Annotated in this window: 119 protein-coding genes, 3 tRNA genes and 1 pseudogene (2 of these 123 running past the window's edge); 39 read left to right on the top strand and 84 right to left on the bottom strand. The window is 70.2% G+C overall.

Features of this window, described 5'->3' with window-relative positions; all coding sequences use genetic code 11:
• Both D0Z08_RS04530 and D0Z08_RS04525 read left to right on the top strand, forming a co-directional pair.
• Positions 1–28, top strand: partial view of an ABC transporter ATP-binding protein gene (locus tag D0Z08_RS04530; RefSeq protein WP_118923097.1) — the 3' end only. Its footprint begins 899 nt before the window's first position; 28 of the gene's 927 nt are visible here — the last part of the coding sequence; its start codon lies off the left edge, out of view; it ends in the stop codon at positions 26–28.
• On the top strand, positions 25–924 hold the full coding sequence (locus tag D0Z08_RS04525; protein ID WP_118923095.1) for an ABC transporter permease: 900 nt from the start codon (positions 25–27) through the stop codon (positions 922–924). Before D0Z08_RS04530 ends, D0Z08_RS04525 begins: the two co-directional genes overlap by 4 nt.
• A 13-nt stretch (positions 925–937) precedes the next feature.
• On the opposite strand, the gene D0Z08_RS04520 is transcribed toward D0Z08_RS04525, so the two are convergent.
• The gene (locus D0Z08_RS04520) at positions 938–1,420 is read right to left on the bottom strand and encodes a GNAT family N-acetyltransferase (RefSeq protein WP_245993639.1); all 483 of its coding nucleotides are present in this window, start codon (positions 1,418–1,420) and stop codon (positions 938–940) included.
• 95 nt (positions 1,421–1,515) lie between these two features.
• On the opposite strand from D0Z08_RS04520, the gene serC reads away from it, so the two are divergent.
• Positions 1,516–2,652: a phosphoserine transaminase gene (gene serC / locus D0Z08_RS04515; protein WP_245993637.1), complete on the top strand. Its 1,137-nt coding sequence runs from the start codon at positions 1,516–1,518 to the stop codon at positions 2,650–2,652.
• Here the strand turns inward: serC and D0Z08_RS04510 are convergent.
• A complete protein-coding gene (locus D0Z08_RS04510; RefSeq protein WP_118923093.1) occupies positions 2,615–3,301 on the bottom strand; it encodes a TetR/AcrR family transcriptional regulator in 687 nt (228 codons plus the stop codon). The two genes, serC and D0Z08_RS04510, sit on opposite strands and share 38 nt — an antisense overlap.
• 80 nt (positions 3,302–3,381) lie before the next feature.
• On the opposite strand from D0Z08_RS04510, the gene D0Z08_RS04505 reads away from it, so the two are divergent.
• Positions 3,382–4,599, top strand: a complete 1,218-nt coding sequence (locus D0Z08_RS04505; RefSeq protein ID WP_220454033.1) for an oxygenase MpaB family protein — start codon at positions 3,382–3,384, stop codon at positions 4,597–4,599.
• On the opposite strand, the gene D0Z08_RS04500 is transcribed toward D0Z08_RS04505, so the two are convergent.
• From D0Z08_RS04500 to rplJ, 29 genes are all read right to left on the bottom strand, one after another.
• Entirely contained in the window at positions 4,590–5,090 is a 501-nt protein-coding gene (locus D0Z08_RS04500; protein ID WP_118923091.1) for an O-acetyl-ADP-ribose deacetylase, read from the bottom strand. The genes D0Z08_RS04505 and D0Z08_RS04500 overlap by 10 nt on opposite strands.
• Before the next feature lie 31 nt (positions 5,091–5,121).
• Entirely contained in the window at positions 5,122–6,117 is a 996-nt protein-coding gene (locus D0Z08_RS04495) for a DNA topoisomerase IB (RefSeq protein ID WP_118923089.1), read from the bottom strand.
• 28 nt (positions 6,118–6,145) lie between these two features.
• Positions 6,146–6,460, bottom strand: a complete 315-nt coding sequence (locus tag D0Z08_RS04490; RefSeq protein WP_118923087.1) for a DUF1905 domain-containing protein — start codon at positions 6,458–6,460, stop codon at positions 6,146–6,148.
• Positions 6,461–6,503: 43 nt separating this feature from the next.
• Positions 6,504–7,478, bottom strand: a complete 975-nt coding sequence (locus tag D0Z08_RS04485) for a WD40 repeat domain-containing protein (protein ID WP_118923085.1) — start codon at positions 7,476–7,478, stop codon at positions 6,504–6,506.
• Positions 7,475–8,710, bottom strand: a complete 1,236-nt coding sequence (locus D0Z08_RS04480; protein ID WP_118923083.1) for a class I SAM-dependent methyltransferase — start codon at positions 8,708–8,710, stop codon at positions 7,475–7,477. The genes D0Z08_RS04485 and D0Z08_RS04480 overlap by 4 nt, the downstream gene beginning before the upstream one ends.
• 110 nt (positions 8,711–8,820) lie before the next feature.
• Positions 8,821–9,198, bottom strand: a complete 378-nt coding sequence (locus tag D0Z08_RS04475; RefSeq protein WP_118923081.1) for a type II toxin-antitoxin system death-on-curing family toxin — start codon at positions 9,196–9,198, stop codon at positions 8,821–8,823.
• A gap of 3 nt (positions 9,199–9,201) precedes the next feature.
• Complete coding sequence (locus D0Z08_RS04470; RefSeq protein ID WP_118923079.1) at positions 9,202–9,402, bottom strand: ribbon-helix-helix protein, CopG family; 201 nt, start codon at positions 9,400–9,402, stop codon at positions 9,202–9,204.
• 22 nt (positions 9,403–9,424) lie between these two features.
• Complete coding sequence (locus D0Z08_RS04465) at positions 9,425–12,181, bottom strand: FAD-binding and (Fe-S)-binding domain-containing protein (protein WP_118923077.1); 2,757 nt, start codon at positions 12,179–12,181, stop codon at positions 9,425–9,427.
• Between the two features lie 24 nt (positions 12,182–12,205).
• On the bottom strand, positions 12,206–13,684 hold the full coding sequence (locus D0Z08_RS04460) for a hypothetical protein (protein WP_118923075.1): 1,479 nt from the start codon (positions 13,682–13,684) through the stop codon (positions 12,206–12,208).
• Positions 13,681–14,205, bottom strand: a complete 525-nt coding sequence (locus tag D0Z08_RS04455; protein ID WP_118923073.1) for an RNA polymerase sigma factor — start codon at positions 14,203–14,205, stop codon at positions 13,681–13,683. Before D0Z08_RS04455 ends, D0Z08_RS04460 begins: the two co-directional genes overlap by 4 nt.
• A gap of 119 nt (positions 14,206–14,324) precedes the next feature.
• Positions 14,325–15,611: a hydroxyacid-oxoacid transhydrogenase gene (locus tag D0Z08_RS04450; protein ID WP_118923071.1), complete on the bottom strand. Its 1,287-nt coding sequence runs from the start codon at positions 15,609–15,611 to the stop codon at positions 14,325–14,327.
• Positions 15,612–15,615: 4 nt separating this feature from the next.
• Positions 15,616–16,500 (bottom strand): NUDIX domain-containing protein, encoded by an 885-nt coding sequence (locus D0Z08_RS04445; RefSeq protein WP_118923069.1) that lies wholly within the window; start codon positions 16,498–16,500, stop codon positions 15,616–15,618.
• A gap of 66 nt (positions 16,501–16,566) precedes the next feature.
• Positions 16,567–17,823, bottom strand: coding sequence for a geranylgeranyl reductase family protein (locus D0Z08_RS04440; protein WP_118923067.1), 1,257 nt, complete (start codon positions 17,821–17,823; stop codon positions 16,567–16,569).
• Positions 17,824–17,875: 52 nt separating this feature from the next.
• Positions 17,876–18,163, bottom strand: a complete 288-nt coding sequence (locus D0Z08_RS04435; RefSeq protein WP_118923065.1) for a hypothetical protein — start codon at positions 18,161–18,163, stop codon at positions 17,876–17,878.
• A 139-nt stretch (positions 18,164–18,302) separates the two neighbouring features.
• Entirely contained in the window at positions 18,303–22,160 is a 3,858-nt protein-coding gene (locus D0Z08_RS04430) for a DNA-directed RNA polymerase subunit beta' (RefSeq protein WP_118923063.1), read from the bottom strand.
• A gap of 79 nt (positions 22,161–22,239) precedes the next feature.
• The gene (gene rpoB / locus D0Z08_RS04425) at positions 22,240–25,728 is read right to left on the bottom strand and encodes a DNA-directed RNA polymerase subunit beta (protein ID WP_118923061.1); all 3,489 of its coding nucleotides are present in this window, start codon (positions 25,726–25,728) and stop codon (positions 22,240–22,242) included.
• Between the two features lie 243 nt (positions 25,729–25,971).
• A complete protein-coding gene (locus D0Z08_RS04420; RefSeq protein ID WP_118923059.1) occupies positions 25,972–26,928 on the bottom strand; it encodes a DnaJ domain-containing protein in 957 nt (318 codons plus the stop codon).
• On the bottom strand, positions 26,925–27,701 hold the full coding sequence (locus tag D0Z08_RS04415; protein WP_118923057.1) for a hypothetical protein: 777 nt from the start codon (positions 27,699–27,701) through the stop codon (positions 26,925–26,927). Before D0Z08_RS04415 ends, D0Z08_RS04420 begins: the two co-directional genes overlap by 4 nt.
• The gene (locus D0Z08_RS04410; RefSeq protein ID WP_118923055.1) at positions 27,698–29,017 is read right to left on the bottom strand and encodes an MCE family protein; all 1,320 of its coding nucleotides are present in this window, start codon (positions 29,015–29,017) and stop codon (positions 27,698–27,700) included. The genes D0Z08_RS04415 and D0Z08_RS04410 overlap by 4 nt, the downstream gene beginning before the upstream one ends.
• The gene (locus D0Z08_RS04405; protein WP_118923053.1) at positions 29,014–30,435 is read right to left on the bottom strand and encodes an MCE family protein; all 1,422 of its coding nucleotides are present in this window, start codon (positions 30,433–30,435) and stop codon (positions 29,014–29,016) included. The genes D0Z08_RS04410 and D0Z08_RS04405 overlap by 4 nt, the downstream gene beginning before the upstream one ends.
• A complete protein-coding gene (locus D0Z08_RS04400) occupies positions 30,432–31,580 on the bottom strand; it encodes an MCE family protein (RefSeq protein WP_118923051.1) in 1,149 nt (382 codons plus the stop codon). The genes D0Z08_RS04405 and D0Z08_RS04400 overlap by 4 nt, the downstream gene beginning before the upstream one ends.
• On the bottom strand, positions 31,577–32,548 hold the full coding sequence (locus tag D0Z08_RS04395) for an MCE family protein (protein WP_245993632.1): 972 nt from the start codon (positions 32,546–32,548) through the stop codon (positions 31,577–31,579). The genes D0Z08_RS04400 and D0Z08_RS04395 overlap by 4 nt, the downstream gene beginning before the upstream one ends.
• Positions 32,545–33,582, bottom strand: a complete 1,038-nt coding sequence (locus tag D0Z08_RS04390; RefSeq protein ID WP_118923047.1) for an MCE family protein — start codon at positions 33,580–33,582, stop codon at positions 32,545–32,547. The genes D0Z08_RS04395 and D0Z08_RS04390 overlap by 4 nt, the downstream gene beginning before the upstream one ends.
• Entirely contained in the window at positions 33,582–34,856 is a 1,275-nt protein-coding gene (locus tag D0Z08_RS04385) for an MCE family protein (RefSeq protein WP_118923045.1), read from the bottom strand. The genes D0Z08_RS04390 and D0Z08_RS04385 overlap by 1 nt, the downstream gene beginning before the upstream one ends.
• A gap of 7 nt (positions 34,857–34,863) precedes the next feature.
• Entirely contained in the window at positions 34,864–35,691 is an 828-nt protein-coding gene (locus D0Z08_RS04380) for an MlaE family ABC transporter permease (RefSeq protein WP_118923043.1), read from the bottom strand.
• 7 nt (positions 35,692–35,698) lie between these two features.
• Complete coding sequence (locus tag D0Z08_RS04375) at positions 35,699–36,481, bottom strand: MlaE family ABC transporter permease (RefSeq protein WP_118923041.1); 783 nt, start codon at positions 36,479–36,481, stop codon at positions 35,699–35,701.
• Positions 36,482–36,492: 11 nt separating this feature from the next.
• Positions 36,493–37,455 (bottom strand): ABC transporter ATP-binding protein, encoded by a 963-nt coding sequence (locus D0Z08_RS04370; protein ID WP_118923039.1) that lies wholly within the window; start codon positions 37,453–37,455, stop codon positions 36,493–36,495.
• Between the two features lie 253 nt (positions 37,456–37,708).
• Positions 37,709–38,101 carry a 50S ribosomal protein L7/L12 gene (rplL, locus tag D0Z08_RS04365; protein ID WP_118923037.1) on the bottom strand — a complete coding sequence of 131 codons (393 nt, stop codon included), beginning with the start codon at positions 38,099–38,101 and terminating at the stop codon, positions 37,709–37,711.
• A gap of 76 nt (positions 38,102–38,177) precedes the next feature.
• The gene (rplJ, locus tag D0Z08_RS04360; protein ID WP_118923035.1) at positions 38,178–38,873 is read right to left on the bottom strand and encodes a 50S ribosomal protein L10; all 696 of its coding nucleotides are present in this window, start codon (positions 38,871–38,873) and stop codon (positions 38,178–38,180) included.
• Positions 38,874–39,166: 293 nt separating this feature from the next.
• Here rplJ and D0Z08_RS04355 point away from each other — a divergent pair, with 293 nt between their 5' ends.
• On the top strand, positions 39,167–40,441 hold the full coding sequence (locus tag D0Z08_RS04355) for an aspartate aminotransferase type Ic (RefSeq protein ID WP_118923033.1): 1,275 nt from the start codon (positions 39,167–39,169) through the stop codon (positions 40,439–40,441).
• Between the two features lie 181 nt (positions 40,442–40,622).
• Here the strand turns inward: D0Z08_RS04355 and rplA are convergent, their stop codons facing one another.
• From rplA to D0Z08_RS04320, 7 genes are all read right to left on the bottom strand, one after another.
• On the bottom strand, positions 40,623–41,342 hold the full coding sequence (gene rplA / locus D0Z08_RS04350; protein WP_118923031.1) for a 50S ribosomal protein L1: 720 nt from the start codon (positions 41,340–41,342) through the stop codon (positions 40,623–40,625).
• A 90-nt stretch (positions 41,343–41,432) separates the two neighbouring features.
• A complete protein-coding gene (gene rplK / locus D0Z08_RS04345; protein ID WP_118923029.1) occupies positions 41,433–41,861 on the bottom strand; it encodes a 50S ribosomal protein L11 in 429 nt (142 codons plus the stop codon).
• Positions 41,862–41,962: 101 nt separating this feature from the next.
• Positions 41,963–42,790 carry a transcription termination/antitermination protein NusG gene (gene nusG, locus D0Z08_RS04340; protein ID WP_118923027.1) on the bottom strand — a complete coding sequence of 276 codons (828 nt, stop codon included), beginning with the start codon at positions 42,788–42,790 and terminating at the stop codon, positions 41,963–41,965.
• Positions 42,791–42,839: 49 nt separating this feature from the next.
• A complete protein-coding gene (gene secE / locus D0Z08_RS04335) occupies positions 42,840–43,100 on the bottom strand; it encodes a preprotein translocase subunit SecE (protein WP_182481149.1) in 261 nt (86 codons plus the stop codon).
• A 44-nt stretch (positions 43,101–43,144) separates the two neighbouring features.
• Positions 43,145–43,217: transfer RNA gene (locus tag D0Z08_RS04330), tRNA-Trp, on the bottom strand.
• A 142-nt stretch (positions 43,218–43,359) separates the two neighbouring features.
• Positions 43,360–44,004 carry a hypothetical protein gene (locus tag D0Z08_RS04325; RefSeq protein ID WP_118923023.1) on the bottom strand — a complete coding sequence of 215 codons (645 nt, stop codon included), beginning with the start codon at positions 44,002–44,004 and terminating at the stop codon, positions 43,360–43,362.
• Positions 44,001–46,556 (bottom strand): choice-of-anchor L domain-containing protein, encoded by a 2,556-nt coding sequence (locus tag D0Z08_RS04320; RefSeq protein ID WP_245993628.1) that lies wholly within the window; start codon positions 46,554–46,556, stop codon positions 44,001–44,003. The genes D0Z08_RS04325 and D0Z08_RS04320 overlap by 4 nt, the downstream gene beginning before the upstream one ends.
• 148 nt (positions 46,557–46,704) lie before the next feature.
• Here D0Z08_RS04320 and D0Z08_RS04315 point away from each other — a divergent pair, with 148 nt between their 5' ends.
• Positions 46,705–47,727 carry an adenosine deaminase gene (locus tag D0Z08_RS04315; protein ID WP_245993626.1) on the top strand — a complete coding sequence of 341 codons (1,023 nt, stop codon included), beginning with the start codon at positions 46,705–46,707 and terminating at the stop codon, positions 47,725–47,727.
• Here the strand turns inward: D0Z08_RS04315 and D0Z08_RS04310 are convergent.
• Together D0Z08_RS04310 and D0Z08_RS04305 are read right to left on the bottom strand one after the other, a co-directional pair.
• Positions 47,724–48,104, bottom strand: coding sequence for a DUF4873 domain-containing protein (locus D0Z08_RS04310; RefSeq protein ID WP_147381313.1), 381 nt, complete (start codon positions 48,102–48,104; stop codon positions 47,724–47,726). The genes D0Z08_RS04315 and D0Z08_RS04310 overlap by 4 nt on opposite strands.
• The gene (locus D0Z08_RS04305; protein WP_118923015.1) at positions 48,101–49,018 is read right to left on the bottom strand and encodes an AurF N-oxygenase family protein; all 918 of its coding nucleotides are present in this window, start codon (positions 49,016–49,018) and stop codon (positions 48,101–48,103) included. Before D0Z08_RS04305 ends, D0Z08_RS04310 begins: the two co-directional genes overlap by 4 nt.
• Before the next feature lie 89 nt (positions 49,019–49,107).
• Between D0Z08_RS04305 and D0Z08_RS04300 the strand changes: the two genes are divergently transcribed.
• Positions 49,108–49,749, top strand: coding sequence for a TetR/AcrR family transcriptional regulator (locus D0Z08_RS04300; RefSeq protein ID WP_118923013.1), 642 nt, complete (start codon positions 49,108–49,110; stop codon positions 49,747–49,749).
• Positions 49,750–49,759: 10 nt separating this feature from the next.
• Positions 49,760–50,203, top strand: coding sequence for a hypothetical protein (locus tag D0Z08_RS04295; protein WP_118923011.1), 444 nt, complete (start codon positions 49,760–49,762; stop codon positions 50,201–50,203).
• 9 nt (positions 50,204–50,212) lie between these two features.
• Here the strand turns inward: D0Z08_RS04295 and D0Z08_RS04290 are convergent, their stop codons facing one another.
• The 12 genes from D0Z08_RS04290 to D0Z08_RS04235 all read right to left on the bottom strand — a co-directional run bounded on the left by D0Z08_RS04290 (position 50,213) and on the right by D0Z08_RS04235 (position 57,242).
• Positions 50,213–51,295 carry a UDP-N-acetylmuramate dehydrogenase gene (locus D0Z08_RS04290; RefSeq protein ID WP_118923009.1) on the bottom strand — a complete coding sequence of 361 codons (1,083 nt, stop codon included), beginning with the start codon at positions 51,293–51,295 and terminating at the stop codon, positions 50,213–50,215.
• Positions 51,285–51,686: a MaoC/PaaZ C-terminal domain-containing protein gene (locus D0Z08_RS04285; RefSeq protein WP_118923007.1), complete on the bottom strand. Its 402-nt coding sequence runs from the start codon at positions 51,684–51,686 to the stop codon at positions 51,285–51,287. The genes D0Z08_RS04290 and D0Z08_RS04285 overlap by 11 nt, the downstream gene beginning before the upstream one ends.
• A complete protein-coding gene (locus tag D0Z08_RS04280) occupies positions 51,683–52,075 on the bottom strand; it encodes an FAS1-like dehydratase domain-containing protein (RefSeq protein WP_118923005.1) in 393 nt (130 codons plus the stop codon). Before D0Z08_RS04280 ends, D0Z08_RS04285 begins: the two co-directional genes overlap by 4 nt.
• Before the next feature lie 108 nt (positions 52,076–52,183).
• The gene (gene rpmG, locus D0Z08_RS04275) at positions 52,184–52,354 is read right to left on the bottom strand and encodes a 50S ribosomal protein L33 (protein WP_118923003.1); all 171 of its coding nucleotides are present in this window, start codon (positions 52,352–52,354) and stop codon (positions 52,184–52,186) included.
• Between the two features lie 56 nt (positions 52,355–52,410).
• Positions 52,411–52,484: transfer RNA gene (locus D0Z08_RS04270), tRNA-Met, on the bottom strand.
• 4 nt (positions 52,485–52,488) lie between these two features.
• Positions 52,489–52,561, bottom strand: a tRNA-Thr gene (locus D0Z08_RS04265).
• 73 nt (positions 52,562–52,634) lie between these two features.
• On the bottom strand, positions 52,635–54,035 hold the full coding sequence (locus tag D0Z08_RS04260; RefSeq protein ID WP_118923001.1) for an amidase: 1,401 nt from the start codon (positions 54,033–54,035) through the stop codon (positions 52,635–52,637).
• An 18-nt stretch (positions 54,036–54,053) separates the two neighbouring features.
• Positions 54,054–54,779 carry an LrgB family protein gene (locus D0Z08_RS04255; RefSeq protein WP_118922999.1) on the bottom strand — a complete coding sequence of 242 codons (726 nt, stop codon included), beginning with the start codon at positions 54,777–54,779 and terminating at the stop codon, positions 54,054–54,056.
• Positions 54,776–55,153: a CidA/LrgA family protein gene (locus D0Z08_RS04250; RefSeq protein ID WP_118922997.1), complete on the bottom strand. Its 378-nt coding sequence runs from the start codon at positions 55,151–55,153 to the stop codon at positions 54,776–54,778. The genes D0Z08_RS04255 and D0Z08_RS04250 overlap by 4 nt, the downstream gene beginning before the upstream one ends.
• A gap of 88 nt (positions 55,154–55,241) precedes the next feature.
• Complete coding sequence (locus D0Z08_RS04245; RefSeq protein WP_118922995.1) at positions 55,242–55,802, bottom strand: DNA-3-methyladenine glycosylase I; 561 nt, start codon at positions 55,800–55,802, stop codon at positions 55,242–55,244.
• 35 nt (positions 55,803–55,837) lie between these two features.
• Entirely contained in the window at positions 55,838–56,218 is a 381-nt protein-coding gene (locus D0Z08_RS04240; protein WP_118922993.1) for a VOC family protein, read from the bottom strand.
• A gap of 28 nt (positions 56,219–56,246) precedes the next feature.
• The gene (locus D0Z08_RS04235; RefSeq protein WP_220454032.1) at positions 56,247–57,242 is read right to left on the bottom strand and encodes a pirin family protein; all 996 of its coding nucleotides are present in this window, start codon (positions 57,240–57,242) and stop codon (positions 56,247–56,249) included.
• 173 nt (positions 57,243–57,415) lie between these two features.
• On the opposite strand from D0Z08_RS04235, the gene D0Z08_RS04230 reads away from it, so the two are divergent.
• On the top strand, positions 57,416–58,534 hold the full coding sequence (locus tag D0Z08_RS04230) for a glycosyltransferase (protein WP_118922991.1): 1,119 nt from the start codon (positions 57,416–57,418) through the stop codon (positions 58,532–58,534).
• 29 nt (positions 58,535–58,563) lie between these two features.
• On the opposite strand, the gene D0Z08_RS04225 is transcribed toward D0Z08_RS04230, so the two are convergent.
• Together D0Z08_RS04225 and mptB are read right to left on the bottom strand one after the other, a co-directional pair.
• The gene (locus D0Z08_RS04225; RefSeq protein ID WP_118922989.1) at positions 58,564–59,109 is read right to left on the bottom strand and encodes a hypothetical protein; all 546 of its coding nucleotides are present in this window, start codon (positions 59,107–59,109) and stop codon (positions 58,564–58,566) included.
• Positions 59,110–59,151: 42 nt separating this feature from the next.
• Positions 59,152–60,684: a polyprenol phosphomannose-dependent alpha 1,6 mannosyltransferase MptB gene (gene mptB, locus D0Z08_RS04220; RefSeq protein WP_147381312.1), complete on the bottom strand. Its 1,533-nt coding sequence runs from the start codon at positions 60,682–60,684 to the stop codon at positions 59,152–59,154.
• A 290-nt stretch (positions 60,685–60,974) separates the two neighbouring features.
• Between mptB and D0Z08_RS04215 the strand changes: the two genes are divergently transcribed.
• On the top strand, positions 60,975–61,499 hold the full coding sequence (locus D0Z08_RS04215) for an RDD family protein (RefSeq protein ID WP_118922985.1): 525 nt from the start codon (positions 60,975–60,977) through the stop codon (positions 61,497–61,499).
• On the opposite strand, the gene D0Z08_RS04210 is transcribed toward D0Z08_RS04215, so the two are convergent.
• Positions 61,483–62,184: a phosphatase PAP2 family protein gene (locus tag D0Z08_RS04210; protein ID WP_118922983.1), complete on the bottom strand. Its 702-nt coding sequence runs from the start codon at positions 62,182–62,184 to the stop codon at positions 61,483–61,485. The genes D0Z08_RS04215 and D0Z08_RS04210 overlap by 17 nt on opposite strands.
• Before the next feature lie 120 nt (positions 62,185–62,304).
• On the opposite strand from D0Z08_RS04210, the gene D0Z08_RS04205 reads away from it, so the two are divergent.
• The 5 genes from D0Z08_RS04205 (at position 62,305) to D0Z08_RS04185 (ending at position 69,065) form a co-directional block, all read left to right on the top strand.
• Positions 62,305–62,772, top strand: coding sequence for a nitroreductase family deazaflavin-dependent oxidoreductase (locus tag D0Z08_RS04205; RefSeq protein WP_118922981.1), 468 nt, complete (start codon positions 62,305–62,307; stop codon positions 62,770–62,772).
• 76 nt (positions 62,773–62,848) lie between these two features.
• The gene (locus D0Z08_RS04200; RefSeq protein ID WP_118922979.1) at positions 62,849–65,374 is read left to right on the top strand and encodes an AMP-binding protein; all 2,526 of its coding nucleotides are present in this window, start codon (positions 62,849–62,851) and stop codon (positions 65,372–65,374) included.
• Positions 65,375–65,405: 31 nt separating this feature from the next.
• Positions 65,406–66,416 (top strand): iron ABC transporter substrate-binding protein, encoded by a 1,011-nt coding sequence (locus D0Z08_RS04195; protein ID WP_118922977.1) that lies wholly within the window; start codon positions 65,406–65,408, stop codon positions 66,414–66,416.
• Between the two features lie 47 nt (positions 66,417–66,463).
• Positions 66,464–67,984 carry an ABC transporter permease gene (locus tag D0Z08_RS04190; protein WP_245993624.1) on the top strand — a complete coding sequence of 507 codons (1,521 nt, stop codon included), beginning with the start codon at positions 66,464–66,466 and terminating at the stop codon, positions 67,982–67,984.
• 7 nt (positions 67,985–67,991) lie between these two features.
• On the top strand, positions 67,992–69,065 hold the full coding sequence (locus D0Z08_RS04185) for an ABC transporter ATP-binding protein (protein WP_118922973.1): 1,074 nt from the start codon (positions 67,992–67,994) through the stop codon (positions 69,063–69,065).
• A 4-nt stretch (positions 69,066–69,069) separates the two neighbouring features.
• Here D0Z08_RS04185 and D0Z08_RS04180 read toward each other — a convergent pair whose 3' ends face one another.
• The 6 genes from D0Z08_RS04180 to D0Z08_RS04155 all read right to left on the bottom strand — a co-directional run bounded on the left by D0Z08_RS04180 (position 69,070) and on the right by D0Z08_RS04155 (position 74,189).
• Positions 69,070–70,536 (bottom strand): DUF6777 domain-containing protein, encoded by a 1,467-nt coding sequence (locus D0Z08_RS04180; RefSeq protein ID WP_147381311.1) that lies wholly within the window; start codon positions 70,534–70,536, stop codon positions 69,070–69,072.
• Between the two features lie 71 nt (positions 70,537–70,607).
• Positions 70,608–71,207 (bottom strand): dihydrofolate reductase family protein, encoded by a 600-nt coding sequence (locus D0Z08_RS04175; RefSeq protein WP_118922970.1) that lies wholly within the window; start codon positions 71,205–71,207, stop codon positions 70,608–70,610.
• Positions 71,208–71,260: 53 nt separating this feature from the next.
• The gene (locus D0Z08_RS04170) at positions 71,261–72,172 is read right to left on the bottom strand and encodes a ferredoxin family protein (protein ID WP_118922968.1); all 912 of its coding nucleotides are present in this window, start codon (positions 72,170–72,172) and stop codon (positions 71,261–71,263) included.
• A 4-nt stretch (positions 72,173–72,176) separates the two neighbouring features.
• Positions 72,177–73,304: a cupin domain-containing protein gene (locus D0Z08_RS04165; protein WP_118922967.1), complete on the bottom strand. Its 1,128-nt coding sequence runs from the start codon at positions 73,302–73,304 to the stop codon at positions 72,177–72,179.
• On the bottom strand, positions 73,305–73,505 hold the full coding sequence (locus tag D0Z08_RS04160) for a hypothetical protein (protein WP_118922965.1): 201 nt from the start codon (positions 73,503–73,505) through the stop codon (positions 73,305–73,307).
• 123 nt (positions 73,506–73,628) lie between these two features.
• Positions 73,629–74,189, bottom strand: coding sequence for a TetR/AcrR family transcriptional regulator (locus D0Z08_RS04155; protein ID WP_118922963.1), 561 nt, complete (start codon positions 74,187–74,189; stop codon positions 73,629–73,631).
• An 87-nt stretch (positions 74,190–74,276) separates the two neighbouring features.
• Between D0Z08_RS04155 and D0Z08_RS04150 the strand changes: the two genes are divergently transcribed.
• The gene (locus D0Z08_RS04150; RefSeq protein WP_245993622.1) at positions 74,277–74,603 is read left to right on the top strand and encodes a DMT family transporter; all 327 of its coding nucleotides are present in this window, start codon (positions 74,277–74,279) and stop codon (positions 74,601–74,603) included.
• A gap of 72 nt (positions 74,604–74,675) precedes the next feature.
• On the opposite strand, the gene D0Z08_RS04145 is transcribed toward D0Z08_RS04150, so the two are convergent.
• Complete coding sequence (locus D0Z08_RS04145) at positions 74,676–75,014, bottom strand: YtxH domain-containing protein (RefSeq protein WP_118922961.1); 339 nt, start codon at positions 75,012–75,014, stop codon at positions 74,676–74,678.
• 67 nt (positions 75,015–75,081) lie between these two features.
• The gene (locus tag D0Z08_RS04140) at positions 75,082–75,822 is read right to left on the bottom strand and encodes a helical backbone metal receptor (protein WP_118922959.1); all 741 of its coding nucleotides are present in this window, start codon (positions 75,820–75,822) and stop codon (positions 75,082–75,084) included.
• Between the two features lie 146 nt (positions 75,823–75,968).
• Here D0Z08_RS04140 and D0Z08_RS04135 point away from each other — a divergent pair, with 146 nt between their 5' ends.
• The 5 genes from D0Z08_RS04135 to D0Z08_RS04120 all read left to right on the top strand — a co-directional run bounded on the left by D0Z08_RS04135 (position 75,969) and on the right by D0Z08_RS04120 (position 80,253).
• Complete coding sequence (locus D0Z08_RS04135; protein ID WP_118922957.1) at positions 75,969–76,187, top strand: hypothetical protein; 219 nt, start codon at positions 75,969–75,971, stop codon at positions 76,185–76,187.
• A complete protein-coding gene (locus tag D0Z08_RS31910) occupies positions 76,184–76,321 on the top strand; it encodes a hypothetical protein (RefSeq protein ID WP_182481148.1) in 138 nt (45 codons plus the stop codon). Before D0Z08_RS04135 ends, D0Z08_RS31910 begins: the two co-directional genes overlap by 4 nt.
• Before the next feature lie 10 nt (positions 76,322–76,331).
• Positions 76,332–77,153 carry an SGNH/GDSL hydrolase family protein gene (locus D0Z08_RS04130; RefSeq protein ID WP_118922955.1) on the top strand — a complete coding sequence of 274 codons (822 nt, stop codon included), beginning with the start codon at positions 76,332–76,334 and terminating at the stop codon, positions 77,151–77,153.
• Positions 77,154–77,350: 197 nt separating this feature from the next.
• The gene (locus D0Z08_RS04125) at positions 77,351–78,757 is read left to right on the top strand and encodes a glycoside hydrolase domain-containing protein (protein ID WP_182481147.1); all 1,407 of its coding nucleotides are present in this window, start codon (positions 77,351–77,353) and stop codon (positions 78,755–78,757) included.
• Positions 78,758–78,798: 41 nt separating this feature from the next.
• Positions 78,799–80,253: a protein adenylyltransferase SelO gene (locus D0Z08_RS04120; protein WP_118922951.1), complete on the top strand. Its 1,455-nt coding sequence runs from the start codon at positions 78,799–78,801 to the stop codon at positions 80,251–80,253.
• 29 nt (positions 80,254–80,282) lie between these two features.
• Here D0Z08_RS04120 and D0Z08_RS04115 read toward each other — a convergent pair whose 3' ends face one another.
• The 6 genes from D0Z08_RS04115 to D0Z08_RS04090 all read right to left on the bottom strand — a co-directional run bounded on the left by D0Z08_RS04115 (position 80,283) and on the right by D0Z08_RS04090 (position 85,169).
• Entirely contained in the window at positions 80,283–81,137 is an 855-nt protein-coding gene (locus tag D0Z08_RS04115) for an alpha/beta fold hydrolase (protein WP_118922949.1), read from the bottom strand.
• Complete coding sequence (locus D0Z08_RS04110; protein WP_118922947.1) at positions 81,134–81,547, bottom strand: DUF4345 domain-containing protein; 414 nt, start codon at positions 81,545–81,547, stop codon at positions 81,134–81,136. Before D0Z08_RS04110 ends, D0Z08_RS04115 begins: the two co-directional genes overlap by 4 nt.
• The gene (locus tag D0Z08_RS04105; RefSeq protein WP_118922945.1) at positions 81,544–82,380 is read right to left on the bottom strand and encodes an alpha/beta fold hydrolase; all 837 of its coding nucleotides are present in this window, start codon (positions 82,378–82,380) and stop codon (positions 81,544–81,546) included. Before D0Z08_RS04105 ends, D0Z08_RS04110 begins: the two co-directional genes overlap by 4 nt.
• 1 nt (position 82,381) lies before the next feature.
• A complete protein-coding gene (locus tag D0Z08_RS04100) occupies positions 82,382–83,257 on the bottom strand; it encodes an SDR family NAD(P)-dependent oxidoreductase (protein ID WP_220454031.1) in 876 nt (291 codons plus the stop codon).
• Positions 83,254–84,501 carry an NADH:flavin oxidoreductase/NADH oxidase family protein gene (locus D0Z08_RS04095; RefSeq protein ID WP_118922943.1) on the bottom strand — a complete coding sequence of 416 codons (1,248 nt, stop codon included), beginning with the start codon at positions 84,499–84,501 and terminating at the stop codon, positions 83,254–83,256. The genes D0Z08_RS04100 and D0Z08_RS04095 overlap by 4 nt, the downstream gene beginning before the upstream one ends.
• Before the next feature lie 95 nt (positions 84,502–84,596).
• Entirely contained in the window at positions 84,597–85,169 is a 573-nt protein-coding gene (locus D0Z08_RS04090; RefSeq protein ID WP_118922941.1) for a TetR/AcrR family transcriptional regulator, read from the bottom strand.
• A gap of 104 nt (positions 85,170–85,273) precedes the next feature.
• Here D0Z08_RS04090 and D0Z08_RS04085 point away from each other — a divergent pair, with 104 nt between their 5' ends.
• From D0Z08_RS04085 to D0Z08_RS04070, 5 genes are all read left to right on the top strand, one after another.
• Complete coding sequence (locus D0Z08_RS04085) at positions 85,274–85,987, top strand: SDR family oxidoreductase (protein WP_118923482.1); 714 nt, start codon at positions 85,274–85,276, stop codon at positions 85,985–85,987.
• A 223-nt stretch (positions 85,988–86,210) separates the two neighbouring features.
• A complete protein-coding gene (locus tag D0Z08_RS04080) occupies positions 86,211–86,429 on the top strand; it encodes a hypothetical protein (RefSeq protein ID WP_147381310.1) in 219 nt (72 codons plus the stop codon).
• Positions 86,426–86,563 (top strand): hypothetical protein, encoded by a 138-nt coding sequence (locus D0Z08_RS31905; RefSeq protein WP_182481146.1) that lies wholly within the window; start codon positions 86,426–86,428, stop codon positions 86,561–86,563. The genes D0Z08_RS04080 and D0Z08_RS31905 overlap by 4 nt, the downstream gene beginning before the upstream one ends.
• 39 nt (positions 86,564–86,602) lie before the next feature.
• The gene (locus D0Z08_RS04075; RefSeq protein WP_118922937.1) at positions 86,603–86,863 is read left to right on the top strand and encodes a hypothetical protein; all 261 of its coding nucleotides are present in this window, start codon (positions 86,603–86,605) and stop codon (positions 86,861–86,863) included.
• A 276-nt stretch (positions 86,864–87,139) separates the two neighbouring features.
• On the top strand, positions 87,140–88,321 hold the full coding sequence (locus tag D0Z08_RS04070) for a tyrosine-type recombinase/integrase (RefSeq protein ID WP_182481145.1): 1,182 nt from the start codon (positions 87,140–87,142) through the stop codon (positions 88,319–88,321).
• 5 nt (positions 88,322–88,326) lie between these two features.
• Here D0Z08_RS04070 and D0Z08_RS04065 read toward each other — a convergent pair whose 3' ends face one another.
• Complete coding sequence (locus D0Z08_RS04065; protein WP_182481144.1) at positions 88,327–89,541, bottom strand: M15 family metallopeptidase; 1,215 nt, start codon at positions 89,539–89,541, stop codon at positions 88,327–88,329.
• A 271-nt stretch (positions 89,542–89,812) separates the two neighbouring features.
• Between D0Z08_RS04065 and D0Z08_RS31900 the strand changes: the two genes are divergently transcribed.
• From D0Z08_RS31900 to D0Z08_RS31895, 6 genes are all read left to right on the top strand, one after another.
• On the top strand, positions 89,813–89,950 hold the full coding sequence (locus D0Z08_RS31900; protein WP_182481143.1) for a hypothetical protein: 138 nt from the start codon (positions 89,813–89,815) through the stop codon (positions 89,948–89,950).
• Between the two features lie 561 nt (positions 89,951–90,511).
• Positions 90,512–91,288 (top strand): hypothetical protein, encoded by a 777-nt coding sequence (locus tag D0Z08_RS04055; RefSeq protein WP_220454030.1) that lies wholly within the window; start codon positions 90,512–90,514, stop codon positions 91,286–91,288.
• A gap of 71 nt (positions 91,289–91,359) precedes the next feature.
• Positions 91,360–91,908, top strand: coding sequence for a cytochrome c oxidase subunit 3 (locus tag D0Z08_RS04050; RefSeq protein ID WP_220454029.1), 549 nt, complete (start codon positions 91,360–91,362; stop codon positions 91,906–91,908).
• Between the two features lie 5 nt (positions 91,909–91,913).
• Positions 91,914–92,228, top strand: a complete 315-nt coding sequence (locus D0Z08_RS04045; RefSeq protein WP_118922929.1) for a cytochrome C oxidase subunit IV family protein — start codon at positions 91,914–91,916, stop codon at positions 92,226–92,228.
• A gap of 45 nt (positions 92,229–92,273) precedes the next feature.
• Positions 92,274–92,849 carry a TetR/AcrR family transcriptional regulator gene (locus D0Z08_RS04040; RefSeq protein WP_182481142.1) on the top strand — a complete coding sequence of 192 codons (576 nt, stop codon included), beginning with the start codon at positions 92,274–92,276 and terminating at the stop codon, positions 92,847–92,849.
• A gap of 128 nt (positions 92,850–92,977) precedes the next feature.
• Entirely contained in the window at positions 92,978–93,136 is a 159-nt protein-coding gene (locus tag D0Z08_RS31895) for a hypothetical protein (protein ID WP_182481141.1), read from the top strand.
• Between the two features lie 20 nt (positions 93,137–93,156).
• Here the strand turns inward: D0Z08_RS31895 and D0Z08_RS04035 are convergent, their stop codons facing one another.
• From D0Z08_RS04035 to D0Z08_RS04020, 4 genes are read right to left on the bottom strand one after another with little or no spacing between them, the layout of a single operon-like run.
• Positions 93,157–94,332, bottom strand: a complete 1,176-nt coding sequence (locus D0Z08_RS04035) for an acyl-CoA dehydrogenase family protein (RefSeq protein WP_245993620.1) — start codon at positions 94,330–94,332, stop codon at positions 93,157–93,159.
• A 5-nt stretch (positions 94,333–94,337) separates the two neighbouring features.
• Positions 94,338–95,015 carry a hypothetical protein gene (locus D0Z08_RS04030; RefSeq protein WP_220454028.1) on the bottom strand — a complete coding sequence of 226 codons (678 nt, stop codon included), beginning with the start codon at positions 95,013–95,015 and terminating at the stop codon, positions 94,338–94,340.
• 46 nt (positions 95,016–95,061) lie between these two features.
• Positions 95,062–95,793, bottom strand: a complete 732-nt coding sequence (locus D0Z08_RS04025) for a hypothetical protein (RefSeq protein WP_118922924.1) — start codon at positions 95,791–95,793, stop codon at positions 95,062–95,064.
• Positions 95,786–96,526: a hypothetical protein gene (locus tag D0Z08_RS04020; RefSeq protein ID WP_118922922.1), complete on the bottom strand. Its 741-nt coding sequence runs from the start codon at positions 96,524–96,526 to the stop codon at positions 95,786–95,788. Before D0Z08_RS04020 ends, D0Z08_RS04025 begins: the two co-directional genes overlap by 8 nt.
• Before the next feature lie 164 nt (positions 96,527–96,690).
• Here D0Z08_RS04020 and D0Z08_RS04015 point away from each other — a divergent pair, with 164 nt between their 5' ends.
• The gene (locus tag D0Z08_RS04015) at positions 96,691–97,377 is read left to right on the top strand and encodes a TetR/AcrR family transcriptional regulator (RefSeq protein ID WP_147381309.1); all 687 of its coding nucleotides are present in this window, start codon (positions 96,691–96,693) and stop codon (positions 97,375–97,377) included.
• Between the two features lie 56 nt (positions 97,378–97,433).
• Here D0Z08_RS04015 and D0Z08_RS04010 read toward each other — a convergent pair whose 3' ends face one another.
• The 3 genes from D0Z08_RS04010 to D0Z08_RS04000 are packed head-to-tail and all read right to left on the bottom strand — an operon-like array spanning position 97,434 to position 99,869.
• Positions 97,434–98,207, bottom strand: a complete 774-nt coding sequence (locus tag D0Z08_RS04010; RefSeq protein WP_118922919.1) for a hypothetical protein — start codon at positions 98,205–98,207, stop codon at positions 97,434–97,436.
• The gene (locus D0Z08_RS04005) at positions 98,204–99,697 is read right to left on the bottom strand and encodes a carotenoid oxygenase family protein (protein WP_182481140.1); all 1,494 of its coding nucleotides are present in this window, start codon (positions 99,695–99,697) and stop codon (positions 98,204–98,206) included. The genes D0Z08_RS04010 and D0Z08_RS04005 overlap by 4 nt, the downstream gene beginning before the upstream one ends.
• A 25-nt stretch (positions 99,698–99,722) precedes the next feature.
• A complete protein-coding gene (locus D0Z08_RS04000) occupies positions 99,723–99,869 on the bottom strand; it encodes a DUF1059 domain-containing protein (RefSeq protein WP_118923474.1) in 147 nt (48 codons plus the stop codon).
• A gap of 188 nt (positions 99,870–100,057) precedes the next feature.
• On the opposite strand from D0Z08_RS04000, the gene D0Z08_RS03995 reads away from it, so the two are divergent.
• From D0Z08_RS03995 to D0Z08_RS32565, 5 genes and pseudogenes are all read left to right on the top strand, one after another.
• Positions 100,058–101,014: an ABC transporter ATP-binding protein gene (locus D0Z08_RS03995; protein WP_118922918.1), complete on the top strand. Its 957-nt coding sequence runs from the start codon at positions 100,058–100,060 to the stop codon at positions 101,012–101,014.
• A gap of 2 nt (positions 101,015–101,016) precedes the next feature.
• Entirely contained in the window at positions 101,017–101,754 is a 738-nt protein-coding gene (locus tag D0Z08_RS03990) for a hypothetical protein (RefSeq protein ID WP_118922916.1), read from the top strand.
• Entirely contained in the window at positions 101,747–102,448 is a 702-nt protein-coding gene (locus tag D0Z08_RS03985; RefSeq protein WP_118922914.1) for a hypothetical protein, read from the top strand. Before D0Z08_RS03990 ends, D0Z08_RS03985 begins: the two co-directional genes overlap by 8 nt.
• Positions 102,406–102,615 (top strand): annotated as a pseudogene (locus D0Z08_RS32570) (NAD(P)-binding protein); the annotation flags it as partial. The gene D0Z08_RS03985 and the pseudogene D0Z08_RS32570, both read left to right, overlap by 43 nt.
• 454 nt (positions 102,616–103,069) lie before the next feature.
• On the top strand, positions 103,070–103,567 hold the full coding sequence (locus D0Z08_RS32565; RefSeq protein WP_220454027.1) for a phytoene desaturase family protein: 498 nt from the start codon (positions 103,070–103,072) through the stop codon (positions 103,565–103,567).
• Between the two features lie 79 nt (positions 103,568–103,646).
• Here the strand turns inward: D0Z08_RS32565 and D0Z08_RS32560 are convergent, their stop codons facing one another.
• Positions 103,647–103,835, bottom strand: a complete 189-nt coding sequence (locus D0Z08_RS32560; RefSeq protein ID WP_220454026.1) for a hypothetical protein — start codon at positions 103,833–103,835, stop codon at positions 103,647–103,649.
• Between the two features lie 6 nt (positions 103,836–103,841).
• On the opposite strand from D0Z08_RS32560, the gene D0Z08_RS32555 reads away from it, so the two are divergent.
• Positions 103,842–104,009, top strand: coding sequence for a hypothetical protein (locus tag D0Z08_RS32555; RefSeq protein ID WP_220454025.1), 168 nt, complete (start codon positions 103,842–103,844; stop codon positions 104,007–104,009).
• A 6-nt stretch (positions 104,010–104,015) separates the two neighbouring features.
• On the opposite strand, the gene D0Z08_RS03975 is transcribed toward D0Z08_RS32555, so the two are convergent.
• The 6 genes from D0Z08_RS03975 to D0Z08_RS03950 all read right to left on the bottom strand — a co-directional run.
• Positions 104,016–104,624: a TetR/AcrR family transcriptional regulator gene (locus D0Z08_RS03975; RefSeq protein ID WP_118922912.1), complete on the bottom strand. Its 609-nt coding sequence runs from the start codon at positions 104,622–104,624 to the stop codon at positions 104,016–104,018.
• 7 nt (positions 104,625–104,631) lie between these two features.
• Entirely contained in the window at positions 104,632–105,804 is a 1,173-nt protein-coding gene (locus D0Z08_RS03970; protein WP_118922910.1) for a protein kinase family protein, read from the bottom strand.
• 47 nt (positions 105,805–105,851) lie between these two features.
• Positions 105,852–106,322 (bottom strand): hypothetical protein, encoded by a 471-nt coding sequence (locus D0Z08_RS03965; protein ID WP_118922908.1) that lies wholly within the window; start codon positions 106,320–106,322, stop codon positions 105,852–105,854.
• Complete coding sequence (locus D0Z08_RS03960; RefSeq protein WP_118922906.1) at positions 106,319–108,238, bottom strand: flavin-containing monooxygenase; 1,920 nt, start codon at positions 108,236–108,238, stop codon at positions 106,319–106,321. The genes D0Z08_RS03965 and D0Z08_RS03960 overlap by 4 nt, the downstream gene beginning before the upstream one ends.
• Before the next feature lie 130 nt (positions 108,239–108,368).
• On the bottom strand, positions 108,369–109,136 hold the full coding sequence (locus D0Z08_RS03955; protein WP_118922904.1) for a crotonase/enoyl-CoA hydratase family protein: 768 nt from the start codon (positions 109,134–109,136) through the stop codon (positions 108,369–108,371).
• On the bottom strand, positions 109,133–109,434 hold the end of the coding sequence (locus D0Z08_RS03950; RefSeq protein ID WP_118922903.1) for an SDR family NAD(P)-dependent oxidoreductase. 466 nt of this gene lie beyond the right edge of the window; 302 of the gene's 768 nt are visible here — the last part of the coding sequence; its start codon lies beyond the right edge, outside the window — the gene reads right to left on this strand; it ends in the stop codon at positions 109,133–109,135. The genes D0Z08_RS03955 and D0Z08_RS03950 overlap by 4 nt, the downstream gene beginning before the upstream one ends.

Here is a 109,434-nt window from a genome sequence, read left to right as displayed (position 1 = left end):
CACCCCTGAGAAGGAGCCCGTCGCATGAGCACCATCACCGAGAGCCGCCCCGCCGCCCCCGGCGGCCTGCTGAGCGGCGTCGGCCGCAGCACCCGGGCCGAGCTGCTCCGGCTGCGCAAGTGGCCGGCCGTCTGGATCACGCTGGGCGCCTGGCTCGCGCTGAGCCTGATGTTCGGCTACCTGTTCAACTACCTGTCGTACGCCAGCGGCGACAACTCGTTCTCCAACGAGGGCGCGACGAAGGCCTCGCTGCTGGCCGAGATGATGCCGGCCAACGTGCCCGACGTGCTGCTCCAGGGCATGCCGATGTTCGGCGGCGCGCTGATGATGGTGCTGGGCGCGATCGTGGCCGGCAACGGCTACGGCTGGGGCACCTGGAAGACCGTCTTCTCGCTGGGCGCCTACCGCTCCGGCGTGATCGTCGGGTCACTGGCCGCGCTGACCGTCTTCGTCGTCGCGACGCTCGCGGTGTCGCTCGGGTTCGACCTCGGGCTCTCGCTGATCATCGCGACCACGGAGTCGCAGGACGTCGTGATGCCGTCCCTCGGCTCGGTGCTCGAGTCGCTCGGCGTCGGGTTCCTGGTCCTCGAGATGTGGGCGGTCGTCGGGTTCGCGCTGGGCACCATCGCCCGCGGGCCCGCGCTGTCGGTCGGTCTCGGCCTGGTCTGGGCCCTCGTCGTCGAGAACCTGCTGCGCGGCGTCGGCCAGCTCCTCGACTGGGTCGACACCCTCACCGCCGTACTGCCCGGCACCGCCGCCGGCTCGCTGGTCGGTTCCGTCGTCGGCGTCGAGCCGGGCGGCGACGGCACGCCCGGCGTGCTCGACACCGTCGCCGGACCGCAGGCCGCGATCACCACCGCCTGCTACATCCTGGTCGCCGCCGCGATCGCCCTGGTCGTCGTACGACGTCGCGACGTGGCCTGAGTGCTGCGCCGCTTCAGATGCGCTTGGCGAAGCAGCGGTTGAGGTCGCTGCTCCGGTAGTGGCCGAACCCGGGGATCGCGACGTACCCGGACGAGGAGTAGAGCCCGATGGCCTCGGGCTGCATCAGCCCCGTCTCCAGCACCAGCAGGTCGAAGCCGGCCGCAGCCGCCGTCTCCTCGAGCTCGGCGAGGATCCTGCGGGCGAGGCCGCTGCCGCGGTGCTCCGGTACGACGTACATCCGCTTGATCTCGGCGCCGAGCGAACCGCCGAGCGCCAGCACCGGCGAGCGGCGCCAGGCGCCGGTCCCGACGGGCACGCCGTCCAGGTAGGCCACGAGGAACAGCCCGTCGGGCGGGTCGAACATGGACGGGTCGACCGGCGTCTCGTCGGGCCCGCCGTAGCGCTCGACGTACTCCTGCTGGACCCGGGCGATGAGCGCGACCGCGTCCGGATCGCCGTAGCCGACCACGCGGAGGTCGAGCACCCTGTCCGTCACAGGGATCGATTTATCACCGCTGTCACACGGCTGTCACACTGGTTTCCTCCTGACAGCGTCGTCAGCATTCGTCCCCTCGATGAGAAGGTTGACTCGTGACCGACGCCCCCAAGATTCAGGCACTGAAGATCCCTGCTGACCTCAAGCCCGTTGACGGCCGCTTCGGCGCCGGCCCGTCGAAGATCCAGACCAGCCACCTCGACGCGCTCGCCGCGACCGGTGACAGCCTGATGGGCACGTCCCACCGCCAGGCGCCCGTGAGGAACACGGTCGGCCGGGTGCGCGAGGGCCTCGCCGCGCTGTTCGACCTGCCCGAGGGCTACGAGGTCGTGCTGGGCAACGGTGGCGCCACGGCGTTCTGGGACATCGCGACGTTCGGCCTGATCGAGAGGAAGAGCCAGCACCTCAGCTTCGGCGAGTTCTCGTCCAAGTTCGCCAAGGCCGCCGAGCAGGCGCCGTGGCTCGACGCCCCGTCGGTCATCAAGTCCGACCCGGGCACCCGCCCCGAGGCGGTCGCCGAGGCCGGCGTCGACGTCTACGGCTGGGCGCACAACGAGACCTCGACCGCGGTCATGGCCCCGGTCGTGCGGCCCGAGGGCGCCGACGAGGGCTCGCTCGTTCTCGTCGACGCCACCTCCGGCGCGGGCGGCCTGCCCGTCGACCTCAACCAGGTCGACACCTACTACTTCGCGCCGCAGAAGTGCTTCGCCTCCGACGGCGGCCTCTGGATCGCCCTCATGTCGCCCGCCGCCCTCGAGCGCGCGGCGCGGATCGGCGCGAGCGACCGGCACATCCCGGCGTTCTTCGACCTGCCGACCGCGATCGACAACTCGGCGAAGAACCAGACCTACAACACCCCGTCGGTCGCCACGCTCTTCCTGATGGCCGAGCAGCTGGACTGGATGAACAGCCTGGGCGGCCTCAAGGGCATGGTCGAGCGCACCACCGAGTCGTCGAACGCGCTCTACGGCTGGGCGGAGCGGACGTCGTACACGACGCCGTACGTCACCGACCCGAGCCACCGCTCGCTCGTCATCGGCACCATCGACTTCGACGACGCGATCGACGCCGCCGAGGTGGCCAAGGTGCTGCGTGCCAACGGGATCGTCGACACCGAGCCCTACCGCAAGCTCGGCCGCAACCAGCTGCGGATCGCGATGTACCCCGCGATCGACCCGGCCGACGTCGAGGCCCTCACGAAGTCGATCGACTGGGTCGTGGAGAACCTCTGAGCTCCGCCGGATCCAGCATCGGCACCAGCACCCTGCGGGCGACCTCGGCGACCTGCTCGTCGTCGTCGAGGTCGACCAGGGTGCTCGGCGTGACCAGGAACGACGTCGACAGCCGGACCATGATCTCGGCGACCAGGTCGACGTCGACCGTGTCCGCCACGTGGCCGGCGCGCTGCTCGCGCCGTAGCTGACCGGCGACGAAGGCGCGGACGGTCGCTAGGGTGCCGCCACCGTCGCCGACCATCGACGAGACCAGCGAGCCCGGCTCGCTCGCCATCAGCCCGCCCATCAGCGGGTTGTTGCGGGTCGTCCGCAGGGCGCTCACGAACCCGGCGACCACGCGGTCGGCCACCGTCGGCGCGCTGGCGACGTCGGTCAGGAACTGGTCGATGTAGCGCCGGAACTCGCGGCGGATGACCTGCTGGACGAGCGCCTCACGGCTCGCGAAGCGGCGGTAGACGGTGATCCGGGAGACCCCGGCCTGCGCAGCGACGTCGCTCATCGAGCAGCGCTGGATGCCGATCCGGCCGAACAGCTCGCAGGCGGCGTCGAGGATCCGACGGGAGCTCGGGTCCTCCTCGACGTCGGTGGCCGTGTCCGCCAGGGCGAGCTCGAAGACCGAGCCGGCCGACTCCGCCGTACTGGTCATCCGCCATCCCTTGTGATCGACGCTGCGAAAATGATACAACGTAACAAATCTTGTATCAAGCGTATCACTCTCAGGAGACCATGGTGGATGGACTCAGCAGGCGCGGAGTGCTGCTCGGCGGCAGCGCGCTCGGCGCCGTCGGCGCGCTCGGCATCGTGGCGCCCGAAGCCTGGAGCTGGTCGGCCACCGGTTCCGCCGTCGGCGCCAGCACCGGAGCCAACCCCGCAACCGTCCACGACGGAGCCGCCGACAAGGTCGTGCGGGCACTGTTCGAGAGAGGCGAGGTCGACCGGGTCAACGAGCTGCTGGCCGACTGGACCCACAACGACCAGGCGCTGCCGGCCCGGCTCCCGAGCGACCTGCACGCCTTCCTCGAGAGCGCGCGGCGCCTCCCGTCCTGGGCCGACCAGGCGAAGATGGCCCGCTATTTCGACTACAACGCGACGCGCGGGCTCTACATCGCCGTTGCCTACGGCATGGGCAGCGGGATGATGAGCTGCGTCATCCCTCGCGAGGCCAAGGCGGTCTACTACTCCGCCGGCGGAGCGGACATGAAGGACCGCATCGCCAAGACCGCGAAGCTGGGCTACGACGTCGGCGCGAAGAACGCCTACGGGCCGACCGGGCGGATGATCGTGACCTGCGTCAAGACCCGGCTGACGCACGCCGCCGTGCGCTACCTGCTGCCCAAGTCCCGCCACTGGAACGCCGCCGCGCCCGAGACCAAGCCCATCAGCCAGGCCGACATCATGGTGACCTGGCACAGCCTCGCCACCTTCACGCACAACAAGATCAAGGCGTGGCAGGTCCCGATCTCGGCCGCCGAGTCATCCTCGTTCCTTCACATCTGGCAGGTCACCGCCCACATGCTGGGGGTCCACGACGAGTTCATCCCGGCGACCTGGGCCTCGGCGAACGCCCAGTCCCGGCAGGTGCTCGACCCGATCCTGGCGCCGTCGAAGGAGGGCATCGAGCTCGCCCACATCCTGACCAGCCTGGCCGCCGACTTCGACCTGGGCCTGAGCCGCACGGCGTTCCGCTCCTTCACGCGCTACACCCTCGGCGACCAGATCGCCGACTGGTTGGAGATCCCCCGCCAGCCGTTCTGGGACCAGTTCGTGGAGTCCGGATGGCCGGCCTTCGTCAAGTTCCGGGAGGGGACCATGACGCTCCCGCTGCCGCCCCAGGGCTACTGGATGTTCGACGAGTTCCTGCGCCAGGGCGCGCTGTTCTACCTCGGCGAGGGCCGGCGCATCAACATCACGATGCCGACGGGCAACAACCCGAACTACTCCTGACCGAGCCGGCTGGCGATCAGGTCGTACGTAGGCCGGCCGAACGCCACCATCCGGGCCAGCTCGACCTGCGTCGGGGTGCCCCGGAGCGTCTCGACCGCCGCGTCGACGGCGTCGTCCAGCGGCCAGCCGTAGACACCGGCACTGACCAGCGGGAACGCGATCGTCCGGGCTCCGAGCTCGTCGGCGACCTCGAGGGCGCGGCGGTAGCACGACGTGAGCAGCCCGCGGTCGCGCTGACCGGCGTTGAAGTTGGGCCCGACCACGTGGATCACCCAGCGGGCGGCCATCTCCCCCGCGGTCGTCCACCCGGCGTCGCCGGTCGCCAGGCCGTCGGGGAAGCGCCGGACACAGTCCTCGAGGACCGCTGGGCCGCCGGCGCGGTGGATGGCGCCGTCGACTCCCCCGCCGCCGCGCATCGCCCGGTTGGCTGCGTTGACCACGGCATCGACGTCCTGCTCGGTGATGTCGCCCTCGACGACCTCGATCTCCATGGCTCCGAGCCTGCCACGGTGGTTCGGCAGGTCAACCGATGAGCCGGAGCACGGCCCGCTCGAGCGCGGCCTGCCGCTGGTCCGGGCCGTCGTACGTCCGCCGGACCGCGGCCCGGATGGTGCGGCCCTCCTCGTAGGCGTCGACGACGCGAGGATCGACGTACGCCGACCGGGCCAGCGTCGCCGAGTTGCCGAGATAGTCGGCGATCTCCCGCATCACCGCAGCCACCGCGCGCTTCCGTGCGGTCGCGCTGACGTCCGCGGGCGCCTCCGCGAGCGCGGCGGCCGCGAGCACCGTCGCGTGCCAGGTGCGGAAGTCCTTCGCGGTGGCGTCGAGCCCGCTGACCTCGCGGAGGTACTCGTTGACCAGGTCGGGAGTCAGCGAGCGCCAGCGACGGCCGACGCGGAAGCACAGCAGGCTCGGGTCCGAGGCAGATCGCCGGCGCCTCATCCGGTCCAGGATCTCCATCACGAGCGGGTCGTCGACCTCGATCCGGTGCTCGACGCCGGACTTGCCGACGAACTGGAACACCAGCACGTCCCGCTCCCGCCGTACGTGCCGACGCTCCAGCGTCGTCAGCCCGAAGGAGCCGTTCTCCGCGGCGTACACGTCGTTGCCGATCCGGAAGTACCCCAGGTCGAGCAGCCGTACGGCGAGCGCGCACCCCACCTCCTCGCAGACCTCGCCGAGGGCGAGGTCGGTCAGCACCCGCTCGCGGACCCGCGGCAGGCGCCGGCCGAACCGCAGCACCCGGTTGTACTTCTCCGCGGACCGCTGCTCGACCCACGCCGGGTGGTAGATGTACTGCCGCCGGCCCGCCTCGTCGACGCCGACCGCCTGGAGGTGGCCGCGCGGGTGCGGGCAGATCCACACCTGCTCCCAGGCCGGCGGGATCACCAGCTCCCGGCAGCGCGCAGCATTGTCGTCGGACAGCCGCTCGCCCCGCTCGTCGAGGTAGACGAAGCCCTTGCCGGCCCGGCGGCGGGTCCAGCCCGGCTGATCGGGGGAGGTTCGCCGCAGCAGCACGGCCTGTAGGTAACCGCTCGCGTCGTCTTCAGACGAGCGAGAGGCTGACCCGCGCCTCGGTGCCCTCGTCGAGCCCTTCGGCCACCCGCACCGCCTTCTTCACCGGCAGGACGTAGGTGCGCCGCTCGCCACTCGGGAAGACCGACGTCCGCCAGGTCGAGCCGCCGATCGTCACCTCGACCCGGACGCTGCCGAAGCCCTTGCCCGGACCCGCCGTCGCCTCGATGTCGTCGGCCGCGTCGAACGGCAGGCTGACGAAGAACCACGCTCCCGACGTGGCCTCGTCCTTGGCGTCCCACCGCCACAGCGGCGCGACGAAGTCGTAGGTCGGCACGCGCCTCATCGTGGCAGCAGGCGCCGACAGGGCCGACCGACAGCGGCGACCGTCAGCGCGGGCGCAGCGAGCGGAGCAGCACCAGCAGGATCACCACGCCGGCGGCCCCGCCCAGCGCCCACGACCAGAACGGACGCGTGGCGTCGGTCTCGTCGTCGGCGGCGGGGTCCTCGGTGGTCTCGACGTCCCGGTCCGGGGCGGCGGTCGTCCCGTCCAGCTCGGCGCGCAGCGCCTTCGGCAGCCCGATCCGCAGCACCTCGCTGTCCGCGCCCTCGGAGCTGACGTAGACGGCGCCGTCGGCGCCGACCGCGATCCCCTCCCCCTGCGGCTGGGAGGGGAGGTCGATCTCGCCGACCTCGTCCAAGGACGGCCAGCGGTAGAACGTCGCGCTGCCGTAGCCGCGGAGCACGAAGTGCTCGCCGTCCGGGAAGAAGGCGCCGTCCGTCGCGATCGGCATCACCTCGCCGAGCATCTCGAGCCGGTTGGGGTCGTCCTTGTCCAGCTTCTCGGGCGCGGCGTAGAGGCGCCCGATGAACTCCTTGGCCACGACCATCACCTGACCCGTGTCCGGGTGGACCAGCAGCGCCTCGGCGTCGTGCGCGCCGTCGGGATAGACCAGGTCGTAGGTGATCGGGTCGACCGGGCCGTCCTCGCCGAACGGCACCCGGAGCAGCTCGATCGAGTCCCGTACGGCGTTGTTGTCACCGATGTCGCCGACGAGGACGTCGCCGTCGGGCATCGGGGCCATCGCCTCGACGTCCTCGGGCTCGCCGTCCCACTCGGTCACCGCCACGGTGCTTCCGTCCGCAGGGTCGACCGTGAAGACCCGGCCGCTGTCACCGGAGTCGTTGACGGTCGCGAACAGCCCCTGCTCGACCACCAGCCCGCTCGACTCGATGATCGCGGGATCGGAGAACGAGAAGACCACCGTCCCGTCGTCCGCGTCCGACTGGTCCGCGGTGAGGGCGAACCCGAGGCCGAACGGCAGCACCGCCAGCCCCGCGAGCAGCTTCTCCAACCCGCTCACCCCGCGCCCGGGTCGTCGGACCCGAGCAGCACCGCGAGCCGCGGGGTGACCTGCCAGGCCGCGACCAGGTCGTCGTACTCCTGCCGCAGCGCGGCGTCCGGCACCGCGCCGGTGCGGACCGCGCGCAGAAGCGTGTTGCGGGGCGTGTGCTGGCTCTCGACGAACTGCATGACGTCGACACGGTAGCCGCGCAGCCGCAGCAGCATCTCGCGCAGCGCGTCGGTGAGGGTGTCGGCGAAGCGCTCGCGCAGGATGCCGTGCCGGGTGAGGGAGGAGTACGGCGCGGGGGTCGGCGCCGCACGCAGCTGGGCCGCGACGTCGTGGTGGCAGCACGGTGCGGCCAGCACCAGGGGCGCCTGCCAGGCGACCGCGCGGGCGAGCGCCTCGTCGGTGGCGGTGTCGCACGCGTGCAGCGCGAGTACGACGTCCGGGCGCTGGTCGCGCTCGGGCAGGCTCGCGCCGTCGATGGTGCCGACCACGAAGTCCGCGTCGATCCCCAGATCCCCGGCGACACGGGCGTTGTGGTCGGCCGACTGCTGCTTCACGTCGACGCCGATCAGCCGCACCGGAAGGTTCCGCTGCTCGGTGAGGAACCGGTGGGCGGCGAACGTCAGGTACCCGTTGCCGCAGCCCAGGTCGACGATGCGCAGCGGGTCGTCGGGAGTCGGCGTGCGGAGCCGGCTGCCGATCGCGTCGCCGATGGAGGAGTCGAGGATCCGGACGAACTCCTCGACCTGGCGGTACTTCGCCTGCCGGCTCGGCTTGATCCGTCCCTGCTGGTCGGCGATGCCGAGCGCGGCGAGCACCGGGTCGTCGGTGGGCAGCAGCCGCTCCTTCTCACGGTCGTGCGCGCGCTCCGCGGTGATGGGCTCGGCCCGGTCGGTGGTGTGGGTGATCGCATCGAGCTTCTTGGTCACCCGCAGCTGGTGCACCTGGCTGGTGGTCTCGGTGTGCCAGTTGCCGAACGGCTCGGCGAGCAGCGCGTCGACCGCGGCATCGGCCGCGTCGCCGATCGGGTGGTTGGCGGTGTGGGCCTGCGTGGCGTCGTACGACGTCACCTGCAGGTGCCGTCCGGCCTTCAGGTCCACCCAGCGCAGCTCGACGCGCCGCCACTGCGGCTGCTGGCCCTTCTGCCGGCCTGACCCCAACGCGCGCACGAGCGTGTCCGCGTCGAGCAGCAGCGCGCGGACGCGGGCCAGGCCCTCGGCCAGCGACTCGGTGGTGGACGCCATCACAGATCCGTCACTTGAGGATGGCCGCGATGACGACGATCACCAGAAGTGCCCCCAGCGCGACCGGGATGATGAGTCGACGGTGGCGTGGGTTCACCGGTTGATCCTATTCACTCGACCGGGACCAGGAACGAACGGACTCGATCAGCGATGTCCTCGACGTCGCGCAGGTCACCCCCCGCGATCGCCATGATGAGGTCGAACTTCTCGTCCTGGGTAGCGACGATGTCGTGGTCGTTCAAGCCGACGAACAGCCGGAGCGCGACGAGGCCGAGCCGCTTGTTGCCGTCGACCAGCGCGTGGTTGGTGACGATCGAGTGCACCAACGCCGCGGCCTTCAGCGCCAGAGTCGGATACGCGTCGTCGCCGAACACGGTCGCCTGCGGTCGGGCCAGCGCGGACTCGAGGAGGCCGACGTCGCGCACGCCCGGAGAGCCGAGAGCCGTCTCGATCGCGAGGAGGTCGTCAAGCCGGAGGTACTCGGTCACGCGCTAGACCGAGCCGAGGCGGTCGAGGGCCTCGCGGTCCTCCTCGAGGATCCGCTTGATGAGGGCATCGCGCTTCTCGCCGCGCTTGGCGACGTACTCGGCGATGGCCCGGACGACCGTCTCGTGCATCGACCTGCCCTCGCGGTCCGCGGTCGCGCGCAGCGCGGCGGTCTGCTCGTCCGTCAGTCGCAGCGTCATCGCCATGATGTGATGATACCTCGCGGTATCACCTGCTACCACCCAGCAGCTCGGCGAGGTGCAGCGCGGTGACCCCCTCGAGGTCCTCGAGCTGGAGCGCGCACGACAGGCCGTCGGCGAGTACGACGGTCTCGGGGTCGGCCGCGCGCGCCGCCCGCACCGCCGGCAGCAGGTGGGACTCGGCGATCGCGACGGAGGTCTCGTAGTGACCCTTCTCGACGCCCCAGTTGCCGGCCAGCCCGCAACAGCCGGGCACGACGGTGACAGTCGCGCCAGCGCGCTCGAGCAGCGTCCGGTCGGTGGCCCAGCCGAGCACCGAGGAGTGGTGGCAGTGCGGCTGCGCCACGATGCTGACCCCGCTGAGGTCGGGCAGGGGCAGGTCGAGCCGGGTCACCAGCTCGGCCAAGGTCAGCACCCCGGCGCCGACCCGACCTGCTGCCGGGTCGCTCACCAGCTCGGCGGCGTCCGAGCGCAGCGCTGCCAGGCAGGACGGCTCGAACGCGACGACGGGCACGCCCGAGTCGACGTACGGCGCGAGCGCGCCCACCGCCTTCCCGACGATCTTCCGCGCGGCGTCGAGCTGACCGGTCGTGATCCACGGCAGCGCGCAGCACGCCTGCTCCTCGATCACGCGGACCGTGAGGCCGGCGCTCTCGAGGTAGCCGATCGCCGCCAGCCCGGGCCCGGTGCGGAAGTAGTCGGTGAACGTGTCGGCCCACACCCAGACGTCGGGGTCGCCAGACCCCCTGCCCACGGCCTTCTTCAGCGTGGGCGAGGCGAAGGTCGGCAGGGACCGACGCTTGTCCACCCCTGCCATCGCCTTCGCCATCGACGCGAGCGGACCGACCCGGAGCCCGGCGTTGTTGAGGCGCGCGACCGGAGCGCCCAACCGCGCCCACCGGGGCAGGCGTCCGAGGAAGTAGTGGGAGCGCGGTCGGCGCTTGCCGGCGTACGTCTGCTGGAGCGCCTCGGACTTGTAGGACGCCATGTCGACGCCGGTCGGGCAGTCGGACGAACAGCCCTTGCAGGACAGGCAAAGGTCGAGCGCCTCGTGCACGGCCGGGTCGGCGAGCCCGCCCGGCAGACCGCCGGTCAGCGCCTCCTGGAGCACCCGCGCGCGGCCGCGGGTGGAGTCCTTCTCGTCGCCGGTCGCGACGAACGACGGGCACATGACGCCGACCGGCGTCGGCGCGACGCACTTGCCGACGCCCGTGCAGCGATGGGCGGCCGCACCGAGCGAGCCGCCGTCGTGCGCCAGCGTCAGGACCGACGCGACGGAGGTCACCGGGCGGACCGGGCGCAGGTCGGCGTCGAACGGCGCCGGGTCGACCAGCACGCCGGGGTTGAGCAGCCCGGCCGGGTCGCACGCGTGCTTCACGGCGGCGAAGAGCGCGAGGGAGGTGTCGTCGTACATGATCGGCAGCAGCTCGGACCGCGCCCGGCCGTCGCCGTGCTCGCCCGACAGCGATCCGCCGTGCTCGCGCAGCCGCTCGGCGCACGCGACCAGGAACTCGCGGAACGCGCTCGGGCCGCCGGAGAAGTCGAAGTCGATCCGCACGTGCACGCAGCCGTCACCGAAGTGGCCGTACGGCACACCGTCGAGCCGGTGCTCACGCAGCAGGGCGTCGAAGTCCCTCAGCCAGGCGCCGAGGTGCTCGGGCGGGACGGCAGCGTCCTCCCAGCCGGAGTACGCCGGCCGCGACAGGCTGCGCGCAGCCAGCCCCGCGCCGTCCTCACGGATCCGCCACAGCGACACCGCCTCAGCGGGCGAACCCACGACCCGCGAGTCCAGGGCACCCGCGGCCGCCAGCACCGACGTGAGCGCAGCGGCCCGCTCGGGCCCGGCGACCTCGACGAACAGCCAGCCACTCCCCCGCGGCAGGTCGGGCACCGCACCACCCCGGGCGCGCACCAGGTCGACGATCCGGGCGTCGAGCCCCTCGCACGCGATCAGTCGCGCCCCGGCACCCACCGCGCCGAGGACGGCAGGCACCGCGTCCGCCGCCTCGACCATCGACGGGTAGCCGAGCACCAGCAGGTCCCGCTCCTCCTCGGCCACCAGCGACATCGTGACCTCGCGCAGCAGCCCGAGCGTGCCCTCGGACCCGGCGAAGAACCGCGGCACCGACAGCTGCTCGGGCAGCAGGTGCTCCAGCGAGTAGCCCGACACCTGACGGGTGAAGCGACCGAAGGACGTCCGCACGTGCGCGAGCTCCGCGGCCACCACCGCCGCGAGCCGCGCCTCGATCTCACCGGGCGCCGCGGTCCGGTCGCCCCAGATCACGTCGGCGTCGACGATCGTGTCGGCGGTCCGCCCGTAGCCCAGCGCCCGCGAGCCGCAGGCGTTGTTGCCGACCATGCCGCCGATGGTGCAGCGGGTGTGCGTGGAGGGGTCCGGCCCGTAGCGGAGGGCGCCCGACGGTATTGCCGCCGCCGCTCGTTGAAGTTGGGCATGGACGATGCCCGGCTCGACCCGTGCCGTCCGGGCGTCGGGGTCGATCGCCAGCACCCGGTCCAGCCGGCGGGTGTCGACGACGATGCCCGGTCCGACCGCGTTGCCCGCGATCGACGTACCGGCACCGCGCATGGTGACCGTCGACCCGGCGACCGCCGCCACCTCGAGCACCGCCTCCAGCTCGTCGCGGTGCCGCGGCCGTGCGACCGCCGCCGGGACGACGCGGTAGAGCGAGGCGTCGGAGGAGTAGAGCGCGCGGGTGAGGGCCGAGTCGTCGGCGTCGACACCTCGGGCTGCCAGTGCGGCAACCAGGTCCCGGGCTTCGCTCACCCGCTCAATCTAGTGGTCGCTCACTCACAACCCGTCGGGGCACTGGTAGAATTCCCTGCCGATGTCGGGTGCGACACAGCCGTGCACCGGGACCGTCGCGCGCAGCGTCGTCCCGTCGACGTACCAGGTCCGGACCCGCACCTCGTAGGCCCAGACCTCCGCGTCGTCCGGGCCCTCGACGAGCAACCGGTCGAGGTAGTCCATGCCGTAGAGCGCGTTGTCGCCGGCGACCCAGGTCCGCACGGTCGGGTGCCCCCCCTCCTCCGTCGTCAGGTTGCTGTAGATGGAGTCGAACGGCGGGCCCAGCGGGGCCTTGTTCAGCCGGACCAGCTCGCCGTCGATGACGGCGAACGCGAACCAGGTGACGTACGTCGTACCGGCCGCGCCCTCGGTCGTGTGGCCGAGGACGACCGGGGTGGCCGAGCCGTCCAGGGCCACGACGCCCTCGAGGGCGGGGTTCGCACCGTCGATCGCGGCGGTGAGGACCTCGTCACCGAGGTCGACCCGGACTTCCGAGCCGGCCACCGACGCGGTGTCGGTCGAGCCGTTGCCGTCGAGGTCGCCGGTGGCGCCGCCGCCGTACTCGCCCTCGACCGCCCAGGTCGACGGCAGGCCCTCCGGGTGTTCCTCCCACCACGGGTCGGCCTCGGGCTCGCCCGTCGTGCCGCCGTCGGTGCCGGTGGAGTTCGGCGGCTCGCCTCCGCCGCACTGCTGCAGGTCGTCGGGGACGGTGGGGTCGACACACCAGGAGCCCTCGCCGACGGGCTGGAGGCGGTCGCCGTGACGGAAGCTGGTCGCCTCGACCGGACCGATCGTCGCGGTGCCGGCCGGCCACTCGTCCTCGCTCTGCCACCACCACAGCTGGGCGCCCTCGCCCACCCACCAGTAGCCGGTGCCGAAGTCCTCGTCGAGGATCTCCGTCAGCTCGCCGTCCCGGAGGCTGATCACGCTCGGAGCGCTGCGGTGCAGGTCCTTCGACGTCGGCTCGAGGACCGCGAAGACCTCCAGGCCGCGCCGGCCGTCGACGTCGGCGGCCTCGGCGAGCTCGAGGGTGCCCAACCTCGGGTACCGGTAGCTGACCGTCTCCCCGGTGGACGAGAGGTCGACCTCGATCGCGCTGCGCGGGCTCGGCTCCGCGCCGCTGTCCAGCTCGACGACCCGGATGGAGTCCTTGGTCCCATCCCCGTCGACGTCGGCGGCGCCCTTGTCGATCTCCATCGGCACCGGGTCGGTCATCGTGGTCGGGTCCGTCGGGCTGGGCGCGACCTGGTCCTCATCGCGCTTCCCGTCGTCGTCCATGGTGTTGGCGAGGGCGAGCAGCGGCAGCGCGATCACGATCAGCGCGACCGCGGCCACGAACAGGTAGGAGCCGGGGCGTTGCCACCACGGGCCGGTCTCGGGCTCGGTCGGCTCGAGGACCGGGTTGAGGGTGAGGTCCTCGGGCTGCACCAGTGCGGCGCGTGCTTCCAGGGCACTGCGAAGACGCTGTTCGATGTCGCTCATCGCTGACCCTCCAGCTTCTTCTCCAGGGCCGCGAGCGCGCGGCTCGCGGTCGACTTGACGGTGCCTCGGGAGATCCCGAGGGCGTCGGCGATCTGGATCTCCGACAGGTCGCTGTAGTAGCGCAGCACCAGCACCTCACGCTGCCGCGTGGGCAGGGTCTGCAGGGCCGCGCACACCTCGCGGTGCTCCTCGCTGAGCACCGCCAGGTCGTCGGGCCCGGCGCGGGACGCGTCCTCGGGCGGCGTGTAGGCCCGGGCCGTACGACGACGCCGGAGTGCCGAGCGGGCCCGGTTCACGACGCCGCGCCTGAGATAGCCGACGGCTGCGTCCGGGTCGCGGAGCTGCTTGCCACCGGTCAGCAGGCTGGCGAACACGTCGTGGACGACGTCCTCGGCTGCCGCGATGTCGTCGACGAGCAGCACCGCCAGCCGCACCAGGCTGAGCCGGTGGGCGGCGTACAGGTCGGCGGCGAGCTGCTCAGGGGTCGTCGCGACGTCCCCGACCACCGCCAGCCTCCGCATGGGGACCCCTCGTCTGCTCACTGCACAACCCCGACACCCCTATTGACGCCTGTCACGCGTCGAGGTTGCCCCGGATCCAGAAGAAAAACTCAGGGATCGGCGGATCGGCCGAGAGACTGTCACCAGTTGCGCAGCGAGGCGCCGATGATCCCCGCGAGGTCGTCGGCGGTGACAGCCTTGGGGGCGGTGGCGAGCAGTCGCTGCTGCTGGACCGCGCCCTCCACCAGGTCGTCGACGTCGGCCTCGCCGTAGCCGACCTCCTCGAGGCCGTTGGGCAGCCCGATGTCGAGCATCAGCGCCGCGAGCGTGCGGGGCAGCACGTCCGGCCCGGTCCCCTCGGCCGCCGGGTCGAGCAGCCGGGCGGCCCGCAGGTGCCGCTCGGGCGCGGCGTCGAACGTGAACCGGAACGCCTCCGGCGCCGTGAGCGCGACCGCCATCCCGTGCGGCACGATCGGCTCCGCGTCGGGATACCCGGCCGGGCGGAAGTCGCGCACCCGGCCCGCGATCGGGTAGGCGTTGGCGTGCGGGATGTGGACGCCGGCGTTGCCGAACCCGAGGCCCGCGAAGGTCGCTGCCAGCGCCATCTGCTCGGCCACGTCCGGCGCCATCCGGTGGTCGCTCGACGTGCCGACGGCCGAGCGGAACGCACCGGCCAGCATGCCCAGGGCCCGCTCCGACCAGAGGTCGGCGATCGGGTTGGCGCCGCAGTAGGGCACCCGCTGCTCGGGGGTCTTGGCGTCGAAGTCGGCGTACCAGCGGGCGGTGTAGCTCTCGAGCGCGTGGCAGAGGATGTCCATCCCTGCTGCGGCGGTCACGCCGGAGGGCTGGGTGGCGCTCAGGTCGGGGTCGACGACCGCGAGCCGTGGCCGGAGGGCCGGGTGGCTGATGCCGGTCTTGACCTTGAGCGCGAGCACGTCCATCACGCAGATGGTGGTGCTCTCGCTGCCGGTGCCGGTCGTCGTCGGCACCGCCACCAGCGGCAGCAACGGCTGCCGCGGGGCCCGCGCCTTCCCGACCGGTGCGTTGATGTAGTCCATCAGGTCGCCGGGGTTGGACACGAGCAGCGCCACCGCCTTGGCGGTGTCGATCGACGAGCCACCTCCGACCGCCACCACCGCGTCGAAGGGGCCCTCGGCCCGGGCGAACTCCACCGCGTGCGTCAGCGACGCATCGGTCGGCTCGACATGGGTCTCGTCGTACGTCGTGACGGCGAGGCCGTGCTTCACCAGGCCCTCCGCCACCGTGGCCGGGTGCCCCGCAGCGGCGACGCCGGGATCCGTCACCAGCAGCACGCGCCGCGCTCCCCAGGTCGCCAGGTCGTAGCCGAACTCGCGGGACGCCCCGCGCCCGAACTTCAGGGCCGGCGCCGCATAGGTGAAGATCGATTCGCGGTGGTCGAGACTCACTCGCTCAACCTAGCGGTCGGCCAGCCGCCACGATCGCCGCGCGCACCAGGCTGCTGTACGACGCCTCGTCGGCCGCGATCTCGGCGAGCGGCACCCAGGCGACCGCATCCGTCGTGCCGTCGACCTCGACGACTCGCGGCTGGGTGCCCGTCGGGACACTCACCCGATAGACGATCCGGATCGCGTGGAAGTCCTCGTGCCGGCCGTTCGGTGCGGTGCCGGTGAAGTGGTGGTCGTCGACGGTGAGCAGGTCGCCCAGCTCGCCGGCGAGGCCGCACTCCTCGTGCAGCTCGCGCAGCACGGTGGCCGCCGGCGACTCGCCGTGGTCGACGCCGCCGCCGGGGAGCGTCCAGACCCCGGGGTGCGGCCCGAGCGCCGAGTTGCGGGTCAGCAGCAGGGCGCCGTCGCGCTCGACATAGGCGTACGCCGCGATCCGCTGCCGCCGGTGCGGCTGGAGCACCGCGAGGGCCTCGGTCACCAGGCTGACGGTCGGCAGCGAACCGTCGAGCACTGCAGCGACCGGCTGCCACGCGGCGTCGGCCGTCGAGCCGTCGATCTCCATGACGCGCGGGTCGGGCGAGTCGGCAGCCACCCAGCCGTCGTACACGATGCGCACGGAGTGCGCGTCCACGCGACGGCCGCGGCGCCAGGTGTCGGACAGGTGCATCGAGAAGACGTGCGCGGTGTCGCCGACCTCCGCCCGCAGGCCGGTCTCCTCGTAGATCTCCCGGACGACGGCGGCCTGCGGGTCCTCGCCGTGGTCGACCCCGCCGCCCGGCAGCGTCCAGAGCTCGTGCTTCGTGACCCGCTCGGCCAGGCGGGTCAGCAGGATCCGGTCACCGCGGACGATGACGGCGTACGCCGCCAGCCGCTGCACCTGCTGCCCCATGCCCGTCCTCCTAGCGACGCCCACCCTAGAGGAGCCGCTCCCCGGCCGACCGGTCATCGGAGCAGCTCAGGCGAACGGCGGCCGGGCGTCGCGGGCCAGCGACCGGCGGCCGGCCCAGCGCCACACCCGGGCCGCGCGGTCGCGGTCCTCGTCGGTCACCAGGTTGCCCATCCAGCGCAGCGCCAGCGTCATCAGCAGGTCCGACCGCATGCCGACCGGTCCGAGCGCGGGCAGCAGCCGGGGGACGGTCACCAGCCCGGCGAGGCGGCGCGCGATCGAGAACGACTCGCCGTAGTGCTCCCGGAGCACCGCCGGCCAGACGATCCCGAGGTCGCTCCGAGGCTGCTCGGTCATCAGCTCGGCCACCCATCGACCGGTCTCGAGACCGTAGTCGATGCCTTCGCCGTTGAGCGGGTTCACGCATGCCGCCGCATCGCCGATCAGTGCCCAGTTGGGGCCGGCGACGTTCGACACCGCGCCGCCCATCGGCAGCAGCGCCGACGTCGGCATCCGCAGCTCGTCGCCGAGCTCGAACGCCTCGCGCCGCTCGTCGGCGTAGAACTTCATCAGGGGCTTGATGGCGATGTCGGCCGGCCGCTTGGCCGTGGCCAGGGTCCCGACGCCGAGGTTGACCCCACCGGCGTCGTTGCCGAGCGGGAAGATCCACCCGTAGCCGGACAGGATCTCGCCCACCTGGCCGCGCAGCTCCAGGTGGGAGCTGATCCAGGGGTCGTCCGGCTTGGTCGAGGAGACGTAGCAGCGGCCGGCGACGCCGTAGACGGTGTCGCGGTGCCACTCGCGGCCGAGGACCTTGCCGAGCGGCGAGCGGACGCCGTCGGCGACCACGAGTCGTTCGCACTCGATCTCGAACCGCTCACCACCACGCGCTCCGCGTGCGAAGACGACGGCCGCGACCCGGCCGCCCTCCATGCGGACGTCGACCGCGCGGGCGCCGTCGATCCCGGTGGCTCCCGCCTTGATCGCCGTCGTGCGGAGGTAGTCGTCGAGCTCGGTGCGCGCGATCGCGCTGCCCCAGTCCGGCAGGTGCCCACCGGGCCAGGGCAGGTGCAGGGTCTGGCCGAACCCGTGCGCGCGCAAACCCTGGTTGACGGTGTGCGCCCGCACCCAGTCGGTCAGACCCAGTCGGTCCAGCTCGCCGATCGCGCGGGGCGTCAGCCCGTCACCACACGTCTTGTCGCGGGGAAACACCGCCGCGTCCGTGAGTACGACGTCCGCACCCAGGCGCGCCGCCCAGGCCGCGGCCGCGGAGCCCGCCGGGCCCGCGCCCACGACCAGCACGTCGGTGCGCTGCGGGGTTGTCACCCCGCCATTGTCTCAGCCCGTTGTCAGGGACGACCCGGCGGTCCGGCCGCTGTCAGGTGTCGTCGAGGGTGAACTTCTTCTCGGCCTCGTCGAAGCCCGGCTCGTCGGTGAACATGCCCTTCTCGCCGTCGAACTCGCGCCCCGCGTTGCTGACCTCCGTCGTCTCCGGGCGGTTCTCCGGATCCAGGCGCTTCTTGCGGTCCTCCAGGATCTCGTCGACGGTCGACCCATCGAATCCCTTGGCGTCCGCGGGAAACTCACCCTCCGGCGCCTCGACGACGTCCGCGTTCCCGGCCTGCTGGTCCTGGCCCTGGTCCTGGTCCTGGGATTCCCTGGGCATGCCGTGCTCCTCTCGTTGGACGGTGCTCTCGAGAGGGCGGTACCCGATACGGCGGATGGCATCACAAAGCCCCCGCGAGCGAGCTCGCGGGGGCCTTGTGTTGCTCGATCTGGCTCTTACACCAGAACGTCGCTTCGCATCAGTTCTGGTAGGAACCGAAGTCGAAGTCGTCGAGCGCGACGGCCTGGCCGCCGGTGTTGCCGAACTCGTAGTCGTATGACTCGTAGCCGGTGACGGCGTACGCCGCCTGACGCGCCTCCTCGGTCGGCTCCACCCGGATCGCGCGGTAGCGCTCCAGGCCGGTGCCGGCGGGGATCAGCTTGCCGATGATCACGTTCTCCTTCAGACCGCGCAGCGAGTCCGAGCGAGCGTTGATCGCGGCGTCGGTGAGCACCCGGGTGGTCTCCTGGAAGGAGGCCGCCGAGAGCCACGACTCCGTCGCCAGCGAGGCCTTCGTGATGCCCATCAGCTCCGGACGACCCGAGGCGGGCTTGCTGCCCTCGGAGACCACGCGGCGGTTCTCCTCCTCGAACTTGACGCGGTCGACCAGGTCGGACGGCAGCAGGTTGGTCTCACCCGACTCGAGCACCGTGATCCGGCGCAGCATCTGCCGCACGATGATCTCGATGTGCTTGTCGTGGATCGACACGCCCTGGCTCCGGTAGACCTCCTGGACCTCGTCGACGAGGTGCTGCTGGGTCCGCCGGACACCGAGGATCCGCAGCACCTCCTTCGGGTCCGGGGTGCCCTGCGTGAGCATCTGGCCGACCTCGATGTGGTCGCCGTCGGCGACCAGGAGCCGCGAGCGCCGGGAGACGACGTACTCCTTCACGTCGCTGCCGTCGTCCGGGGTGACCAGGACCTTGCGGGCCTTGTCGGACTCCTCGATCTCGACCCGGCCTGCGGCCTCGGAGATCGGCGAGACACCCTTGGGGGTGCGGGCCTCGAAGAGCTCGACCACACGGGGCAGACCCTGCGTGATGTCGTCGGCCGAGGCCACACCACCGGTGTGGAAGGTCCGCATCGTCAGCTGCGTACCGGGCTCACCGATCGACTGGGCGGCGATGATGCCGACCGCCTCGCCGATGTCGACGAGCTTGCCGGTGGCCAGCGAGCGGCCGTAGCACTTCGCGCAGGTGCCGGTGCGGGCGTCGCAGGTCAGGACCGAGCGAACCATGACCTCCTCGATGCCGGCCTCGATCAGCTCCGCGATCTTCACGTCGCCGAGGTCGTCGCCGGCGGCGGCGAGCTGCTCGCCGGTCTCCGGGTGGAGGACCTCGACCGCCGAGGTGCGGGCGTACGCCGCGGTCTCGGCGTTCTCGTGCTTGACGACGGTGCCGTTGGCGTCGCGCTCGCCGATCACCTTCGGCAGACCGCGCTCGGTGCCACAGTCGTCCTCACGGATGATGACGTCCTGCGACACGTCGACCAGACGACGGGTCAGGTAGCCCGAGTCAGCCGTCCGCAGCGCGGTGTCGGCCAGTCCCTTGCGGGCACCGTGGGTGGAGATGAAGTACTCCAGCACGGAGAGACCCTCGCGGAAGTTCGCCTTGATCGGCCGCGGGATGATCTCGCCCTTCGGGTTCGCCACCAGACCACGCATGGCGCCGACCTGGCGGATCTGGTTGAAGTTACCGGAGGCGCCGGAGGTGACCTGCATGAAGATCGGGTTCGTCTTGTCGAACGCCTTCTCCATCGCGTCACCGACCTGCTTGCCGGCCTCGGTCCAGATCTCGATGAGCTCCTGGCGACGCTCGTCGTCGGTGATCAGACCGCGCTCGAACTGCTTCTGGATCTTCGCGGCCTTCTCCTCGAAGCCCGCGAGCAGCGCGGCCTTGTTGGGCGGGGTCGTGACGTCCGCGATGGACACGGTCACGCCGGACCGGGTGGCCCAGTGGAAACCGGTGTCCTTGAGGGCGTCGAGCGACGCGGCGACCTCGACCTTGCCGTAACGCTCGGCGAGGTCGTTGACGATCGCGCCGAGCTGCTTCTTGCCGACCTCGTAGTTCACGAAGGGGTAGTCGGCCGGCAGGGTGTCGTTGAAGAGCGACCGGCCCAGGGTGGTCTCGAGCAGGATCGGCTCACCCGGCTCGGCGCCCTCGACGACCGCGTCGTTGAACCGGATCCGGACCTTGCTCTGCAGCAGGATCTCGCCCCGGTCGAACGCCATGATCGCCTCGGCCGGCGACGAGAACACCCGGCCCTCGCCGATGGCACCCTCGCGGTCGGTCGTGAGGAAGAACAGACCGATGATCATGTCCTGGGTCGGCATGGTGACCGGCCGGCCGTCGGACGGCTTGAGGATGTTGTTGGTCGACAGCATCAGGATCCGCGCCTCGGCCTGGGCCTCGGCGGACAGCGGCAGGTGCACCGCCATCTGGTCGCCGTCGAAGTCCGCGTTGAACGCGGTACAGACGAGCGGGTGGATCTGGATCGCCTTGCCCTCGATCAGCTGCGGCTCGAAGGCCTGGATGCCGAGACGGTGCAGCGTGGGCGCACGGTTGAGCAGCACCGGGTGCTCGGTGATGACCTCTTCGAGGACGTCCCACACGACCGGGCGGGCGCGCTCGACCATCCGCTTGGCGGACTTGATGTTCTGCGCGTGCGACAGGTCGACGAGCCGCTTCATGACGAACGGCTTGAAGAGCTCGAGCGCCATCTGCTTCGGCAGACCGCACTGGTGCAGCTTCAGCTGCGGACCGGAGACGATGACCGAACGGCCCGAGTAGTCGACACGCTTGCCGAGCAGGTTCTGGCGGAACCGACCCTGCTTGCCCTTGAGCATGTCGGACAGCGACTTCAGCGGCCGGTTGCCCGGGCCGGTGACCGGACGACCGCGACGACCGTTGTCGAACAGCGAGTCGACGGCCTCCTGGAGCATCCGCTTCTCGTTGTTGACGATGATCTCCGGCGCGCCGAGGTCGAGCAGCCGCTTGAGGCGGTTGTTCCGGTTGATCACCCGGCGGTAGAGGTCGTTGAGGTCAGAGGTCGCGAACCGGCCACCGTCGAGCTGCACCATCGGGCGCAGGTCCGGCGGGATGACCGGTACGGCGTCGAGGACCATGCCCTGCGGCTTGTTGCCGGTCTTGCGGAACGCGTCGACGACCTTGAGCCGCTTGAGCGCGCGCACCTTGCGCTGGCCCTTGCCGGTGGCGATGGTCTCGCGCAGCGACGCGACCTCGGCCTCGATGTCGAAGCTCTGGAGCCGCTTCTGGATCGCCGTGGCGCCCATGTGGCCCTCGAAGTACTTGCCGAACCAGTTCTTCATCTCCCGGTACAGCACCTCGTCACCCATGAGGTCCTGGACCTTGAGGCTCTTGAAGGTGTCCCAGACCTCGTCGAGGCGGGCGATCTCCAGCTCGGAGCGCTTGCGGATCTGCGCCATCTCGCGCTCCGCGCCGTCCTTGACCTTGCGCTTCTGGTCGGCCTTGGCGCCCTCGGCCTCGAGAGCACCGAGGTCGTCCTCGAGCTTCTTGGCCCGGTCGTTGATCGCGCCGTCGAGGCGGTCGGTGAGCATCTTGCGCTGCTGGCCGACCTTGGCCTCGAGCGAGGACAGGTCGCGGTGACGGGCGTCCTCGTCGACGGCGGTGATCATGTACGCCGCGAAGTAGATGACCTTCTCGAGGTCCTTCGGGGCCAGGTCGAGCAGGTAGCCGAGGCGGCTCGGAACACCCTTGAAGTACCAGATGTGGGTGACCGGAGCGGCGAGCTCGATGTGGCCCATCCGCTCACGACGCACCTTGGAGCGGGTCACCTCGACGCCGCAGCGCTCGCAGATGATGCCCTTGAAGCGGACCCGCTTGTACTTGCCGCAGTAGCACTCCCAGTCCCGGGTGGGACCGAAGATCTTCTCGCAGAAGAGGCCGTCACGCTCGGGCTTGAGCGTGCGGTAGTTGATGGTCTCCGGCTTCTTGACCTCGCCGTGGCTCCACGTACGGATGTCGTCCGCGGTGGCCAGGCCGATCTGAAGCTGGTCGAAGAAGTTCACGTCGAGCACGATGGCTGCAACCCTTCGGTAGTTCTAAGAGATAAAGATTGTTTGGGGGCGAAGGCGGGGCCCGTGCGGGCCCCGCACCTCACACCTCTTCGACCGAGCTGGGCTCGCGGCGGGACAGGTCGATGCCGAGCTCCTCGGCGGCGCGGAAGACGTCTTCCTCCGCGTCGCGCATCTCGATGGCCGTGCCGTCCTGCGACAGCACCTCCACGTTGAGGCAGAGCGACTGCATCTCCTTGACGAGCACCTTGAACGACTCGGGGATGCCCGAGTCGGGGATGTTCTCGCCCTTGACGATCGCCTCATACACCTTGACCCGGCCCGGCACGTCGTCGGACTTGATGGTCAGGAGCTCCTGGAGGGCGTAGGCGGCGCCGTACGCCTCCATGGCCCACACCTCCATCTCACCGAAGCGCTGGCCACCGAACTGGGCCTTACCGCCGAGCGGCTGCTGGGTGATCATCGAGTACGGGCCCGTCGAGCGCGCGTGGATCTTGTCGTCGACGAGGTGGTGGAGCTTGAGGATGTACATGTAGCCCACCGACACCGGGTCCGTGAACGGCTCGCCGGAGCGGCCGTCGAAGAGCCGGGCCTTGCCGTCCTCGGCGATCATCCGCACGCCGTCCCGGTTGGGGAGCGTCGAGCCGAGCAGACCGGTGATCTCGTCCTCGCGGGCGCCGTCGAAGACCGGCGTCGCCAGCTTGGTGTTGGGCTCCGCCTTGTCGGCGTGGATCGAGATCAGGCTCTGCTTCCAGCTGGCGTCGTCGGGGTCGCCGGACAGGTTGAGGTCCCATCCCTGCTTGCCGAGCCAGCCGAGGTGGAGCTCGAGGATCTGACCGATGTTCATCCGTCGCGGCACACCCAGCGGGTTGAGCACGACGTCGACCGGGGTGCCGTCCTCCATGAACGGCATGTCCTCGACCGGCAGGATCTTCGCGATGACGCCCTTGTTGCCGTGGCGGCCGGCGAGCTTGTCGCCCACCGAGATCTTCCGCTTCTGGGCCACGTAGACGCGCACGAGCTGGTTGACACCCGGGGGCAGCTCGTCGCCGTCCTCGCGGTCGAAGACCCGGACGCCGATGACCGTGCCGGACTCACCGTGCGGCACCTTCATCGACGTGTCGCGGACCTCGCGCGCCTTCTCACCGAAGATCGCGCGGAGCAGCCGCTCCTCCGGCGTCAGCTCGGTCTCGCCCTTGGGCGTGACCTTGCCGACCAGGATGTCGCCGGTCGTGACCTCGGCACCGATCCGGATGATGCCGCGCTCGTCGAGGTCGGCGAGCATCTCCTCGCTGACGTTCGGGATGTCGCGGGTGATCTCCTCCGGCCCGAGCTTCGTGTCGCGGGCGTCGACCTCGTGCTCCTCGATGTGGATCGAGGTGAGGACGTCCTCCTGCACCAGCCGCTGGCTGAGGATGATCGCGTCCTCGTAGTTGTGGCCCTCCCACGGCATGAACGCCACGAGCAGGTTGGTGCCCAGCGCCATCTCCGCCTGGTCGGTGCACGGACCGTCGGCGATCGGCGAGCCGACCTCGAGCCGGTCACCCACCTCGACCAGCGGGCGCTGGTTGATGCAGGTGCCCTGGTTGGACCGCTTGAACTTCGCCAGCCGGTAGGTCTGGTAGGTGCCGTCGTCGTTCATGACCTCGACCAGGTCGGCCGAGACACCCTGGACCACACCGCCCTTCTCGGCCACCAGCACGTCACCGGCGTCGACCGCGGCACGGAACTCGATGCCGGTGCCGACGATCGGGCTGTCGCTGCGGATGAGCGGGACCGCCTGACGCTGCATGTTGGCGCCCATGAGCGCGCGGTTGGCGTCGTCGTGCTCGAGGAACGGGATCAGGGCCGTGGCCACCGACACCATCTGCCGCGGCGAGACGTCCATGTAGTCGACGTCGTCGCCCGGGATCTCGGAGACCTCGCCCTGGCGCAGGCGCACGAGCACCCGCTCCTCGGCGAACTTGTTGTTCTTGTCGAGAGCCGCGTTGGCCTGCGCGATGACGTAACGGTCCTCGTCGTCCGCGGTGAGGTAGTCGATCTGGTCGGTGACGACACCGTCGACGACCTTCCGGTACGGCGTCTCGACGAAGCCGAACGGGTTGATCCGTCCGTACGACGCGAGCGAGCCGATCAGACCGATGTTCGGGCCTTCCGGCGTCTCGATCGGGCACATCCGGCCGTAGTGCGACGGGTGGACGTCACGGACCTCCATGCCGGCGCGGTCACGGGACAGACCACCCGGGCCGAGGGCCGAGAGCCGGCGCTTGTGGGTCAGACCGGCGATCGGGTTGGTCTGGTCCATGAACTGCGACAGCTGCGAGGTGCCGAAGAACTCCTTCAGCGCCGCGACGACCGGGCGGATGTTGATCAGCGACTGCGGCGTGATCGCCTCGACGTCCTGGGTGGTCATCCGCTCGCGGACGACCCGCTCCATCCGGGCGAGGCCGGTGCGCAGCTGGTTCTGGATCAGCTCGCCGACGGTCCGCATCCGGCGGTTGCCGAAGTGGTCGATGTCGTCGGAGCTGATCTCGATGACACCCTGCGGCGTCTCGAGCTCGGTGCGGCCGTCGTGCAGCGCCACGATGTAGCGGATGGTGGCGACCATGTCCGAGATGGTCATGGTCTGCTGGTCGAACGGCTGGTCCTGGCCCAGCTTCTTGTTGATCTTGTAGCGGCCGACCTTGGCGAGGTCGTAGCGCTTCGGGTTGAAGTAGTAGTTGCGCAGCAGCGTCAGCGCGGCCTCACGCGTGGGCGGCTCGCCCGGGCGCAGCTTGCGGTAGATGTCCAGCAGCGCGTCGTCCGGGCCCTGGGTGTTGTCCTTCTCCTCGGTCAGCTGGATCGACTCGAACTGACGGAGGTCGGCCATGACGGCCTCGTAGTCGTAGGCCTCGCCGGTGTCCTCGGCGATCGCCTGCAGCGCCTTCAGCAGCACCGTGACGTTCTGCTTGCGCTTGCGGTCGAGACGGACGCCGACCATGTCGCGCTTGTCGATCTCGAACTCCAGCCACGCGCCCCGGCTCGGGATCAGCTTGGCGGTGTAGATGTCCTTGTCGGACGTCTTGTCGGCGGTGCGCTCGAAGTAGACGCCGGGCGACCGGACCAGCTGGGAGACGACGACACGCTCGGTGCCGTTGATCACGAACGTGCCCTTGGGGGTCATGAGCGGGAAGTCGCCCATGAAGACCGTCTGGCCCTTGATCTCGCCGGTCTCGTTGTTGGTGAACTCGGCCGACACGTAGAGCGGCGCGGAGTAGGTGAGGTCCTTCTCCTTGCACTCGTCGACGGTGTACTTCGGGTCGTAGAAGACCGGGTTCTCGAACGAGAGCGACATCGTCTCGGAGAAGTCCTCGATCGGCGAGATCTCCTCGAAGATCTCGGTGAGGCCGGACTTGTCGGACACGTCCTCACCAGCAGCGCGGCGCGACACGACGCGGGCCTGGTGGGCCTCGTTGCCGACCAGCCAGTCGAAGCTGTCGGTCTGGAGCGAGAGGAGCTGTGGAAGCTCGAGTGGTTCGGAGATCTTTGCGAAAGAGATGCGGGACTTACCGGGGGCGGTACGCGCGGCCAAGAGGTGTCCTTCGACGGGTTCGCTCTTTGAGATCGCCTCCCCACCACATCAACGGCCACCGGGCAGGCCGAAGCGCATCTGAGGGCAGGCGCAAGGCGCCACGATACACGAAATCCGGGCGCTAACCAATACCAGCAACCACCCACTGACCACGACCTTCTCGGCCAGGGACGAGCCCTCACGGGATCATGCTGTGCGGACCGTCGTCAGGTCAAGCACCGCGGCCGCAGAAGGGCCGACTGTTCAGCTGCAGTCGGTCTCGGTGCAGATGTCGTCGAGGAGCCAGTCGTCACCGTCGGAGACCATGCTCAGCGTCGCCCACATCTGCAGCAGGCGCGGCGCCGCGTTGCCCTTCTGGCTGTCCTGGTCGACGTAGACGACGATGGTCGCGCGGTCGCCGTCCTCCGAAACCCGGGTGAGACCGGTCATCGCGACCCGTGCCGTCACCACGACCTTCTCGGAGACGACCTGCTCGCGCAGGGTCAGGCCCGTGTCGGCCTTCTGGTCGAACAGCGCGGTGCGCTTGGCGGCGAAGTCGTCGGTGAGGTACTCCTCCGCCTCCGCGAAGTCGTCGTCCAGGGTCCGGTAGTCGTAGGACAGGACCTCGGGGATCGCGTCCTCTGCCGCGGCCCGGGCCTCGGCGCCCGCCTCCTCCGCCTGCTCCGACTGCTCCTCCTGCTTCGCCGGGGACTCGCCACCGACGCTGCCGGGCCAGGTGAACAACACGACGATGGCGAGCGCGACCGCGAGCACAGCCGCGCCCGCGGCGACGGCCAGCGCCCAGGCGGGAGGCCCGTCCGGGGCGGCGCCGTCGGCCCCCGCGGTGGCCGGCTCCTTGACGGGAGCCTCGTCCGGCTCGTCGGCCGGTTGGTCATCGTCAGAGGTCGCCTCGGGCTCCTCGTCGCCAGCGGTCGCCTCGGACGCCTCGCCGGCCGGTTCCTTCTCCAGCGACACCGGCGCGACCACGGCGTCCTCGTCGGCAGGAGCCGCGTCCTCGGCCTCGTCCGGCTCGGCCGCGAGCTCGGCGTCGTACGCCGCCCGCTTCTCCGGGTCGAGCAGCACTCCGGCCGCGTCGTTGAACGCCCGGAACCGGCGGTCGGTCGGGTCGAGGTCGGCGATCGAGGCCTTCCACGCCGTCCGGATCTCCGCGGCCGTCGCGCTCGGGTCGACGTCGAGCAGGTCGTAGAGGCTGACGCTCATCCTTCGCCCTCCCCGCTCTGCTCAGCCGTCGCCTCGTCGGACGGGGTGTCCGTCGGCGGGGTGGTCGCCGGAGGCGTCGTCGCCGACGGATCCCCGGAGGGCGGCTCCGGGATCGACGGCTCGGAGAACGACGGCAACCCGTCGTCGATGTCGTCGACGTCGTCGACGAGCCAGGTGCCGTCGACCTTCACCAGCGAGACCTCGTAGCGGAACCGCTGCGGCCCGGTCGAGAGCTGCTGCGGCTCCTCCTCGCCCTCCCCGGTCCCGTCGGGGTCCTCGGAGGTGCCGTCGCCATTCTCCTCCGTCGGGTAGGGAGAGGTGAGCTCGACGGTGCCGGCCACCAGCACCTCGGCGGAGTCCTCGTCCTGCGACGCCACACCGACGGCGTAGACGGTCGCCTTGCTGGTGACCCCGAGCTGGCTCACCGTCTGCTCGGCGTAGCCCACGTTGTCGGCGAACACCCCGCCGAACTTCGGGGTCATCAGGTCGGACACCGCTGCGTAGTCGGGCAGGTGACCGTCCGCGTCCAGCATCGACGGGTCGTAGGTGTTGAAGCGCGTCGCGAACTGGCGGGACAGGGTGAGCAGCTGCTCGCGGTCCTCGCTCACGCTGGAGCCGGGGACCTCGCCCTCCTGCAGCGAGCTCAGCCGCTCCCCCAGGTCGTCGCCGGTGCTCCGGGTGGCGATGACGACGGCGACCGTGCCGAGGCACGCCACGATCACCAGGACCAGCACCGCGAGGAGCGCGCGCCGGCGGGTTGCCGACTCGATCACCCCTGGGCGTCCAGCAGTGGTTCGAGATAAAGCCACTTCCATGAGTCCTCTCCGAGCGGCGGCGGCGCCACGTTACCGCTCGGGGCCAAGGCCTCGTCCTGGGAGGTGCTGCCGTCACCGATCTCGAAGGTGCCGGTCGCGGAGTTGAAGGTGCCGATGATCGGCTCGTTGGCGTCCGGGATGCCGTCGAGGTCCGGGCTGACCCGCGGGAGGTTCTGGGTGCCGCGCGGGTTGCTCTTGGTCGGGGGCTCGGTGCACTTGGCGTTGAGGTTCAGGTCCCGCGGCTCGAGGTTCTGGGGCGGCCGCGTGTCCGTGCTCTGGTAGCCGTCGTAGCACGGGACGGACGAGCTGAGGATCAGCCCGACGTGGGTCTCGTAGGTGCCGGGCTTCGTCGGGTTCTCGTCGACGACGGCGAACGATCCCTCGAGCAGGATCGGGTAGGCGATGAACAGGGTCCGCAGGCCGTCGATGTTGTCGACGACCACGCGCCCGGTGATGATCACGTTGCGGAGCAGGTCGGCGAGCTCGGCCTCGTTCTGCTCGAGGAAGGTCCGCAGCTGGTTGGCCGTGAACGACCCGCTGTCGATGACCCTGCGCAGGTCCTGGTCGGCGCCGACCATCGCGCGGGAGAACACGCTGAGCTGGCTGGCGAACTGGCGCAGCGAGCTCGCCGAGTCGACCTGGCCCTGCAGCACCGTGTTGGAGTCGCGGATCAGGGCCGTCGTGATGTCGAAGTTCGCGTTGGCCGTCTCGATGAACGAGTTGCCCGTGTCGATGATCCGCTGCAGGTCCTCGCCGGTGCCGCCGAAGGCGGCGCCGAGCTCACGGACGGTGGTCCTGAGCGCGTCGCGGTCGACACTGGACACCGTCGTCACCACGTCGCCGAGGAGCTTCTCGGTCGAGATCGGGATCGCGACCTCGGTGAGCTCTGAGCCGTCCTCGAGGAACGGTCCGTCGTCGGTCACGTCGACGTTCGGCTGGAGCTCGACGTACTGCTCACCGACGGCCGACCGGTTGCCGACGAGCGCCCGGGAGTCCGTGGGGATCTCGTCCCACTCGTTGTCGATCTCGAGGTGGACGTCGACGCCGTCATCGGTGAGCTCGAGCTCGCTGACCTTGCCGATGCGGACGCCGCGGTAGGTCACCTCGCCGCCCGCGAAGATGCCGCCCGACTCCGGGTAGTGCGCGACCACGGTGTAGCTCTGGTCGACGATCAGCCGGTCGAGCTGGGCGTAGCGGGCACCGACGAAGGAGACGCCGAGCAGCGTGATGATCGCGAAGGCGAGCAGCTGGATCTTGGTGCGGCGGGTGATCATCGCGCGCCCTCCTGCTCGAGTGCGGGCGCGGCCAGGAACAGGGCCAGGTCGCTGTCGTAGGCGCCGTACCGCTCGTCCCAGCGCTCGCGCTGGTCGGGCGTGAGGTCGGGCGCGGCGCGTGGCAGACCGAGGTTGCCGAGGATCCCGTCGAGGAGGTCCTCGATCGAGGTGGCCTGGTTGGCGACCTGGTCACTGATGTTGCCGTTGCGCGGCAGCAGGTTGCACACGGCCGGCACCGCGTCGCACGCCTCGTCGAGCAGGTCGCCGGGCAGCCCGAGGCACGCGTTCAGGTTCGGCGGCGGTCCCAAGCAGCGCGTGATCTTGTTGACCACGCCGGCACAGAGGCCGGGCAGGTCGGCCAGCTCGTCGAGCGGGGTGTCGTGCGGAAGCAGGCTGAAGGGGATGCAGGCGATGTTGGCGATGTCGTTGAGGTTGAGGTCGAGCTCGACGGAGAGGTTGACGTAGTCGCCGAAGTGCAGGCTCTTGGCCACGGCGGGGTCGCGTCCGATCACGTCGTCGGAGAACGGGAACGTCGAGAAGATGTGCAGGGCGTCGACGAAGTCCTGGCCAGTCTTGTTGAGCCCGGACAGGACCGGCTCGAGCTGCCGGAGGACGTCGATGGTCGACGCCTTCGTCTGCCGGATCACCCGTACGCCGACGGTGCTCAGCCGGTTGAGGCCCTCGAGCATCAGGACCAGGTCCTCGCGCTGGCGACCGATGGAGTCGAGGGCGCTCGGGAGCTCCTCGAGCGCGGCGTCGATGCTGCCTTGATGGTCCCTGGCGCTGATCGCCAGCCGGTTGAGGGACTCGATCGCGTTGACGATGTCGGCCTTGTGGTCGTCGAGCTCCGACATCAGCGTCTCGACCTGGCGGAAGACCGACTTCGCGGAGTCCTCGCGGCCCTCCAGAGCCAGGTTGAGCTCGTTGGCGATCGTCTTCAGCTGGGCGACTCCACCACCGTTGAGCAGCAGGCTCAGGGCGCCGAGGACTTCCTCGACCTCGGGGTTGCGACCGGTGCGCTCGAGCGGGATGTTGTCGCCGTTGCCGAGCGGGTCGTCCGACGGCGCCGTCTCCGGGGGTGCCAGCGACACGAACTTCTCACCCAGCAGGCTGGTCTGACGGATCGAGGCGGTCGCGTTGTCGGGGAGCTCGGTGTCGTTGCGGAGCTGGATCTCGACCACGGCGTGGTAGCCCTTGAGGTCGACGTCGGTGACCTGGCCGACGGTCACGTCGGCCACCTTCACCGACGACTTCGGGACCAGGTCGAGGACGTCCTCGAACTCGACGGTGACCATGATCGGGTCGTCGCCCACGTCAGCGCCACCGGGAAGCGGCAGCTGGTAGACGTCGAACTCGCAGCCGGTGAGGAGCATCGTCCCGGCCAGGATCGCGGCGCCGGCGCGCAGTCGGCGGGTCATCGTCCCACCTCCACGAGTCCGTTGAGCGTCGGGTCGTACGCGGCGTCGTCCGCACGGGACCCGCTGCCGGGACCGAACGGTGCGTTGCGCGGCAGCGGCAGGCCCTTGATCACGTCGCACAGGGTGCCGTTGGGGTCGTTCGACGCGATCAGGCTGCACAGCAGCTGAGCGGGATTGCCCTGGAGCTCGTGCAGGAGGTTGCCCATGTTGGCGTTGGAGTCGAGGGTGCCGGACTGGGGGTTGTAGCCGAGGCCGAGGTTGTTGAGCGCGAGCGGGCCGGCACGCAGGATCGTGTTGAGGTCCTCGCGGTGCTTGACCAGGACCTTCGCGACCCGGTTGATGCCACGGATGTTGCGGCCCAACGAGGCCCGATTCTCCTGGACGAACCTGCCGACCACGTCGAGGGCGACGCCGAGGTTCGACAGCGCGGACGTGAGCTCGTCGCTCTCGCCTGCGAGCAGCTCGGACACGTTGCCGAGCGACTGGTTGAAGCGGCGGACCGTCGTGTCGTTCTCGGCCAGTGTCTCGATGAAGGCCTGGAGCTTCTCAGCCGAGGAGAAGAGCTCCTCCTTGTTGTTCTCGAGCGTGGTGCTGAGGTCTGCGAAGTCCTCGATCGTCTGCTTGAACTTCGCGCCCTGACCGCGGAAGTTCCGCGCGGTCTGCTCGAGCAGGTCGGTCAGCGCTCCTTGGGCGTTCGCGCCGTTCGGACCGAGCGCGACGGTCAGCTCGTCGAGGCTGCCGTAGATCTCGTCGAGCTCCAGCGGGATCGCGGTGCGCTTGAGGTCGAGGACCGTGTTGTCGGCAAGCACGTCGCCCTTCTCGTACGCCGGCGTCAGCTGGATGTAGCGGTCACCCACGACGGACGGGGACACGATGACGGCCTGGGCGTCGGCGGGGAGCTTGACCTCCTCGTCGTAGGTCATGACGACCTTGACCTGGGTGCCCTCTGGCGTGACCTCGTCGACCGTGCCGACCGGGACGCCGAGGACTCGGACGTCGCTGCCCTCGTAGACCGACACAGTGCGGGGGAAGAAGGCGGTCACGGTCTTGGTGCTGCTGTCTCCGCCGAAGAACCAGACGGCCCCGGCGACGATCAGCAGCCCGATCACGACGAGCGGAAGAATCCGCTGGAGGTTGGCGCTCATCCGGTGCCTCCGGGGATCGGAGGCATGTTCGCGATGTAGGTGTCCCACCACGGGCCGTTGGCGAACACGTTGGCGAAGACGGTGTAGAAGGGCGCCATCAGCTGGAGCGACCGGTCCAAGTTGTCCTCGTTCTTGTTGATCACGGCCAGTACGGACTCGAGGTGGCGCAACGCCGGCTTGAGGTCGGCCCGCGAGTCGCGCACGAGCGCGGTCAGCTCCTGGCTCAGGGTGACCGTCGCGACCAGGATGTTGTGGATCGCCTCGCGCCGCTCCAGCAGCGCCCGGAACAGGATGTCGGCGTCACGCATCAGCGCGATGATGTCCTCGTCACGCGCATCGAGCACCGTGGACACCCGCTTGAGGCTCTGGAGCAGCCGGTTGATCTCCTCGTCCCGAGAGGCGACGACCTCCGACAGAGCGGACACGCCCTTGAGCGCAGCCTGGAACTCCTCCGGGGTGTTGCGGGTCAGGTCGGCCAGCGTCGTCAGCGAGGCGGCGAGCTGGTCGGTGTCGATGTCGGCGGAGGTCTCGGCGAGCCCCTCGAAGGCGTCGACGACGTCGAACGGCGAGGTCGTCCGGTCGGCGGGGATCGTGTCGCCCTCGTCGAGCTGGCCACTGCCAGCGGGCTCCAGCGACAGGAACATGGAGCCCAGGATCGTCTTCACCTTGATCGCCGCGCGGGTCTCGTCGCCGAACTCGGCGTCGGTCTTGATCTTGAAGCCGACCTTGACCTTGCCGTCCGCGATCTCGATCGAGTCGACCTTGCCGATCCGGACGCCTGCCAGCCTGACCTCGTCGTTGACCTTGAGCCCGCCGGCTTCGTCGAACTCCGCGTAGTAGGTGTCACCGCCGCCGATGAGCGGGAGGTCCTGGGCACGGAACGCGGCGGTGAGCATGAGCACCAGCACGGCGATGCTGATGGCCCCGATGATGACCGGGTTGCGCTCCCGGAACGGCTTCATGCTCATGGCAGCGTGCACCTCTCGGCGTCGACTGCGTAGGGCACCTGCGTGAGGACGTCGCCGCCGATCCGGATCTTCGCCGAGAAGTGGCACAGGTAGAAGTTGAACCACGACCCGTAGGTGCCGGTGCGGCCGTACTTGTTGATCTTGTGCGGCATCACCTGGAGCACGCGGTCGATCTCTCCCTTGTTGCGGTCGAGGAGCTCCACGAGCTCGCGGGCCTCGCGGATGTCGCGGACGAACGGCTCGCGGATGTCGTCGACCAGACCGGCGGTCTCGACCGCGAGGTCAGCGATGCCGTCGAGCGAGGAGAGGATCGCCTGGCGGTCCTCCTTCAGTCCGCTGACGAGGTCCTGGAAGCTCACGATCAGCCGGCCGAGCTGCTCGTCGCGGTCGGCGACGTGGTCGAGGACGTGGGTGAGGTTGTCGAGCAGGTCGCCGATGACCTGGTCGCGGTCGGCAAGCGTCTGGGTGAGCGAGGCGGTGCTCGACAGCAGGCTCTCGAGGGTGCCGCCCTCGCCCTGGAAGACCTGGACGATCTCGTAGGACAGCTTGTTGATGTCGTCGGGAGACAGAGCCTCGAACAACGGCTTGAAGCCGTTGAACAACACGGTCAGGTCGAGCGCGGGCTGGGTCCGCGAGACCGGGATCGTGTCGTCCTCCTCGAGCTCGTCACCGCCCTGGCCCTCCTGGGTGAGCGCGATGTAGCGCTGCCCGATCAGGTTGCGGAAGCGGATCGTCGCGTGGGTGGCGTCGTCGAGCTGGGTGTCCTCGTCGACGGTGAAGGTCACCATCGCGCGGTTGTCGTCGACGACCTCGATGCCCTGGACGGCGCCGACCTTCACGCCGGCGACGCGGATGTCGTCGCCGTTGTTGACGCCGGTGACGTCGACGAACTCGGCCTTGTAGGTCTTGGTGGCGCCGAAGGAGAGGTTGCCGATGGTGATCACCAGCAGGCCGGTCGCGAGGCCCGTCGTGAGCATGAAGATGAGCAGCCGGACGAGGTCGCCGGACGTCTTCTTGTCGAGGGTGAGACCCATCACCGATCACCCTCTTCGGCGACGATCGGCCCGGCGAGCAGCACGCCGAGGTCGGAGCCGGCGTCCTCGCCGTACGTCAGCTGCAGCATGCGACGCAGCGTGGCCATGTCCTCCGGCGTCCCGCGGTAGCCGACCGCGTCCTCGAACCCCGGCGGCACCCGCGTGGTGCCCTTGCCGGTCGGCTCGTCGACGCCGTCGTCGAAGTTCGGCGGGTTGCGGTAGGGGTTGGCCTGGCTCCACGGCGGGCTCGGCAGGCTGTAGCACTCGGGTCCGCGGGTGTCTCCGAACTTCGGCAGGTCGTTGATGTTGTACTCGCGCGGCTGGTTGGGGATCGTCTCGAGCACGATGTGGAGCTCGAAGCCGCGGAACATCGAGGCGATCCGGGGCGAGATGTTGTTGAGGGCCCCGAAGACGCAGGGGAACTCCGGCGCGTAGCGGGCGAGCAGCTGCAGCTGGGTGGAGGTCAGCCGGTTGGCTTCGACGATGAGGGCATCGTTGCGGTCGAGGAAGCCGCGAGCCGAGTCGGCGAACGCACGGATGTCGCGCAGCGCACTGTTCAGCGTCGCCTCCTTCTCCTCGAGCGTGCCGGTCGTGACGATGGTGTCGTCGAGGATCTGGGCCACCTCGGGGAGGATGTCGGCGTACAGGTCGGAGAACTGCGCGGTGAGCCTGAGGTCGTCGATCAGGGCGGGGATCTGGGGGTTGATCCGCTTGAGGTACGAGTCGACCGTCTCGAGGTTCTCGCCGAGCTGCGACCCACGGCCCTCGAGCGCCGTCGCGAGCGCGGACAGGGTGGCGTTGAGGTCGGCCGGCTGCACCGTCTGCAGCAGCGGGTAGAGGTTGTTGAGGACCTCCTCGACCTCCGTGCCGAGGTCGGTCTTGGTGATGACCTGGTCCGTCTGGAGAGTGCCCTCGGGGCCGGACTCGGGGATGACCAGCGAGACGTACTTCTCGCCGAAGAGCGTCTTCGGGACGATCGCCGCGGTGACGTTGGCCGGGATGCTGTCCAGCTCGTCGGGGTAGATGCCGAGCGTCAGCTCTGCGCCCTCGTCACCGGTCTTGGCTTCCAGCACCTCACCCACGATCACGCCGCGGATCTTCACGTCGGCGCGGCTCGGCAGCTGCAGACCGGTCGAGGTCGTCTCGAGCTTGACCTCCTCGTAGTCCGCGAACTTCTTGGTGAAGACCGCATAGGTCAGCCAGACCCCGAAGATCAGGAGGCACACGAAGATCACGCCGAGCGTCTTGTAGTACGCCAGGACCTTGTCCGTCATCGGCGCATCACCCCGCCAGCCTGACAGTCGTAGTGGTGCCCCAGATCGCCATCGACAGGAACAGGTCGATCACGTTGATCGCCACGATGCTGGTCCGCACCGCACGGCCCACCGCGACGCCCACGCCGGCAGGTCCGCCGGACGCCGTGTAGCCGTGGTAGCAGTGGATCAGGATGACCACCACGGAGAACACCAGCACCTTGCCGAACGACCACAAGACGTCACCGGGTGGCAGGAACTGGTTGAAGTAGTGGTCATAGGTGCCGGATGACTGGCCGTAGTAGACCGTGACGACCAGCCGGCTGGCGACGTACGACGACAGCAGGCCCACCACGTAGAGCGGGACGATCGCGATCAGGCCCGCGACCACCCGCGTGGCGACGAGGAACCGCATCGAGGGGATCGCCATCACCTCGAGGGCGTCGACCTCCTCGGAGATCCGCATCGCACCGAGCTGGGCGGTGAAGCCACAGCCGACCGTCGCTGCCAAGGCGATGCCGGCCACCAGCGGAGCGATCTCGCGGGTGTTGAAGTAGGCGGACACGAAGCCGGCGAACGCGGCCGTGCCGAGCTGGTTGAGCGCGGCGTAGCCGGACAGCCCGACCTGGGCACCGGTGAAGAAGGTCATGCCGAGGATGACGCCGATGGTGCCGCCGATCACGGCCAGGGCACCGGAACCGAGGGTGACCTCTGCCAGCAGTCGCACGATCTCGCGCGGGTAGTGCGCGATGGTGCGCGGCGTGGCCATGACCACGCGCAGGTAGAACGACAGCTCGTGCCCGAGGGTGTCGAGGCCCTTGAGCGGCCGCTCGTAGATCGCTTTCACGTTCGCCATGGCCCGGTCAACCTGTCTTCGGTGGCACGACTTGGAGGTAGATCGTGCTCAGGACGAAGTTGACGACGAACAGCAACAGGAAGGTGATGACGACGGACTCGTTGACCGCATCGCCGACGCCCTTCGGACCACCGGCGGCGTTCATGCCCTTGTAGGACGCGACGATGGCGGCGATGAGGCCGAAGATGAGCGCCTTGACCATGCCGATCCACACGTCGGGCAACTGTGCCAGTGCCGTGAAGCTGGCGAGGTAGGCACCCGGCGTGCCGTCCTGCAGGATCACGTTGAAGACGTAGCCACCGGCGACGCCGACGACGCTCACCATGCCGTTGAGGAAGACCGCGACGAGCATGCAGGCGAGGACGCGGGGCGCGACCAGGCGCTGGATCGGGTCGATGCCCAGCACCATCATCGCGTCGAGCTCTTCGCGGATCTTCCGCGCGCCGAGGTCCGCGGCGATCGCCGAGCCACCGGCGCCGGCGATCAGCAGCGCGGTCGCGATCGGGCCGGCCTGCTGGATCACCGCCAGCACCGAGGCGGAACCGGTGAACGACTGCGCGCCGAACTGCTTGATCAGTCCACCGACCTGGAGCGCGATGACCGCGCCGAAGGGGATGGCGACCAGAGCGGTCGGGATGATCGTGACGGAGGCGATGAACCATGCCTGCTGCAGGAACTCACGCAGCTGGAAGGGTCGACGGAAGAGGCCGCGCCCGACGTCGAGCCCGAAGGCGAAAAGCTTGCCCGCGGTGCCGACCGGCGCGAGAACCCGAGCGGCCGTAGATGACATGGAGGTCGTTGTTATCCCTGCTGGGAGCCGCTGGCGTGCTCGGCTTCCTTAGTGAATGAACCGGGGGGCGGGGTGACACCGTTGAGGCGGCACCACTCACCCGGCGGACGCTGGCTGCGCCGCGGGATTCCGTTGGAGGGCTCGAGCTGCAGCGGGATCGGCGGCAGCGCCGGCAGCTGGATGTCCTTCTCGGCGGCCAGCTGGTCGGCGTCCTTCTCCTCCGACATGCCGATCGGACCGACCGTCTGCGCGTTGAGGAACTGACGCACCACCGGCTCGGGCGAGGACAGGAGCATCTCGCGCGGGCCGTACATGGCCAGGTGCTTGTGGTAGAGCAGGCCGATCTGGTCGGGCACGACCCGGACGCTGTGGACGTCGTGGGTGACGATGAGGAAGGTGGCGTCGATCTGGGCGTTCAGGTCGATGAAGAGCTGGTTGATGAACGAGGTGCGGACCGGGTCGAGGCCGGAGTCCGGCTCGTCGATGAGGAGGATCTCCGGGTCGAGCACCAGGGCCCGCGCCAGACCGGCGCGCTTGCGCATACCGCCCGAGATCTCGCCGGGGAGCTTGAACTCCGCGCCGAGCAGACCGACGAGGTCCATCTTCTCCATGACGATGTCGCGGATCTCGGACTCGCTCTTCTTGGTGTGCTCGCGCAGCGGGAAGGCGACGTTGTCGTAGAGGTTCATCGAGCCGAACATCGCGCCGTCCTGGAACAGCACGCCGAACAGCTTGCGGACCTCGTAGAGCTCCTTCTCGGAGCAGGAGGCGATGTCGGTGCCCTCGATCAGGATCGAGCCGTTGTCGGGCTTGATCAGGCCGATGAGGGCCTTGAGGAAGACGGACTTGCCGGTGCCGGAGGGGCCGAGCATCACCGAGATCTCACCCGCAGGCAGGGTCAGCGAGACGTCGGCCCAGATGAGCTGCTTGCCAAATGACTTTGTCAGGTTGTTGACGGTGACGTCGACGCCCATGCTGACCTCTCTCACTGCGCGGGGGACTGCGTGGGAACAACGCAGCCGCTGCGCGCACGTTACGCGGAAACGGTGTTGCACGTCACGCGTGTCGCGATTACGAGACGGATTGAGTCCGTACCGGGATCACTCGCCGACGTGGCGGCCGAGAACGCTCCCGGCTGTCGGCTCCCGCACCCGGAAAACGCAAGAGACGGGTCCCCGGTTACCGGGGACCCGCCTCTCGACGGTGCTAGCTGGAGACGTCAGCTCGTCACTTGAGGGTGACGGTGGCGCCGGCGGCCTCGAGGGCCTCCTTCGCCTTGTCCGCAGCGTCCTTGGTGACCTTCTCGAGGACCGGCTTCGGGGCGGCCTCGACCAGGTCCTTGGCCTCCTTCAGGCCGAGGGAGGTCAGGGCGCGCACCTCCTTGATGACGTTGATCTTCTTGTCGCCGGCGGCCTCGAGGACGACGTCGAACTCGTCCTGCGCGGCGGCCTCCTCGCCGCCCGCAGCGGCACCGCCGGCGGCGGGGGCGGCGGCAACGGCGACCGGGGCAGCGGCGGTGACGCCGAAGGTCTCCTCGAACTGCTTCACGAACTCGGAGAGCTCGATGAGGGTCATCTCCTTGAACGCGTCGAGGAGCTCGTCAGTGCTGAGCTTCGCCATGATGGCTAACCTTTCAGTTGGTGGCCGGCCGCGCGTTGCGACCGAACCGGTATCAGGTGGTGGTTGACCGGGACCGTCAGGCCTCGGTGGTGTCGCCCTCGTCGGAGGCGGCCTCGGCAGCGGGCTCCTCAGGAGCCGCCTCCTCGGCGGGTGCCTCGTCCGTGGGTGCCTCGGCGGTCTCGGCGACAGGCGCCTCGTCCGGAGCGGCCTCCTCGGCGGCGACCGGCGTGCCGGCACCACCTGCGAGGATCGAGGGGTCCTCAGCGGCCTTCGCCTGGAGCGCACCCGCGAGGCGGGCGGCCTGGGCGAGCGGCGCGTTGAGGAGGTAGACGGCCTGGCTCAGCGAGGCGAGCATCGCGCCCGCCAGCTTGCCCATCAGGACCTCGCGGGACTCGAGATCGGCCAGCTTGGCGATCTCGGCCGGCTCGAGGGCCTTGCCGTCCAGAACTCCACCCTTGATGACAAGGGCGGGGTTTGCCTTGGCAAAGTCACGCAGACCCTTCGCCGCCTCGACGACGTCGCCCGAGATGAAGGCGATCGCGGTCGGGCCGGTGAGGAGCTCGTCGAAGCCCTCGATCCCCGCCTCCTTGGCGGCGATCTTGGCCAGCGTGTTCTTGACCACGGCGTAGTTGGCGTTCTCGCCGAGGGAGCGCCGCAGTTCCTGCAGCTGCTTCACGGTGAGACCGCGATAGTCGGTCAGCACAGCACCGGCGGCGTCACTGAAGGACTCAGTGATGTCCGCGACGGCGGCCTGCTTGTCTGCCCGCGCCATGGGTCTCCTTCCGGGTGTGACCCCGGCTGAAGGCCCCCAGAATGACGAACGCCCTGAGCGCAGGCGCTCAGGGCGTGGACACCGGCTGCACCCGACAGGCGCAACTGCTGGTCATGCTCTGATCCCCTGCGCAGGCCATCCGCTTCCGCGGAACCTTCGGTCAGGGCTGAGGCAGCCCGGACGACCGGCGGTCTTAAGGTTTCGACGGCAACAGTACGGCGGCGCGCCGTACCCGTCCAAATCCGCGGTAATCCGGATGCGGGCGGGGGTGGGGGCACTGGCACGATGGACCCGTGACCTCGCTGACCACGCTGCCCGCCGACCAGCTCGCCGAACGCCTCACCGCGCTGCGCGCCGACTACGAGGACCTCCGGGCGAAGAGTCTCAAGCTCGACCTCACCCGGGGCAAGCCGGGCGCCGACCAGCTCGACCTCTCGGAGGGACTGCTCGGCCTGCCCACGTCGCACAAGGACCGCTCCGGCACCGACGTGCGCAACTACGGCGGGCTCGAGGGCCTGGCCGAGATGCGCGAGATCTTCGCCGACCTGCTCGGCGTCGACGCCGGCGACGTGATCGCCGGCGGAAACTCCAGCCTGACGATGATGTACCAGGTCGTCACCTGGCTGCTCTCCCACGGCGGTCCGGACTCGCCGCGGCCGTGGTCGCAGGAGGAGACGGTCAAGTTCGTCTGCCCGGTGCCCGGCTACGACCGGCACTTCACCATGCTGGCCGAGCTCGGCATCGAGATGGTGACCGTGCCGATGCACGAGGACGGCCCGGACGTGGCCGCCGTACGCGCCCTGGTCGCGGACGACGCCCAGGTCAAGGGCATGTGGCTGGTGCCGACGTACGCCAACCCGACCGGCGCCGTGACCTCCACCGAGGTGGCCGCCGAGCTGATGGCGATGCCGACCGCCGCGCCCGACTTCCGGATCCTGTGGGACAACGCATACGCCGTCCACCACCTCACCGACGTCGAGACCAAGAGCGCTGACGCACTCGGCCTGGCCTCGGCGTCCGGCCACCCCAACCGGCCGATCATGTTCGCCTCGACCTCGAAGATCACCTTCGCCGGCGCCGGCGTGGCCGCGCTGGCCGCGTCGACCGACAACACCGCCTGGTACCTCAAGCGGCTGTCGTACGCCGCGATCGGCCCCGACAAGGTCAACCAGCTGCGCCACGTCGAGTTCTTCGGTGACGCCGACGGCGTGCGGGCGCACATGCGGAAGCACCGCGACCTGATCGCGCCGAAGTTCTCGGCGGTCCAGGACGCGCTCGGCGCCCGCCTCGACGGGCTCGGGATCGCCACGTGGAGCAAGCCCATCGGCGGCTACTTCGTCGACCTCAACGTCCTCGACGGCACCGCGTCGCGCGTCGTGCAGCTGGCGAAGGAGGCCGGCATCGCCCTCACCCCCGCCGGCTCCGCCTTCCCGCACAGCAACGACCCCGACGACCGCAACATCCGGCTCGCGCCCACCTTCCCCTCGCTCGGTGAGGTCGAGACGGCGATGGCCGGGGTCGCGGTCTGCGTCGAGCTGGCGGCGGTGGAATCACTCGCTGCTGGCTGATCCGAGGCGGTCCTGCAGGAATCACCGGTTCGCCGGTGATTCCTGCACTTGTCGGCCGTTGCAATGGCCGAGAAGTGCCAGTTCTGGCTGGGCGATGTGGCGGACGGTGCCCGTGTGACGCTTCGGTACGACGAAGCCCCGGCCACTCGCGCGAGTGACCGGGGCTTCGTCGTACTGGGGATCAGGCAGAGCCCTCGTCCTCAGCCGCGACGTTCTTCACGCGGTTGGGGTCGACCTGGACACCGGGGCCCATGGTCGTCGAGACGGTGACCTTCTTGAGGTAGCGGCCCTTGGAGCTGGACGGCTTGAGCCGCAGCACCTCCTCGAGCGCAGCCGCGTAGTTCTCCGCGAGCTGGGCCTCGGCGAAGGACGCCTTGCCAATGATGAAGTGCAGGTTGGCGTGCCGGTCGACGCGGAACTCGATCTTGCCGCCCTTGATGTCGGTCACGGCCTTGGCCGGGTCCGGGGTGACGGTGCCGGTCTTCGGGTTCGGCATGAGGCCACGGGGGCCGAGCACGCGGCCGAGGCGGCCTACCTTGCCCATCATGTCGGGGGTCGCGACGACGGCGTCGAAGTCGAGCCAGCCGCCGGCGACCTTGTCGATGAGCTCGTCGCCACCGACGATGTCGGCGCCGGCCTCACGGGCGGCCTCGGCCTTGTCGCCGTTCGCGAACACGAGGACGCGCGAGGTCTTGCCGGTGCCGTGCGGGAGGTTGACGGTGCCGCGCACCATCTGGTCCGCCTTGCGCGGGTCGACGCCGAGGCGCATCACCACGTCGACGGTCTCGTCGAACTTCTTCTTGCTGGCGGTCTTGGCGATCTTGATCGCGGCCAGCGGGCTGTAGAGCTCGTCCTTGTCGAACGTGGCCTCAGCCGCGCGGTAGGTCTTGCTGCGCTGCATCTTTTTCTCTTTCTATTGAAAGTTCGTGGTTACTGGGCCAGCGCGGCCCTCCCACAACTGCGTTGAATTGCGAGCTCGCAAGCTCGCTCGCTAGTCGGTCGTGACGCCCATCGAGCGGGCAGTGCCCTCGACGATCTTCATCGCGGCGTCGATGTCGTTGGCGTTGAGGTCGGGCATCTTGGTCTGGGCGATCTCGCGCACCTGGTCCTTGGTCAGCTTGCCGACCTTCTCCTTGTGCGGGACACCCGAGCCCTTCTTCAGCCCGGCAGCCTTCTTGATCAGCTCGGCAGCCGGCGGGGTCTTGGTGATGAAATCGAACGAACGGTCCTCGTAGATCGTGATCTCGACGGGGATGACGTTGCCGCGCATGGACTCGGTCTGGGCGTTGTACGCCTTGCAGAAGTCCATGATGTTGACGCCGTGCGGACCGAGGGCGGTACCGACCGGCGGCGCCGGGGTGGCCGCGCCGGCCTGCAGCTGCACCTTGACCAGCGCGGCGATCTTCTTCTTGGGAGGCATTCCTCTATCTCTTTCTTCTCGTGGTCATGACGAGGAGTACGTCGTACGCCTCTGCCACCTCGTGCTCCGGTCTCGCGACCGGGTGCTGTGCTTCTCGGGCCTCAGACCTTCTGGACCTGGCTGAAGCTCAGCTCGACCGGGGTCTCCCGGCCGAAGATCTCGACGAGCGCCTTGAGGCGCTGCGCCTCGGCGTTGATCTCGGTGATCGTCGCGTGCAGCGTGGCGAACGGGCCGTCCACCACCATCACGGAGTCGCCCACACCGAAGTCGGCGACCTCGATCGGCTTCTTCGCGGACGAGCCACCCGAGGTGCCACCGGCTGCGGCGCCTTCGCCCTCGGCCGGAGCCGGCATGACGATCGACGGCGCGAGCATCTTCTCGACCTCGTCCATGCTCAGCGGCACCGGCTGGTGGCTGTGACCGACGAACCCGGTGACGGAGGGGGTGTGCCGCACCGCGGCCCACGACTCGTCGGTGAGGTCCATCCGGACCAGGACGTAGCCGGGGAGCACGGTGCGCCGGACCATCTTGCGCTGGCCGTTCTTGATCTCGGCGACTTCCTCGGTGGGGACCACGATCTCGTGGATGTAGTCCTCCATGTTGAGGGAGTGGATCCGGTTCTCCAGGTTGTGCTTCACCCGGTTCTCCATGCCGGAGTAGGTGTGCACGACGAACCAGTCGCCCGGCTTCATCATCAGCTCGCGGCGGAAGGCCTCGAGCGGGTCGAGCTCCTCGGCAACCTCGTCCTCGGCTGCGTCGTCCTCGACGACCTCGTCCTCGGCTGCGTCGGCGACCTCGAGCTCCTCGGCGAGTGGCTCCACCGAGACGTCGTCGTTCTCGGTGAGGCTCTCGTCGAGCTCCTCGGGGGTGGTGACGTCCTCGCCCGTCTCAGGGGCGGAGTCGTACTGCTCCGACACGTGTTGCTCCATCAGTTGCTGTTCGCTGGGGTGTGACCGGTGCTGACGCTGTCAGCGTCGGTCACACGTCTTCCGCGCCAGTGAAGATCGCGAAGACCGCCTTGCCGAGACCGAGGTCCAGCAGCGAGACGATCGCGATCATCACCAACACGAAGGCCATGACGACGAAGAAGTAGGTGACCAGCTGCTCGCGGGTCGGGTAGACCACCTTGCGGAGCTCGGCGACCACCTGGCGGTAGAACGTCAGCGGTCCGGTACGCCGGTCGCCGGACTTGCCGGCGTCGGACTGGCGACCCTTCTGGGCCGCAGGGGAGTCCGACACGCTGCTCACCTCTTCAACTTCTGTCTGGTTCTCGTCTGGTCCTGCAGGGCACGAGGGACTTGAACCCCCAACCTTCGGTTTTGGAGACCGATGCTCTGCCAGTTGAGCTAGTGCCCTCCGACGGCCGTCCCGGTCTCCTCACGCTCCCGGACCCGATCATCCCGGGGTCACGAGGGCGCGACTCACCATGGGGGAAAGCCACCAAGGGTGGAGTCTACGCACCCCGTGCCAAGCGGACCAAAAGCGGCTGGGAGACCGGTCAGCAGGGGTCGTCGCCGTACTCGTGGTGCTCACCCGTGCCGCGCGCCGTCCAACGCCGCGGTGGGACGTAGCCGGACCACTGGTGCCCGGTCCACAGCTCCAGGGACCCGGGTCGCCGGGGAGAGGGGTAGAGCCCCGGTGCGTCCCGGTCCGGCCTCGGCGCGGAGACGACGACGCCGTCCGGTCGAAGCACCCAGGTTCCTGACCAGTCCCACTCCACCCAGCCGACCGTCACCGGCCCGTCGGGCGCCACCCGCATCCACCACCGGCCGAGCTTGTACGACGTGGTCGTGTATCCGTGCTGCAGCTCGTCGAGCTGGACGCGGCCGAACCGACGGACGGCCACGGCCACCGCGGTGATCCCCAGCACGCTCACGGCGAGCAGGGCGAACAGCTGCGGACCGCCCAGACCTCCTCCACGACCACCGACCACCATCGTGACCGCGATCGCGACCGCGGCCGCGCCGACCACGACGAACGCCTGCCGAAGCGCGGTGCGCGCCGTCGGCACCACGTCGACCGATGGCGGGGTCGCCCCCGGCACCTGGGGCGTCAGCCCGGCCCGGACGGCTTCGTCGTACCCCTCGACCGCCCGTGGCGGCGGTGACTCGACGAAGCGATCGCGGCCCGAGGACGCTCTCATTCGGACCAGATGCCTCCGTCGAGCAGTGCGATCGCGCTGTCGAAGACGTCGTCCGATGCATCCGCGACGGCGATCCGGATGGTGACCGGCTCCCCCGGTTCGACGGGCACGCTGCAGGTCAACGGCTTGGTGAGGCCGTCCATCGACGTCCCGTAGCCGGGGTGACCGGTCCTGTTGTCGACGTACAGGTCGGAGTTGCGCAGGTGGTTGACCGAGTTGATCGCGACCGGCGTCGTGGTGCCGGGCACCAGGGCGCAGTTCACCCCGTCCACGAAGACGGCCATGACGTCGTTGAACCGGCTGCCGACGTACTCGGGGTACTCCTCGCTCGCGAACGCGTACCGCACCTTGAGCGTCTCCCCGTTGGGGATGACCGTGACCCGGAACGCCGCGGCGTCGTACGTCGGGAAGCCGGCCAGCGCTGAGAGGCCCGCGTCTCCCGGCGAGCCGAGCGCCGTCGACGCGAAGTAGGACGGCGCTCCCACCGCGTCGTTGACGCGTCCGGTGCTCAGGACCCAGGTGGACTCACCGGGCACGAACCCGTCCACCTTCCCCCACTGGTCGGACTGTCCGACCAGGTCGTCGTCGATGGGAGTCACCCCGTCGCCGACGACGTCGTCGGTGGGGGAATCGCTGTCGGTGCAGTCGTCCGGCCAGTGCCAGGGCGAGTCGGCCCAGTCGAAGGTGCCGGTGAGGGACTCGATGGGCTGGGTGTAGTCGAGCTCGTAGCCCGGCAGCCAGGCCCGCAGGGTCACGATGATGCCGAGCCGGCTCGCCGCCGCCAGCTCGATGCAGGTGGAGGTCTCCTCGCCGTCGTTGACCTGCACCACGTCGACCGAGGCGTCGATGATGAACAGCTCGCCGCCCACCCCGACGATGACGCCGGCGTCGTTGCTGCCGATTCCCGGCCCGAACGCGATCGACCCGCCGACCTCGAGACCGAAGCCGAAGGTGCCGCGACCGACCGGCTGGGTCGGCGTGCTGCTGTTGATCAGGTCGCCGTCGAAGAAGTCATCCCCTTCCAGTCCCATGTAGCCGTCGGCCGAGAACCCGGCGGTGGTGCTGAACCCGAGGTTCTCGATGGCGCCGGCCGACGACATGGTCACGGCGAGCTCCGGCCGCGCCTCGACCGCGATCGGCACGGGATAGGTGGTGATCTGCTTGAAGAAGTTCGGGAGCGGGAGTCCGCACTCGATCGAGTTCTCGACCTCGACGTCGACGGTGCCGGTCAGCGTGGTCGAGAAGCCCAGGTCGAAGCCGACGCCGTTCGGGATGTCCGGGAACCACTTCACCTCGTACTTGCTGATCGTCACGCTCGCATGTCCGGCGTGGTCGAGGTCGACGTCGGGGTCGACGTTGACCTGCCCCGCGGCGTTGCACTCGACGTTGCTCGTTGCCGCGGACGTGGTGGCGGTGTCCGCGGCGACCAGGGCGTCGGTCGCGAAGGCGTCGGCCGAGGCACCCTGGGCACCCGAGGCACCCTGGGCACCCTGCGCGGGCTTCCGGCCGCGACGAGCGCGCTCCTGCTGGGTCGGGTTGTGCAGCTTCGCGTCCTCCTGGACCAGCGCCGACGCCCCGGCCTCGTCCTCTGACACCGGAGCGCTCTCGAAGTCGGGGACCTCCAGGGAGTAGAGGTCGAACGCCGCAGCCAGCGCGCCGGCGATCAGCTGCACCGTGCGTCCGTCCTCGGAGACGCCCACGACCTCACCGAGGTAGCCGCCGCGCAGCACCTCGGACGGAGGCAGGCTGAGGTGGTCGCCGGGCGTCGGCGTACGGCCCCCGGCCGCCAGGGTCAGCTGCACGCCGTCGCCGGTGGTCACCACGTCGGCGATGTCGTCTGCCGCCAGGATGCGGGTGCGCGGGTTGAGGACGAAGGGCGGCTCGCCGCTGCCCGGCGATGCCGGCGGAGTGCCGATCGTCATGACGACCGGGTCGCCGTCCAACCAACCGTACGAGCCGTCGCCGGGTCGGGCGAAGATGGAGTACGTGTAGGTGGTGCTCGGGCTCAGGCCCTCGTCGAGCAGCGACGTGCCGTCGACCGGCACGTCGGTGCCGCGGCCGGGGGTGAGCGACGGCTCGTCACCGAGCACCCGGCGGACGACCGTGTCATCGCCCAGCTCCGCCTCCCAGTCCAGCTCGACGGCGGTCGGCGACAAGCCCGCCACCTGCAGCTGCTGCACGCCCCGGGACTTGGTGTAGCCGACCGCCACGGACGACGTGGCGCCGGTCCTGATCGTCACCTGGCGCGGGTCCGGCCGGCCGACGTACCGGGTGCCGTCGGCGTGCATCGTCCGCGGGACCAGTCGGTAGACGCCTTCCGCCAGCTCGGTGGATGCGATCCCGCCATCGGCCTCCACGGTGACCATCCGCACGGGCGCGGTCGTGTCGACCCGATGGACCTCGACCAGCGCCAGGGCGTCCGCCGGGGAGCTGACCACCAGCCGCAGGGTTCCCGGTGGTGCAGCGGCGGCGCTGGAGGCGACCGTGGTCACCAGGGAAGCGATCATGACGAACCCGACGGCCACAGCCGTACGCGCACCGGATCTCAACATGGGGGCCCTCTCGGAGCTGGTTGCAGGAGCAGCGGGCCGCAACGTTAAGTGCCAGAGGTCTACCTCCATCGGCGAATGGCGACATTCGAACGAATTTCGTCCGGGCTGGGCTGCGGGCGCCGGTCGGACGTCGCCCTACGATGGCGCTGTGCGGGACCCTCACTCACTGCCGAAGGCGCACCTGCACCTGCACTTCACCGGCTCCATGCGGCACCGGACCCTGCTCGAGCTCGCCGAGCGCGACGCCATCCACCTGCCCGACGCCCTCGTGTCGGAGTGGCCGCCGCAGCTGACCGCGGCCGACGAGAAGGGCTGGTTCCGCTTCCAGCGCCTGTACGACGTCGCGCGGTCGGTGCTCCGCACCGAGGACGACGTACGGCGGCTGGTCCTGGAGGCCGCGGAGGACGACGTCAAGGACGGCGGCCGCTGGCTGGAGATCCAGGTCGACCCCAGCGGGTACGGCGGCCGGTTCGGCGGGATCACGGCGTTCACCGACCTGGTGCTCGACGCCGTACGCGACGCCAGCGAGCGCACCGGGCTCGGGATGGCCGTGGTCGTCGCGGCCAACCGCACCCGCCACCCGCTCGACGCCCGGACGCTGGCCCGGCTCGCGAGCCAGTACGCCGACCGGGGCGTGGTCGGCTTCGGGCTGTCCAACGACGAGCGGCGCGGCAGCACCGCCGACTTCGGTCCGGCGTTCCGGATCGCCGAGCGGGCCGGGCTGCTGCTGGCGCCCCACGGTGGCGAGCTCCGCGGACCCGAGCACATCCGCACCTGCCTCGACGCGCTCCACGCCGACCGGCTCGGCCACGGCGTCCGCGCGGCCGAGGACCCCGACCTGCTCGCCCGGATCGTCGACGCCGGGGTCGCGCTCGAGGTGTGCCCGGTGTCGAACGTCGCGCTCGGCGTCTACTCCGACCCCACGTCGGTGCCGCTGCCCGCGCTGCTCGCGGCCGGCGCCACCGTCGCGCTCGGGGCCGACGACCCGCTGCTCTTCGGCTCCCGGCTGGCCGGCCAGTACGCCACGATGCGCGCGGCGCACCACCTGTCCGACGAGACCCTGGCCGAGCTCGCGCGGATGTCCTTCCGCGCCAGCCGCGCTCCCGACGACGTCCGGAAGCGGGCCGAGGCCGACATCGACGCCTGGCTCGACGAGGATCCGGAGACCTAGGCCGGGAGCTCGACCTCCACCGCGTCGAGCGGGTACGGCGGAGGGCCGGTGCCGCTGACCTGGACGTGACCCCACGGGTCGATCTCGGCGAGCCGGACGGTGGCGGGAGCACCGTCGCCGATGACCAGCGCGGCACTGGCCGCCCCCGCGTCCTTCGCCGCCGTGACCGCGGTCGAGCGATCGATCCGGCCGTACCAGTGGAACCGGCCGTCGAGCGGCTCGAGGTGCCCGCCGAGGTGGACGGTCACCTCGAGGGCCTGGTCACCGACGAGAAGCACCGCGCCGCCGTCGTACCCGGTCTCCTCCTCGGGCGGCAGCCAGGCCATCGAGCGCGGTCCCCCACGGCGGCGGGGGCGGCGACGCAGGGACCGGCTCACGGGAGGAACCCGTTGCGCCGCCACAGCCGCCGGCCGACGCGGCCCATCAGCCCGTTGTCCTCGAGGAACGCCGCGAGCGGTGCGAAGCCGATGACGGCCATCTCGTCGTGGTGGGTGTTGGCGCGGACCTCGCGGACCGCGCGGTCGACGTCGAGCCCGGCGCGGTGGTAGATGCCGGGGTTGGTCAGCGCCCGCTTGAGCACGGGACCGCCGAGCCCGGCGAGGTTGCCCACGAGGACACGCTCCAGCCGGGACGCGGACTGCATCCGGTGGACGACGCCCTCGCGGGCGAACTTGATGTGCCGCGCCTCCTCGATGACGTGGATCCGCATCAGCTGGGCGACGACCGGCTGCAGGTCGGGGTCCGCCATGATCCGGCGCTGCTGGGCGTCGAAGATCTCCTCGCCGATCAGGGCGCCGACCCACAGCAGCGACCCTCGCAGGAAGTGCGGCAGCGCGGCCGCGAGGAAGCGGTCGCGCCGCCCCATCCGGTAGGGACGCGCGCCGACCCGGTCGATCACCTTGCCGAACATCGTCATGTGGCGGCACTCGTCGCCCATCTCGGTGAGGACGTAGTGGGCGAAGGGGCCGGCCGGGTCCTCGCGGAGCAGCTGCAGCAGCAGGCCGCGGTTGAGGATGTTCTCGAACCACAGGCCGACCGAGAGCACGTTGGCGAGCTCCTCGCGGGAGAGCGCGATCCGCTGCTCCTCGGTGAGCTCCTCCCAGTAGGGAGTGCCGTAGAGGGAGATGACCTCCTTCGGCAGGAAGTACTTCCCCTCGACGAGGGGCGCGTCCCAGTCGATCGCGACGTCGGGCTCGTAGGACCGGCGGACCGACCCGTTGATGAGCCGGCCTGCCACCTGGGCCATCGACGGGCGGGCGGTAGGGGCGGTGCGCTCGGGCGCGGTCGTCATCGCAGTTCCTCTCGGAAGCGGTGCAGCGAAGTTGTTTACGTACCATCGCATTTCGTCAACGACCGGTCAAGGAGTCGTACGATGCCGCCATGTCTGCCGTCGCTCCCCTCCGACCGGGACCGGCCGACCCCGACGCGGCCGCACGGATCCGGGAGCGGATCCTCGACGCCGCGACCGAGTGCCTGATCGCCGAGGGGCTGGGCGCGCGGCTGCACGCGATGATCGCCGAACGGGCCGGCATCTCGCGGCCGACCGTCTACAAGTACGTCGGCGACCAGGCGGCGATCCTGGACGCGGTCCTCGACCGCGAGCTCGACCGCTTCTTCGGCTCGGCGATGCCGATCCTGAGCCGGAGCGACGACCTCGAGGCGCACCTGGTCAGCGCGATCGCCTTCGTCGTCGACTACGCGCGTGAGCACGCGCTGCTGCAGAAGGCGCTCCGCGAGCACCCGGAGCTGATCCTCCCGGCGCTGACCACCGAGTCGGGCGCGCTGGTCGAACGCGTGGTCGCGCTCTTCGAGGAGCAGCTGGGCCGCGCGCTCACCCGGTCGGCCTCGACCGGGCTGGAGCCGCGAGCCGCGGCCGAGTGGGCCTACCGGATCGTGATCTCCCTGATCACCACGCCGACCGTGGCGCTGGACCAGGAGGGCACCCGGCAGTACGTCGACAGCCTGATCCGCCTGATGAGCATCGCCGGCGCCGAGGGTTCGCAACGTCCGGCGGAGGGGTAGACACCTCATCGTGACCGACCAGCCCGGACCGACCCCGCCGAGCGCGCCCGACGAGCCGGCCGCCCCGCCGTGGGGCGGCGCCCCGCCCCCGCCGCCGGCGCCCTACGCGTACGGCGTGCCCATGGCGTACCAGGCGGTCACCGGCAGGCAGACCCACCAGGGCGCGTTGTGGTCGATGATCCTCGGCATCATCGGGCTGGTCTCTGCGATCCTCTCCCTGCCGACGGGCGGTCTCACGGCGCCCGGGATGGTCTGCTCGCCGGTGGCCTTCGGTCTGGGACTGTGGTCGAGCAGGGCCGTCCGCGACCGGCCCGACGTCTACAACAACCGCGGGCAGGCGATCGCGGGCTGGATCATGGGCCTGATCGGGATGCTGCTCGCCCTGCTGGCGCTCCTCCTCGTGCTGGCCTTCTTCGGCCTTCTGATCTGGATCTTCGCCGGCGCCGAGCAGTAGCCCTCCCGCTCAGAGCGAGCAGTTCACGAGGACGGGCTCGTTGACCAGCGTGATCCCGTACGACGACGCGACGCCGTCGCGGACCTCCCGCGCCAGCGCGACCAGCTCGGCCGCGGTGGCTCCGCCCCGGTTGGTGAGCGCCAGGGTGTGCTTGGTCGACAGGGCGACCCGGCCCTCGCCGAGGTCCAGCCCGTGCCCCTTCCCGAACCCGGCGTGCTCGATCAGCCACGCGGCGCTGGTCTTGACCAGCCCGTCCTCGGCGGTCGGCCACGACGGCGCGCCCTCCGGCAGGTCCGCGACCGGCACCACGGGGTTGGTGAAGAACGAGCCGGCGCTCCACGTGTCGTGGTCCGCCGGGTCGAGCACCATGCCCTTGCCGCGGCGCAGGCCGAGCACCGCCGTACGGACGTCGGCGAGCGGCGCCCGCTGTCCCAGCTCGACCCCGAGGGTGCGGGCGAGCTCGGCGTACGCGACCGGTGCGCCGAGGCTGCCCTGGCGGAGCTGGAAGGTCACCGACAGGACGAGGTGGCGGCCGCCGAAGGCTGCATCGTCGGGGTACCGGTCGATCTTGAAGCGTGAGGTGCGGTAGCCGAAGCCGCAGTCGGCGGCCGCGAACGTGCGGATCCCGTTGAGCTTGCGGTCCCACACCCGGACCGACGCGATGGTCAGCGCGACCTCCTGGCCGTAGGCGCCGACGTTCTGGATCGGGGTAGCGCCGACGGAGCCGGGGATGCCGGAGAGTGCCTCGATGCCGACCCAGCCGCGCTCGACGGCCCGGGCGACCAGGTCGTCCCAGTTCTCCCCCGCCGCGACCGTGACGACGGCTCCGCCACAGGTGGGGTCGTCGGCGTCGCCGACGTCGGCAGTCATGCCGCGGGTCGCGACCTCGACGACGGTGCCCTCGAAGCCCTCGTCCGCCACGACCAGGTTGCTGCCGCCACCGAGGACGAGCACCGGCTCTCCGGCGGCGTCGGCGGCGGAGACGGCCGCGACCAGCTCCTGCTCCGTCGTGACGCGCACCCAGGAGCGGGCGGGACCGCCGAGGCGCAGGGTGGTGTGGTCGGCCAGCCGCTCCGCCGGCCTAACCGACACGAACGACTGCCTTGGGCGCGCCGAGCACCTTCTCCCCCTCGCAGGTGACCTCGAGCGCGAGGGTGGCGGTGCCGTCGGCGACGCGCTTGACGACCCCGCTGATGACGACGGTCGCCCCGCCGTCGGCCGGCACGACCACGGGCGCGGTGAACTTGGAGCCGAGCTCGACGACCTCGGCGTCGTCGGTCCACACCGCGACGGCGTGGGCGGCCAGCGCCAGCGTGTACATCCCGTGCGCGATCACCCCCGGCAGCCCCACCGCAAGCGCGACCGCCTCGTCCTGATGGATCGGGTTGTGGTCCCCGGACGCCTCGGCGTAGGCGACCAGGTCGCTTCGTCGTACGACGAACTCCTGGGGCTCGAGCGCGGCGCCGGCCTCGAGCGAGCTCATGCGTCGGCCCGGTGGACGATGGTGGCGCCGGCGGTGCAGACCAGCTCGCCGGCGGCGTCGGTGATCGTGCTGGAGGTGCGCAGGATGTCGGTGCCGTCGATCTGCCGCAGCCCGGTGACCGACAGCTGGGCGGTCAGCTCGTCGCCGATGACCACCGGCCGCTCGTAGGCGAACTTCTGCTCGCCGTGCACGATCCGCGCCAGCTCGACCTGCTCGGACTCGAGGAACTCGAGGAGCGCGCGGAAGGTGACGACGATCGGGAACGTCGCCGGGATCCGTTGGCTACCCGACCCGGTCGCGGCGGCGAACGTCGCCACCTCCGCCTCGGTCACCAGGAGGGGCGGTGTCGGCGGGAACTCCCGCCCGACAAGGGACGCGTCGATCGGCATGCCGCCAGCCTAGGGGTGGTGCCGTCGCGTCCCGAAAACGACCACGACCCGGCGTCCCTGGGGGAGCCGGGTCGGTCTGGTCTCGAACGAGCAGACAGGACCGCTGGGTCAGCGGGTCTCGCGGTGCTCGGTGTGCTTGCGGCAACGCGGGCAGAACTTCGACAGCTCGAGGCGGTCGGGGTCGTTGCGCCGGTTCTTCTTCGTGATGTAGTTGCGCTCCTTGCAGTCCACGCACGCGAGCGTGATCTTGGGGCGAACGTCGGAGCTCTTGCTGGCCACGGGAAGTCCTTGCTGCTGATTGTCTGCTTGGGTGCTGCTTGCTGTGTCGTCTGGCGTAGCGGGGGCGGGACTCGAACCCGCGACACCACGATTATGAGCCGTGTGCTCTAACCACCTGAGCTACCCCGCCTGAGAGCCCCTTTACGGAATCGAACCGTAGACCTTCTCCTTACCATGGAGACGCTCTGCCGACTGAGCTAAAGGGGCAACGCCGCAGAACAATACCGGGCTGCTGGCTGTTCGACGAAATCGAGGTCAGCAGTGCGCTGGGAGGGGTGGTTCAGCCGGTGATCCTGGCCCACGGCCGGGCCTGTTCGAGCTCGTACCCGAGCTCCAGCAGCACCGCCTCGTGGCCGAATCCGGAGCCGAGCATCATCCCCTGCGGGAGGCCGGTCGCGGTGGTCGCGAGCGGCAGCGAGATGGCCGGCGTACCGGTCACGTTCTGCAGCGGCGTGAAGGCCACCCAGTCGAGCAGCCGGTCGACCAACGCGTCGTAGTCCTGGGTGGGATCGAGGTGTCCGAGCTTGGGCGTCGGAGTCGCCAGCGTCGGGGTCAGGCTGACGTCGTACTTGTCGAAGAAGAGCGCGGCCTCGCGAGCGCCGCGCCGGAGCCGCAGGATCGCGGTCGGCAGCCGGTGGAGGTTGCGGCGCGCGTGGCGGGCGAGGCCGATGGTGAGCGCGTCGTGGTTCGCGCGGATCCAGGTCTTGCCGTGGAGCCGGCGGCCGCCGCTGAGCATGGCGAGGGCGAGGGATCCCCAGTAGAGCAGGAAGTCGTCGGAGAACGACGGCGCCACCGGGGCGTCGGCCTCGATCACGGTGTGGCCCAGGTCCTCGAGCAGGCGCGCGGTCTGCTCGGTCAGGGCGGTGACCTCGGCGTCGGCGCCGCGCGCCAGCCCGGTCGTGTTCAGCGCGACCCGGAGGCGCTTGCGCCCGGGACGCGTGAGGTCGCCGATCGGCGGCATCTGCAGTGGCCGGTAGACCCGCTCGGCCTCGCGGTAGAACGCGGCGGTGTCGCGCACGCTGCGGGTGACCACGCCGTCGGCCACGATCCGGACCGGCATCTGCCGCATCTGGGCGTCCTGGGCCAGCCGGCCGCGGGTCGGCTTGAGCCCGACCAGGCCGTTGACCGACGCCGGGATCCGGATCGACCCGCCTCCGTCGTTGGCGTGCGCGATCGGCACGGCACCCGCGGCGACCAGGGCCGCCGATCCCGCGCTCGACGCACCGGCGGTGTGGTCGGTGTTCCACGGGGTGCGGACCGGCCCCAGCCGCGGGTGCTCGCAGCTGGCGCTGAAGCCGTACTCCGACAGCCGGGTCTTCCCGAGCGGGATCAGCCCGGTCGCGAGATACATCCGCGCGAAGTCGCCGTCCTTCTTCGCCGGGTACGGCGTCCACGCGTCGGTGCCCTCCATCGTCGGCATGCCGGCGACGTGGACGTTGTCCTTGATCATCGTCGGCACGCCCGCGAAGTAGCCGCCGCGGGGGTCGCGCGCCTCACGGCGGGCCCGGTCGTAGTCGCGGTACGCGACCGCGCCCAGCTGGTCCGCCACGCGCTCCGTGCGGGCGATGGCGGCCTCGACGACCTCGGTGACCGAGATCTTGCCGGCCTGCAGGTGCTCGACGATGCCGACCGCATCGAGGTCGTCGAGAGCGTCGTCGGTGAAGGCGTGCACGCGCGTCATGCAGGCACGGTAGCGCCGTCAGAAGAGCCAGAGGGCGAGGATCGGGAGCACCACGCTGATCGCGAGCGCCGACAGCCCCATCGACAAGCCCGCGAAGGCGCCCTCCGTCTCGTTCTCCCGCAGCATCCGGGAGGCGCCGACGCCGTGCGAGACCGCGCCGAGCGCGAGGCCGCGGGCACGGCGGTCGTGGACGCGCAGGACGTGCAGCAGCGCCGGGCCGGCCACGGCGCCGACGATGCCGATCGCGAGGGCGAAGACCGCGGCCAGGGGCGGGATCCCGCCGAGCGACTCGGTCAGCCCGATGGCCACCGGGGTGGTCGCAGCCTTGGTCGCCAGCGTCTCCTCCAGCGCCCGGTCGGCGCCGAGCCAGCGCGCGAGGAGGACCGCGCTGGTGATCGACGTGACGGCCCCGAGGACGATCGCGACCAGCAGGGGTACGACGAACCCCCGCAACCGGTCGGCCTGTGCGTGCAGGGGGATCGCGAGCGCGACCGTCGCCGGACCGAGCCAGAACGCGACGAGCTCGGTCGCGGCCCGGTAGTCCGGGTAGTCGACGTCGAGCAGCGTGATCGCGACCCCGGCGACCACGATCGCCACCAGCACCGGCTGGGCGAGGCTGTGGTCGTTGGTGCGGCGTTGCAGCCACCGGCCGGCCTGGTAGCCGCCGAGGGTGACGCCGAGCAGTCCCAGCGGGGACCGGGCGACCTCGAGGAGGGTGTCGGTGGCCGCGTCGATGCCGGTCATGACGCCGCCCGCGGCTGGTCGTCGCGGGGCTGGCCGAGCAGGCGCTCCAGCCCGACCGCGGTCCATCCGACCACGACGAGGCCGAGCAGCCAGGAGCCGAGCATCGCGACCGAGATCGGCAGCCAGTCGTCGCCCAGCACGCCGAGGTAGGCGACCACGCCGACGCCGGCCGGCACGAAGAAGAGCTGGAGGTGGCGCAGCAGCCCCGACCCCGCCCGGAGGATGGACGAGGATCCCGGCGGCCGCCGCAGCCGGAGGAACACGAAGAGGAGCAGCATGCCCACGACGGGCCCGGGCACCGGGAGGTCGAGCACGCCGACGATGACCTCGCCGAGGATCTGGAAGCCGATCAGCCAGGTCAGCCCCAGGATCACGTGCCCACCGGTTTCGCTCGCTCAGGCGCGAGCCTTCGGTTGGCCGACCGTCGTCGGGTGCAGGCCAAGCTCCGGCCGCGCGCTTCGCTCACGGGGCGGCCTGCCGGAAGCAGCCGGGGACGTGGGGGTCGAAGAGGCCGAGGGCCTGCATCAGCGCGAACGCGGTGGTCGGTCCGACGAAGGCGAAGCCGCGCCGCTTGAGCTCCTTCGCCAGCGCCACCGACTCCGGGGAGATGGTCGCGTCCGCGGCGGACGGCGCCGACGGGGCGAAGCCGAGGATGAGCTCCTCGAGGCCGTCGTGCTCCCGCTGAGCGAGGGTGGCGCGGGCGTTCTGGATGGTGGCAAGGATCTTGCTGCGGTTGCGGACGATCCGCGGCTCGTTCATCAACCGCTCGACATCGGCGTCGTCGTACGCCGCGACGACGTCGGCCTCGAAGCCGGCGAACACCTCACGGAAGGCGTCGCGCTTGGCGAGGATCGTGGCCCACGAGAGCCCGGACTGGAACGCCTCCAGCGTCATCCGCTCGAAGTACGCCGACTCCCCCGTGACCGGTCGGCCCCACTCGTCGTCGTGGTAGTCGCGCATCGGTCCCGGGCCGCCGGCCCACCCGCAGCGCGGGACGCCGTCCTCGCCGATGACCGCCTCCATGGGCGCTCATCATGCCGGGCGGCACGGACAGGCGGTCAGCCGCCGCCGTACGGCACGGTGATGATCTCCAGGTTGTGACCGTCGGGGTCCTCCCAGTAGATGCCGCGGCCGCCGTCGTTGTGGTTGATCCGGCCCTCCTGGCGATGGAACGGGTCGGCCCAGTAGGTGATGCCCCGGGCCTCGATCCGGGCGAGGATCGCGTCGAACTCCTCCTCGGCCACCAGGAACGCGTAGTGCTGGGGGTGGACGTTCCCGGCGTCCTGGACGACGTCGAGGCTGACGCCGTTGGCCAGCTCGACGACCCGGAACGGGCCGTACTCCTGCGCCTCGGGAAGGCCGAGGATGTCGGTCAGGAAGGCGGAGGTGGCGTCACGGTCGGACGCGTGGACGATCGTGTGGTTCAGCTCGACGCTCATGAGAGCTCCCTTGTCGTGGGGGCGCGCCTCAGCGGCGCTCCTTGAGGCGGGCGTTGGGGAGGGCGGGTGCGGGGATCGGCCTCAGGTGGTCGCCCGTGACGACGCCGAAGCGGCCGTCGGCGACCTCGGAGGAGTCCTCGATGACCGCGCCGTCGCTGGTGATCTGCGCCTGCCACTCCTCGCGGAAGCCGGCGACCTCGTCATGGGAGCGGCCCACGAAGTTCCACCACATCACGATCGCCTCGCCGAACGGCGTCCCGCCGAGCACGAGCACCCGTGCCCCCTCGTCGCCCGCGATCAGCGCGATCGTCCCGTCGCCGGGCGGCACGTAGGCCAGGTCGGCCGGCTTGGCTGTCAGTCCGTCGACGGTGACCGAGCCGCGGTCGACCAGCACCCCGTGCTCGAAGGAGGGGTCGGTCTCCAGCGGCAGGATCACGCCGGGGTCGAGGACCAGCTCGGCGCCGAGCAGCGGTGAGTACGTCGCCACCGGGGACGTGTCGCCGAGCAGCGTGCCGAGGAACACCCGCCCCCGCCAGCCGTCGCCGACGAGCTCGGCCGGCGCGTAGTGCTCGAAGCCGGGGTCGGCGTCCCGGCTCGCGTCGGGCAGCGCGACCCACAGCTGGGCGCCGTGCAGCGTGGTCGTCACGTCGGTCGACACCTCCGAGTGGCTGATGCCGCGCCCGGCGGTCATCAGGTTGACCTCGCCCGGGCGCACCATCGCGTGGTTGCCGGCGCTGTCGCGGTGCTCGATCTCGCCCTCGAAGAGCCAGCTCACGGTCTGCAGGCCGGTGTGCGGGTGCGGGGCCACCGACATGCCCCCGGACTCGGCCACGGGGTCCGGCCCGTAGTGGTCCAGGAAGCACCAGGCGCCGATCAGGCTCCGCTCCCGTTGCGGCAGCGTTCGTCGTACGGTCATCGCGCGCGGGCCCCCCAACGGCACCTCCCTCGGCGTCATGATCTCCACACCTGCCGCGTCGGCACCGGTGCACACCAGCTCGTCGGGTCGCGCCTCCTCGTTGCTCACCCCGCCATCCTCCCGCCACCGTCAACACGCTCAGGGCCCGCCAGCGGGATAGTCCCTGACGTTTCTGTCGTTCCGAAGCCGATTTCGCGACAGAAATGTCAGGGACTATCCCGCCATGCGACCTCAACCGGGAGGTCGCCGGCCGTTCACCGGGGGGCGGGAAGGTGCCGGGCGTGCGTATCGCCCAACTAGCCAACTTCGTCGGGGCAGCGTCGGGCGGGATGAAGACCGCGCTGGCCGAGCTCGGCCGCGGGTACGTCGACGCCGGCGTCGACCGGCTGCTCGTCATCCCCGGGCCCGCCGACGCGGTGACCGAGACCGAGCACGGCACCGTCGTCCAGGTGCGGGCACCGCACGTCGGCAGCGGCTACCGGCTGATCGTCGAGCCGTGGCGGATCGTCGACATCCTCGAGCGCTTCGCGCCGACCTCGATCGAGTGGAACGACAAGCTGACCCTGCTCCCGGTCGCCTGGTGGGCGCGGCGGGCGGGGGTCCGGTCGATCTGCCTCTCCCACGAGCAGCTGACCGACATGTTCGCGAAGCGGAGCGGCAAGCCGACGACGTCGAAGGTCTCGATCGGCGTGGTCAACCGGCTGGTGGTCCGCAGCTTCGACACGCTCGTCGTGACCTCGCGCTACGCCCAGCACGAGTTCCAGCGGGCGGCGGACGCCGCCGGCTGCCCCATCGAGCGGGTGCCGCTCGGGGTCGACCTCGCGACGTTCCAGCCGCACGCCGCGCCGGCGCCGGACGACGGGGTCCTGCGGCTCACGCACGTGGGCCGGCTGTCCCGTGAGAAGTCCCCGCACCTGGCCGTCGCCACGGCCGCAGAGCTGCACCGGCGCGGCGTACCCCTGCGGATGGACGTGTACGGCGAAGGCCCGCACCTCGACGAGCTGCAGGCGCTCGCCGGGCGCGCCCCTGTGGTCTTCCACGGGTTCGTGGACGGCCGCGAGGAGCTCTGCCGCCGGGTCTCCGCGGCGGACGTCGCGCTGTCGGTGTGCCCCACCGAGACGTTCGGGCTCGCCGTGCTCGAGTCGCTGGCGAGCGGGACGCCGGTGGTCACGGCGGACCGCGGTGGCGCCCGGGAGCTGGTTGACAGCCGGTCCGGCGCCTGGGCCGCTCCCGAGCCGGCAGCACTCGCGGACGCCGTGCTCGCTGTCGCGGCCCGGCCCCGTGCCGAGCGGCGGGACGGCGCCCGGCTGCGGGCCGAGCAGTACCCGTGGTCGGCGACGGTCGCGCGGATGCTCGCGATCCATGCGGGCGACGGGGCCGAGCTGTCGGCGACCGCGTGAGTCCTGCCTGAGTCAGGCCCGAGCGCGCCTCAGCAGGTGCCGTCGACGGACTCGGCCTTGGTGACCCGCCACGGCCCGACGATGTTGGTGACCTCGATCCGCTGCGGCGCCCGCGTCGCCTCTCCGAGCTGGGTCGGCGCTCCGTCGGGAACCGTGAGCGCCGTCGCGTCGACGCAGATGTCGAGCACGAGCACGCTGTCGCGCGTCTTGGCGTCGAGGAACTCGATCACGACGTCGCCGTCATAAGTGGTGGTGCCGCCGTAGGCCGCCAGCGCCTCGCGGAACGGGTCGGACACCCGCGCGATCGCGTTGAACGAGAGCAACCGCCCGACCTTGCCCTCGCGTGCGGCGAGCCGCCGGCCGCGCTCGAAGTCCACGTAGGTCTGCAGCGCCTGCTGGTAGACGCCCTTCAGCTCGGGCGGGTCGACGAGGTCGACTCCCTCCTCCGGGTAGTCGATCTCCGCAGCGGACGAGCCCGACTCGGCCGGGTCGTCGGCCGTCGGCTCCTCGTCGGCGCAGCCGGCCACGAGGAGGAGCGGGAGGACGAGCGCGAGGGCGATGCGGTGGGTGCTCACGGTTCAGCAACGCTACAACCGCGAGCTCGGCAAGCAAGGGAACTACTGCAGCACCGGCCAGCGTGACGAAGCGATCCGGTCGATCTGCTCCCGCGCACCCCGGGTCAGCAGGATCACCGGCAGCAGGACGCCGAGCGTCATGCAGCCGAGGACGATCGCGTAGTAGGCCCCGTGGAGGGAGGAGTCGAGCGGCGCGACCATCCCGAGGATCACCGAGACCGCGATCAGGGCGCTCAGCGCGGTCCGGCCGAGCTGCAGCGTTGCGAAGAAGGGCGGGAGCACCAGGAAGTACCAGAGGTGCACCACCGGGCAGAGGACGACGAACGCGGCGGTCACGGTGGCGACGGCCCCGACGGCGGCGGCCCTGTCCCCCGTGCGCCACCGCAGCGCGACGCCGGCGGCCACTCCGACGATCCCCACCAGCCCGAGGCCGCGGACGAAGTCGCGGAACGTCGCCTGGGGCAGCCCGAGGCCCAGCTGCAGCGCGACCCAGTCGAGGACGCCGCCGGCCAGCGACGTGATCGAGAGCGGGGTGGTGATCGTGCCGGGGACGGTGAGCGCCCCGATCCAGCCGTGGCCGAGACCGGTGACGACGCCGAGGCCGAGGAGCACCGCGACCGCGGTCGCGGCGACGGCGGCGAGCCGCTTGAGCCGTACGGCGAGCGCGGCGCCGGCCGGCACCGTTGCGAGCGCGATGCCGATGCACACCAACCCGCCCGGCACCTTCACGGCGGCCGCGAGCGCGCCGATCGCCGTACCCCATGCCCAATGGCGCTCGACGCCGACCACGAGCGCCGCCGCCATCAGCCCGACCATCAGCAGGTCGTTGTGGAGGCCGCCGACGCCGTTGGCCATCATCAGCGGCGAGAGCAGCACCAGCGCGGAGGCGAGGGCCGGGTTGACGCCGGTCCACTGCGCGAGGCGCGGCACCGCCCAGGCCAGCAGCACCAGTCCGGCCAGCGCGATCACCCGGTGCCCGACCACGAGCACCCACGGGTTGCCGGTGAGGCCGGCGCCGACCTCACCGAGCCAGACGTGGAGCGGGCCGTACGGCGTCGGGGTGTCGGCCCACATCGGGTCCACCGCCTGCACGATCGGCTCGCCGCTCTGGAGCTGGTACTGGTCGAACAGGGTGGACGTGTGCCGGCCGAGCAGGGACGACGGGCCGTGCTCGTACGGCGACAGCCCGACCCGCGCGAGCATGCCCTGCGCGGCGTAGGACCAGCCGTCGCGAGAGAACAGCGGCGGCGCGAGCACCAGCGGCGCCGACCACACCATCGCGGCGAACCGGACGAGGTCGAGCGCGTCCCGCCGGTCCTCCCCCACGGCCTGTGCGACGTGCCGGCACAGCGCCAGCCAGGCGCTCGCCAGCAGGCCGAGCCCCGCCAGCACCAGGAACAGCGCCGACATCCGGCCGGCCTGGGCGCCGCGGATCGCGTCGAGCATCCCGGACTGCAGCAGTGGGGACGACGGGGGCAGCGTGGAGACGCCGAGGCCGCCGATCAGCACCAGGAAGCTGCCGGCGACACCGCGCGTCACCTGGCCCGTCGTCCGCGGTGGCCGTTGCTGGAGCACAGGCGGACGGTAGGCGGCGTCGGAGTCGCGGAGCTGAACGACGCGGCAACCACGGGCGAACCCCCGGCGCCAACGCGCCGGACGCCCCAATTGGCGGGGTTGGCACCGAATCGACCGCCCGTCGGTCATCCTAGGGTTGGCTGCACATGCCGGACGCGGCCCGGCACGCCGCCGTCCCCCTTACAAAGGAGCACATCCGTATGTCGATGCCACCACAGCCCCCTGGACCTCCGAGTCCCCCTCCCGGCGGGCCGACGCCGCCGCCGCCCGGCGGCGGCTACCCCGGCGGGATGCCCGGCGGGACGCCCGGCGGAGCAGCCGGCGTTCCGCGGCCGGCCGAGCTGCTCAACCGGTTCCTGGCCCGGCTCATCGACCACATCCTCATCGGCGTGGTCTACGTGCCGATCTACATCATCCTGAGCGCGATCATCTACTCGGGCTTCAGCAACTCGTTCGGCGAGTACTTCATCTTCTACACACTCACCGCGATCCTGCAGGCCGCGTTGTTCCTGGCCTACTTCACCTTGCTGGAGTCGAACCGCGGTCAGACCGTCGGCAAGATGATCATGAAGCTCCGCACCTATGGGCCGGACGGGGTCAGCAACCCGACCGTGCAACAGGCGGCCAAGCGCAACGCGTACTCCGCGCTCGGCGTGCTGAGCATCATCCCGTTCATCGGCTGGTTCTTCCTCGGCTGGGCCGCCCCCATCGCGGCGATGATCTTCATCGCGGTCACCCTCAACAACGACCAGCCGAACCACCAGGGCTGGCACGACAAGTTCGCTGGCGGGACGCAGGTCAAGCAGATCGGCTGACGACCAGTTCCTTCTCGGCGAGGGGCGCCACCTGCACGGGTGGCGTCCCTTCGCTGATTTCGCGGGGGAAGACGATCGCCAGGCCGAGCATGATGAGGCCGGCCGCGAGCAGGACGCCGCCGACGAGGTCCGTGGGGTAGTGCCGGCCCAGCATCAGCCGGTCGGCGCAGACGATCAGCACCACGACGGAGACCACGGCGGCGATCGGCCGGAGGTGGGCCCGGCTGCGGGTGCCCAGGATGGCCAGCACGATCACCAGGCCGCCGAGGGTGGCGGCGCCGGTAGCGTGCCCCGACGGGTAGGAGCTGGCGTGGTGGAGGAAGTCCGAGTCCTGCCACAGGGGCCGGTCGCGACCGAACAGCGCCTTCGTGTGCTGGGTGAGCTCGGTCGCGGCGTACATCACGACCAGGACCAGGATGCCCGCCCGCAGCTGCCGCCGGAGCAGCAGCCAACCGGCCACCACGATCGCCGCGATGGTCAGGCCCTGCGTCGCGAACAGCTTCTCGACAGCGAAGAGCGAGTCCTCCAGCCATGGCCGCTCCGCGGCCCAGCCGCGGATCCCGGCGCTGGGCCCGTCGAGCTCGGTGGTCCCGAGCCAGCCGTGCGTGGCTGCGACCCCGAGCAGCACGAACAGGGTCAGCGACGTGAGGGAGGCGAGCAGAAGCGAGCGGCGTGGTTCGGTCACCTCGAGGACGTTAGGAACGCAGGATGAGACCTCGATGAGGCTCTCATGTGCTCCTCATGCGAGGCTTCTGAATCCGGGGTGCGTCTCCCACCCGACGCTCAGAGCGTCTACCTTTCGGGCATGGGTCTGCTCACACCGGTCGCGATCAAGATCGGCTCCCTCTCCTGGATGCCGAAGCTGCTCCCCCAGGTCGTCTGGACGGACAACCTGGTGCACCGGGTCACGAAGAACCGCTACGGCATCCTCGACATCGCGGGCCTGCCCAACGTGGTGCTGACCGTCCCGGGCCGCAAGAGCGGCATCCCCCGCTCGACGAACCTGCTCACGGTCCCGGACGGCGACGAGTGGCTCATCGCCGGCTCCTACTTCGGGGCACCCAAGCCGCCGATCTGGGTCGCCAACCTCCGCGCCGCGGACACCGCGAAGATCCGCTACCGCCGCCAGGACTACACCGTCACCTGGCGCGAGATGGTGGGCGAGGAGCGCGACCGGGCCTGGGAGACGATGCGGGCGCTCTGGCCCAACTTCGACAAGTACGCCGAGCGCACCGACCGGGTGATCCCCGTGTTCCGCCTCACCGCCGTGTGAGCAGTGACACGCCGATCGGCGCGTCCGTTTGGTGAGCGATACCTAACGTTGGTATGGCTAGCCTTATATTGAGCGGGTGACGCCGCCGCTGACCGCGCGAGCGCCCGAGCGCACGACCCGGGCGGGCGTGGGCGTCGGGTTCGCGGTCGACCTCGGGAGCCACGGCGGGAGGCCGGCCCTCGTCACCGGCACCGAGGTGCTGTCGTACGACGACCTCGCGGACCTCGTCGCCCAGGCGCAGACCCGGCTTCCGGCCAGCCAGCAGCTCGTCGGCCTGGTGCCGGCGCCGACGACCGAGTTCATCGTCGCCTACCTGGCAGCGCTGGCAGGCGGCCACACGGTGCTCCTGTCCCGCGACGCCGTGCTCCCCCGCGCCTACGGAGCGAGCAGCGCCTGGGTGGACGGCGGGTTCGCTCCGACCGGCCGACCGGAGCCCGCGCTCCATCCCGACCTGCGCGTCCTGCTGAGCACCTCCGGCTCCACCGGATCTCCCAAGCTGGTCCGGCTGTCGCGGACCAACCTCGAGAGCAACGCCGACGCGATCGCGTCGTACCTCGGCCTCACGACGGACGACCGCGCGATCACCACGCTGCCCCTCGACTACTGCTACGGCCTGTCGGTGCTGCACAGCCACCTCTCCGTCGGGGCGTCGGTGGTGCTCAGCGGCCGCAGCGTCGCCGAGTCGGCGCTGTGGGACCTCGCCCGCGCGACCGGGGTGACGTCCTTCGCGGGAGTGCCCTACACGTTCGACCTGCTCGACGCCGCGGGCTGGCCCGAGCTCCCCACGCTGCGCCAGGTCACCCAGGCCGGCGGCCGGCTCGCTCCCGAACGGGTCAGCGCGGTCGCCGAGCGCGGCCGCCGCGAGGGGTGGGAGCTGTTCGTCATGTACGGCCAGACCGAGGCCACCGCCCGGATGGCGTACCTGCCGCCGGCGCTCACCGCCGCCCACCCCGGCGCGATCGGCGTCCCGGTCCCCGGCGGCGCCTTCCGGCTCGCGCCGGTCGACGGCCACCCGACCGGCGTCGGGGAGCTGGTCTACAGCGGTCCGAACGTGATGATGGGCTACGCCCACGGCACGGCCGACCTGGCCCGCGGGCCGGAGCTGACCGAGCTGCGGACCGGCGACCTCGCCCGGCAGAACGAGGCCGGCCTGTTCGAGGTCGTGGGGCGCTGCTCGCGGTTCGCGAAGCTCTTCGGCCAGCGCATCGACCTGGACCGGGTCGAGACGCTGCTGACGCTCGGCGACCACGAGGTCGTCTGCGCCGAGTCGGCCGACGCCACCCGGCTGGTCGTCGCGCTCGCCGGCGAGCCCGACCCGCACGCCGTCGCCGAGGTCGCCACGACCGCGGCAGCGGCGACCGGGCTGCCCGAGCACGCGATCGCCGTCGTACCCGTCGCGCCCGTGCCGCGGCTGCCCAACGGCAAGATCGACCAGGCGGCGGTCGCCCGGCTCGAGGCCCCGCAGGCCGGGGGCCCGGAGGTCTCCGCCGGCAGCTCGCTGGCCGCCCTCTACGGAGCCGTGCTGCGCCGCTCGCGGGTCACCGAGTCCGACACGTTCGCGGGCCTCGGCGGCGACTCCCTGTCGTACGTCGAGCTCTCGCTCCGCCTCGAGCGCCGGCTGGGCCGGCTGCCGTCCGACTGGCCGGACCGCACGATCGCCGAGCTCGCCGCCCTCGCGACCGACGGCCCTCGCCCGCGGTGGGTCCGCCTCGACACCGGCATCGTGCTCCGCGCGGTGGCGATCGTGCTGATCGTCGGCACCCACACGAACCTGTTCACGCTGCTCGGTGGCGCCCACGTGCTCCTCGGGGTCGCCGGAGCCAACTTCGCGCGGTTCCACCTCGCCGGCACGGAGAGCCGCGCCCGCGTGACCCGGCTGGCGCGCTCGGTTGCGCGGATCGCCATCCCGACGTCGCTGTGGATCGCCGCGGTCTGCCTCATCAGCGGCCAGTACGGCTGGCGAAACATCCTGCTGCTCAACGACGCGCTCGGCTCCCACACCTGGGTCGAGCCCGAGTGGCACTTCTGGTTCATCGAGGTACTCGTCTCGATGATGATCGGAGCGGCCGCCCTGATGGCGATCCGCCCGGTCGCGGCATGGGAGCGGCGTTCGCCGTACTGGTTCGCGATCGTGGTGCTCGCCGCCTCGCTGATCCCGCGGTTCTGGGCGACGGCGACCGGCTACGACGGCGACCTCATCCACTCCTCGACGTTCGTGGCCTGGCTGTTCGTGGGGGGCTGGGCTGCGGCCAGGGCGCGCCACCACGGCCACCGCCTCCTGCTGTCGGCGCTGCTCGTCGCCGGCGTCCAGGGCTTCTGCGGCGACCCCGTCCGGGAAACGGTCATCGCCGCCGGCCTGCTGGCGCTGATCTGGGTCCCCACCGTGCCGTGGCCGCGGGTGCTGGTCGGCGCCGTCGGCCAGATCGCGGGCGCGTCGCTCTACGTCTACCTGACGCACTGGCAGGTCTATCCCCACCTCGAGCACCGCTGGCCCCTCGGGGGGCTGCTGGCCTCACTGCTCGTCGGCATCGCCGTCTGGCGACTGGTCGACCACGTCTCGGACCGGGGCCTGCGTCGCTGGCGCGGCCGCGTCGCTCTGTAACCTCCGCCCGACACACAAGCAAGGAATACCGATGAATCTCGCCCGTCCGCTCGCCGTCGCAACCTCGTTGGGGTTGATCGCCCCGATGCTCACCGCCTGCGGTCTCTTCGGTGGTCCGAAGCTGGTGATCTACAACGCCCAGCACGAGCAGCTCCTCGAGGAGATCGTGCCGGCGTTCGAGGACGAGACCGGCATCGAGGTCGAGCTCCGCAACGGCAAGGACCTCGAGCTGTCGAACCAGCTGGTCCAGGAGGGCGACGCGTCGGACGCCGACGTGTTCCTCACCGAGAACTCCCCCGCGATGTCGCAGGTGGAGGCCGAGGGGCTCTTCGAGGAGCTGCCCTCCGACATCCTCGAGGTGATCCCCGAGATGTTCCGCCCGGAGAGCGGCCTCTGGACCGGCTTCGTCGCACGGTCGACGGTGCTCGTCTACAACACCGACAAGATCGAGGAGTCCGAGCTCCCCGACTCGATCATGGACCTCGCCGACCCCGAGTGGGCGGGCCGGCTGTCCTTCTCGCCGACCGGCGCCGACTTCCAGGCGATCGTCGCCGCTGTCCTCGAGCTCGAGGGCGAGGAGGCCACCCGCGCGTGGCTCGAGGGCATCAAGGAGAACGGCACCGTCTACGACGGCAACAACGTCGTCCTCGAGAACGTCGACTCCGGCGAGTCCGAGGTCGGGATCGTCTACCACTACTACTGGGAGCGCGACCGGGCCGAGGGCGGCGACGTGAGCGACAGCAGCGCCCAGCACTACTTCACCGACCAGGACCCGGGTGCCTTCGTGAGCGTCTCGGGCGCCGGCGTGCTCGAGTCGAGCGACATGAAGGACGAGGCCGAGCAGTTCCTGGAGTTCCTCGTCGGCGAGGAGGGCCAGCAGATCATCGCCGACAGCTATGCGCTGGAGTACCCGCTCAACCCGGCCGTCGAGCTCGACCAGGTCACCCAGCCGTTCAGCGCGCTCCAGCCCCCGGCGGTCAACGTCTCCGACCTGGACTCCGAAGCCGTCGTCGACCTGATGACCGAGGTCGGATTCCTCTGACCACGACCGCACCCGCACCTGCACGGGCGACGAGGAGTCCCCGGCCAGTGGCCGGGGGCGCCTCGCCCGTGCTGTTGCTGGTCGGACTGGCCGTGGCCGGCCTCGCGCTGGTGCCGCTCGGCTACGTGATCGCGACGACCGCCGAGCTCGGCCGGCAGGAGGCCGTCGACTTCCTGTGGCGGCCCCGGATCGGCGAGCTGCTGTGGAACACGGTGCGCCTGCTCGTCGCCGGAGTCGCGGCAAGCACCGTCCTCGGCGTGGCCGGCGCGTGGATCGTGGAGCGCACCGACGTCCCGGGACGGGGGTGGTGGCACGGCGTCCTCTGCGCGCCGCTCGCCGTACCGGCGTTCGTCAACGGGTACGGCTGGGTGTCGACGACGCACGCCGTGCAGTCGTTCCCCGGCGCGGTGATGGTCGTGACGCTGTCCTACTACCCCCTCGTCTACCTGCCCACGGTCGCCGCCCTGCGGCGCCTGGACCCGGGAGTCGAGGAGGTGGCCACGTCGCTCGGGCGCAGCGGCTGGGGCGTGTTCACCCGGGTGACCCTGCCGGCCGTGAGCCCGGCCGTCCTCGGCGGCGCGCTGCTGGTCGGCCTGCACCTGCTGGCGGAGTACGGCGCGCTCCAGCTGCTGAACTACCCGACCCTGACCACCGCGATCCTCCAGCAGTACGCCACCGTCTTCAACGGGCCGGAGGCCACGCTCCTCGCGCTCGTCCTCGTCACCTTCTGCCTGCTCCTGCTCGGCATCGAGCTCCTCCTCCGCGGCCGACGCCGCCGCGCCCGGGTCGGCTCCGGGGCCAGCGGCCACCCGCTCCGGATCCAGCTCGGCCGGCTCAAGCTGCCCGTCCTCGCCGCCCTGACGGGCGTCGCCCTGTGGGCCCTGGCCGTCCCGCTCGGCGCCCTGGTCCGCTGGCTCCTCCGCGGGACGTCGGCGACCGTCGACGTCGGCGAGCTCAGCGCGGCGACCGCGACGACCCTCGGGCTCGCGCTGGCCGGCGGCGTCACGGCGACCGTGATCGCCGTACCGGTGGTGTGGCTGGCGGTCCGGCACCGCGGCCTCCTGACGACAGCGATCGAGCGCAGCGTCTACACGGCGAGCGCGATGCCCGGCATCGTGATCGCACTCGCCCTGGTGACCGTCTCGATCCGGGTGGTGCCGACGCTGTACCAGACTGTGGTCGTGCTCCTGCTGGGCTACGCGATCCTCTTCCTGCCGCGCGCCGTGGTCAGCGTCCGCTCGACGTTCGAGCTGGTCCCGCCCGGCCTCGAGGACGTCGCGCGCAACCTCGGGTGCACCGGACCGGCCGTCGCCCGGCGGGTCACCCTGCCGCTCGTCCTCCCCGGCCTCACCGCGGCCACGGCCCTCGTGGGCCTGGCGGTCGCCACCGAGCTCACGGCCACGCTGCTGCTCGCGCCCCTCGGCACCAACACCCTGGCCACCCAGTTCTGGTCCGACGCGTCCGCGATCGCGTACGGCGCCGCCGCCCCCTACGGACTCGCGCTGGTCGTGCTGTCCATCCCCTCCACCTGGCTGCTGGGCAGCCTGAGCCTCAGGAGCGGGACGTGAGCACCCCGTGAGCGCCGCACTCGAGATCCACGGCCTGGAGGCCGGCTACGGACGGACCCCGGTCCTGCTCGGCATCGACCTCGTCGTCAAGGACGGCGTGACCGCGATCCTCGGCCCGTCCGGGTGCGGGAAGACGACCCTGCTCCGCACCGTCGCCGGGTTCGTGGCGCCGAGCGCCGGCACCGTCTCGGTCGCGGGCTCCGAGGTCGTGAGCGGCCGCCGGTCGGTGCCCGCACGCCTGCGCGGACTCGGCTACGTGCCGCAGGACGGCGCGCTGTTCCCCCACCTCGACGTGGCGGCCAACATCGCGTTCGGCCTGACGGCTGCCGAACGGGGCGGGAGCTACGGCAGGACCGACAGGGTCGCCGAGATGCTCGAGCTGGTCGAGCTGCCGTCCGCGCTGGCGCAGCGCTATCCCCACGAGCTCTCCGGCGGGCAGCAGCAGCGGGTGGCGCTGGCCCGTGCCCTCGCGCCGCGCCCGACCCTCGTCCTGCTCGACGAGCCGTTCTCCTCGCTCGACGCGTCGCTGCGCGAGGACACCGGCCGAGCCGTCGTTCGCGCGCTGCGCGCGGCCGGCGCCGCCGCCCTCCTGGTCACCCACGACCAGGGTGAGGCGCTGTCGCTCGCCGACCAGGTCGCGGTGATGATGGGGGGCGCGTTCCTCCAGGTCGCCCCGCCAGCCACCGTCTACCTGAGTCCCGCCGAGCCCCGGGTGGCCTCGTTCCTCGGGCACGCCTCCCTCGTCGACGGGTACGTCGAGGGCGACGCCGAGGCCCGGTGTGCCCTGGGCATCGTCCCGCTCCGGATGACGTGCGAGCCCGGAGCGGTGCGGCTCGCCGTACGGGCGGAGCAGATCCAGATCCGGCCCCACAGTGCTGATCGGGCGGACGGCGCCCCCGCCGAGGTCGTGGACATCAGCTTCTACGGCCACGACGCCACGGTCCGGGTGCGACTCGACTCCGGCGAGCAGCTCTCGGCGCGCACCCCGGCGACCTCGGTGCCGACGCCCGGAGACCGGGTGCGGGTGGGGGTCGTCGGCGACGTCGTCGCGTTCCGCGACGACGCGGCCCCCCGCCCCTAGGTCGTCAGTAGACCTGGAACTTGTAGCGCGGCCCCTCGGTCTGGCTCTCGGCGATCGTGCCCGTCTCCGAGACCACCGTGCTGCCGCCGACGACCACCTGGAGGCTGTACTCGGTGGGCTCGTCGCACGACGTGTAGTCGTAGACGAAGACGGTGTACTCCCCGGGCGGCGCGTCCTGCTCCCAGAAGATGTTCTCGGTGTGCGGCCCGGTGTCGCCCGACCCGCAGCCCGGGATCGTGTCGAGGTCGAGGTCACCGCCCGACGAGCTCGGGTGGTCGAGGAAGTAGATCTCCTCGCCGTTGGAGTCGATGACGTGCAGGTCCATGTCGGCTGTCCCGGACCAGCGCAACGTCGCCTGCACGGTGCCGGTCTGGCCGGGGCCGAGCCCGCGGTCGAACTGCTCCCCCGACTCGGCGTCGATCAGCGTCACCGTCTCGAGGGTCTGATCGCCGCCCTTCACCAGCCGGACGTTCGTGGGCTCGTAGTCGTCCCACTTCTCGCCCTCGGTGGCGTGCAGCGTGTAGTCCTCGGTCTCCGGCTCAACCAGCGGGTTGCCGCAGAAGCACCGGACCCGCGGGACCCCGTGCTCGTCGATCAGCACGGCCGTGCCTGCCTGCATGACGGACTGGAAGCTGGTCGCCTCGCCGTTCTCGAACCCGTGGTTGGTGACCCAGGTGTCGGTCGTGAGGAGGACGGGCGTGAGGTTCTCGATGTAGGTGCGGATGTCAGCCGGAGGGATGCCGAGCACGCCTGCCCACGCCGCGCCCTTGGCCTGGTCCCCCTCGAGGAAGTCGGCCAGCGCGAACGGATCGCAGGCCTGCTCGTCCATCGTGCCGCCGTACAGGCCGGGCTCGGTGCCCGTCGCGATCCGCCCGTCGGTCTCGTCGTCGACCTCGAGGTCCGCGCTGATGGCATTGGCGGCGTCGACCGCGGCGGACGACAGCTCGGTCGTCGCCACGGCGCTGCCGGTCACGAACGGCGAGGCCCCGGGCGACTCGACCGGCTCGAGGGTCACCGGGTCGCCGGTGATCTCGGGATCGCTGTCGTTGTCGTCGTTGTTGAGCACGATGACGAGAGCGCCGGCCGCGCCGAGCATCGCGGCGACCAGCAGCACCAGGAGGGCGATGAGGAGTCCGCGCTTCTTGTTCGGCGGCGGGCTCCCGGCACCGAAGGGCTGGCCGGGATAGCCACCCGGCGGCTGACCGCCGTAACCACCCTGGGGCTGGCCGGGGTAGCCACCCGGCGGCTGGCCGGGGTACCCACCCTGGGGCTGGCCGGGGTACCCGGTCGGCGGTTGGCCCTGGTTCGGCGGGTACGACGGCGGCTGGCCCTGTTGCGCTCCGCCGGCCGGCATCGTCGGCATCGCCGGCGGGGGCCCGGCGGGCGGCTGGGCAGACGGATGCGCCTCGGGCGGGTACCAGCGTCCGTCGGATGCCTGCCACCAGCCCGGCCCTGCCGGAGTCTCACTCATACCTTGTCCCCGATTCGCGCGATCCCGCCCGGACGCTAGCACCGCAGGGCCGGCGGTGCGGGTGAATCGGGTCAGGTCCGCCGATAGGTGAGGTGGGTGACGTGCGGCGTGTGCCGCGCGCCCGCGGCAACCAGGCCGAGCGCCGGCACCCCGTCGAACATCCGCGACCCCTCGGTGAGCCCGGAGACGAACGGCGTGACGTGCAGCCGCAGCTCGTCGATGGCGTCGATCGCGAGGTAGGCGTTGATCGTCGACGCGCCCCCGGCGATCGCGACGTTGCGGTCGCCCGCTGCCGCGCGGGCGAGGCCGAGCGCGGCCTCGGGCCCGTCGGTGACGAAGTGGAACGTGGTGCCGCCCTCCATCTCCACCGGCTCCCGCTCGTAGTGGGTGAGGACGTACACGGGGGCGTGGTACGGCGGGTCGTCGCCCCACCAGCCACTCCAGTCGAGGTCCCACTCGCCCCGGCCGGGGCTGAACATGTTGCGACCCATCACGAAGGCCCCGGCGTCGACGATCGCTTCCACCTCGGCCGCGTTGTCGTCGCGGTGGTCGAACATCCAGCTGTGCAGCCGGTTCTCGTCGAGGTCGCCGAACGGACGCTCGAGGCACTGCCCCGCGCCGGCGCCGAAGCCGTCGAGGGTGATGGCGATGTCTGCGGTCACGATTCCCATGCCCCATCAGACCGCGTTCGCAGGACGAACTCATCGCCGACGGGCCGCGCCTCTCACGAGGTCCGCTCGACCGCCAGCAGCTCGTGCCGCGGGATCGGGTTGTCCCGGTGGGCCTTGCAGGTGAGCCGCGTCGCGGTCTCCGGGTCGAGCAGCGTCCGGACGCGCACCACGTAGGTCGCGCCGGCCACCGCGAAGGTGGCCGTGGTGACGTCACCGTCGACCGCGCGCCGGACCAGCGCGACGTCGACGACCCGGGTGGCGCCGACCCGGCGCCGCAGGTGGAGCTCGGCGGCCTGGACCGCCATCGGGTACGACGACCGGCCGCGCAGGTGGTCGAGGTCGAGCTCACCGGCGAGGTGCGCGCCCGCGACGCCGATCGCCCGCTGCGGGTCCAGCCGCCCGTAGTAGAGGCCCTCCGGCAGCACGACCAGGTTCCCGGCGAACCGGTCGCCGCCGATGTGGGAGACCTCCCAGGTCTGCTCCGGGTGCGCGTCGTCGAGCGCCATCGCGACCGGTCGACCGAACTCCGCGCAGCAGGCGTCGTGCCGGCCGTTGGTGCAGACGCAGAAGAGGGACCCTTCGTACGGCGCCAGCCCGGCCGAGCCGCCCTCGCGGAATGCCGTGAGGTCGAGGTCGAGCACCTCGCGGAGGTCGGCGACGGTGCCGTGCTCGACGCGCGGGCGGCGGGGATGGGCGTCCGCCACGAAGATGTTCAGCTGCTCGGGATCGCGCTTGGCCCGGGCCCGGCGTACCAGCAGGATCTTGGCGCGATAGGTCCGCGCCTGCTGCTTGAGCGCCGCCCCGAGGCCGTCCGGGAGGCGCGCGTCCAGGAGCGCGTCGTTGCCCCAGGGACCGGAGTGCTCGAGCAGCACCCAGGTACGGACGTGGGTGGCGGTGCCGGACAGGGGTTCGTCGCGCAGCGAACTGGCGGCAGCGCACGAGAAGCGCGTCGCAGGGGTGACCACCTGGTCAGGACACCGCCTCGAGCAGGCCCTCGCGGACCAGCCGCCGGCAGAGCACGGTGCGGCTCTGGGCGTCGAGGTGGTCGGCGAGGTCGCCGACCGAGAACGACCCGCGGGCGCGGATCTCCTCCAGGGCGGGCCGGGTCCAGCCGGGAACCGTCAGCGACCGGTCGCCGAGCAGCACCTCGACCCGATCCCCGGCATCGAGCAGCACGCACGGGTGACCGGGGCGCCGGCGGAGCCGGGTGCCGTCGTCGATGCCCGCCCGCAGGGCGAGCACGTCGGTGATCCCGCCCGGGAGCCGGGAGGGCCGTGAGGTGAGGAAGCGACGGATCTCGGTCTCGACAGCCGCACCGGCGTCGATGCGTCGTACCTCCTCGGCGAGCGCCTCCAGGCGCTCGGCCAGCGGCGCGCTCAACAGGGCCGGGTCGTCGAGGTAGCCCGCGGGGAGGTGCTCGGCCGGGACGTCCGCGACCGCCTTCGCCACCGTGCGCTCGACCAGCCCGCGCCAGGTGAGCTGGTTGACCCCGAGGGTCACGTGGAGCGAGACCGTCTCCTGCGCTCGTGCGGCATGCGGAGTCCCGGTCGGCAGGTACATCGAGAGCCCGGGCTCGAGCAGTACCTCCCCCGGCCCGTCCTCGCCGTGGACCTCCCACTGCTTCGAGCCGGCCGTCTGGAACACGAAGACGTCGTGGGAGTCGGAGTGCACAGCGAAGCCCTGCGACCCGGGCGGGGTCAGGTAGGCGTTCACCTGGCAGGGGTGCCCGAGCTCGAGCTCGAGCTCCGCGACCAGGGCCGTGAGCGGCGGCCAGTCGCGGTGCAGGCCCTGGAATACCACGGTCGCGCCGTCGTCGAACAGCGCGAGCGCCTTCCGGGCGTCGACGAGGCCGGAGAGCGGCTTGCCCGACAGGGTGGCGCCGCGGGTGTACGCCGACTCCGGCAGCACCGCGCCGTCCTTGGCCAGCCGGATCGACGGCGTACGGATCGCGGACGACGTCAGCAACCGGTCGGCGTCCTGGAGCGAGAGGAGGCCGATCAGCTCGTCGGGATCGGCCCGGTGGAGGTGGACCCGTGACGCCCAGACCTTCGCCAGGAAGGTCTGGGCGTCACCGGTCAGCAGCGCGAGAGCGGACACTCAGGAGGCGTCGCCATCGGTGCTGTCGGTCGCATCGCCGTCGGTGGCGTCGCTGTCGGTGCCGTCGCTGTCGGTGCCGTCGGTCGTGTCGGTGGCGTCACCGTCGGTGCCGTCGGCGTCGCCGAGGCCGGGCTCCGAGCCACCTGCCGGGCTCGTGGTCATGTCGTCGTCGCTGAGGGGCTCTTCAGGCGTCTCGGTCATGCGTCCTCCTGGGTTGGTCGGGCAGTGCGGGCAGCCTGCCGATGTGCAGTGCCACCCCCAAGGCTGGATTCAACACGCACAGTGCCCCGTTCCGGAATGGTCAGACGGTCCGGAAGGCACCGTTCAACCCGTGATCGCGACGACAGCGTTCGCGAGGTCCCGGACCGTACGGCGCAGCGCTGCCGGTCCGGGTTCGACGGCGAGGTCCAGCATGAGGCCCATGAAGGTGGCGTCTAGGAGCACAGCGGCGCGCCGCGCCCGGCCGCGGGTCGCACCCGCGTCGACCAGGTAGTCGACGAGCGCGCCGACCCAGAGCTGGTTGGACTCCCGGACCACGGACAGATAGGGCTCCCGGCCGAGCAGACCGAGCGCGGCAGCCTGCACGTAGAGGCGCTGGCAGCGTTCGAGCTGCCCGGTCGTGCACGCGTCCCACAGGTCCGAGACAGCGCGTCGTACGTCGGCGGCACGTGGCAGCGCCCGGATCTCGGCGATCGCGCGGTCGTTGGAGATCCGCAGCACCGCCGCCACGAGGTCGTCCTTGTCCTTGAAGTGGTAGAGGAGCATCCGGTCGCTCGTGCCGACGGCGGCGGCGAGCGGTCGGAGGCTCAGGCCGATGAGCCCGTGCTCCAGCGCGTAGTCCGTGGCCGCATCGCCCAATGCCTCACGCCGCGTGCTCGTCTCCACAGCTGCTGCCCCTCTCCGCCTTTGGCTCCGAGTGTAGCGGGTGCTACATTGGCGATGTGTAGCGACCGCTACAGAGGAGTGGGAATCATGATGTTCGCCTGGATGCTGCTGTTGGCCGCGATCGGTGTGGAGGTGGCCGCCACGTCCGCGCTGCCGCGCACCCAGGGATTTCGCGAGCCAGGGTGGACGGCGGCTGTGATCGCCGGCTACGCCGCGTCGATCTGGCTGCTGGCGCTGGTGATCGAGCACCTCCCGGTCTCCGTCACCTATGCCATCTGGTCCGGCCTCGGCACGGCCGGTATCGCGGTGATCGGCGTCCTGTTCCTGGGCGACCGGCTCGGCCCGACGCAGGCGGCTGCTCTGTTCCTGATCATCGCGGGCGTCGTACTGCTCAACCTGACGGGCGCGCACTGAGCAGGTCCGCACGGACGCTGGCGTCGGGCCCGTGCGGGCGCCCTGGAGGTACCTATCGGGTACCGATCTTCGTCAATCGGCCCGATGAGCCTTTGCCGGGTTCTCGACGAACCCGGCGGGCGTGCCTCCGTCGTCTCCCTCGGCGCCATTGCCGCCATCGCCGCCATCGCCGGAGCCGACCTTGTCGCTCACCTTGTGCACCGCGGTCGACGCGGTCTCGGCGATCTTGTGCTGGACCTCAGGGGCCTTCTGCGCCGCGAACTCCTGTGCGTGCGAGACGGTCTCCTGCACCTTCGGGCTGTTCCAGACGCCCTGGGCGCGCGACCTGATCTGCTCATAACGCTGACGGCCGGCCCGGGCTCCGAGCACGTACCCGACACCCATACCGGCCAGGAATGACATCTTCGACATCTGAATCCCTCCTTCGGACCACCGGTGCCCGGAGTGGGCGGGGTCAAACAGGGTCGGACGCCAGGCGTCAACGCATCGCCTCGAACGCCTCCACCATGGCGGGCCCGTACCAGGTCAGTAGTCGTCCCGACAACAGTCGGGTGGGGGTTCGTTCGAAGGCCTCGGGCCCGTCGTCATCGGTGAAGACGTAGGGCTCGTCGGGCAGCAGCACCAGGTCCAGGTCCCCGCGGTCGAGGTCGGCGAGCTCCACCTTCGGATAGCGCTCGCCGCTGCCGGCGAACGCGTTCTCCCAGCCGAGCCGACGCATCAGGTCCCCGGCGTAGGTGCGCGCCCCGACGACCATCCAGGGATCGCGCCAGACCGCGACCGCAACCCGCGCGCTCACGTCGGGCACGGGGCCACTCCAGAGGTCCCGCGCCTGTGCCAGCCAGTCCGGGCGCGGCCAGCCGAGCGCAGCGTCGTACAGGCGTTCGAGCGAGTCGAGGGCCTGCGGCACCGTCTCGATGTCGGTCACCCAGACGGGGACGCCGGCCTCCCGGAGCCGCCGTACGTCGAGCTCGCGGTTCTCCTCCTTGTTGGCGATGACCAGGTCCGGCTCCAGCGCCCGGACGGCGCGGAGGTCCGGGTTCTTGGTGCCGCGCACCCGGGTCACGTCCAGGTCCGCAGGGTGCGTGCACCAGTCGGTCGCGCCGACCAACGCGGCTCGCCGGTCGGTCGCGAGCGCCTCGGTGATCGACGGCACGAGCGACACCACCCGGGTCGCGGTGGGCGGGCCGTCGTACGGCGTGCCGAGATCGTCTGCCCTCACCCCACCGACGGTAGCGAGGCACCCGGCGCAGGACGAGCACGGTGCCTTAGACGGCGATCTACGTAGTGATCTAGGTAGATCTCCGCTCGTGCCCGGGTCGCCTTAGGCGTGCACTGGATACATCAGCACCCACCTGCGAGGTAGCCATGAACAACCCAACGACCGCGAACGGGACGAGCTCCGCCCTTCGCGCCATCCTGTTGAAGCTCGCCAAGCAACAGGACGACCGCGCCGCCCAGGAGGCGGCCACGGTCCCCTACTGGACGCCCTGTCCGCCCTCCGTGCTGGGCCACCGTGCCGCGGCAGAGGCGCTGCGGGCCCAGGCTGACGAGTACCTCACGGCCGTGATCGGGGTGGCGTCGTGAACTGGCACACGGACACCGTCACCGCCGACGCCCTCGAGCGCCTCCTCGCCATCATCCGCGCCTCGGCCGGCACGATCATCCGCTGCACGCCCGACCACGGCCAGGTCCAGGTGACCTGGACGGCACAGTCCTAGGTCGAGCGTCGTGAGCCAGCCGGAGTGGCAGGAGCGTCCGTACGGCGGGACGCCAGCCCTCCCGACTGCCGACTACGTCCGCTTCGCCGTCCTCGGTGACTCCGCCTCGTGCGGCGTCGGCGACCCGACCTCGCACGGGTGGCGGGGCTGGGCCCGGATCCTCTCCGACGCGATCGCCGTCGACCACCACGTCTCGCTCTGCAACCTCGCGGTGCCCGGCGCCGTCGTCGCCGACGTACGTCGCAAGCACCTCGACGACGCCGTCGCCCACCGTCCGGTCGTGGCTTCCCTGGTCGTCGGCCTCAACGATGTCCTGCGGTCCGGCTGGGACCCGGAGCAGATCCGCGAGGACCTGCTGCACTGCGCCGGCGCCCTGGCCCGGCATGGGGCGCTCGTCGTCACCGTGCGCTTCCACGACCACACCCGCGTCCTCGGCATCCCCGGCCCGCTGGCCCGGCCGCTGCGGCGGCGCATCCAGACCCTCAACGACATCTACGACGAGGTGCACGAGCAGTACGGCGCCCTGCGCCTCGACCTCGCCGCGGACCCGGCCATCTACTCCCGCGACCTGTGGTCCTTCGACCGGCTGCACCCCTCCGAGCTTGGCCACCGCTGGCTGGCGCGGCGGGTCGCCGACCTGCTGACTGCCGAGGGGCTGCTCTTCCCCGCCCCGTCCCTGACCTGCACGAGCGCACCGCTGAGCCGCCGCGAGCAGGTCCGCACCCTCGCCATCGACGTCGCTCCCTGGCTGGGCCGGCGGATCCGCGACCTCGCGCCCCGGGCTGCCCGCGAAGCCGTGCACCGCACCCGCGGCCGGCTGCGCCTCGGCTGAGTCCGGCTCTTACGGTGCCCAGTTTTCATTGCGGTTCGTTGCTCCGCGGGGTGACACTCTTCGGAGTGTTGACGCGACCCGGGGGCGGCGGCAGACACCGCGTACGGGGGAGCCGCCCGGGGGGTCTGCCGATGCGGCGCGCCCTCGGACCCTGGCGTACAGTGCGCGCGTTCGTGCCGCCTCTTGATTGTCCGCCCATGCACCTCAACGGTCGCCCCACGCTGCAGACCGCCGCCCGCGCCCTCGCGCCCCTCGTCCTGTTCCTGGTCGCCATCGGGGTGGTCGGGCAGTGGCCGACCGGCGCGCCGCCGGACGCGGGGGCTGCGAGCCCCCGCGCGCTGACCGGGCACGACGACGGTCAGCGCCGCAAGCAGGTCGCCCCCGTGCCGCCGGCGCCGGCCGGATCGAAGTGGACCGGGCACGCTTTCGACGCCTGCCGCGCGCCCAGCCAGCGGGTGATGAACCGCTGGCGCACCGCCTCGCCCTTCACCGGCGTCGGGATCTACCTCGGCGGCATCCACCGGGCCTGCGAGCAGCGCCACCTCACCCCGCGCTGGGTGACGCGGCAGCTCCGCACGGGATGGAAGCTCCTGCCGATCTGGGTGGGCCCCCAGGCCTCGTGCACGGGCTTCGACCACCGCATCGTCTCGCGGCCCGGGCCGCGTGACCGGTACGACGCCGCCCGGGCCGACGGCGCCCGCCAGGCCCGTCGGGCGGCGGCGACCGCCCGGTCCCTCCGCCTGCCGCGCGGCGAGCTGATCTTCTACGACCTCGAGGGATTCGACACCGACAGTCAGCGCTGCCGCTGGTCCTCGCTCTCCTTCCTCGAGGCGTGGACCAACCAGCTTCACCGCAGCGGCTACCGGTCCGGCGTGTACTCCCACGTCAACTCCGGCATCGCGCTGCTGAGCCGGACGCGTGCGACGTACTCACGTCCCGACGCCGTCTGGTACGCCTGGATCGACCGGGTCGGCGGGATACCGAGGGAGTACGTCGCCGACCCTCGCTTCATGCGCACCAGCCGCGTCCATCAGTACGCGCTCGACACCAGGGTCGAGTTCGGCGGCGTCGAGATGGACATCGACTGGAACTTCGTCTCCCTGGGCGCCACCAGCCGGCCCTCGCGCCCGACGAGCTGCGAGGCGCTGGCGGGGCGCGTGCCACCGCGACAGGTGCGCGCGGGCGAGCGTGGGCCCGTGGTCAGGGCGATCCAGTGCCTGACGTCGGCCGGGGTTCTGCACCCCGCCAAGGTGAGCGGACAGTACGACGCCACCACCGTCCGTGCGGTGCGCCGCTTCCAAGCCCGTCAGGGTCTCCGTCCGACGGGCGCTGTGGACCGCTCCACGTGGACCTCGCTGCTCGCGCGCGGCCACCACCCGGTGCTGCGCAAGGGATCCGGCGGCGAATCGGTCGCACGGCTGCAGCGAAGCCTCAACGCCGCGGTGAGAGCCCGGCCCCTCCATGTCGACGGCTCGTTCGGTCAGGCCACGAGCCGCGTCGTTGCGCGCTACCGGAAGCACCTGGGGCTCAAGGGCAAGAACATCGTCACAGCACGGGTCTGGACCGCGCTGGCACGCGGCAAGGTGCTGCCGGGGCGTCGGTAGACGCCGAAGCGGGACGCCACCGGCCTCCGTAGGCTCGAGACATGACGGCTCCCACGAGCACCGCCGCCTTCCAGGCTCGGTTCGCCACCGACCTGCCGGAGCTTGCTTTGCCGTGGCAGGCCGCAGCTGTCCCGGCGCCTCGGCTCGTGGTCCTCAACGAGCCGCTCGCCGCCGACCTCGGTCTCGACGCGGAGTGGCTGCGGACCGAGGAGGGCGTCGGCCTGCTCACCGGGACCCGCCTCCCGGAGGGAACCATCCCCGTTGCCCAGGCCTACGCGGGCCACCAGTTCGGCGGGTTCACCCGGCTGGGCGACGGCCGCGCGCTCCTGCTGGGCGAGCTGACCGACAGGGAAGGCCGGAGCCGCGACGTCCACCTCAAGGGATCCGGACCCACCCCGTTCGGGCGCGGAGGCGACGGACTGGCGGCGATCGGCCCGATGCTGCGCGAGTACGTCGTCAGCGAGGCGATGCACGCCCTCGGCATCCCGACGACCCGGTCGCTGGCGGTGGTCGCCACCGGGCGCGACGTCCGCCGGGTGACCGTGCTGCCCGGCGCGGTCCTGGCCCGGGTGGCCAGCAGCCACCTGCGGGTCGGGACCTTCCAGCTCGTCCAGGCGACCGGCGACGTCGACCTCCTGCGACGGCTGGCCGACCACGCGATCGAGCGGCACCACCCAGCAGCGGCGTCATCCGACCACCGGTATCTCGCGTTGTACCGGGCCGTCATCTCCGCGCAGGCCGCCTTGGTCGCCCGGTGGATGCTGGTCGGGTTCGTGCACGGGGTCATGAACACCGACAACATGACCATCTCCGGGGAGACGATCGACTACGGTCCGTGCGCGTACCTCGAGGCATTCGACCCCGCCACGGTCTTCAGCTCGATCGATCACGGCGGCCGCTACGCCTACGCCAACCAGCCGGTGGTCGCGGAGTGGAACCTCGCCCGCTTCGGCGAAGCACTCCTTCCCCTGCTCGACGACGACCAGGAGAAGGCCGTCGCACTGGCGACCGAGAGCCTTGGTGCGTTCCGCACGGAGTACGCCGAGGCGTGGTCGGCCGGGATGCGCGCCAAGCTCGGGCTTTCGGCAGGCGAGGACACGGCCGCTGACCAGCTGGTGGCGAAGCTGCTCGGACTGCTTCACCAGAGCCACGTCGACTACACCTCCTTCTGGCGGCACCTGTCGACCGCCGCTCGGGGTGACGTCGAGCCGGTGCGCGGCCTCTTCCTCGACCTGTCGGCAGTCGACGACTGGCTCGAGCGGTGGCGAGCGCTCGACCCCGACCCCGACGCGATGGACAGGGTCAACCCGCTCTACATCCCTCGTAACCACCTCGTGGAGGAAGCGCTCATCGCCGCAACGAACGATGACTTCGCGCCCCTCCACGCCTTGCTCCAGGCGGTGCGACAGCCGTTCCACGCCAGGCCGGGACTGGAGCGCTACGCCGACCCGGCGCCCGAGGACTTCGGCCGCTACCAGACCTTCTGCGGCACCTGAGATCCCGGCGACGCCCTGGGCTGGGACAGTCAATCGGCGAGGAACGCGGCGGCGACCGGAGCGAATTGCTCGTGGTACTGGAAGATCCCGCCATGGCCGGAGTTGGGGTAGATGATCAGCTCGCTGCCCTTGATGCGGCTGTGCAGGTCCTCGGAGAGGACCGAGGGCACCATGCGGTCGTGGTCGCCGTTGGCGATCAGGGTCGGCTGGGTGAATGTCGACAGGTCCGAGGGGGCGGAGCGGCCGTACTTCTGGATCGCCTTCAGCTGGGTCCGGAAAGCCTTGATGCCGATCGGCTGGTCGCGGTCGACCGTGCGCTCCCCGAGTCGCTTGACGAACGCCTTCGCGGCGGACTTGCCAACGGCGTTGCGGTCGAAGAACAGGAACTCCTTCGGGTCTGACCGGGTCAGGGTGGCCCGGAGGATGTCCCAGTACGTCACGCCGACGACCTTGTCGATGTCCTTGCCGCCACGCGGGCCGGTCCCCGTCAGGACGAGCTTGCGGACCAGGTCAGGATGCTTGACGATCAGGTCCTGGGCGATCATGCCGCCCATCGAGAACGAGAAGACGTCGATCTTCTCGAACCCGAGCGCCGCGATGAACTCGTAGGCGTGATCGGCCGCTTCTTCGATCGTGTCCGGAACCTTCCCGGTCGAGGCCCCGACGCCGCGCTGGTCGAAGGCGATGACGTGCCGGTTCCTTGCGATGGGGTCGACGATGCGGGGGTCCCAGTTGTCCAGGGTCGCGGCGAGGTGAACGAAGAAGACGACCGGGATGCCGCCCTTCGGACCCAGCTCCCGGTAGGCATAGGTCACGCCCCCGGCATGGACGGTGCGGGCCGGGGCCTGGGCGTACGAGGTGATGACGTGGTCGCTGGTGCTCATGACAGCTCTCCAATGGCCGGTGCGGTCGAGCGGACGTGGATGCGCCGCCGCCAGATGACCAACAGCGGTGGGGCGGCGAGCTCGAGCACGACCGCACCCACGGTGACCGGGTGCGGCCGTCCTCGTTGCTGCCAGGACCTGAGGCGGGCAAGCCCGCCGACGAAGAGACTGGCGAGCACGGAGGTCACGGCAGCCGATCGCTCGACCCGTCCGAGCTGGGACCAGACCACGGGCCCCACCGCGAGCTTGAAGACGTTCGCGTAGCGCAGGGCGCTGTCGACCGTGGGGGGCACGTTCGGCGACCCACCCGGCACGCCCTGCGGTCCGAGCACGATCTCGCGGCTTGCGCTGGCGACCGGTATGGCCGCCAGGACGGCGAGGGTCCACTGCAGGCGTCGTCGGTTGCTCATCGGTCGGCCAGGAAGGCGAGGACCTCGGGCACGAACTCTCGGTGGTACTGGAAGACGCCACCGTGGCCTGAGTTGGGGTAGACGACCAGCTTGGCGTCGGGGAAACGACGGGCCATGTCGGCGGAGTGCTCGCTGGCGACCATCAGGTCGTGGTCACCGTTGGCGACCAGGACGGGCACCTTGACGACGGACAGGTCGTCGGGGGCGTGCAGGCCACCGGCGGTGATGGCTCGCAGCTGGGCAAGGGTCGCCTGCCGGGAGATCGGCCGGCTGCGGTCTGCCGTGCGCTCGGCAAGGCGGGCGAAGTACTCCCCCGCTGCCTTCCTTCCCTCGGCGTCGCGGGGGAAGAACAGGAAGTGGCGCGGGTCCTTGCGGGTCGCGAAGGCCTTGGCATAGGCACCGCCCACGATGAACGGCATCTTCCAGATGCCGCCGCCGCCCCGGGGGCCGGTGCCGGCGAGCACCATCCGCCGGACCAGGTCGGGCGCCTGCAGTGCGACCATCTGTGCGACGGCCCCGCCCAGCGAGAAGCCGAACAGGTCGACCTCGGAGTACCCCAACGCCCGGATGAAGGCGATCGCGTCGGCGCCCATCTGCTCGATGTCGTGGGGGACGCGGGAGCCGGTCGAACCGACGCCGCGGTTGTCGAAGGCGATCACGTGGTGGCGCGCGGCGATGCCGTCGACGATCCGCGGGTCCCAGTCGTCGAGGACGGCCGTGAAGTGATGGAGGAAGACCACCGGTATGCCGGAGGTGTCTCCGAGCTGCCGGTAGGCGAAGGACGTTCCGTCGATCATGACCGTCTTGGTCGGGGTGTCGCGCCAGGTCGTCATGTCAGCTTCTCTCGTTGAGGATGCGGGGAGTGGGTGTCGGGCGTGCGTCAAGGCGGGCAAGGACGTCGAGGATCCGGCGGTCGGTGGCGAATCGGGCGTCCAGGCTCGGGCCGAGGAGTCCGCGCAAGGCCGAGACGGGGCGCCAGAGGCCGGGGTGGACGACGCGGACGGATCGGCGTTCGATGCCGTCGGCAAGCGCGGTTGCAGCGGACGCCGGAGTGACCCGTTTGAGCATGGGCTTGGGCAGGGTCGAGAGCAGCTCCAGTACGACGTCGTCCTCGTCGACGCCGTGCTTGGTCATGTCGGTGTCGACGAGGGAGAAGTAGGCGGTGAGCACCGAGACCTGGTGGTCGGCCAGCTCGACTCGAAGCCCGCGACCGAGCTGCTCGACTGCCGCCTTGCTCATCGCGTACGGGATCGTGCCCATTCCGTTGAGGAAGGCGAAGACCGAGCTGATCAGCACGACCTGGCCCTGGTTGCGGATCACCTCGGCCATTCCGGCGGCGACCGTGTTCACGACGCCCGTGACGTTGACTGCCAGCGTGGCCTCGACGTCGGCGGTGGGTGTGTTCCGCAGGGTTGCCGCCTTGGCCAACAGGCCGGCGTTGGCCATCACGACATCGAGGCGGCCGAAGCGGTCCACCGCCTGCGCCACGACCTCGTCCAGCGAGGACCGGTCCCGGACGTCGGCGACGCAGCCCAGCACCCGGTCGCCACCGAGGGCAGCCGAGCGCTCCGGTGTCGAGGCGTCGATGTCGGCGATCACCAGGCGCGCGCCGCGGCTGAGCAGCTCGCGCCCGGTGGCGCCTCCGATGCCGCCGTTCCCGCCGGTGATCAGCACGACCTTGTCGGTGAGGTCGTACGACGCGCGGGTCACGCGAGGCCCCGCTTCGGGCGGAAGGAGACCCGGCCGTTGCGACGCACCATCGCCAGGGCGGTCACCAGCGGGCCTCGGCCCAGGTCAGGCTCCAGGCCGCGCGCGAGCCGGTGCAGCTGGTCGACGTTCCAGCTGATGTTCAAGAAGCCGTCGAGCGCCTTCAGGTCGGTGAGGCGGCCGAGGAACCGGCGCATGCCGGCCTGGATCTCGTGGGTCTCCAGCGTTGCCGCGCGGCCGTCGAGGAGGCTCGCCGCAGCGTCGGTGGCGGTGACCGTCGGCCGGGCGATGCCCACCAGGTCGCAGTCGCCCACGCTGAGCGCTTCTTCCATCGCCGCTCGGTTGCGGAACCCACCCGTCACCGCGATCGGAACGGCGCCCGCCTCGCGACGGACGGAGCGCGCGTAGTCCAGGAAGTAGGCCTCCCGTGCCCTGGTGGCGGGCGCTGCGGACCCGCCCATCGCCGGGGACTCGTAGTTGCCGCCGGAGACCTCGATCAGGTCGACGGCCTCGCCGGCCAGCGCGGCCACCACGGCTCGCGAGTCCTCCTCGGTGAAGCCTCCGCGCTGGAAGTCGGCCGAGTTCAGCTTGACGGCGACGGCGAAGCCCGGGCTCACCCGCTGCCGGACCCGCCGGACGACCTCGATGAGGAACCGCATCCGTCGTTCAGCGGTGCCGCCCCATTCGTCGGTCCGCAAGTTCGTCAGCGGCGAGAGGAACTGGGTGACCAGGTAGCCGTGGGCCGCATGCAGCTCGACGCCGTCGAAGCCTGCCTCCTCGCAGACCGCGGCCGCGGTCGCGAATCGGTCGATGATGTCCTCGATCTCCGTCGCAGTCAGCTCGCGCGGCGTCGCGGCACCCGGCATGGCAAGGGGCACCGGGCTGGGAGCGACCGGCTTGTGCCCGAGGGCGAGGAGGTTCGACTGACGGCCGGGGTGGTTGAGCTGGGCGAAGATCGCCGCACCGCCGTCGTGGGCTGCCTTGGTCCATTCGGTGAGCCGGGCGAGCGCCCGGCCGTCCTCGATGACGATGTTGCCGGGCTCTCCCAGGTGGTCGCGGTCGACCATGATGTTGCCGGTGATGAGGAGGCCGTAGCCGCCCTGTGCCCACCTGCGATACAGCGTGACGATCCGCTCGTCGGGTGAGTTGTCGGCGTCGCCCAACGCCTCGCTGAGTGCTGCCTTCGCGATGCGGTTGGGCAGCCGCACGCCGCACGGGAGATCAAGCGGTTCGCTGAGGGACGACATTGGTGCTCCTGTGCTGGGTGGGTTGCATTACGTCCGTAATCTTATGATCGTACTCCAATCTGCGCAAGCCCCCGGGCGATGGCGTCGCCCGGGGGTCAGCGCAGGAAGGCGGCGGCGTTGTCGACGCCGCGCTCCAGGACCTCTAGAGAGAGGTCCTGGTCAGTGAGCGCCCGGGCAAGCTGGAGCGACCCGACCAGCAGCGTGAACAGCCCGATGGCCCGGCCGCGGGCCGCTGTCGGATTGCGCGGCGACAGTCGGGCAGCGATCTCGTGGATGATCACTCCGGCCCCATCGGCGTAACCCTGCCGGGTCACATCCGTGCAGCGCACGATCTCGTCGAGAAGGGCCGCCGACGGGCAGCCGACTGCAGGGTTGTCCCGATGTTCGGCGGACAGGTAGTCGCGGATGAAGTGCTCGAGCCCCGCCTTGCCGGCGGGCAGGGCCGCGATGGTTTCGGCCTGCGCCCGCAGCTGCTCGGCGACCACGGTGGCCACCAGGTCGTCCTTCGACTCGAAGTGGGCGTAGAACGCACCGTTCGTCAGGCCGGCATCGGCCATCAGGGTGGCGACACCAGAGCCGTCGACGCCGCTCTGCTTGAAGCGACGGCTGGCCGACTCGACGATGCGTTGACGCGTCGCTTCCTTGTGTTCCTTGCCGTAGCGCGCCATGTCGCCCCTCCCGCACTCGTCGTCCGACGGGACGAGCCTAGTCGATTACCTGCCGTCTGTAATATTACGCCCGTCAGACAAACCTTTCGAAAGAAGTGGCCCTCATGCCCTCACTCCACCAAGCCGTCGTCCTCGTCACCGGAGCCAACGGCGGCATCGGCACCGGGTTCGTCCACGACGCCCTGGCGCGGGGGGCCACCAAGGTCTACGCCACGGCTCGCACTCCGCGCACCTGGGACGACGAACGGATCGTGCCGCTGACCCTGGACGTCAACGACCCTGCGTCGATCGCGGCGGCCGTCGCCGCGGCGCATGACGTCACGGTCCTGATCAACAACGCCGGTGCCCTGCCGGCGGGCGCCAGCATCCTCGGCCTCTCGGAGGCCGAGCTGCGCGACGGCATGGAGACGAACTTCTTCGGGCCGGTCCTGATGACCAAGGCGTTCGCACCCGTGCTGACGGCGCACCCTTCCTCGGTCATCGTCGACGTCCACTCGGTGGCGAGCTGGTATGCCTTCGGCGGCGTCTACAGCGCTTCCAAGGCAGCGCTCTGGTCAGCCACGAACTCGATCCGTCTTGAGCTGGCCCCGAGGGGCGTCCACGTGGTCGGGGTCCACATGGGGTACGTCGACACGGCGATGGCCGAGCACGCGGAGGGCCCGAAGATGGCTCCGTCCCACCTTGTCCGGGCCGTGTACGACGCCGTCGAGGCCGATCGCTACGAGGTCATCGCCGACGAGCTCACCGCCGGGGTGAAGGCGGCGCTGAGCCTGCCGGTCGAGGCGCTCTATCCGCAGTTGCAGGCCGCCGTCGGCTGATCTGGCGGCACCACCTCACCATCAGAAGGGAGTGCCCCTCAGGAAGCCGTGCGCCGCCGCTACCTCACCCGTCGCGACGGCATCGACCTCGTACGCCGGGCGCGCCGCAGCTCCCTACGTAGAGGGCCCGTACCTACGTAGCGAAGTAGGTAGATCTCCGCTCGTGGACGCGATGGTCCGGGCGTTCACTGGATACCTGAAGCAGCCCACTTGCGAGGTAGCCATGAACACCACACCAGCGGCCCACACGGCGAGCACCACCGTTCGCGGCATCCTGTTGAAGCTCGCCAAGCAGCAGGACGACCTCGCCGCGCAGGAAGCGGCCGCAGTCCCCTACTGGACGCCCTGCCCGCCGTCCGTCCTCGGGCGTCGTGCCGCCGCAGAAGTCCTGCGTGCCCAGGCAGACGAGTACCTCCCCGCACTGATCGGCGTGGCGTCATGAACTGGCACACCGAGACCGTGCCCGTCGACGCCCTCGATCGACTCCTGGCATCCATCAGGGCGGCGGCCGGGACGATCACCAGCTGCAAGCCCACCGAGGATCGCGTCCAGGTCACCTGGACCGCGCTGTTCTAGCTAGCCCCACCGAGCTCGACCACCGGAAGGCGTATCGGCATGAGCACCAACACCAGGCAAGCGCTCCCCGAGAACGAGAGGTTCCTGCGGGACGCCTTCGGCTCGCCCCTGCGCGACGGGGCCTGCGTCCTCGACGCGGATCGCCAGGTCGGCTACGTCCGCCTCGAGTTCGGCACCCCCCGCGGCCCGGACTCGTTGTACTGGGACGGCTGGTTCAGCGTGACGAAGACGCGCAGCGGCCACCCGCTCAGCGGCAAGGTGATGCGCGGCAGCATGGTCGACCTGATCGGGCGGGCGTGACCGAGTACTAGCTGGCTGTCGGGTGCCGGGCGAGAATGCGAACCGCCCCTGACCAGCGTTTCCGCAGGTCAGGGGCGGTCTTATCCCTGTGGCAGGTAGTGGATTCGAAGCGAATCCAGCAGAGTTATCCACAGGTGGACTCTTGTGGACAAAAGTGCCTCTGACCTGCACAAACACTGATTCATCGCGTACCGTCCTGTGGACAACTTTGGACGCGAAATGCCTGCTGGATCGCACGTGGATAGCACGCGGATCGCACGACTCGGGATGAATCACATGACTGGAAGGTCGAGGCATCGGGGCTTCGGACACATCCGGAAGCTGCCGAGCGGTCGCTACCAAGCGAGCTACGTCGGCCACGACGATGCCCGCCACACCGCCCCCGAGACCTTCACCGCGAGGATCGACGCCGAGGCGTGGTTGGCCGCCGAGCACAAACGGTCCGAGGACCCGGAGAACTGGCAGGCGCCGCGGGCGCGCATCGAGGCCGCCCGGAAGGCCGCGGAGGCCGCGCAGCTGCCGACGTACGCCGACTACGCCCAGCGCTACCTCGCCGAACGCAAGGTGAAGGGGCGGGCACTGGCGCCGTCGACGGTGGACGGCTACCGGCGGATGCTGGCCAACTACATCAACCCGACGTTCGGCGACATCCCTCTCGACGAGATCACGCCGGCCATGGTCAACCAGTGGTACGACCGACTCCCGGCCGACAAGGAGCGGACACGACGCGAGGCCTACACCCTCGCCCGGGCAGTGATGACGGTCGCCACCGGCGCCCACGGACCGCTCGTCGGCCAGGTCAACCCGTTCGCGATCCGGGGCGGCGGCTCCGGCACCTCCCCCAAGCGCGAGCAGATCGCGACGGCCAAGGAAATCGAGGTGATCCTCGACCACATCCGGCCCGAGTGGCAGGCGATGGTGCTGCTCGCGCTGTGGTGCGGGATGCGGTACGGCGAGCTGACGGAGCTGCGCAGATCGGACGTCGACCTCGACAAGCGCGTGATCAAGATCCGCCGCGCAGTGGCGCGGGCCGGGCCAGGCAAGAAGATCGTCAAAGGCCCGAAGTCGGCGTCAGGGGTCCGCGACCAGCGGATCCCCGCCCACATCGTCCCGGCGATTAGGAAGCACCTGCGTACCTATGTCACCGGCCGCGACGGGCTGCTGTTCCCCGGAGCCCACGGCCAGCACCTGCACCCAGCCCGATTCCAGGGCAAGCACACGCACCGCGGCTGGTACGGCGCCCGTAAGGCCGCCGGCCGCGACGACCTCCGGTTCCACGACCTCCGCGCGACCGGTGCGACCCTCCTTGCCCAGCAGGGAGCGAACATCGGCGAGATCCAAGCATTCCTCGGTGACAGCACGCCCACCGCTGCCCTCCGGTACGTCCGCGCCGGCCAGAGCAGGATGGATCAACTCACCGACCGCCTCTCATCTCTCGCCGAGAGGGGCGGCTGGTAGGTCGTTCAGCCCGGGGTGACGATCCGGTCGAGCTCGAAGTGCATGGGGTCGGTGTAGCTCCAGTCGCCACCCCACGCGAATCCCCACCGCTTGAAGATCGCCACGACGGTCCGGTCGATCTCACCGCGGGTGCCGCGCAGGTTGCCCGGCACGTTCAGGTCGAGGGCGAGGCCGAACGTGTGGTTGGAGAGCGTGGTGGAGCCGGCGATGAAACGCGGGTAGTAGCAGCCGGCGTACTCCCCCGGGTTGATCTCGTCGGCCAGGCCGCGCGACTGGATCTCGGCGAGCGCGGCCCTGAGCTGGGGCATGAGGTACCTGTTGCAGGTCACCCGGCCGAGGATCGGCACCGCCTCGGTGACGATGTGCGACCGCACCCACGCCGGGTCGGGGGCGACCCGGCCACCGCCGATCGGCGTATAGCTGAAGGAGCCGACAGCGTCGGCGAAGGTCCCGACGAAGCTGACGTTCTGTACGACGCCCGGCTCGATGCCGGTCGCCTCGACGATGTCGAGGGCGGTGATCGACAGGTCCGGGTCGATCGCGCGGATCCGCTCGCGAACCGCCTGGGGCGAGACCAGCCCGGTCGAGATGACGAGCGCGTTGTCGGCGGGCAGCCCGAGCTCCTCACCCCACGCCGTGTTGACGACCGCGTCGATCGTGCCGACCTGGCCGGGCGAGAAGGCACCGACGTGGATGGCGCGCCGTTGGTCTCCGGAACCGACCAGGAGGTTGTCGTCATCGTCGATCGGCAGCCGCCTGGCCGCGGTGTCGAGGACCGCGATCTCACCACCGGCGATCCGGTCCCACTGGGCCTGGAACGTCGCGCTCTTGTGGCCGGCGAACCGCCGGAACCCTGCCGGGTCGACGGCGGCCAGCCTGAATACCCGGTTCTCGAGGGTGAACTCCCCGAGGGAGAAGAGCTCCGACGCGGCCACGCCGCGCCGTCCGTCGACCTTGACGCCGAGGATCCGGTCGACAAGTTCGCCAGGCAGGGAGTCGGGCCCGACGATCAGCAGGTCGTCCCCGGCCTGGGCCTCGTCGAGCTTGCCGGGAGGGTCGACGGTCAGCCGGTCCTGCGCCGCGGGGTCCACCTCGCCGAACGCTGCGGCGTTGGTGGGATCCAGGTCGGACTGCGGGTCGCTGGAGATGCTGCAGGCGGCGCCCAGCAGGGCGAGGCCCACGACCGTCGCCAGCCGAGCGCGGCGCTGCAGATCTCCCATCGATCCAGGGTCGCGGCCGGCGTCCTCCATCGACATGGGAGAAGTACGTAGATCCGTACGTGCTTCTGCTGGTCGGCGGCGTCCTGCAGCTGGACGAGGTCGCAGCCGTGGGTCAGCCCGCGTGATCTACGTAGTGGTGTAGGTAGAACTCCGCTCGCGGCGGGCCTGCCTCAGGCGTGCACTGGATACATCAAGCACCCACCTGCGAGGTAGCCATGAACAACCCTCCGACCGACGTCACCGGCCTCACCGTCCTGATCGGCGTGGCGTCATGAACTGGCACACCGACACCGTGGCCGCCGACGCACTCGAGCGGCTCCTCGCCATCATCCGCGCCTCCGCCGGCACGATCATCCGCTGCAAGCCCGACCATGGCCAGGTCGAGGTGACCTGGACGGCACTGTCGTAGGGAAGGCAGATCGGCCATGAGCACCTCCACCACCGACACTCCGACAGCGGTCCACCCCGAGAACGAGCGGTTCCTCCGGGATGCCTTGGGCTCCCCCTGCGCGACGGGTCCTGCGTCCTCGACGCCGACTGCCAGGTCGGCTACGTCCGGCTCGAGTTCGACACCCGCCGCGGCCCGGACTCGCCGTACTGGGACGGTTGGTTCAGCGTGACGACGACGCGGAGCGCCCACCCGCTCAGCGGCAAGGTCATGCACGGCAGCATGGTCAACCTGATCGGGCGGGCGTCATGACCTGGCACACCGCGGCGCGCCCGACAGGCCGCCCGTAGGTCGAACACCCCGGCGCCGGGCCCGATCGACGGCCCCCTGCACATCGCCTTCACCCGCGCTTCATCGCGCGCACCACCACCTGGTCCAACCACGCGTTCGACCGGGCGCACTCCGATGGCGAATCTATATTTTGAGATACGACGTCGCGACAAAGTATGTACAAGTGTCGTTGACCGTTGTAGCGTGACGGACACGCCTTCGCGTCCCGCGATCCCCACCCTGGAGACACCGATGACCAACAAGACGAGCCTGTTCTCCGAGCGCAGTCAGCGCGCGATCCTCTGGTGGGGGATCGGCATGGCCGTGGTCTACGGCATCGTCCTGATCTTCCTGTTCGAGATGGTGCCGCCGCCGAGCGCCGAGTGGTCGGCGGCACAGGTCGCGGACTTCTACCAGGAGAAGAGCACCCAGATCCGCTGGGGCGCCGTCATCTGCGGATGGACCGGCGCGTTCATGATGCCGATCCTGGCGGTGGTGGCGATCCAGATGGCGCGGGTCGAGACCGGTGGAGCCAAGATCTGGAGCGCTCTCTCCCTCGTCAGCGGCGCCATGATGTCGATCTTCCTCGTGCTGCCTCCCATCTTCTGGGGCGCCGCGGCCTACACGGCGGACCGCGACGAGGAGATCACGGCGATGGTGCACCAGATCGCGATGCTCAACCTGGTGACCTCCGACCAGTACTACATCTTCATGTGGATCGGCGTGACCGTCATCGCGCTCCGCCCGGCGACGCAGCTGGTCAAGCACAACCCGTTCCCCCGCTGGTGGGGCTACCTGTCGCTGTGGATCACGGTGATGTTCGAGGCCGGGGCGTTCGCCTTCGTCCCGAAGAGCGGCCCTCTGTCCTGGAACGGTCTGCTGGTGTTCTGGTCTCCGCTCACGCTGTTCAGCGTGTGGATCACGATCCAGAGCTGGCTCATCTTCCGCGCGCTGCGTGGACAGGAGGCGGCGAAGCTCGCCGCCGCCGCGGACGACGCCACCCTCGCGAACGCGGGCGCACTGCTGTGACTGCGGACGTCGAGGTCGAAACGAGCAGCGGGCCCGCCGTACTGACGGAGCGGGAGCGACGGCCTCGCCGCGTGCCCGGCGAAGAGGGCACCTGGATCTTCATCTTCGGCGACATGTGCGTGTTCGCCGTCCTCTTCTGCGTCTTCCTCGAAGCGCGGATGTCCGATGCGACTGGCTTCGCCAGCGATCAGGCCCAGCTCAACCAGAACTTCGGGGCCATCAACACGGTCCTGCTGCTCGTGAGCTCGTTCTTCGTCGTCCTGGCCATGCGGGCCGTCCACTCGCCGGCGCTCCGTGCCCGCGCACCGCGCCTCCTCGTGGGCGCGTGGCTGTGCGGCGCCGCCTTCCTGGTGGTCAAGGTCGTGGAGTACGCCGAGAAGGTCGACCACGGCATCACGCCGCAGACGAGCGACTTCTACATGTACTACTTCGTGCTGACCGGTCTGCACGCGTTCCATCTGATCCTCGGCCTAGTGGCCCTCACGGTGCTCGTCAACCTCGCGAAGAAGCCGGAGATGTCGAAGGGGCAGTTCGCCTTCTTCGAAGGCGGAGCGTGCTTCTGGCACATGGTCGACCTGCTGTGGCTCGTGCTCTTTCCCCTCGTGTTCCTGGCCCGGTGAGGACGATGACGACGATCAACCCCGATGCCGCCACCGACGCTCGTACGCCGGCAGACCTCCTCCGGTCGTCGGCCACGGCAGTGTGGCTCTTCCTCGTCGCGGCGACCGTGGTGTCCTGGGCCCTCGGCACCGACCACGGATTCCTGGACGACACCACGGCGGCCAGCGTCACTGTGCTGGTCGTGGCCTTCATCAAGGTGCGGTTCGTGGGCCTCTACTTCATGGAGCTCAAGGACGCCCCGCTCCCGCTGCGCGCGCTGCTCGAGGGGTGGTGCGTGGTCGTCTGCTGCCTCGTCCTCGGCTTCTTCCTCGCCGGCTGACCGGGCCGGCGTCTCCGCTCCATGAGCCCGACTAGCCTTCGCCCCATGGAGGAACCCGCCGCCGGACTGGCCCGCGCCGCACGCGAGGTGTTCGCCCGCTACGGGGTCCAGCGCGCGACCATGACCGACGTGGCCCGGGCAGCCGGCGTGGTCCGGCAGACCGTCTACAACACCGTGTCGGGACGTGACCACCTCATCGAGCTCGCGATCATCCAGTGCTGCGAGGAGCTCCAGGAACGGCTCGATGCCGCCGCCCGCAAGGACCCAGACGACGTCGACGAGGCCATGCTCGCGTTCCTCGTGCGTGCGGTCGAGGCGACCGCCGCCCACGCTGAGCTCAGCGAGCTGATGGCCGCCCTCCCACCCGAGCGGGTCCGCGAGGTGTTCGGCCACTCGCACCCGATGGAGGAGCTGATCCGGTCCAGCCTCCGCCCGATCCTCGAGCGCGCCGAACGGGCCGGCCGGCTCCGACCGGGCGCGACCGTCGACCACACCATCCGATGGCTCCAGGGCGTCCTGACCTTTGCCCTGCTCCACGAGGCATCCGATTCCGAGGCACTGCGGCGGCAGCTGCGGACCTTCGCGCTCCCGTCCGTCTTCAAGGGCGCACCGACCACCTGAGGACTGCTGGACCCTCTGCACCTTCGTGATCCAGCTCGCGATCTTCGGCGTGGTCATCCTCATGGACCGCCGCGAGAAGCCGATCTTCCCTGCGCTGGCTGGGCTACACGAACCTCTGGCTCTCCCTCATGTTCACGCCGGCGAGCTTCATCGTCTTCTTCAAGGACGGTCCGTTCGCCTGGAACGGGGTCTTCGTCTGGTGGGTCCCGGTCACGGCGTTCCTGGTGTGGTTCGTCCCCAACTTCGTGATGCTGCTCCGTGCGGTGGACGCCGACGACCTCGCCTGAAACTCACCGCCTCCATCGCATCAGTAGGAACGCGGTAGGTCCAGGCTGTGCTCGGCGACGAAGTTGAGGATCATCTCCTTGGAGACAGGCCCCATGTTGAGCATCCGGACGATCCAGAAGTACGTCGCCAGCTGGTACTCCTTGGACACCCCGTTGCCGCCATGCACCCCGATCGCGGCGTCGATCGCCTGCAGCCCCGACTCAGCGCCGAGGTACTTGGCCATGTTGGCGAGCTCGCCGACCTCGTAGCCCTGGTCGTAGAGCCGACACGCCTTGTCGGTCATCTCGACCGCAGATGTCAGGTGGATGTGCGCGGCGGCCAGCGGATGGGCGACGGCCTGGTGAGCGCCGATCGGGACGTCCCAGACCTGGCGCTCGCGCGCATAGCTCACGGCTTTGCGCAGTGCGTACCGGCCGATGCCCGTGCAGATCGAGCTGACAAGGATCCGTTCGGTGTTGAGACCGGTGAACGCCACTGCCAGTCCGCGCCCCTCCGCGCCCACGAGGTTCTCGACGGGGACCCGGACGTTGTCGAAGTGGAGCTGCCAGCTCTGCTCGGGCTGGTTCATCACCGTGTGGATGCGGGTCCGCTCCACCCCCGGCGCGTCCGCGTCGACCACGAGGACGGACAGGCGACCCCGACCGGTGCGCTCGTCCTGGCCGGTGCGGGCGACGACCATGATCTTCGAGGCGCTCTCGGCGCCGGAGATGTACACCTTCTGACCGCGCAGGACATAGCCGTCCCCGTCGCGGGTCGCTGTGGTCGAGATCTGGTGGGCGTTGGAGCCGGCGTCCGGCTCGGTGATCGCGAAGGACCAGCGCTCCTCGCCGCTGGCGATCGTCGGGAGCCAGCGCGACTTCTGCTCGTCGCTTGCGCTCCGGTCGAGGATCGTCCCGACGACGCCTGGCGAGAAGAGGATCGAGAGCCCGGGGACACCGGCCATCGCCGTCTCCTCGACCACCATCGCGATCTTCCGCAGGCCGGCACCACCGCCGCCGTACTCCTCGGGGAGATGCACACCGAGATACCCCGCCGAGCCCAGCGCCTGCCAGAGCTCCTGGGCGTTACCCCCGGTGTCGACCTGCTCCTGGAAGTAGTCCGGCCCGAACGACGAGGCAATCCCTCGCACAGCAGCACGCAGCGCGCTGTCCTCGTCCGAGTCGACCAGGGGCGTACTCACGGCAGTCACGGTCACGCGGATCACCTGACCTCCAGAGCTCGCCCCGGCTCAGAACCTTCGGCGATCTGACGGCTCAACGCAGTGTGGACGCAGTAGACCGACGCGCCGATCCAGAGGGCGAAGGTGACCAGCGGCACCCAGATGCCGAACAGGCCGTCCCACGCGAACGGACCGTCCTTGAAGAACAGGACCAGCCCGGCGGGAAGGATCATCAGCGACTCCCAGAGGGACAAATAGGCGTACCAGCGCGGAAGCACCGGGTTCGCCGACCGGTCGAGCAGGACACCGGCGCCGATGGCCACCAGCTGGACCCAGAGCGACCAGATCACCGTCATGAAAAGGATCCAGCCGAGGTCGTGGATCGCCCGGGTGACGTCGGCTGCACGGTCGTCGGCACGGAACGCGACGGCCATCCAAACCCCGATCGGGGTGATGAACTCCAGCGACAGCAGGGCGCACGACACCATCTGCGTGTCGGCCAGGGCCTTCGCGCCGTCGATCCGCTTGAGCTGGCCCGAGATCGCTGCGCCGAACGGCACGAGAAGCGCCGAGCCGGCCATCGAGATCACCAGACCGAGCTTGATGGCGACAGGGTTGTCGATGTACATGTCGGCGATCGCCTGGGCAGACGACTTCGGGTCCGAGGGCGGGAGGAACCCCGCGAGCACGACGAATGCACCCACCCACATCAGCATCATCAGGGGACCGGACCAGATCAGGACACGTTGAACACGAGCTTCCACTTCACACCGCCTCGGTGACGAGCTGGACCGCCGACGTACGTCGAGCGGCGTGGCGCAGCATCAGATGGGTCATGACGCCGAGCCAGATGACGAAGGCGACCACCGGGAGGTAGAAGCCGACAATGCCGTTCCAGGCGAACGGGCCAGCCTTGAAGAACACGGCGAGACCACCACCCGCGCCGGACACCGCGATCCAGAGGTTGAGGTAGCCGGCCCAGCGGGGCCACACCGGGTCCGGTGAACGGTCGATCAGTGCCGCGGCCGCGACGCAGCCGAGCTGGAAGACGTAGGCCGGGAACACCATGACGAAAGCGAGCCAGCCGAAGTCGGAGAGCATCCTGACGCTCTCGGCGCCCAGGTCGGCACGGAAGGTCGCGACGATCCAGAGCATGCTGCACAGCTGGAAGTACACGACGAGCAGCGTGGCTCCACCGAACTGGACGAGGGCCAGGATCGGTCGTCCTCCCTCGATGCGCGCGATGTGCACCGAGATGACGGCGAAGAAGGGGAAGAGGAAGGTGCTGAAGACGAGACTGAGCACCATGCCGGCCCGGATCCGCATCCGGTCCGCCTCGAACAAGGCCGACACCTCGTCAGCGGAGAGCGACGGGGCTGGCGGAGGGACGAACTCCGCGACGCCCACGAACGCGGCCAGGTAGAGAACGAGGAAGAGCGGGCCGCACCAGACGGCCGCCTTCTCGATCATCGGGCCCGGGAGCAGCCGATCAGACATGGACCGGATCCGCCGACTCGGCCTGGACCTGCTTCTGTCGGTTGATCGCCTGCAGCGTGGTCGCGCTCATCGCAATCATCCAGCCGAAGAAGACGGCGAACGGGATCCAGAACGCGCCGACGCCGTCGTACGCAAACGGGCCGGTGTGGAAGAAGGCGATCAGCCCGGCCGGGAAGATGAGGATCGCGCACCAGAAGTTGAGGTAGGCGACCCAACGCGGATAGATCGCCGGCACGTTGCGGTCCTTCAAGATCGCGACGCCGATGATCGCCATGAAGACGGCGAACGGCGGCCAGGTGAAGAGGAAGTCGAACCACACCCAGTCGTTCATGATCTGGATGATCTCCGGGTCGAGCGTCTCGGGACGGAAGGCGATGACCGCCCACGTCATCGGGATGAGGATGAAGAACACGTAACCGCCCCCGTTCAGGGCAAGTGAGCAGTAGCTCAGGATCGGGAAGCCGCCCTCCATCCTGCGGATCAGGACCGTGATTGCCATCGTCCACGTCGCCCAGAACGACCACGCCATGCACTGGATGAGGCTTCCGAGCCGGATCTCGTTCTTGCGCTCGATGAAGCGGTCCGCGATCTCCTGGGCCGTGAGGTCCGGCGACGGAGGTGGGATGAAGTGCATGAGCGCCCCTTGGGCGATCACCATCGCCACGATCAGCACGATTCCCGACCAGACCGCTGCCTTCATCAGGCCGGACTCGAGTTCGACGTTCTTTGCCATGACCAGCTCCGTGCTCGGGGACCCGTCGACCCGACGGATCCGGTTAAGATAGTGGCACTAACTTAACCGCCCACCGCTACTTTTGGAACAGCGTGACTCTAAATAGTTGGAAGGCCGCGCCAGGGCGCCGTACGGTGGCGCACGACGAGACGGAGAAGGGACCGATGGGCGCAGGCGCGAAGGATCGCCGGACGAGGCGTACCCCGGAGGAGGTCCGTGCGCTCGTGCTGCGCGCGGCACACGACCTGTTCACCACCCAGGGGTACCGCGGCACCAAGACGCGAGAGATCGCTGACCGCGCTCGGGTCGCCGAGCCGGTGATCTTCCGCCACTTCGGCTCCAAGGCTGAGCTGTTCGAGATCTCGCTCCTCGCCCCGTTCACCGACTTCGCAAACGCGTGGGCCGCGTCGTGGCGGGAGGACCCCCTCGAGTCGGTCGACGAGTACGAGATGACAAGGACCTTCGTCGAGGGCTTCTACGCGCTCGCTTCGGAGCACCGTGAGGTCCTGCACACGCTGATGGCGGCGCGAGCCAAGGACGGCGACCGGGCACTGACCGAGGTGGCCGACCGCGTCGTCGAGCAGCTGGCGTCGCTGCTCACGCTGATCCGCACCCTCCTCGACGAGCACGCGTCCGCCCGGGGCTGGGACGCACTCGACTCACCCGTGACCGTCGCCGTCGCCATCGGCGCGATCCTCTCCGTCGTGGTCTTCGACGCCTGGGTCTTCCCCGCCGGGCAGCCCCGGCCGGGCCGGGATCGCGAGATCGAGGAGCTCACCCAGATGCTGTTGCGCGGAGTGGCCCACCGACCTCGACCGACGGCCGGCGACGCGTCCGCGGAGCGTGGGTAGCAACGCTGCAGGCGAGGCTGCTATCGGCAAGGAGAAGGAGGCGACCTCCTCGCGGCTCACACCAGCGCCGGCTCGACCCGTGGCTCGTCGCCTGCTGCCAGCTCCTCGTAGTACCGCTTCTCCGCCTTGATCGCCCGGTAGAACTGCCACCAGGTGATGAGCAGGAACGGCACGTAGGAGCCGACCGGAAGGTAGAACCCGACGGCTCCGTTCCACGCGAACGGCCCGGAGAAGAAGAAGATGGCCAGGATGCCGGTCGAGCCGACGAGGGCCATCCACAGGTTGAGGTAGTAGAACCACCGCGGGAACACCTCAGGCCCCTGGCGCTGGGTGAGGCCGGCCATCGCCAGGCAGAACAGCTGCATGCTGAAGGTCGGGAAGAACAGCAGGAACTCGATCCAGGTCATGTCGCTGATCAGCTGGACCAGCTCCGGCGACCGGTCGGCCCGGTAGTAAGCACCCGCCCAGAAGATGAACGGCAGGATGAAGGCGACCGCGTTCACGCAGCCGGCCATGGCGGAGAATATCCCCCACAGCGGGAAGCGGCGCCCCTCCTCCAGGCGCGCGGTCTGGATCGCCACGAGTGCGGACCACGGGACCAGCAGCGTCGCTCCCAGCAGCCCGACGACGATGCCGAGCTTGACGAGGTTGAGGTTGTCGCCGTACTTGGCCAGCAGCTCGGCCCCCGACAACTCCGGGGACGGCGGCGGGATGAACCCCGAGAGCGGGGCGAGACCGACGAAGAACAGCACCCCGAACCCGACGCCGCAGGCCCACAGGCCGAGCTGGACCTTGTGGTGGACGAACTGCGCGGGAGTGATGTTGCTCATCGGAAGTCCATCCAGTGGCCGTGCGGGGTCCAGCCGATCTGGAAGGGCAGCTCGATCCGGCAGATCGGGCCGTCGCTCACGTCGTCGGTGTCGAAGATGAGGTACTCACCGCGCTTCTCGGCCCACCACGAGACCGGGACGATGATGTAGCCGTCGCCCTCGGGGGAGTCGATCTTGCGGGGCGCAAAGGTCGCCTCCAGGACGGCAGCCGGCTCGTTGTCGCGGATCTGGTAGGTCGACTCCGCCATGGTCTTCATGTTGGTAACGGTCAGGTTGTTCATCTTCATGCCGCTGCGCTTGACCACGCCACCCACCTGGTAGCCCCACTCGTAGCCCTTGCCGTAGAAGCGCTCGTCGACCTTGGGCAGCTCCGAGGGGCGGTCCGACAGCTGCTCGGACTTCGCCTTCCCCGTCTCGAGGTCGATGGTCCAGCGGCCCAGGTTGCTCTTGGCGATCGAGAAGAACAGGGCGATGTCGTCACCTGCCGTGAAGTCCTGCTCGAAGGGGAACGGCGGCCGGTTGAAGATCGGCCCGTCGAGCTGGAGCTCGTTGCCGACGACATTGGCCGACATCGTGTGCATGATGTACTGCGCCGGCAGGTCGGTCGTGATCCAGCGGATCTCGCCGTGCAGGTCGTGGCGCGGGATGAGCGCGATGACGATCGGGAGCTCGGGGTTCCACTCCCAGATGTTGAGGTCCTTCTCGAACCGCTTCTTGTCGGCCAGGAAGGGCTGGAACGGCATCACGACCCACTCCGGCGTCAGCCAGATGTCGTGCGCCACCGTGTTGTACGGCGCGTCCCACAGCTCGCGGGTGTCGACGCTGCCGTCGGGGCTGACGTAGTGCATGACGACGTACGGCGCCTCGTCGCTGTAGGTCCAGCCGTAGAGGACGCCGGTGTCCGGGTCCCACTTCGGGTGCGCGGAGAAGGTCGCGTCGCCGTACGCCGCTGGGGTGTGCAGGCCCGAGCTCAGCTTGGGCGACCACGGCACGATCCCACGGGTCTCAAGCGTGATCGGGTCGATCGCGATCGGGGGGCCACCCTGCTCGCTCGCGGCGAGCATCTCGCCGGCGAAGGGGAAGATGTTGATGTTGGCGACGCCGCGCGACACACCCTGGTTGCCCAGGTCGCGCTTCACTTCGCCGTACGCCGTGTCGCGCCAGTCGCCGAAGCCGCCGTCCTGCCACTCGAACATGCCCTGCTTCCGCGCCTCCTCGAGCACGTACTTCGGCGTCCGCACCCAGCGGTTCTTGAAGTTGGCCACGCCGTCCTCGAACGTGATCGCCTGGACCATGCCGTCCATGCTGAGCAGCGGGTTCGGGCCCTGCTTGGTGGGCCGCTTCCACGTCGGCCCGACGCGGTAGAACCCACCGGCCAGATCCTTCGGGATCTCGCCGTGGGTGACGATGCACTCGTCCACCGTGGCCTCGAACCGCATGGGCTGGAACGGCCCACGCAGCGAGTTCTCGGTCGGGAGGTTGTAGCTCATCGCTGCTCCTTGTATCGGCCGGCTGTCAGCTCGCGATGAAGAGGATCTGCTCGCGGTCGTACTCGTGACCGGGATGCTCCTCGGCGAGGTGCTGCTGGGTCTGCGACACCAGGTCGTCCTCGTCCACCGCGGTGATGCGGTGGCCACACGGACACGTCAGTCTGGTCTTCATCGCGGTCACCACTGTCGCTGGCTCGTCAGGTTTCTGAATCTGTCTGTCTCAATTTAGGTCGCCGCCGAGCTTCGGTCAAGCGCCGACCCCGTCAGATGGCCCCGTCCGAACCTTCGCCGGTTGACGCCGCGCATCCTGCCAGCGAGTATTAAGATCACTAGGATCATTAATCTGCACGCGGGAGTGTCATGGGCATCGAGATCAAGATCGAGCACCTCACCAAGAGCTTCGGGCGCCAGATGATCTGGGACGACGTGTCGCTCACGCTCCCGGCCGGCGAGATCTCGGTGATGCTGGGCCCGTCGGGCACGGGGAAGTCCGTCCTCCTCAAGACGCTGATCGGCCTGCTCAAGCCGGACCGGGGGTCGGTCATCATCGAGGGCACGGACATCGCCGGATGCAGCCGCGCCGAGCTCTTCGAGATCCGGCAGCTGTTCGGGGTGCTCTTCCAGGACGGCGCGATGTTCGGCTCGATGAGCCTCTACGACAACGTGGCCTTCCCGCTGCGGGAGCACACCAACAAGGGCGAGACCGAGATCCGCGGCATCGTGATGGAGAAGATGGACCTGGTCGGGCTCAAGGGAGCCGAGATGAAGCTGCCGGGCGAGATCTCGGGCGGCATGCGCAAGCGGGCTGGCCTGGCCCGCGCGCTCGTCCTCGACCCCGAGATCCTCCTGATCGACGAGCCGGACTCCGGCCTCGACCCGGTCCGCACCTCGTTCATCAACCAGCTCTTCGTCGACCTCAACGCCCAGATCGACGCGACGTTCCTGATCGTGACCCATGACATCCACACCGCCCGGACCATCCCGGACAACATCGGGCTGCTCTACCACCGGCACCTGGCGATGTTCGGACCCCGCGAGATGCTGTTGAGCTCCCAGGAGCCCGTCGTCCGCCAGTTCCTCAACGCGCAGCGGGTCGGTCCGATCGGCATGTCCGAGGAGAAGGACGCCGACGAGCTGGCTGCCGAGGAGGGTCACGAGCTGCCGCCGTTGCCGCCGATCCCACTCCAGCTCGAGCCCTCCAACGGCATCCCGCGCCGCAGCCAGCGCGCGCCCGGTGAGTGGTGCCGCGCCAACGGCGTGGTCCCGCCGGCCGGGTCCTTCACCGACTCGATCTCACCGAGCGCCATCGGCGTCTGACCGTGGCCGGCTACGACCCGCAGGCCACACTGGCGGCCATCACCGACAACGCCGTACCGATCGTCCTGATCGGGGGACTCTCCATCGTCGCGATGTGGGTCTTCTTCGTCGAGGCCGCGCGGATGAGCGCCCGCGACCGGGTCCCGCCGATGGCTCTGTGGATGACCGTGCTGTGGTGGCCCCACGACGGCAACTACCTGCTCAGGTACGACGACTGGTTCGGCACCTACGACCACTGGTTCATGCAGCTGTTCTGGTTCGCGATCATCGTCACGTTCGTCTCCGAGACGATCTACTTCGTCCAGACGATCAAGTACGGCCGCGACGAGCTCTCGCCCGGGCAGAGCCAGAAGGCCCACAGCCTGCGGATGCTGGGAGCGCTCGCAGCCGGAGTGGTCAGCTGGTCGCTAATCAAGGGCGCCCTGGACGACCCGCTGTTCCTGCTCTCGTTCATGGGCACGTTGCTCTGGGGCCTCCCGTCGGCCTCGGCACTGCTCTCGCGCCGGAGGAACAACCCGGCGGGCATGTCCCTGCTGGAGTACCAGGCGTTCAGCGTGATGACGTTCTGCTACTCGATCGCGTCGATCGGCTTCTTCGAGGACGACTTCTTCCACTCGGCGCCCTACGTCGGCATCTGCGTGGCGGCGTGCATCTGGAGTCTTGTCGTGGTCCACCAGCTGAAGGCCGCAGGCGCGCCCACGAGCTCCTGGGCGGACCGGAAGGTGCCCGCCGTTGTATGAGCCCGGCGCGATCCTCGGCGCCATCGACGACCACACCGGGCCGATCCTGATCGGCTTCGGACTGGCCATGGTGCTGCAGAACATCGCCATGGTGACGGCGGTCCTGATGACCCGCCGCGAGGGCTGGATCTCGATCCCACTCCCGTGCACGTTCCTCTGGTTCGCCCACGACCTCGGCGTCGTCGTCCGCTTCGACACCTGGTTCCACACCTACGACCACTGGTTCCTCAAGCTGTTCTGGGTCGGGCTGGTCACCGCGCTCCTCCTCGAGCTGGTCTTCCTCGGCCAGGCGATGAAGGTCGGCCGCAAGGAGTACCTGCCTGACGGCACCCAGGCGCAGTGGAACACGCTGCTCCTCGCCGGGACAGCGATGTTCGTGCTGGCCTGGGAGTACCAGAAGACCATCTGGGACGACCCGCTCTACCAGGCGCTGGCGGCGACGACGCTCTACGTGATCCCGCTGGCCGTCGTACCCCTGGTGCTGCGCCGCCGCTCGGCTGTCGCTCAGTCACCGGTCATCTACGGCTGCTTCGCCGCAATGGTGGTGCTGTGGTGGGCCGTCACGATCGGAGGGTACGGCGAGCCGTTCCGGACCTGGCAGTACGTCGGCTCCGGCATCGTCGCCTTCATCGCGCTGACCGCCGTGGCGCTATGGATCCGGAGGCTGCGTGCGAAGGACCCGGTCCCCACGTGAGCGAGACGTTCGACTACGTCGTGGTCGGCGGCGGTCACAACGGACTGTCGGCCGGTGCCACCGTCGCGGCCCGGGGGCGATCGGTCTGCGTGCTCGAGCAGCTGGCGATCCCGGGCGGCCTCGCCGCCAGCCACGCCTACCTCCCCGAAGCCCCCGGGCACCTCCTGAGCCTCGGCGCGATGGACGACATGTTCATGGCGCAGACACCGCTCGCGACCGAGCTCGGGCTGGCCCGCCACGGCTACGCGACGATCCCGCTCGACCATCCCTACGGCTGGATCGACGAGGAGGGCGAGACCCTCCTGCTGTGGCACGACGTCCGCCGCGCGGTCGAGGAGATCAGGTACTTCTCCCGCGCCGACGCTCGCACCTACGCCGACCTCCAGGGACCGGTTAACTGGATCATGGACCTGGTCGACCAGCTGTTCATCCAGCACCCGTCGGCGTGGGGCAAGCGGGACTTCGCCCGCTACCTGCTGCGGCACCGGCCCGACAAGGCCACTCGGAGACTGCTCGGCCAGCTCGCCTCCCTGAACGCCTTCGAGTGGATCGACGAGACCTTCGAGTCCGATGCGATGCGCGGCCTGTGGGCCTACTGGTCGAGCATGATCGGTCCGTCCGATGCCATCGGCAGCGGCCTACGTGCTCGGTTTCGCGGGCGTGCACCGCGGACCAGGCGTACTGCGGCCACGTGGTGGCATGTCCGGCGTGGCGCGTGCGATGCAGGGGGTCCTCGAGGAGCACGGCGGCGAGCTGCGGCTGAGCTCCCCCGTCGCAGAGATCGTCGTCGCGGATGGCCGGGCTGTCGGCGTACGACTGCAGGACGGGACGATGCTCCGTGCCCGGCACGGCGTGCTGTCGAACCTCGCACCGCAGGTGACGTTCGGCCCGCTGCTCGCACCCGAGCACCTGACCCGCGCCGAGCACAACCGGGTGGCGATGGTGCCGTCGAACTCGATCAACGTCGCCGCCTTCAAGATCGATGTCGCCGTCGGCGGACGGGTGGGCTTCCCGGCCGCCGAGAGGCGCCGCGCGCGCCGCGACGACGCCGACGTCCGCAAGGCCACACTCATGACAGGGACGCTGGAGGACCACGTCGCGCGATGCGGGTCGGCCTGAACATCGACGATCCCCCGGTCTACATGGCCGTGCTCTCCGCAGTCGACCCGACCATCGCTCCCGACGGCGGCGACGTGCTCTATCTCCACTCCAACGTGCCGCTGCGGCCGGACGGGGGCTGGGAGACCGCGAAGGCGCCGTACGCCGAGGCCGTCACCTGCTCGGCGACCCGCTTCTCGACGGCCTGGACGCCGAGGTCGACCGCGTCGTCACGACGCCGGCGGACTTCGAGAGCCGCTTCGCCGCACCCGCCGGCGCGTTCTTCCACGTCGACATGCTGGTCAACCGTCTTGGCCCGCTGCGCCCCGCGCGCGGCTTCGGCGGCTACGACACCCCTGTCGCCGGGCTCTACCTGGCCGGCGCGTCGTCCCACCCGAGCGGTGGGGTCACCGGTTGGCCGGGCCGGCTCGCCGCCCAGCACGCTCTTCGCCAGGAGCCGTGAGCCCGGTCAGGGCCCCAGCTGGGCCAGCAGGCCCGCGAGCACGAACTGGGTGACCGCATCGGTCAGCCGATCGGGGTCCCGGTTGGGGGTGTCGACGGCGAAGAGCACGTCGGTGAACGTGACGACGGCGAGGATCACGCCCATCCCGAGGGAGACAGCCATCTCGGCGTCCGGGTCAGCACGTCCGGCGAGTGCGGAGGCGAGGCGTCGTACTCCTTGTCCATGGGTCCCGTCGGTCGCGATCTCGCGTGGCCCCTGACTCTCAGCCAGAGCCCACGCGACGATCAGGCCACGGTGCGCCTGGACGAACCCGAGCAGCTCCACGACCAACGAACGTACCTTCTCCTCGAGCCCCGACTCATCCTGTTGGCCCTCCCACGACGCAAGGAACCGGTCGACGAACTCACGCCCAGGACCGATGATCGAGGCCTCGAACAGGCCCGCCTTCGACCCGAAGTAGCGGTAGACCAGGGTCTCCGACACATCCGCCCGCACGGCGACCTCGGCCAGGCTGGCGGCGTGGTATCCGCGTTCGGAGAAGACCGTCCGAGCGTGCTCGAGCACGGCGGCACGGGCCTCGCCCCGGCGGTAGGGACTGCGGCGGATCTCGGCCACGGGGACCTCAGATCCCCAGGGCGCCGAAGCAGTCGAGGTCGTCGATCGCCGTGGCGATCCGCTCGATGATGGCGAGGCTGATCTCGTCCGGCTGCATCTTCGGCTGGTACCACGCCCGGCCGATCGTGAACGCCCACGCCGAGTAGGGGTAGAACATCGACTGACGGTAGCGGAGCATCGCCTCGTCGAGCTCAGGGGCGACTCCGCCGGCGATCGCCAGGTGCTCCAGGTAGTGCTCGAGGAGCTCCCGCTCCCAGGCGCGGCGGTCGTCGGGAGCGCAGGCCGAGGCTATGAAGTACGCGACGTCGTAGGACCAGCCGCCGCGCATGACCGCCTGCCAGTCCGTGAGACCCATCGCTCCCGTCGCCGTGCGGTAGGTCTGGCCGGCGTGCGGATCGCCGTGCAGGAGCGTGGTGGGCATCTCGTCGGTGCACATCGCCAGTCCCACCTGGGTTCCGCGCCACATGCGGTCCGCCTGGCCGAGCAGCGCGGGCGGGATCACCGAACGCGCGCGGTCCATCCCTACCCTGCAGCGCCCCTCGAAGTCGAGCATCTGCGCCACGTTGTCGTAGTGGTCGGTAGGCGTCTTGAGGACCTTGAGCTCGGGCGACTCCCACCACGCCCCGTGGTAGGCCGCCATGTTGCGGAGGACATCCTCGACCTGCCCACGACTGAGCGGAGTGGTCGGCTCGACGAAGGTGGCACCCTTGGACTCCGCGATGTCCTCCAGGACGATGATGCTGCGCCAGGACCGATCGTCCACCGCGCCCCAGTAGCCGATCGGCGCCTCCATCTCGACGGCGGGCCGGAAGGTCATGAAGAAGCTGGTCTCGCCCGCCAGGACGTCGGCGCCGCCGAGGAGGAGGCGCTGGGTGAAGCTCGCGGTGCACTTCGTGAACAGTTGCGTCGGCAGTCCGGCGGCCGCTCCCGCGGCGTCGTACTCGACACGCAGGGCGGCGCGTTCCGACGTACCGCTCGATCCCCGCGGGCTGCGCCACGACACGACCTCGGCGCCCGGCACCTCCCGGCACAGGACCGCCGTCAGCCACTCCGGGGTCAGCGAGACGCCATTGCGCGGAACGTCGGTCCTTGCGCGCGGCGGCTTGGTCCAGATCTTCTCGGCGGCGACGTGCGCCCCGACGGTCACGGCTCGTCCGGCCAACCACAGCTGCCTGCTCACGCGAGAAAGTTTAGGGCGACCAAACTATCTTTGTGAAGGCTTACATCTCAAAAAAGAAGACTGGGTGCCACCCCGGCTGCCCCACGGCGGACATAGGCGAGCTCGGTCTGCAGGAACGCCATGCCACCGGGTCCCAGCTCGGCGAGCAGCTGCTCGTCGTGCGGCGCGTTGCGTGCGACCAGACCAACGCCGTGGAAGAAGGCCTTCTGCGCGGTCGCGAAGCTCACCCCGCCGCGCACGAACGCGCGGGCCACGGCTTGGGGAAAGACGTCCTCCGTGCCGTTCCTGACGGCGATCACGCCGGCGCGGTAGATGATCTCCCCGAGGATCCTGGGGAGTGTGTGGTAGCCGTTGCGCTCGATGATCCGGGCCGCCTCGACACCGCGCCCGGCCGCGATCGCCACCTTGGCGTCGCGGATCCCACCGGCCGATGCCGGCGGGACCGTGGCGAACGTGAGGATCCCGACAGCGAGCAGGACGAGGACCAGCGCCCGGACGACAGCGCGCGGGCCGATCACTGCCCGACCCCGTAGTCGGCGAGGTCGAGCTCCCGCATCCGGTTCCAGGAGTCCAGGTAGGTCCACGGGCTGCTGACCACGATCCGGCCCGCCTCGTTGCGGTACCAGGTGGTCATGCCGGGATGGGACCAGATGCACTTGTCGAGCTCGGCGTCGAGCTCCTTGTTGTAGGTCCAGAAGACGTCCTCGTCGATCTCGAGCTGGTCCACACCGCGGGCGAGCTCCGCCACCGCCTGCATGATGTAGCGGACCTGGAACTCGCAGGCGAGGATCGCGCTGCCGCCGTGACCGGCGTTCGTGTTCGGGCCGTTGAGGATGAACAGGTTGGGGAAGTCCGGCACCGTCACGCCGAGGTAGGCGCGAGCGTCGTGATGGCCCCACTGCTCCGCGAGGCTCTTGCCGGACTTGCCGCGGATCTCCATCGGCCACAGGAACTGCAGCGCCTTGAAGCCCGTCGCCCACACGACGATGTCGGCCTCGTGCAGGGTGCCGTCCTGGGTGAGGACACCGTCCGGAGTGATCCGCTCCACGTGCTCGGTCACCAGGTCGACGTCGTCGCGCTGCACGGTCCGGAACCAGCCGTTGTCCAGCAAGGGTCGCTTGCCGTACGGCGGGTAGTCCGGGATGCACGCGTCGTACAGGTCGGTCCGGTCGCCGAGCTGCTCCTTGATGTAGCGCGTGAGGAACACCCGGTGGCGCTCGTTCTGCTCGTTGATCGACTGGTCCATGTGGGGCCACTCGGGGTCGATCCGGAGTGAGGAGTGGAGGCGATCGCTGAAGTTCCAGAAGGCCCGGAGCCGGTACCAGCGTGTGTAGAGCGGCAGCCGCTTCATCAGGTAGAGCACGCCGGAAGGGACGTCGCGGTGGTAGTTGGGGTGGGGCACGGCCCACTGCTTCGAGCGCTGGAACACCACCACCTTCGCGGCGGTGCCGGCGATCGACGGGACGAGCTGCATCGCGCTGGCGCCGGTGCCGATGACGGCGACGGTCTTGCCGGCGTACTCGACGTCCGGGTCCCACTCTGCCGTGTGCATGATCGGGCCCGCGAAGGTCTCTGCGCCGGGGATGTCCGGGATCGCGGGTCTGTTCACCATGCCGACACCCGTGGCGAGGATGGGCGCGATCATGGTGGACCGACGGCCCTGGCGATCGACCACCTCGGTGCTCCAGGTCGTCGACTCGGCGTCGAAGTCGGCGCGCACCACCTCGTGCCCGAACATGATGTGCTCGCGGATGCCGTACTTGTCGACCAGCCGCATGAGGTAGTGGTGGACCTCGGGCCGCTTGGCGAAGAACCGGCTCCACTCACCGTTCGGCTCGAACGAGAACGAGTAGAGGTGGCTCGGGGTGTCGACACCGCAGCCCGGGTAGACGTTCTCCCACCAGGTGCCGCCGACCTCGTCGTTCTTCTCGACGATCGTGAACGGGACGCCCGCCCGCTTCAGCTTGATCGCCAGCGCGATGCCGGACAGGCCGGCGCCGATGATGAGCGCTCGAAATCCGCGCGGCCGGGGATAGGGCACGTCGACGTCGCGCGAGAGTACGCCGAGCTCTTCGGCAAGCAGCTCGCCGTACTCCTCCGGGATGTCCTCCACCAGGGCGACGCCCAGCATGCGCGTCACGTCGTCGGGTGACAGCGGGTGCTCCTGGAGCAGGCCCTCCTCGAAGTCGAGGATCACCCGGAAGGCGGCGGCGCGGATCTCCTCCTGGACGTGCGCGGGCAGCGAGCCCGAGTCGTTGTCGTCGAGGATGGGGCCGCGTTGAGGGCGGTAGGGCTCCGCGAGCCATTTGTCGTCACCGGTCAGGTGCGCGAGGACGAGAAGCAGGGTGGGGATGTTCGCTTCCTCGAGCGCCGCCGCCAGGCGCGCGCGCTCGCGGACGTCCTCGTCGACGGTCCGGTTGATCGTTTGGCTCACGGGATTTCCTTCCCTATCGGTCCCCGCCGTCAGCGGGGTCCGAGTCAATGAATGTGATCGGCTCAAAATGTCGGGGTGGGGTGCGGCGGCCGGCTGCTCCCCACAGCCGGCCGCCCTGCTCCCTCGCCCCTCAGGACCCGGTCCACCGGGGCGCTCTCTTCTCGACGAACGCGCGCGCTCCCTCGGCCGCGTCCGAGGACGACCGGACCGGGTCGGTGTAGGCCACCTGCCGGTCGAACGCCTCGTCGGCCGCCCAGTCCGCCGAATCGAGCGCGATCCGCTTCGCCGCGCGGACGGCGAGCGGCGCATTGGCAGCGACCGCGGCGGCGAGCTGCCGAGCGATCGCCAGCGCCTGCCCGTCCGGCGCGACCCGGTTGACGAGCCCCCAGCCCCGCGCCTGCTCGGCCGTGAGCGGCTCGCCGGTCAGGATCATCTCCATCGCGACGGCCTGCGGGATCCGGCGCGGGAGCCGGAGCACCCCGCCTGCTGCCGCGACCAGACCGCGCTTGACCTCGGGCAGTCCGAGCCGCGAGCTGTCAGCCGCCACCACGAGGTCACAGGCGAGCGCGATCTCGAGACCGCCGCCGAGCGCCTTGCCCTCGATCGCCGCGATCAGCGGCTTTTCGCACGGCTGCCGAACGATGCCGAACGCACCCCGACGGTCGTGGATCGGCCGCTCCTGGGTGGCCGCGAACGCCTTCAGGTCCATGCCGGCACAGAACGTGCTGCCAGCACCGGTGAGGACCGCCACGGCGATGTCCGGGCGCTCGTCCACCTCGTCGAGGCACTCGGCGATGGCGAGCGAGGTCGGCAGGTCGATCGCGTTGCGGACGTCAGGACGGTTCAGCGTGATCGTCGCGACCCCGTCCGCGACGTCCAGCAGTACGGCGTCGCTCATCGTGGTGACATCCGGATCGCGCCGTCCAGCCGGATGGTCTCGCCGTTGAGCATCCCGTTGTCGATGATGCCGAGCGCGAGCTTGGCGTACTCGTCGGGCTGGCCGAGCCGGCTCGGGTGGGGCACGATGCTGGCGAGCGAGCCGCGGACCTCGTCACTGAGGCGGTTGAGCAGAGGCGTGTCGAACGTTCCCGGAGCGATCGTGCACACCCGGATCTGCTTGCCGGCGAGGTCGCGGGCGGCGACGATCGTCATCCCGACGATCCCGGCCTTGGCCGAGGCGTAGGGGATCTGGCCGA

The sequence above is a fragment of the Nocardioides immobilis genome, assembly GCF_003515065.1.
GTDB classification, from domain to species: domain Bacteria; phylum Actinomycetota; class Actinomycetes; order Propionibacteriales; family Nocardioidaceae; genus Nocardioides; species Nocardioides immobilis.
Note: the sequence above shows the minus strand (reverse complement) of the source record. Positions and strands in the feature narration are given on the sequence as shown.

Excerpts from the sequence above, each read along its gene's own strand:
- D0Z08_RS04525 (WP_118923095.1), top strand. The coding sequence starts at position 25 with ATGAGCACCATCACCGAGAGCCGCCCCGCCGCCCCCGGCGGCCTGCTG.
- D0Z08_RS04510 (WP_118923093.1), bottom strand. The coding sequence starts at position 3,301 with ATGACCAGTACGGCGGAGTCGGCCGGCTCGGTCTTCGAGCTCGCCCTG.
- D0Z08_RS04505 (WP_220454033.1), top strand. The coding sequence starts at position 3,382 with ATGGTGGATGGACTCAGCAGGCGCGGAGTGCTGCTCGGCGGCAGCGCG.
- D0Z08_RS04500 (WP_118923091.1), bottom strand. The coding sequence starts at position 5,090 with ATGGAGATCGAGGTCGTCGAGGGCGACATCACCGAGCAGGACGTCGAT.
- D0Z08_RS04490 (WP_118923087.1), bottom strand. The coding sequence starts at position 6,460 with ATGAGGCGCGTGCCGACCTACGACTTCGTCGCGCCGCTGTGGCGGTGG.
- D0Z08_RS04480 (WP_118923083.1), bottom strand. The coding sequence starts at position 8,710 with ATGGCGTCCACCACCGAGTCGCTGGCCGAGGGCCTGGCCCGCGTCCGC.
- D0Z08_RS04470 (WP_118923079.1), bottom strand. The coding sequence starts at position 9,402 with ATGGCGATGACGCTGCGACTGACGGACGAGCAGACCGCCGCGCTGCGC.
- D0Z08_RS04460 (WP_118923075.1), bottom strand. The coding sequence starts at position 13,684 with ATGAGCGACATCGAACAGCGTCTTCGCAGTGCCCTGGAAGCACGCGCC.
- D0Z08_RS04455 (WP_118923073.1), bottom strand. The coding sequence starts at position 14,205 with ATGCGGAGGCTGGCGGTGGTCGGGGACGTCGCGACGACCCCTGAGCAG.
- D0Z08_RS04445 (WP_118923069.1), bottom strand. The coding sequence starts at position 16,500 with ATGGGGCAGCAGGTGCAGCGGCTGGCGGCGTACGCCGTCATCGTCCGC.
- D0Z08_RS04435 (WP_118923065.1), bottom strand. The coding sequence starts at position 18,163 with ATGCCCAGGGAATCCCAGGACCAGGACCAGGGCCAGGACCAGCAGGCC.
- D0Z08_RS04420 (WP_118923059.1), bottom strand. The coding sequence starts at position 26,928 with ATGAGCGTCAGCCTCTACGACCTGCTCGACGTCGACCCGAGCGCGACG.
- D0Z08_RS04410 (WP_118923055.1), bottom strand. The coding sequence starts at position 29,017 with ATGATCACCCGCCGCACCAAGATCCAGCTGCTCGCCTTCGCGATCATC.
- D0Z08_RS04405 (WP_118923053.1), bottom strand. The coding sequence starts at position 30,435 with ATGACCCGCCGACTGCGCGCCGGCGCCGCGATCCTGGCCGGGACGATG.
- D0Z08_RS04400 (WP_118923051.1), bottom strand. The coding sequence starts at position 31,580 with ATGAGCGCCAACCTCCAGCGGATTCTTCCGCTCGTCGTGATCGGGCTG.
- D0Z08_RS04395 (WP_245993632.1), bottom strand. The coding sequence starts at position 32,548 with ATGAGCATGAAGCCGTTCCGGGAGCGCAACCCGGTCATCATCGGGGCC.
- D0Z08_RS04390 (WP_118923047.1), bottom strand. The coding sequence starts at position 33,582 with ATGGGTCTCACCCTCGACAAGAAGACGTCCGGCGACCTCGTCCGGCTG.
- D0Z08_RS04385 (WP_118923045.1), bottom strand. The coding sequence starts at position 34,856 with ATGACGGACAAGGTCCTGGCGTACTACAAGACGCTCGGCGTGATCTTC.
- D0Z08_RS04380 (WP_118923043.1), bottom strand. The coding sequence starts at position 35,691 with ATGGCGAACGTGAAAGCGATCTACGAGCGGCCGCTCAAGGGCCTCGAC.
- D0Z08_RS04375 (WP_118923041.1), bottom strand. The coding sequence starts at position 36,481 with ATGTCATCTACGGCCGCTCGGGTTCTCGCGCCGGTCGGCACCGCGGGC.
- D0Z08_RS04370 (WP_118923039.1), bottom strand. The coding sequence starts at position 37,455 with ATGGGCGTCGACGTCACCGTCAACAACCTGACAAAGTCATTTGGCAAG.
- rplL (WP_118923037.1), bottom strand. The coding sequence starts at position 38,101 with ATGGCGAAGCTCAGCACTGACGAGCTCCTCGACGCGTTCAAGGAGATG.
- rplJ (WP_118923035.1), bottom strand. The coding sequence starts at position 38,873 with ATGGCGCGGGCAGACAAGCAGGCCGCCGTCGCGGACATCACTGAGTCC.
- rplA (WP_118923031.1), bottom strand. The coding sequence starts at position 41,342 with ATGCAGCGCAGCAAGACCTACCGCGCGGCTGAGGCCACGTTCGACAAG.
- rplK (WP_118923029.1), bottom strand. The coding sequence starts at position 41,861 with ATGCCTCCCAAGAAGAAGATCGCCGCGCTGGTCAAGGTGCAGCTGCAG.
- nusG (WP_118923027.1), bottom strand. The coding sequence starts at position 42,790 with ATGGAGCAACACGTGTCGGAGCAGTACGACTCCGCCCCTGAGACGGGC.
- D0Z08_RS04325 (WP_118923023.1), bottom strand. The coding sequence starts at position 44,004 with ATGAGAGCGTCCTCGGGCCGCGATCGCTTCGTCGAGTCACCGCCGCCA.
- D0Z08_RS04320 (WP_245993628.1), bottom strand. The coding sequence starts at position 46,556 with ATGTTGAGATCCGGTGCGCGTACGGCTGTGGCCGTCGGGTTCGTCATG.
- D0Z08_RS04305 (WP_118923015.1), bottom strand. The coding sequence starts at position 49,018 with ATGACGACCGCGCCCGAGCGCACCGCCCCTACCGCCCGCCCGTCGATG.
- D0Z08_RS04300 (WP_118923013.1), top strand. The coding sequence starts at position 49,108 with ATGTCTGCCGTCGCTCCCCTCCGACCGGGACCGGCCGACCCCGACGCG.
- D0Z08_RS04285 (WP_118923007.1), bottom strand. The coding sequence starts at position 51,686 with ATGAGCTCGCTCGAGGCCGGCGCCGCGCTCGAGCCCCAGGAGTTCGTC.
- D0Z08_RS04280 (WP_118923005.1), bottom strand. The coding sequence starts at position 52,075 with ATGCCGATCGACGCGTCCCTTGTCGGGCGGGAGTTCCCGCCGACACCG.
- D0Z08_RS04260 (WP_118923001.1), bottom strand. The coding sequence starts at position 54,035 with ATGACGCGCGTGCACGCCTTCACCGACGACGCTCTCGACGACCTCGAT.
- D0Z08_RS04255 (WP_118922999.1), bottom strand. The coding sequence starts at position 54,779 with ATGACCGGCATCGACGCGGCCACCGACACCCTCCTCGAGGTCGCCCGG.
- D0Z08_RS04245 (WP_118922995.1), bottom strand. The coding sequence starts at position 55,802 with ATGGAGGCGGTCATCGGCGAGGACGGCGTCCCGCGCTGCGGGTGGGCC.
- D0Z08_RS04240 (WP_118922993.1), bottom strand. The coding sequence starts at position 56,218 with ATGAGCGTCGAGCTGAACCACACGATCGTCCACGCGTCCGACCGTGAC.
- D0Z08_RS04215 (WP_118922985.1), top strand. The coding sequence starts at position 60,975 with ATGCCCGGCGGGACGCCCGGCGGAGCAGCCGGCGTTCCGCGGCCGGCC.
- D0Z08_RS04205 (WP_118922981.1), top strand. The coding sequence starts at position 62,305 with ATGGGTCTGCTCACACCGGTCGCGATCAAGATCGGCTCCCTCTCCTGG.
- D0Z08_RS04195 (WP_118922977.1), top strand. The coding sequence starts at position 65,406 with ATGAATCTCGCCCGTCCGCTCGCCGTCGCAACCTCGTTGGGGTTGATC.
- D0Z08_RS04180 (WP_147381311.1), bottom strand. The coding sequence starts at position 70,536 with ATGAGTGAGACTCCGGCAGGGCCGGGCTGGTGGCAGGCATCCGACGGA.
- D0Z08_RS04175 (WP_118922970.1), bottom strand. The coding sequence starts at position 71,207 with ATGGGAATCGTGACCGCAGACATCGCCATCACCCTCGACGGCTTCGGC.
- D0Z08_RS04160 (WP_118922965.1), bottom strand. The coding sequence starts at position 73,505 with ATGACCGAGACGCCTGAAGAGCCCCTCAGCGACGACGACATGACCACG.
- D0Z08_RS04150 (WP_245993622.1), top strand. The coding sequence starts at position 74,277 with ATGATGTTCGCCTGGATGCTGCTGTTGGCCGCGATCGGTGTGGAGGTG.
- D0Z08_RS04145 (WP_118922961.1), bottom strand. The coding sequence starts at position 75,014 with ATGTCGAAGATGTCATTCCTGGCCGGTATGGGTGTCGGGTACGTGCTC.
- D0Z08_RS04135 (WP_118922957.1), top strand. The coding sequence starts at position 75,969 with ATGAACAACCCAACGACCGCGAACGGGACGAGCTCCGCCCTTCGCGCC.
- D0Z08_RS04125 (WP_182481147.1), top strand. The coding sequence starts at position 77,351 with ATGCACCTCAACGGTCGCCCCACGCTGCAGACCGCCGCCCGCGCCCTC.
- D0Z08_RS04120 (WP_118922951.1), top strand. The coding sequence starts at position 78,799 with ATGACGGCTCCCACGAGCACCGCCGCCTTCCAGGCTCGGTTCGCCACC.
- D0Z08_RS04115 (WP_118922949.1), bottom strand. The coding sequence starts at position 81,137 with ATGAGCACCAGCGACCACGTCATCACCTCGTACGCCCAGGCCCCGGCC.
- D0Z08_RS04110 (WP_118922947.1), bottom strand. The coding sequence starts at position 81,547 with ATGAGCAACCGACGACGCCTGCAGTGGACCCTCGCCGTCCTGGCGGCC.
- D0Z08_RS04105 (WP_118922945.1), bottom strand. The coding sequence starts at position 82,380 with ATGACGACCTGGCGCGACACCCCGACCAAGACGGTCATGATCGACGGA.
- D0Z08_RS04095 (WP_118922943.1), bottom strand. The coding sequence starts at position 84,501 with ATGTCGTCCCTCAGCGAACCGCTTGATCTCCCGTGCGGCGTGCGGCTG.
- D0Z08_RS04090 (WP_118922941.1), bottom strand. The coding sequence starts at position 85,169 with ATGGCGCGCTACGGCAAGGAACACAAGGAAGCGACGCGTCAACGCATC.
- D0Z08_RS04085 (WP_118923482.1), top strand. The coding sequence starts at position 85,274 with ATGCCCTCACTCCACCAAGCCGTCGTCCTCGTCACCGGAGCCAACGGC.
- D0Z08_RS04080 (WP_147381310.1), top strand. The coding sequence starts at position 86,211 with ATGAACACCACACCAGCGGCCCACACGGCGAGCACCACCGTTCGCGGC.
- D0Z08_RS31905 (WP_182481146.1), top strand. The coding sequence starts at position 86,426 with ATGAACTGGCACACCGAGACCGTGCCCGTCGACGCCCTCGATCGACTC.
- D0Z08_RS04075 (WP_118922937.1), top strand. The coding sequence starts at position 86,603 with ATGAGCACCAACACCAGGCAAGCGCTCCCCGAGAACGAGAGGTTCCTG.
- D0Z08_RS04070 (WP_182481145.1), top strand. The coding sequence starts at position 87,140 with ATGACTGGAAGGTCGAGGCATCGGGGCTTCGGACACATCCGGAAGCTG.
- D0Z08_RS04065 (WP_182481144.1), bottom strand. The coding sequence starts at position 89,541 with ATGGGAGATCTGCAGCGCCGCGCTCGGCTGGCGACGGTCGTGGGCCTC.
- D0Z08_RS31900 (WP_182481143.1), top strand. The coding sequence starts at position 89,813 with ATGAACTGGCACACCGACACCGTGGCCGCCGACGCACTCGAGCGGCTC.
- D0Z08_RS04055 (WP_220454030.1), top strand. The coding sequence starts at position 90,512 with ATGACCAACAAGACGAGCCTGTTCTCCGAGCGCAGTCAGCGCGCGATC.
- D0Z08_RS04045 (WP_118922929.1), top strand. The coding sequence starts at position 91,914 with ATGACGACGATCAACCCCGATGCCGCCACCGACGCTCGTACGCCGGCA.
- D0Z08_RS04040 (WP_182481142.1), top strand. The coding sequence starts at position 92,274 with ATGGAGGAACCCGCCGCCGGACTGGCCCGCGCCGCACGCGAGGTGTTC.
- D0Z08_RS31895 (WP_182481141.1), top strand. The coding sequence starts at position 92,978 with ATGTTCACGCCGGCGAGCTTCATCGTCTTCTTCAAGGACGGTCCGTTC.
- D0Z08_RS04030 (WP_220454028.1), bottom strand. The coding sequence starts at position 95,015 with ATGATGCTGATGTGGGTGGGTGCATTCGTCGTGCTCGCGGGGTTCCTC.
- D0Z08_RS04025 (WP_118922924.1), bottom strand. The coding sequence starts at position 95,793 with ATGTCTGATCGGCTGCTCCCGGGCCCGATGATCGAGAAGGCGGCCGTC.
- D0Z08_RS04020 (WP_118922922.1), bottom strand. The coding sequence starts at position 96,526 with ATGGCAAAGAACGTCGAACTCGAGTCCGGCCTGATGAAGGCAGCGGTC.
- D0Z08_RS04015 (WP_147381309.1), top strand. The coding sequence starts at position 96,691 with ATGGGCGCAGGCGCGAAGGATCGCCGGACGAGGCGTACCCCGGAGGAG.
- D0Z08_RS04010 (WP_118922919.1), bottom strand. The coding sequence starts at position 98,207 with ATGAGCAACATCACTCCCGCGCAGTTCGTCCACCACAAGGTCCAGCTC.
- D0Z08_RS04005 (WP_182481140.1), bottom strand. The coding sequence starts at position 99,697 with ATGAGCTACAACCTCCCGACCGAGAACTCGCTGCGTGGGCCGTTCCAG.
- D0Z08_RS04000 (WP_118923474.1), bottom strand. The coding sequence starts at position 99,869 with ATGAAGACCAGACTGACGTGTCCGTGTGGCCACCGCATCACCGCGGTG.
- D0Z08_RS03995 (WP_118922918.1), top strand. The coding sequence starts at position 100,058 with ATGGGCATCGAGATCAAGATCGAGCACCTCACCAAGAGCTTCGGGCGC.
- D0Z08_RS32565 (WP_220454027.1), top strand. The coding sequence starts at position 103,070 with ATGCCATCGGCAGCGGCCTACGTGCTCGGTTTCGCGGGCGTGCACCGC.
- D0Z08_RS32555 (WP_220454025.1), top strand. The coding sequence starts at position 103,842 with ATGCTGGTCAACCGTCTTGGCCCGCTGCGCCCCGCGCGCGGCTTCGGC.
- D0Z08_RS03955 (WP_118922904.1), bottom strand. The coding sequence starts at position 109,136 with ATGAGCGACGCCGTACTGCTGGACGTCGCGGACGGGGTCGCGACGATC.